This is a genomic window from Pseudanabaena minima str. Chao 2107, assembly GCF_051131155.1.
Taxonomy (GTDB): domain Bacteria; phylum Cyanobacteriota; class Cyanobacteriia; order Pseudanabaenales; family Pseudanabaenaceae; genus Pseudanabaena; species Pseudanabaena minima.
Genome location: NZ_CP159508.1, coordinates 287,762 through 403,104 on the forward strand (window position 1 = coordinate 287,762; position 115,343 = coordinate 403,104).

The following is a 115,343-nucleotide window of genomic DNA, read 5'->3' on the forward strand; positions in this document are numbered from 1 at the left end:
TTTTCTTCAGTTTGAGCTGTCTCTACAGGTTGGTTATTCGCATCTTTGTCATCATCAAACTTTCGCCGAAACCAGTTAAACACCATACTAATACCCTTGCGCCATGCCTGAATCTATATTCAATAGTTTTTAGAAGATGCGAAGATCTCTCAAAAATTATTGAATATGTGGTCAATTTACTAGGATAGTTTACGGTGTATAGGTTATTAGCACTAAATCAAATCTAGACGGTTTTCCGAAATCCATAAAAAAAGAAGCGACGCTTTGCGTCGCTTCTTTTTTTATGGATTTATTTCTTTTTAATATCTTTTGCCATGTTGAGAAATATATCCATACTCGAATCTACGCGAGTATTAATCTTTGGCTCAAATGTGGGTTGTGGCTTTGGTTCAGAAACACTACTGGTAGAAACATTAATTTCAGAACCTTCTGTTTTCTCGGTTGCTGATATGATTTCTGTGATTTCAGCACCTTTGACACCGTTAATAGTTGGAAATGTCTTTTTGACAGCCTTGGGTGTACGCATGTAATCAATGTTGCCAAAGGTTTTAGCGGAATCTTCATCAAGAAAATAAGATGATTCTGTGTTATCTGAATCCCCTTTTTTGTCCTTTTTGCCAAACAAGCCGAAAAGAGCCATGTATTTATACCTACTTTTCTAAAATTGGGTTGAATTTGTTGTTTTATTGCGATGTGTAACATTTTAGCAACATACAGTGCAATCGCGATCGCGATGATCGCGATGATGTTTAACAATAAAAAAAGCAGCACTTAGTGCTGCTTTTTTTTGATTCATGGCGCAAAGCGCCTCTTTAATTACAATCTGTAGTTAGCGTTGTTAATCCGCTCACGCCCCATAGACTCATCAGGCTTTTTGAGAGTGAACTTGTCAGCATTTGCTTTGATCAGTTCTTTTTGTGCTTCATTTAAACCATCGATTTCTAGCACCTCAGTTAGTGACTTGTAAGGCGCATTTTCAATAATGATCCGACCTAAGGTTGGATACATACCACGTACTTGACGGAAAGTGTTGATATTAGCGTTGTTCAGGTCGATTTTGCTAAGATCTTGTGTATAAAAATTGGTAGCAGGTAATTCTTCGGCAAATGCAGAGTTACTGCCAAAAGAACCTAAAAAGCCAGTTGTCAAAATTGACGCGATCGCCACTAATAAAACAGAAAAGCGTATAAGTGCTTTCATGCCTAAAGTCTCTCTATTAAAAAAATAATTTATTCACTTTCGAGATTAGCAGAAAAGTGGAAACCCAAAACCTTAGGGCTGGCAAATAAAGTATATGTAAATAATTATTTCCATTTGTTAACTTCTCTTTACAATCCTTTAAATAGATTTTAAATCAGTAAATAAGATGTAATACCCTTCACTGTAATGATCCCAGCCTTAATTTTCAGATTTATGGCGATCGCGTAGGTTTAAGTAACTATAAACAACTACAGAGTCGGTAAGTGACCATAGGTAAAATGACTGTCTAGAAAATGGGTGGGTAATTACAACGGTTACTTTTGAATATGTTAAGTCTCGAAAACTTCCCTTGGCTCACGTTTATCATTGCCTTTCCCATAGTTATGTCCCTGATGGTTGCCTTTGTCCCAGACAAAGGTGACGGCAAAACCATTCGCTGGTTTGCCCTTTTAGTAGGACTAATTGACTTTGCGGCGATCGCCTATGCCTTCTGCACAAAGTATGACTACAGCAACCCTAACCTCCAACTCGTTGAGAGCTATTCTTGGGTTCCCCAATTGGGGCTAAATTGGTCAGTGGGTGTTGATGGACTCTCGATGCCTTTGGTATTGCTGACTGGATTTATCACCACATTAGCAATCTTGGCATCCTGGCCCGTTACTCTGAAGCCACGCTTATTCTTCTTTTTGTTGCTGTCGATGTATGGCGCACAAATTGCTGTATTTGCCGTTCAGGACATGCTGCTATTTTTCCTAACGTGGGAATTAGAGCTAATACCTGTATATCTACTGCTCTCGATTTGGGGGGGATATAAGCGCCTATATGCTGCCACGAAGTTTATTCTTTACACGGCGATCGGGTCACTGTTCATCCTTGTTGCTGGTCTGGCGATGGCATTTTATGGTGATACTGTCACCTTTGACATGGCGGCACTAGCTAATAAAAACTACCCCCTCACCTTCCAATTGCTGGCTTACGGTGCATTCTTGATTTCCTATGGAGTCAAGTTACCGATTTTCCCTTTGCATACATGGTTACCTGATGCTCACGGTGAAGCAACTGCACCCGTGCATATGCTTCTTGCAGGGATCTTGCTAAAAATGGGTGGCTATGCGCTGATGCGGATGAATGCAGGCATGTTACCTGAAGCCCATGCTTACTTTGCCCCGATCTTAGTAGTTTTGGGCATCGTAAATATTATTTATGCGGCGCTTACGTCCTTTGCTCAGCGTAGTCTCAAACGCAAAATTGCCTATTCCTCAATTTCCCATATGGGCTTTGTGCTGATTGGTTTAGCTTCATTCACCGATCTCGGTACGAGTGGCGCAATGTTGCAAATGATCTCTCACGGATTAATTGGCGCGAGCTTATTCTTCCTTGTGGGCGCAACCTACGATCGCACTCACACATTGATCCTTGATGAGATGGGTGGTGTTGGTCAGCAAATGCCAAAAATCTTTGCGATGTTTACTACCTGCTCTCTTGCTTCCCTTGCTTTACCAGGGATGAGTGGATTTGTCGCTGAGGTGATGATTTTTGTGGGCTTTGCTACTAGTGATGCTTATAGTGGCACATTTAAGGTTATTGCCCTCCTGTTGATGGCAGTGGGTGTAATCTTAACGCCTATCTATCTGCTCTCAATGTTGCGTGAAATTTTCTATGGTCAGGAAAATAAAGCTCTCACTTCCCACCAAGATCTCGTTGATGCAGAACCTCGTGAGGTCTTCATCATCGCTTGTCTATTAATTCCAATTATCGGCATCGGATTCTATCCAAAAATCGTGACTCAAATCTATGATTCGACCACGACACAACTGGCGACTACTCTGCGTGAGGCAGTTCCAGCACTGGCTAATAAACACGATAATAAACGTCTGGCAAGCCTACAGTCTCAGGCTGCACCAAGTTTAAGTAAATAGACTAAAGAAGGTTCGCTTAGCGAACCTTCTTTTTTTATCGATATTGGGTTATAGGGTTTGCAGAAATGCGACAAGATTAAGAATTTGGATATCTTGAAAATATAGCTGTCGCCAAGTGTTTGAGGACATGAAACCCAAGAAGAGAATGGCGGCGCGAAGCGCCGCCATTCTCTTCTTGGGTTTTGATTTTGTCCTAACACAATCGACGGTAGCTATATAGCTGTCACCAGTCTTAAGTACCTGTGCAAAATAAATTACCAAAACCCGTAAAGTTGCGCCCCTGTGGGGCGCAACTTTACGGGTTTTGCTTTGTAATTAATTATGCCTAGCTACTTATTAGGCGATCGCTCTTGACTGGAGATACCAAAATTTCTAACTTGCACGAATTTTATAGTAAGTAGCTAGGCATAAATAAACTAAAAACCGAAAAGATTGTTCCGCCCGCTACGCGGGCGGAACAATCTTTGGTTTTAGGTTTTAATATGCTCATCTACTTATTTCTGAAAACCGCGATAAAATCTTAGTCTAGTTGCAGCAAATTTCTTAGAAATCCCGATCGCATGATTTTCCCTGAGTATTCTGACTTTATTAAGCTATCGCAGCAGGGCAATTTTGTACCTGTATATATGGAACTGGTTGCCGATCTCGATACGCCTGTTTCGGCTTGGTATCGTGTTTGTCAAGGTCAACCCTATAGCTTTTTATTAGAGTCAGTTGAGGGCGGCGAGAGGCTTGGACGTTATAGCCTATTGGGTTGTGATCCTCTATGGGTACTAGAAGCCAGAGGCGATCGCACCACGCAGACATTTCGCGATGGCACAGTGAAGGAATTTATAGGCAATCCCTTTCAGCATTTGAATAATTGCCTCGCACCAATTCATCCTGTGCATTTGCCCCAGTTACCGCCGAGTTTAGGGGGACTATTTGGCTATTGGGGCTATGAATTAATTAATTGGATCGAGCCGAAAGTCCCTGTATTTTCTTGCCAAGAGGGAGACACGCCTGATGGTGTATGGATGCAGGTGGATAGTTTGCTAGTGTTTGATCAGGTCAAACGCAAAGTTTGGGCGATCGCCTATGCAGATTTGAGTACTGGTAATGATCTGGAAACAGCCTATAAATCAGCTTGCGATCGCTTAACGGTGCTGGTGGATAAATTGCGATCGCCTCTAGATCGCCAAAAAACAGCGATTACTTGGACAAATCCCCGCTTGCAACCGCCTGTGAGTTACACCAGTAACGTTACTCGCGAAAAATTCTGTCAAGCTGTAGAAAAAGGCAAGGAGCATATTAAGGCTGGTGACATTTTTCAAGTGGTGCTTTCACAACGCTTAACCACAGAATTTAAGGGTGAGCCATTTAGTTTGTATCGTTCCTTGCGGGTAGTTAATCCTTCGCCTTACATGGCATTTTTTAACTTCAAGGATTGGCAGCTAATTGGCTCTAGCCCTGAAATTATGGTCAAAGCGGAAGTAGTTGATGGAATATCGCGCACAGTCCTACGTCCGATCGCAGGGACTCGCCCTAGAGGTGCAACACCAAAGGAGGATGCGGAACTAGCCAAGGATTTACTCGCTGATCCGAAGGAAGTTGCCGAACATGTGATGCTGGTGGATTTGGGTCGCAATGATCTCGGTCGTGTTTGCAAAAGTGGCACGGTGAAAGTTGATGAGTTGATGTCGATTGAGCTTTATTCCCATGTGATGCATATCGTCAGCAATGTCGTTGGTGAAATTCGTCCAGAAAAAACAGCTTGGGATCTGCTTCAGGCTTGTTTCCCTGCGGGTACGGTGAGCGGTGCGCCAAAGATTCGAGCGATGGATATTATCCATAACTTAGAAGGCGATCGCCGAGGCACTTATGCTGGAGCCTATGGCTACTATGACTTTGAAGGTCAGCTAAACACAGCCATCACGATTCGGACAATGGTAACGAAGGATGGAACGGCTAGCGTGCAGGCGGGTGCTGGTGTGGTAGCTGATTCCGATCCTGAGAAGGAATATCAAGAAACCTTGAATAAAGCAAAAGGGATGTTGGAGTCGTTGCGCTGTTTGGGATAGTGAATAAATGAGAATGCGATCGCTCAAATCTATTAGTTGAGATTAATGGCGATCGCATTTATCCGATGCAATTGAGTCTGACAAGATGGATTTAGAGCAGAGACTAGCGGAACTAGAACGCAAAAGAGCAGAAAGGGATAAATAGCGATCGCTAAATTTATCTCTTTGATGATTAGCGATCGCTGTTTGTAACAGGTCTTAATCAACTCTTGCGGATAAAACTATGATTTTAATAAGCGATCGCCAAAATCCAACATCGGTTGAGAGTAAAAGAGCGATTTTATTAAACTAAATGATTATGAATCGAGCCTTTAGGTAGTTCGTCATAATCCCCTTCCCTATAGAATCTCAAACGATTTTTGTAGACACCTTGATAGTTAAAAAGATCTAAAAGAACAAGCTCTAAATACCATAAACTCAAGCGCCATGCTTCTTTTCTTATGCTTTTGGGATGTACTTTTTCCTTTTGTTCAAGATGAGTAAGCTTATTGCGAACTTCCGTAATTGCCTTAGGCATATTAATTTTCTTTTCTTCAATCCTCTAGCAAATGATAGAAAAGAAGATAAACCACTTAAAATATCTAGTGCTTCTTCAGAGGTAATACCAATTCACGAAAGAGTGGCAACACTTTCGTGAATTAAAAACCAGACCCAGTAAGGGTTTTAAAAACACAAAATGGCTATGCCATTTTGTGTTTTGGTATAAATGTATGTTTGTTGCTCTTTTCAAGTTTAGCTACATGGGTAATTGCATATCCGCCCTCATCTTCTAGAGAGTTAGTCAGTTCTTTGATTTTTTCTAATGGAGCAATCGTTACTTTCCATCCATTTGCTTCTAATAAAAGCTGACAGCTATGAAAATTTGTGAGGTGAAATATTACATAGGAAAGATTTGAATTAGAAGTGATAACAGCAGGCTCATGTAAAAAGCCTGAAACCTCTGTTTTTATTCCTACCGAAATTGATATTTAGTAGCATTAGCCTTACAGGAAACCTTTAAATTGACCAATTCTAAAACATGTGATTCTTTAAAATTAGATGTAACACTATTGTTAGATTCAAAAGAATATTTGATTCTTGTTGTGGGAAACCAATTAAGTTTTACGACTCCAGTTCCATGAGCTACGATATCCCGATCTCCTTGTTTCCCAATAAATTTCATGTCTCCTTCGTAGAGAGTCAATGGTTGGTTTATCTCCTCTGTTACATATACTGGAGTTAGTGATTGAGGATCAATACTCATTATGATTACATTTTTGATTTTTTGTATTTAACTATGACAATAATCTTTGTTTTATGAAAATTCAAGTAAGAGCAGCAAATTTTTTGTGCAGAGGGGTATTCCTTAGGAATTTGAGATCGCGAAATTGCTCATGTCAGGGCGATCGCCTAAACTAGAATGTAATCAATAAATACAGGTAATTAAGCAATGCAAATTACAGTTGATATTCCCGATGAATTTCTACCAAAAATCAAACAAACAGGCTTCTCCCTGCAAGAAATTGTTGCGAAGGCAGTTCAGCAATATCTTAATAGTGAATCAACTTTACTACAAACACAGACTTGGCAACTATGCGGTAAACTGCAAATTTCACAGCCAAAAGAAACGAATATCGTTGATGTTTCCACCATTGAAACAAACTATGCCGAACAGATTGACGATATTTTGTATGGGAATCTCTCATGTTAGAAGTTATTCTTGATACATCAGCACTTATAGCCTTTTTTGTCGGCTCAGAAAAACACCATAAAGCAATACGCGATTACTTTTTCGCCAATCCTAAAACAAGATGGGTAATCATCTCAACGGTCTTTGATGAAACCGTCACTTGGCTTCGTGTCAAAGTTTCTATTAAAGACTCAATCACTATTGGTCATATATTACGAAACGAACATCGTTATATTGCTCTATCTGAGATGGATGATACATGTGTATGGGAATCTTTTCAACGGTACAATGACAAAACATGGAGTTATACAGACTGTTCACTATTAGTTATGTCTCAACGATTAGAGATACCTACCATTGTTTCTTTTGATGAGCATATTCGTCAAATGAGTGGGCTAGGAGTTAATTGTGTACCGTTAATTTGAGAACCTATGAAATATACAATTACACTGCAATGGTCTGATGAAGATAAATGCTTTGTTGTTTCCTTGCCAGACTTTACCAACATCAACCAACCTTGCACTCATGGCAAAACATATTCTGAAGCACTGCAAAATGCTAAGGAACTGATCGAAATTCTAATAGAGCTTGCAATCGAAAAGAATGAACCATTACCGAAGTATAAACCATATTACTATGGCAAAATATCAGAATGATTAAGTGGGAAATTGCTCATGTGAAGGCGTTCGCCTAAACTAAGATTTAAGCTTAATAAATATTACAAATAGAACTTAGCCAGACTTTACTGAATATTAACTAAATGACGAAACCTCTATTGATTGTTGGCAGTGATACGGGTATAGGGAAGACTGTTTTAACAGCAGCTTTAGCGGCTTATTGGCTGACCTATCGCGATCGCAATGTATCTCCAACTGAACCAAGTAAATCCCTAGGCATTTATAAGCCTTTGCAGTCGGGAGAGGGCGATCGCGAGTTCTACAACCAGACTTTCTCGCTTTCGCAAACCCTTGCTGAAATTACACCTTTGTATTTTGAAACGCCGATCGCTCCTGCGATCGCTGCTTATAAAGAAGGAAAAGCAATTGATTTGGGGTTGATTTGGCAACAGTTCCAAAAATTGCAACAACAGAAGGAATGTCTATTAGTTGAGGCTATGGGAGGTTTAGGCTCACCAATTACCGATGAATATATCGTGGCGGATTTGGCGAGAGATTGGGCTTTAGACAGTATTTTGGTTGTGCCTGTACGTTTGGGAGCGATCTCTCAGGCGATCGCCAATGTCGCTTTGGCGAATGTACAAAAAGTTAAGTTAAGAGGAATTGTGCTGAGTTGTTCGCAAGTTTACACATCTGAAGAAATAGAAGAACTTGCACCGCCGCAGATGATTTCGCGACTTACTTCTATTCCTGTTTTAGGGATCTTGCCCTATATACAAGATTTGAGCGATCTTTCACAATTAGCGCGTGCGGCTTCAGAGTTAGACATAGAAAGAATTCTAATTTAGTCAAAGATGAGTTGCAGCGCGAAGCGCTGCAACTCATCTTTGGGTTTTATGTATCGACACTAATGATATAAATGAAGCTATGTATGATCGCCTTACTTCTATAGCTTTTCTCAAGCAAATTTCTGCTGATCGCCAAGATGTTGATCATGGTGAAATTGTGGCGACTTTGGGCGATCGTGTAATTACCTTGGGGCGTGATCCTAGTTGTGAAGTGGCGATCGATATCAATATCTATGGCTCGGTATCGCGTCGTCATGCGGAGATTCGTCCCATTTTTGCGGAACAGAAAAATCGTCAAGATGCTAGGCAGAAGTTTGAGGGGTGGGAAATTTGCGATCTTGATAGCGCTAATGGCACGTTTATTAATGACCGTCGTTTGTATAGCTGTTATCCACTCAAGCATGGCGATCGCATCCAGCTAACTAAAGGTGGTCCCCAGTTTGTATTTGAATTAGAGTCTAGTCCCGATACAGCTTTAGAAACAGATATTAGGAAACGTCCGCGATCGCAAATTACAAGTATCACACTGACAAAGTTATTACCAATTTTTTCGACAGGTAACGATCTTTGGAAAAAAGCCTATCTCTTACCAGGGATTGCAACAGTGGGCTTTGTGGTGATGATGTTTGCTTTTTTAGGACAGCCCCAATTATTTAACCTCACAATTTCCGTATATATCAGCCTAGCCGCCTATTATTTTGTCTATCAACTTTGTGGCAAAAATAAACCTTGGTGGGTAATTTTAGGCGCAGCAATATTTACGGCGTTGATTCTTAGAAGCCCGATTTTAAATATTTTTCTGTGGTTCTTTTATAAAGTTCTACCAGGGACTGCACCAACGGGGCAAGTTAGCTTTATCAGTGTTCTGATTGCGATGTTTTTTGGGGCGGGTTTAATGGAAGAGTTGCTTAAGGCTTTGCCAGTATTTGCGCTCTGGTTTATGGGGTTACGACTGGGGAAGAAATGGCGATCGCGTGTAGGTATTAGCGAACCATTAGATGGAATTTTGATCGGTGCGGCTTCGGCAGTGGGTTTTACGCTGACGGAAACCTTGGGGTTATATGTACCCAGTATTGTGCAGAGTGTGGCAAATCAAGCAGGGAGTTCTGAGATTGCGGAACTGACAGGGCTGCAATTATTGATTCCCCGTGTACTTGGCTCTGTGGCGGGACATATGGCATATAGCGGTTATTTTGGCTATTTCATTGGGTTGAGTATTATGAAGCCTTCCCTTCGTTGGCAAATTCTCACAATTGGATATCTCAGTTCGGCGTTGCTTCATGCCCTTTGGAATACGAGTGCTTTAGTCAGTTTTTGGCTATTAGCAATAGTCGGCGGTATTTCCTATGCGTTTCTAGTAGCAGCAATTCTCAAGGCTCATAGCTTTTCTTCAAAGGTATAGAAATCTGGTAGTAAAGATTCAGCGATTTGATATTTTTGTGGCGCAGCTTCACTGCGCCACAAAAATATTGGTTCTTTATTAGCGAAATTATGGGTGTGCTATAGTTTCTCTACATATGTGATTAGTTACCACTATCTCTATAAACCCGTGATTGCTCAAGTATCATCACAATCCACAGAACTAAATCAGATATCTAAAGAGACGGAATCTCAGCATTTTGTTTTTCCGAATCGATATTCATGGAAAGAATTTAAGACACTTTCTGCTTTAATTGGTGATTCGCGTAATATCCATCTCAATTATCTTGACGGGCTTATCGAGATCATGACTACATCGGCTGCCCATGAAATCATCGTGCATTTACTCTCGATGTTATTGGGGATTTATTTTGCAGAAAAGGATATCGATTTTATTCCGACAGGTAGCGCTACTCTAGAATCAGAAGCTAAAGGTGCAAGTGTTGAGCCAGATTTATCTTTTTGTTTTGGCAATAAATTAGGTGATCGCGATTTAGCAATTGAGGTGATTTTTACGAGTGGAAATGTAGCGAAGTTAGAGCGTTATCGGCGCTTTCATACAAAAGAGGTTTGGTTTTGGGAAGATGGTAAGTTTTCGCTGTATCGGTTACGTGAAAGTGGCTATGAGGCGATCAACCAAAGTGAATGCTTGCCTAATCTCGATTTAGAACTACTCACCCGTTGCTTACTAATGGCGGAACCAAAATCTGCACTCAAAGTATTTCGTCAAGGGCTATAGCCGATATTGTCGATAGATCTCACTGGCAGCGCGATGTAATAGGGAATGTCGATAAACTAGCGATCGCATATCTTCGCAATAACCACCACCAATCACACAGGCAACGGGAAACCCTTGAGAAATACAGGTACTCAAAACCTGCATATCGCGACGATAGAGTCCCGCATCGGTAAGAGCCAATTTGCCTAAGCGATCGCCTATATGCGGATCGACTCCTGCATCGTAGAGTACGAGGTCGGGTTTAAATTCCGTTAATAAATCTGGTAAATGATTAGCCAGAGTGCGTAAGTATTCATCGTCTTCCATTCCCTCCCGTAAGGGAACATCGCGATCGCTAAATTGTTTAACAGACGGAAAGTTAATTTGGCAATGCATCGAGAAGGTAAATACATCTGGCTCGTCCTGAAAAATGAGAGCCGTGCCATCGCCTTGATGCACATCCAAATCAACGATTAATATCTTCTTGACTAAACCTTCTTGGCGTAAAACTTGGGAAGCGATCGCCAGATCGTTAAATATACAAAAGCCTGAACCATAGCTAGGAAAAGCATGATGGGTTCCCCCTGCGGTGTTGCAAGCTAATCCATGAGCTAAGGCTAGCCTTGCAGTTAATAATGTGCCACCAACAGCGATTCTTGTGCGATAGGCGAGTTCGGGACTCCAAGGTAATCCAATGCGGCGCTGAGCCTTGGGGGCGAGATTGCCTTGCCAATAAGCATCCACATATTCGCGATCATGGACTAAGGCGATCGCATCTAAGTCTGGTAATTCTGGCTGAAAAAATTGCTCAGATCGCGCCACACCATCAGCCAGTAAAATCTCATACAGCAAGCGAAACTTTTCCATCGGAAAGCGATTGGTATTAGCGATCGGCGCGACGTAATTGGGATGATAGATAAGAGGTAAATCCATGATTCCTAATCAAAAAGCAAAAACCGTGCATTGCACGGTTCTTGCTTCTATACTTTCGCTAACTGCTTGCTCTTAATCACTTCTGCGGCGCACATCTTGCCTGAAAGTGTCGCGCCTTCCATGCTGTCGATGTAATCTTGCATTGTGTAGCTGCCTGCGAGGAAGAAGTTCTTTACAGGTGTAGCTTGAGTTGGACGGAAGGGATCTTTACCAGGGGCTTCTCGATAGAGCGACTGCGCCAGTTTGACCACACTTGACCAAGTGACATTCAGTTTATTAGAAGAAGGGAAAATCTGATGCACTTGAGCAATCATCTTCTCAACGATCGCTTCATTACTGAGCTTAATGTAATCATCCGCAGGGGTAATTACTAATTGCAATAGGGAACCTTCGCCTTCTTTGTAATAGTCAGTGGGGCTAGTAATTGCCAAATCGGCAAAGGTGGAGAAATCTACTTTAATGGCATAAAGCAAATTATCAATATCCGTTACCCAACCATCAAAGCGTAGTTGCACGGTAATTACAGGCACAGCATCAAGCTTATAGATATTGTCAAATTGTGACCATGCACGCCATTTCTCAGGAATGATTCTCTTTACTCCTGGAACATCAGTGGCGCAGATATACACATCAGCATTCACGATTTCTTCGCCATCTTCTTTGCCAATGATCAAACCTGTGACGCGAGTATCTTCGCCTTCGCCTTCAAAGAGAACTTCACGCACACCACGACGCAAATGAATTTTGCCACCTTTAGATTCAATTAGTTTCACAATGGGCTTATGCAAAAACTCATCGGGCGCACCTTCGAGCATTCGCAAAATCGAAGCTTCAGTTCTCGATGCAAAGAATTGGAAGATGGTGAGCATACAGCGTGCGGAAATATTTTCGCAGTCGATAAAGCCTAATCCGTAGGCGATCGCATCCCACATTAAATCGAGACTCGCTTGCGATCCGCCCATCCCCAAAAACCAATCTTTAAAACTAATGTTGTCGAGGGCGCGGATTTCTTTCATTGCGCCAACATGATCGACTAAGCCGCGAATTAAGGGACTCCGCCCGATCGCGATCGCATTTTGGATTTTGTCTTTAAGTGGTAATTGTCCTGTGGTTACGAATGCTTTCAGACCATGAAAGGGTGCGCCGCCAAAGTTGCGAAAATCGAGGGCAGCCTGTGCGCCACCTGGATTCACGAAAATATGGGTATGTTCCTTGAGGCGGAGATGCTCGAATGCGCCTGTTTTTTTCATCAGTGCAAAGAGGTTGTAGTAGCAGCCAAAAAATACGTGCAAGCCCATTTCGATATGGTTGCCATCTTTGTCTAGCCAACTGCTGACTTTGCCGCCCACAAAGGGACGGGATTCAAAAAGTTCTACCTCATATCCTTGTTCGCTAAGCTCTACGGCAGTACTCATACCTGCTAAGCCTGCACCAATAATCACTGCTTTCATGTTTATGCTCGACCCTGACTGTCGTTACCTTGTTGTTAAGTTTTGCTTAACATATTGTAATCTTGTTTGGGTCATTGGGGGATAGCGATCGCCTATCGCCAAGGAAACTTTAGCTGTCGCCAGTCATGTTAGGACAAAATCAAAACCCAAAAGAGAGTTGCGGCGCTTCGCGCCGCAACTCTCTTTTGGGTTTTATGTCCTGATACACTTAGCGACAGCTATATGATAAAAATATGCGCTCAAATGGTTGTTTGCGATAACGGCGATAGATGTCAAAATCATTGTCTAATGTGGCGATCTTAGTAACAAATCAGTAAAGTCGTCATTTTTAGCTATGCCTTGCTAATAGCGTCTTCAATCTCGTCTAGGCTAACGTCTGCTTGATCTGATTTTGCATAGATGAGTAAAAGCAAGATTAATTCAGGTGAAATCACTTGATAGATAACGCGATAACCGCCGCTTTTTCCTGTGGGAATATCACTGTTTTTGGCACGAACTTTAAAGATGGTGAAGTCTAGACCAGTGATTTGATCGCCGATAAGATTTCCATTTTGTAGCTGTTCGATTATTGGTTGGATGTCAGATTGAATTTTGCGATAACGTTTAGTTAGTGGTTTTAGGCGGCGAATGAAGGGTAAGGTAAAACGAACTTCGATCATAGGTTTATGTTGTAGCGTCTTCCCAAAGTTGTGATACTGGGAATGTTTGTCCTGCTGCGGCAAGCCTTACCGATTCTTGTAAGTCGGCTAATATTTGTTCTTTGGGTTCTTGTTCATCAATCCAAGCTAATCCACTAATATTGTCAGTGTTTAAGGAATGGATTAGCTGTTGCCAAATCTCTAAGGGGACAAGCACATCGGTTGTTTTGCCTTCTGAATTGGTGACGTAACGAATAAGGTTTTCAATTTGGGCGATCGTCATAGCTTTAATTCTCCTATTTTTTATTTTAGCGTTGATAATTTATTTGCGATTTTCTTGAGCAATACTTTCTGCTAAGTAGCTTACTGTTTCTTGATCTAAGGTGATTGATAGCATTTTTTTAATCATGAATATTGATTAACAACATATTGTAATCTTGTTTGGCTATATGGTTTATGGCGTTTAGCTTTTAGCTTTTTGAGTGAGTCGTGTCAGACTGGTAAAAAACTTGCGGAACTCTGGACATTTTTGTTGGGCGATCGCCGAGTCAAGTTGTTTGATAAAACGGGCGGTATGTAGTTGTTTGGAATATCTCATTCCTTCTTTTTGTTCTGAGGCTTGGATAATAGCGTTGGAAAGTTTTTGATGATAGCTCTGTGGAAATGCGGGATCTAGTCCAAAATTTTCGGGATTGCTAAAGGATAGTTGGCGATCGCTTACGAGCCAGTGCTGCATTGCCTTACATTTATCGCGAAAGTCGGGGTCTCTGGCTAAGGTTTGCTCCCAATCGGCTATCACCCAAGACTCTAATTCGGGTTTGGCGAATCCGATGATGTGATTAACTGGCGGAATGTTTGGGTTATTTTGCCATACATGATTGAGGAGATCTATAAATTCTTGAGATTTCTGTTGACAGAACTCGTTTGGATCGTTAGTGCCTTGGGGTGGATAGTCGAGATCGTCAAAAATCAAAATCAGATCGCATATGGGATCGTTTAATCTGAATTTATGATTTAATCTCTCCTCAATTTCTTTGAGCAATGATTTACCCGTCAAGCCTTGAGATGCTCGATTTGTCTTAGGTTTTGCGCCTAATTTGTTGGGTTTTATTCCTTCCTTATTACTAACTGGTGTCACTCTTTGGAAGTCACAATTTGGAAATTCTCTGCGTAAGTAGGGAAGTAGTCCTGATATTTCTGATTGTCCGCCTCCTGCAAATACCCATACGATCACAGCGCCCAGCCTCCGATTTCAGGTTCACCTACTCGATACAAATCGCCAAGTTCCCAACCTTCATCTAGGCGATCTTGGAGGCGTTCTCTGGATAGAGTTTTGACATGGAATAGGGTTTGTTCTGGGTTGGAGGCTTCAAAGACATGGACATTTTCGAGGCGGTCTGTGAACTTATCCAATAGGTCGGGGCTATGGGTAGTGATGATCACCTGTGTTCTAGCGGCGGCGTTTTTAATCCATTCGGCGAGGTAGCTCAACCATTGAACATGTAAGCCGACTTCTGGCTCGTCAATGACGATGAGGGAGGGTAAGTTAGGAGAGTTGAGGATGATTGCCCAACATAGCATTCTGACTGTACCATCGGACATTTCATCAAGGTATAGAGGACGTTTGGTATTTTGTAAGTGCCATTCAATGCTAATTCTGGTTCTGCCTGTTCTGATGGGGCGAATGCGTTTTGTTTGTGGCACGATGTCACGCATGATGACGTTGAGTTGGTCTTCAAAGTCGATGCTTTCTTGGATGAGGTTGTCTAGGACTAGGGCTAGGTTTTCACAGTCAGGATTGAGATATTTCTCTGGAGATCCGATTTCTGGTTCTGCATTACGAATCTCTTTGAGATTCATATTATTAGCACTATAAAATCGCCAATCAGAGATAAGGTTAATGATTTGGCGGCGAATATTAAATAGAGTTTCTGTTTTTGGAAGATCTTTTATACCCTCTAGTAATTTCGGCATAATAGTTAAGCCAATTTCATTAGATGGAATTTCGTTTACTTTAGTACATCTTAAATGCAAACCATCTTCAGTATCAAAAATAGCTCCATATTCGTTTGATTTGTATGGAAATTGGTAATAGTATAAAGGTTTAACATCTTTTTTCGGATTATATACAGACAATGATTCTGTGTGAATTTGTGGAAATCTTTTAGAAGAACATAGGAATGATAAATAGAAATTTACCTCATTATTAATAAAATTATTAATAGCAAATGTAAATATTAAATCCACTTTCTCTGGTGGAGCATCTGATGCACTTAGCATTTTAGAATAGCCTAACAGAGATGTAGATTTTATGAAATGTTTAATGCCATCTTTGTCCGACAAAAATTCATCTAAAATACCAACTTTTAAAAACTTTAATAAGCTAATAAAGTTACTTTTGCCAGAGCCATTAGAACCGATAAATATGTTCAATCCTTCGCTAAGTTTTAAACCTTGATCTAAGTCAAGATTTTTATATCTTTGGGCGCTGACTTCGCTAATACATTTTATGTTCATGATGTTGCCCCCTCACTAGTTCTCAAGGCTTCTAGTTCTTCGGGTGTAAATGGGTTAAGTCCAGATTTTAAAACTTCAAGCCAACGTTGTCGCTTTTCTAGTATTTCTTCCTCAAGTTCCCCACTGTTGATTGCTGCTTCAAAGTCCTCAATTGCACCAGTCAAATTGCCAGTTAATGCTCTTGCGAGACCACGAGTATCAGCAGAGTCCCCTAGCTCAACAAGTTTGTCACAGGCAAATAGAACATCATTGGCGCGATTATGTAGACTACCAAACCAGCCTAATTGATTCCAGTAGAACGCAGAAATCTCTAAATTCGGATCGATGGTTTGGGCTTCAGTATAAGCAGCAATTGCACTATCCACATCACCAGAAACAACTAAATCAGATCCATTGCATAGCAAAACTGCCGCTCTAAATTGCGGATTGCTAGCTAAAGCGTCAGATACATTAATTGCTTTATGTAAGCCTCTAGCATTTGACCAGATTTTACTTTCATTTGATGAAATATCACGGAGGTCTGCGCCACCGAGGTCTGCACCACTGAGGTCTGCGCCACCTAGGTATGCGCCACTGAGGTTTGCATCACGGAGGTCTGCGCCACGGAGGTCTGCGCCACCGAAGTATGTGCCACGGAGGTTTGCGCCATCGAGGAATGCGCCACGGAGGTCTGTGCCACGGAGCATTGCGCCACGGAGGTTTGCGCCGCCGAGGTCTGCGCTACCGAGGTCTGCGCCACTGAGGTATACTAGGAATAGGACTGCGCCACGGAGGTTTGCGCCACGGAGGTTTGCGCCACGGAGGTCTGTGCTACTGAAATTTACGTTAGTTAAAAATTTGCTGACTATATCCTTAAAACCACCATTTCTAAGACATTGCCCATAACCAATGATACGGAGCAATCGAGTTGAGTCATCGGTCGCTCCATCTTTTGAACTATATTTGCAAGGATGGAATGAAACTTTGTCTTTTAGTTCTGATTTTACCTGAGCATAACGATGGAAAGTAAACATTAAAATCAAAACATTCAAGCCAGTATAAACATCAACCTTACGTTGCCCGATTGGAAAACATTGCTTCTGCATTAAACGGGCTTTCTTAAGTGGTATAGGCTCTCCATCCGAATCAACCGCATCAATAAATTCTCCATTACTCCAAGCCCAATAAAACCCATATAAGCGCTCAAACAACCTCACAAAATCATCATCTTTGTCTTTAAATTCCTTTTTAATCAAAGCTGTCAAATATTCCACAATCTCAGAAGTCAGCGCTCCAAAACCAAATAAGTCGTATACCTGCCACTCTAAATCTTTCTTATCCACTTTCCAAACTTGAAGATGAGGATTACTTAGATCTGGCTTTTGCTGCGACCATTTCATTAAATTATCAACAAATCTCTCTGCACAAAGAAACTCACCAAAACTCTTGTGCAGAAATTCCATTGAATTATCTTTGGTATCTGATGATTTTAAATAGAAAGTTGCTAATGCTATGGGCAAATTACCTTCTTCATGTTCTGCATGAGCTTTCAGTTTAGTAACCAGATCAAGCTCTAATCTGTCTTTTATAGCATCCAAGGTAGTAAATATTCCTCCAGACTGTACAACACATAAACCAGCTTCTTTCAAGATATAGCGAAGTTCTTCTTTGTCTAATTTTGTCAAATCTTGATTGAGATTTTTTCTGCCTTTGGAGCGTTGTTTATCTAGAACCCAATCCAATGTCTGCTCATAAATCAAAATTTTGGTACTATTTCCCGCATTTTGAAAGTTTTCAATCTTAAGGTTTCCATCCGTGTGCATTGCTGCCAAAAAGTACATTAGCATCGGCTCTTTCGCTAATGTTTTAACCTGTTCAGGACAGTTTAGATCACTTAGAAAATCCTTAAATTCTTGAGCTTTATCTGCACCTTTAAGTTTTGCCCACTTCTGTAACCATTTCTCCTGTAATTCTGCACTCATATCGAGGATTTTCACCCGTTCCAAATTGTCGGGCATATCTTTCTCAATCCCAAACAGTGCAAGTGGTCTACCTGTAATAATTACTCTATGACCACGCTCACTATTTTCCTGACACTTAGTTTGAAACTCAGATACCAGATCCAGAAAATCTTTGAGCTTGAGATCTCTAATACGTTCTAGAAGAAGCTCATCAAATCCATCCAATACAAACAAAAAGCGAGTATTAGGATTGTTGAGCCATTCCTCCCCAATTGTAAATGTTCTCTTTACTGCATAACTTAGAAATGTATCAAAGTGATCTACGGAATCCGTAATATCCCGCAATCTAATTAAAATCGGAATCCAAATTGGATATAGCTCTCGCCTAACGCGATCAACAAACATCCGACAAAACACACTTTTCCCTCGCGCTGGTTCCCCTTGGATAAATAGTACCTGTCCCGATTTGCTCTCATCATTGAGTAAACCTAGCGCCCATTCTTCAATAAATTGAGGTTCGCTATTGCTACCATCTTTTGCAATCTCCGCAATCTTTAACTCTACATAGATATCTTTAAATCCAAAATTATCGTCAAAAACTGACTCACTAGGCTGCTTTGCAATGAAATCTTCTAAATAGCGATCTATGCTCAGATAGGTTTTACTATCGCTTTGCCAATCTCCCCCATAAACCGCTCTTAGACTTTCAACCTTGTCTTTCAACTTAGTCAAAACAAACTTTGTTTCTCGATGCGTTAGCCGTGACACCCTCTCAACAACAATCTTAGCAGCAGACTCTCCCATACCTGACTCAATCAAGCGCTCAGCCAGAATCGGATTCATTGCCTTTGCCAACTTCGACTCATGAAAACAATCCAGTACTTCGCAAGCCTCATTGTCATTGAGTGAAAGACTCCTACCCAATTCTGCAATTTTCTTTTGAAGGCGATCGGAAGCCTTTGCATCTTCTAATTTTTTCAGCAATTGCTGATTTTCATCTCTGTTTAGAAAGTTTTTAAAGCTCTCTAAGTATGCCTCTTGTCCCACAAGTTCAACACAATCTGCAAAAGATAGCTCCACCTTTGCTCTATCTAAAGAAAATTGCAGCAACTTACTGGCAATTCCCACCAATGGCAAAGCAGAACCAACCACTTGCACAATGGGCAAATTTAAAACATCTAATACCGAAGAAACCTGACCAATCAAGGGTGCTAGCTCAGAAAGTGAACGGTTCTCGTTTATTGATTTAGCTAACTCTATAAAAGTTTTGCCCGTATCAACTGTTCCCTGCGTAAATTCAGAGATCGGAATATCGGTGGTGAGAATCTCACATAACCTTTGCCAAGCACCCTTTGACATATTGTACTAACTCTAGAAAAGCTCTTGCTATTTTAGCCCAAGTTTCATCATCATTTCAGGATTTGGATAACTGGATAAAGTCTATTTTGCGGTCAACTAGGGTTAAGTCTTCGTGGATTAACAAGAGGTTTATCTGCTCGGCGAGGACGACGACGTTGACGGTAATAAGCTTTTATTTCTTCTTCAGGAGTTAACTTGAGACGCTGAGCTAGCAGCAGTTTGACCTGTTCGACAAAAGGCGATCGCGGATTCCATGTATAGAGACGGGTTTTTCCTACCGAACGGCTCACTAGCAGTCCTGAGTCTTCAAACTTCTGGAGTTGTTTTTGGACAGTACTCAAAGCAACACCATAGGTATCAGCGATCGCCTTTCCATACCCTTCGTCATAATTGGCAAGATATAGCAAAACCTGCTCAGGTGCTTTACCACCAAAAAGTTCTTTCAGCATGTCTTTCAGCTTAAATATATACCTACTATAAAGCTTATCTAACCTATATAATAGGTATATCATGGATTTTGTTATATAACACAGAGTAATCCCTCAATAACGCTTGATCGTACAGATTGCTATACTATGACGATATCGCTCATCGTAGGACTTTTATCATGACTCAGGCGATCGCTACTACCCCTGAAACTGCTAATAATTCCATTGTGACAGAAGCCCAACCAGCAGAGCAGCTTCTTTGGACTAGTGCTGACCTAGAGCTGATGCCCGACAACGGCAGCCGTTATGAAATTATCAATGGAGAACTTTACGTGACTAGAGCGCCCCACAATAAACACCAAGATACCTGTGGCAATTTTTACTATGCGTTAAAAGCGTGGTCAACAAAAACAGGCATAGGGTATACGGTAATTGGGGCAGGCTTAATCTTTGGTGATAATGATGATGTTATTCCTGATGTAATCTGGATGAATAAGGAGAAATATGCTGTTCTAATTGATGACACGGGGCATTTTCGTGGTGCGCCTGACTTAGCGATCGAGGTTCTTTCTGCGGGTACTGATAATGAAAGGCGCGATCGCGAAATAAAGCTTAAACTTTATTCATCAAGGGGAGTATTAGAGTATTGGATTGCGGATTGGAGAGCCAAGCAAATTCAAGTTTATCGGCGTGAGAATGGAGTTCTCAAACTAGCGATGACTTTATTTGCAACTGATACCCTTACTTCTCCGCTTCTACCAGATTTTTCCTGTCTGCTCTCCCAGATTTTCGAGTAAGTCATGTCAGGCTAAGGAAAAATTTGCGGAGTTCTGGACATTGTTGTTGAGCAATCAGGAGAAATAAAATCAAGATCGTCCGATTGATACTCATTGATGTTGACGGTAATAAGCTTTTATTTCTTCTTCAGGAGTTAATACCAATTTAAAAAAGTGTTGTCACACTTTTTTAAACTAAAAACCAAACCCAGTAAGGTTTTTAAATTAAGAAATGGCTACGCCATTTCTTAATTTGGTATAACTTGAGACGCTGAGCTAATAGCAGTTTGAGCTGTTCCACAAAAGGCGATCGCGGATTCCATGTATAGAGGCGGGTTTTTCCTACCGAACGGCTCACCAGCAATCCTGAATCTTCAAACTTTTGGAGTTGCTTTTGGACAGTACTCAAAGCAACTCCATAGGTATCAGCGATCGCCTTTCCATACCCTTCATCATAATTGGCAAGATATTGTGATATTGCTACTTCAGTCCAGTACTTCCAAAACCACCGATACCGCGATCGCTGTTTCCTAATTCTCCTTCAATATAAAGAGCTTGAATTACTGGCTTTAATACTAACTGAGCAACCTTCTGCCCTTTGGCGAAGGTATAGGCTTCCGTTCCCAAATTAATCACAATCACTTGAATCTCGCCACGATAACCAGCATCAACCGTCCCAGGGGAATTGAGAACTGTAATCCCATGTTTAAGAGCAAGCCCACTCTTAGGACGCACCTGAATTTCGTAACCAATGGGAATATCAACAGCTAATCCTGTAGGGATGGCAACACGTTGCTGTGGTTGCAATGTGACTTCAGCGACTGAATAAACATCAGCACCAGCATCGCCAATATGAGCATAGCTGGGAATTATAGCTTCAGGATGTAACTTTTGGAACTTGATTTCGACGGTTTGCATTGATTAGAAGGTGATAATAATAAAGACACGAGGATGACAATGGGCAGCGCTTTGCGCTGCCCATCATTGAGTTCTAAAAAGTTAGATTGTTCGGATTCGAGGTGGGTTTGGTGGGTTCAGGAGCAGGCTCATTCGGATTAGGTACTGGTGATGGAACAGGCGATCGCGGCGGCTCCGTAGGACTAGTCGTAGGCGAAGGAGTAGGCGATGGCAATGGTTCTGTCGGAGTTGGTGAGGGCGTAGGTGTGGGAGTGACTGTAGGCGTGGCTGTGGGAGTTGGAGTTCGTGTTGGAGTTGGTTGTGGTCGGACAGGTGCTTCTAACTGAACATCAAGTTTATAGGTCGTTTCACTCGTACTAGTGGTTTTGATCTTGATATAGTACACACCATCTTTTTTCAGGCGACCTTGCCAATATCCCGTAGCATTGTCGATCGCTTTACGGTCTAGGCTAACTTGATCATCACTTTGGATGGTCATTTGTAAATCTGCACCATTTAAAGAAACGGTAAGAAGCTCATCTTTTTCACCATTAAAACGGACATTAACAACTTGTCCCGCCACGATCTTATCACTACTAAATCCGCGATTTAAGCCCTCATTCACGGACTTGAGTTCAAGGCTAGTATTGATGTTCGTCACATTTGTGGCGCTTGGTGTGGCTGTGGGAGAAGCGATCGCCGACTCAGTAGGAGTTGTTGTAACTCGATTACGACTAAAAAAGAAAGATGTAACCGCCCATGAACCAACGCCAGCCACTAAAACAATTAAAATTCCTAAGAACCAATTGACGGAACCACTACTGTTTGATCGAGTTGGTGCATTTTGATTGCTATATGCAGGGTTGCGGTTGCTAGCACCTGCAACAACTGTTCTCTGAGGAATATTAGCGACAACATTGGAAGGTACTTGCCGTCCTACTGCATAGGTCTTTGCACCTGAAAAAGAGGCTTGAGCAACTTGCAGAGCTTGCATTACCTCGTCCGCTGAACGATAGCGATTGGTGGGTTTGTAGCTCAACATTTGGTTGATCACTCTTGCAAAAGCAGGATTGACATTAGCAAACTGCTGCCAATTCCACGCTAAATTGATGCTATCAAACAGTTCCGATGGCTCTTTGCCAGTCAGTAAAACAATCGAAGTTACTGCAAGGGCATAGAGATCACTATTGGCATAGGCACTCCCTGACTGCAATTGTTCTGGTGGCGCATAGCCCGCTTTACCCGCAACCGTTGAGGCAGGAATCCCCATTTGCGAATTGAGTTTGGCATTAGTTTCTTGGACAACACCAAAATCGATCAGCACAGGTAAATTATCCTGCGATCGCAACATCAGATTTTCAGGAGAAATATCGCGGTGAATAATATTGTGACTATGCAGATAGCTCAGCACTGGCAAAAGCTGCTGCATTAACGCAAAAATTTCATTCTCCGAGAATGTCTGCCCAACCTTGAGGCGATCTAGTAACAAATTACGATAGTTTTTGCCCTCTACATAGTCTTGAACCAAGAGCAACCTGCCCTCTGACTCAAAGGTAGCGCGGAAGTCTGGCACTTGGGGATGACGGATTTGATAAAGTACCGAGGCTTCACGACGAAAGAGTTCTTTGGCTTTTTCGGTTACTTCTAGAGAATCTTGCGGCGGAATAAATTCTTTAAGTACGCAGGTTTCATTAAAGCGCTCTAAATCTTGTGCTAAGTATGTACGCCCCATACCACCCTGTCCAATCGTTGATCGGATTGCATAGCGACCTTTAAGTACAAAACCTTGAGGAAATGGGGGTTGCATAATTAATACCTCACCGCCATCGCACTACCCCGAATGATATATTTCGGTCCTTCAATATCAATTGATGTACCGACCTTAACCTTTTCATTGGCAAATACAGCCCCATCATTGGTAATTTGGGCAGTTGCTTCGAGGGTGATCGCTAGGTCGGATTGAGAAGTGGCGACAGCGCGAGGATCATCAAAATAAACGGCTGTACCATCAGCTTTTGCGGCGACAATTTTGGGAACTGAAATATCTACTTTTTTAATTGTGACTTCGCCGCGTGGTTGATTGCGGATAATAATTTTCACTTTGTCACCGACTTTGACAAGGTTTTGAGGCTCATTAGCACTTAAACCGCGTACATTCATATCTACTTGGACTGTCTTATTTTCGGCAGATAGCACTTGAGCGATCGAACTGCCGCTATTGCCAGGGACGATGAGTAAGCCAATCAGGATAATCAGGATCGTCGCGATCGCGCCAATGTCCAGAATGCTGAATTTACCAAATAAACGACCTTGCCGATCTAGAAGTGCCATGCGTATTTTCAGGATGTAACGGTGGAATAGAGTGTTAAAGGTTTGCTAAAGCGACAAAGCGCTTACAGCATTACAGTATAGCAATGGCTAAGACGGTTACAGTGTTTTTTGTGTGGCGCGGCAAAGCCGCGCTACACAAAATTTGGTTACAGCGCGTCCCTTATTACTTACGGGGTAATGCGTTTAAAAGTTCTTCGGTAATAATTTCGGTCATGATGCGCGACATTTGGGGCATCAAAATTTCGTTAGTACGCTGAAAAGAGTCATTAAAAATCTGTGGCATCAGGCTAATTGCCTTTTTGCCAGTTGACGACTTATAAAATCCGATAATGTCGCGCAATTCCGATTCGGTAAAATACTTGTCATAGATCGGATAGGAAACCTGTTCAATTAATTGATTGACATCAATTTTTTTGACCACGCGATCGCGGTACTTGCCAGCCATGCGTGAAACGATCTCACTAAATTGTTTTTGAATTTCTGGACGATCGCTGTCGAGAGTAGGAGCATTTTTGAGAACCGCTGATACCAGCTTCGGCAACTCGGAACGCACCATCGAATCCATGATCTGTTCAGCATTTTTAGTAGATTCTGTAATCTCTAGCAACTCTTTGATCAAGGCTCGTTTTTCTTGTGAAATAATCGGCGCAGTAGGCTTAACAGTAGGCTTGACAGCAGGCTTAGTTGTATTACTACTTTCTTGAGGTGTTTGGGCGATCGCTTGATGAGATGAGGGTAAGACTAAGGCAGTAAGTAATGAAGATAAGGCAGTAGTTAGAAAAATGCGGTTTAGCATAATTTTTTTTAGTGTAATGAGGAAAACCTGTGGCGCACGCGCAGCGTGCGCCACAGGTTTTAGATTAGATGAGTTACTCATGAGGACATTTTTTCGAGATTATAGGTGAGTTTTTCAGCGATCGCCGTTACCCAATTTTCATCTTGCTTAGTATAACTACGGGGAATATTTGCTCCTAATACCATGACTCCTTTTTCGCCCAGAGGTTGCACGATTACGCCCTGAGTATTTTCGGGTAGATAGTCAAACTCCACCCGACCTGGATACAGCTCTAATTTGACCAAATAAACTGGCTTTTGGGTTTTCATCACGCGCTCAGCGATCGCGCCAATATTTACCTGTTTGCTTTTGCCTAAAATGCCTCGGCGGAGAATAGTTTGGCGATCGTAATAAACCGCTATCACCTTAGTTACTGTATTAGTTAGCAAAATATGTGAAGCCCAAGCCAGTTCAGTTTTAATTGCATCGCTTAGCGAGTCATCAATTTCTAAACCTTCTGCGCCAATCAAATTTACAGCCTCAGGTGGCTTCGGCTGAGCTTGTTGCCACAGCAACCCTACTAAAATCAACACGGCACTCAATAAAACCCCTAGAGCATCAGCGCGAGATTGGCTAGCCGTGAGATTGAATGTTACCATCCGATTTGCTAGTAGGGCAAAGCCTCCCAATGTCCCTACTACAAGGGGCAAATATCGAATCATGTTTACTCTTATACTCAAATGACAATAAATACACTGCTTTTATAGCTGTCGCCAGTCTGGTTAGGACATAAAGCCAGAAGACGAGTAAGTAGCTAGACATAAGTAAACTAAAAACCGAGAAGTTTGTTCCGCCCGCGTAGCGGGCGGAACAAACTCTGGTTTTGGGTTTTAATTAAGTTGAGCTACTTAGCGGCGCAAAGCGCCACTTCGCTTCTTGGGTTTTGATTTGTCATAATACCAATGGCTACAGCTAGCTATAAATTAGCATTTCTGTGAAACATCTATGCTGCCTAGCGAACTCCTGATGCATCGACTGAATGGCGAAACCGTCGTTCCTAAAAAATTAAAAGTAGATGAGAAACATCAGGCGCTCGCCATAGAATTAATCGCAATTTTTGAGAATGCTAAGGGTGGTACACAGGGTGAACTCGATCGCCTATTACAAGAACTTGAAGGCGATACTCCCGACTATCGGGTGAAGCGAGGATTAGCGCATATTCTCAAGTCGAGTTTTAGCACCTTTGAGATTATTAGTCCGCTTGAGCCGCAGGAATTACGTCGCCGCATTTTTGAATTATCAGCGCAAGTAGTCCCTAGTCAGCAAGCTACAAAGCAAACTCTCACTCAACTTGCCGACAAACTAACTGAAGAACTGAAACGCGAAGTCCTACCTTCTCAAATTACAACAGGTCTATATGCTGATCTGATGGAAAATCGGATTCTGACACAATTTGAAAGCCCTACGCCTGAAGCTCTCATTCATCGTTATAATCTCTCGCAAGTACAGGGAATTTTCTATCGGGCAAGTCATATGACGCTCAAAGTCCATCGAAATGATCCAGGAGAATACAAGCTACTGTTCCGTTATCTCAAGCTATTTCAATTGATGTCCTATATCGAAGGTGATGTCGATTATGGCTTTACGATTACCGTTGATGGCGCAACGAGTTTATTTGGTACAAGTACCCGTTATGGATTAGCGATCGCAAAGCTTCTACCTGCTTTACTCCATGTTACCAAGTGGAGCCTCAACGCTACCCTTGTTGAAAAAGACGCTTATTCAAAACAAAAGCGCACTGGTTTATTTACGCTCGATTCTAATTGTGGCTTAGTTAGTCATTATCCTGCTGGCAAAATGTATGACAGTGCGATCGAGTCATCGTTTGCCGAGCGATGGGCAGAACTCAAAACGGAATGGAAGTTAGAAAGAGAAGTGGATTTAATTCCTATCCCTGGAAGCGTGATGATTCCTGATTTTCGACTGGTACATCCTGATGGGCGGAGTTATTTATTAGAGATCGTTGGTTATTGGCGACCTGAGTATTTACGCAAGAAGTTTTCGCAGGTGCGGCAAGCTAATTGCGTAAATTTGATTTTGGCGATTTCTGAACGACTGAATCTGGAGAAGGCGGGAGTAAAAGTAAGTGATACGCCTGCGCTGACAGTTTGGTTTAAGGATAAACTTTCGCCCAAAGTCGTTTTACAAGCGATCGAATAAATCGCAAATATAGCAATCCTAAATGGTTTGTGGAAGTACACCCCGATGGGGTGTACTTCCACAAACCCAAAAAATCCACAAATGATATAGGACAGCTATATAGCTGTCGCCTAGTGTATGAGGACATAAAACCTAAGAAGAGAATAGCGGCGCTTCGCGCCGCTATTCTCTTCTTAGGTTTTGCTTTTGTCCTAACACAATCGACGGCAGCTATATAAGCTAAACAACAAAATATTCATGGAACATCAGTTGTTTAGATAAAGTCTGAATAGTAATTGAGCCCAATTCATGAAAGTGTAACTACATTTTTGTGAATTAAAAACAAAACTCTTACTGGGTTTTAAAAGCACAAAATGGCGTAGCACTTTTGAGGATTAAAAGACCAAATCAGTAATTATCTAGGTATATGAAATATTAAAAAACAGATTAAACCATCTGACTTTTTCTAGGCAAACAAAGACAATTTGCAGATTCACAAAAAAGTCGCAAATCTTTATATTTAGGACTTTTTTGATTGCCGACTTAATAGTTTAAAACACAAAATGGCGCAGCTATTTTATGTTTTAAGATAAGACAAAAAGCCTATTTACCTGTATTTTTTTGCGTCTAGGATGAGTTATCATCTGTTTTTCTATATAAACAAAGCTAGCAAATCATTTAGAGAATGAAGATTAAGCAAAAGTTGGTTCTGAGTTATTTAGCGATCACTGCTATCAGCAGCTTAGTTGGAGTCATCAGCTACAAAAATATAGAAACAATCAACCAAGATTTTCAAGCTGTTTCCGAGGGAACTATTCCTACTAACTCAGCGCTTAAAGACCTTAAAAATTCGGGTTCAAAAATTATTGCTGCTACTTCAGAATATACAACGATCTCAGCACGCTCAAAGATTTTGCCTCTAACCACAGAAATAAACGCAGCTTTACTTGAGGAAGAAGAAGAGGTAAAAGAAGGATTTTTGGCATATGATATAGCCTTGAATCAGTATAAATCTATACCTGAGAACTTGTCTGCCGATAAACTAAATGCTCTTACCCAAATTAAAGCCGCAGGTGAATCCCTCAAAGCAAATAGCTTAAAATTAATTGAAGTTCAAAAAACAAGCAATGATCCCCAGAAATTTTTTGAGCAAAAAGAGGAGTTCGAGGAGAGCGAAGAAGAATTTATTAAAGCAATTGGTATCGCCCTAAGGACTGAAGAATTAAAGTTACAGAGGCTTAAGGATGAAGTCCAGGTTGCAATTATTGATAGTCGCAATATTTTTTTAATTACCAGTATTTTTGCATTTGTTTCTGCGTTAGGAATTGGGCTAACTTTATCAGCTTCAATCATTAAGCGTTTACAAGAATTGGTTCTATCTACTAAACAGATTGCCCAAGGGAATATAGATGTGCTGCTTCCATCCCCTAAGAATGATGAATTGGGACAACTCAGCCAGAGTTTTGCTGTTATGCAAAATGAACTTAAATCCAACTTTGAGCGACTTGAAGACACTGTAGAAGAACGCACAAAACTTTTAATGCTTGAACAGGCTAATTTAAAAAAGAAACTAACTCAAGAGCGTCTGGTGTTAAGCATTGTTGAACAAATACGTCATTCTTTAGAGATTACGGAAACCCTCAGCTCGGTTGCGGCGGACATGCGCTCAGTATTTGCTTGCGATCGCGTAGCCATATTTCAATTTAACGATCAAAACTTTGCTACCTTTATCACCGAATCAGTAGGGCAAGGTAATGATCCTATTGTCAGTGGCACCCTTCAATCTTTTTTCGTCGAGAATAAGTCTTTTCGATCTGGGTCAACTCATCTCGCCATCAAAGATCATGAAGATCATGAAGATATTTACTCACGTTTGAGTATGCCAATATTTGAAGGTGACCGACTTTGGGGAACATTAGTTGCTTTTGATTATCAGCAGCCTAGTCGTATTTGGACAGAAAGTGAAATAGCGATCGCTACAGCAGTTTGCTTACATGTAGGAATTTCGGTCAAACAAAATAATCTATTGAATGAATTAAAGCATTCTAAAGAAAAAGCTGAAGCTGCAAATGTTGCCAAAAGTGAGTTTCTATCGATGATGAGTCACGAGATTCGCACTCCTATGAATGCGGTAATCGCTGTAAGCGACCTTCTTAGTTTTACTGAGCTTAATGAAGAGCAAGAAGATTATGTCCAGATGATTCTTGATGGTGGAAAAGTATTATTAAATGTGATTAATGACATTCTTGATTTTTCCCGTATAGAAGCGAATCACCTAGAGTTAGAGATCAAAACTTTTGGATTACGTAATTTTATAGAGAGTACGGTTAACTTACTCAGACTACAAGCTAGTCAAAAGAATCTAGGTTTATTCTCCGTGATTGACCCATTGTTACCAGATTTATTGTGGGGAGATAGCAATAGAATAGGGCAAATTTTAATTAATTTGGTTGGTAATGCCATTAAATTCACTGAATCTGGAGAGATTAAAATTTTAGTAGAAATGCTAGATCAAAATGAAGACAACTGTACAGTTAAATTTAGTGTTTCAGATACAGGAATTGGAATTGAGCCTAAGAACCAAAGCAAACTTTTTGATCCATTTATTCAGGTTGACTCCTCAAACACCCGTCGCTACGGTGGTAGCGGTTTGGGGCTAGCAATTTGCAAACGTCTAGTTGAAAAAATGAATGGAACTATTTCGGTGCGATCGCAATTTGGAAAAGGTTCAACATTCAGTTTTGTGATCCAGTTAAAAGAAGAGCAAGAGCAACTCTCAGATCTTCAAAAGGATATTCTCACAGTTCCCTCCACTGCTATATTCTCTCCACAAGCTATTGTCACAGAAGAAAATCTCCAAGTTTTAGTGGTAGAAGACAATTCCTTAAATAGGATCGCAGCACTAAAGTCTTTAGAAAGAATGGGATACTCGGTAACTTTAGCAGGAGATGGACTGGAAGCGATTAGCTATCTTAAGCAGCAAGATTTTGATTTAATATTTATGGATCTGCATATGCCCCAATTAGATGGGATTGGAGCTACTCGGTTAATTCGTCAAGAAATATCTGATTATTCCCCTTATATTATCGCCATGACCGCAGATATGACCCAAGGAGTAAGGCAAGAATGTCTAGATTCAGGCATGAACGACTATATTAGTAAGCCTGTCACGTTTAAAGAATTAGCCTCTGCTGTAAAAAGAGCATTAAAATCAATGGATTCCAAATCAACTTTAAAATCTATTGATTTATAGCAATGCAAGCTTTATGTACTATAGCAATGTAAGTTTTGCTTAGGACATAAGTAGCTCAACATAATTAAAACCCAAAACCAGAGTTTGTTCCGCCCGCGTAGCGGGCGGAACAAACTTCTCGGTTTTTAGTTTACTTAACGTCAGTTCGACGAAAGCGAAAAATGGTAAGAATCGCTAAGCGATTCTTACCATTTTTCGCCATTTGCGTCGTGCGAAGCACGACGCAAATGGCGATATCGAACTCACGTTTACTTATGTCTAGCTACTTAGGGCTTGCTGAAAAAGAGACTAAGGGAAAAGTAGTGGGCAAAGAGGAAGGGGATAATACTTTGAGTGTCTACAAGGAAATTGCCAAGAAAAAGAATTAAAGTTAAAAAGGGGTTTCCAAGAAGGAAGAACAAAGAGTTGCCAGCAAAAGATAAACCAAGACAAACCGAAAAAAGCAAGCTGCTTGAGCAGCGCTTCCAAATTCATCACCAAGAAAGTGATAGCGATCGCCGTTTCCGATGTATTTGCCAACTTGGACATGACGCGATTTAGACTGAACCGTCGTTTAGCCAGTCCAAACTTACCTTCAATTTGATTGCGAACCTTAGCATCTTCGAGAGTCTGCTTGCGAATAGCCGCCAACTCATCGGGTACAGGTCTGCCCAAAGGCGGAGCCGTAATCCGAATACCGAGATTTCGACAATAGGCGCGATTGCTGCGAGTGCGGTAAATCTGGTCAACGTAAACCGCTTCAGGATAATGTCCAAAGCGAGATTTAAACAATGCTACTTGTTGCTGCAAATCCCCCGATTCATTGAAGTTATCCCAACTGAGATGGTCGAGAAAGGCATGACCATCGACACAACTAACTGAGAGTTTAGCGCCAAACTCCACAGGTGTTCCTGCCTTACCTCTGACAATCGGACGTACATGAGGTTGCGTAATACTGACGATGCGGTCATCTATGCGATGACCACCTTGCTCGTACATCCATTGTTGTTGCCGATATACTTCACTGACGACTAGCAAGTTCCGATAGAGACTCCTCTTCAATTCCGATAGCTTTGCCCCTGCGGCAATTAGAGTGTCAATATGGGCAAGATTGCGACGCACATATCCCAACTGTTGGCGCAATGCTTTGCGAATCCTTTTACGATTGGGTTGGCGTTGTTTGGCAATTTGGAGATACGCTGTCCTTGCTTCACGGCGATAGGTGCGTGGTTTCTTCGCTAATTGTTCTTTCACTTGTTGGTAAAGAGCATCAATCACTATTTCCGTTTGTTCTCTTGCTTCGTTCAACAGTTTGATGTCAGTGGGATAACGGATGTCGGATGGCGCGACTGTTGCATCTAGCAGCAATTTTCCTTGGTTTGCTGGTTCTGGTTCTTTCTGTTCCTTTTCTATATTCTGCTCTTCTAACTTCTCTTCTATCTCTTCTCTTTCTTCTTTCTTGTACTGCTTTGCTTCCTTCTCTTTTTGTCCCGACTCTTTAGGAGGCTTCACAATCCGTTCGTTGATTCTGCCCACGATCTCTAGATTCAATCGCTTGCGGAAATGTACCATCATGCTTGCTTCAAATGGGGCGTTGTCGCTGTACTCTGATAAGCCTAGGAAGTATTGTAAATATGGATTCTCACGAATTTGTTCTACTGTCTCTTCGTCACTTGTTCCTAGCTTCTCTTTGATGATCAGCGCCCCAAGTGCTATCCGAAATGGTTTTGCTGGTGCTCCTTGTCCTTCGCTAAATTGTTCTGCATATTCATTCTCAAATTCTTCCCACGGCACTAGTTCTGCTAATCTTACCCATCGATTTTCTCCTGATAGTTTGCCGCCAAATGGTAAGTAGAAGTTCTCGAATGATAGCTGTCCTGTGGGGGATTGTCGGTACATGCAATTTTATTGGTGCAAGGGTTTTTCTAGCTTTTCTTGCTTTTTCTTGCATTTTATCTGTTTTCGTTCTCCTTAGAAACCTTTGCTTGTATGCTTTTCTTGCTTTTTCAGTAAGCCCTACTTAAAACCAAAAAGATGAGTGGCGGCGCTTTTGCGCCGCCTATCCATAGCCAAATACACTTAACGAGAGCTATAGATACTAGGGATTGCAATAAGAGCAGTACATCGGATCGGCAAGTTGAATTTTATCTGGAAAGAGAACTTCTTGCTGAAATAGACAGCGATCGCAACGATAAACATTAGCGCGGGTAGCTCTTGTCGGCAATCGGCAAAGCTCGCAGGGCAACCCCTTAATTCGCTTCACTACATCGAAATTCACAAAATTACAATTGGGACAGAGTTGCTGTAGTTTGCGAACGAGATCTTCTGTTGCTTTGGTAATATTTTTCATGCGAGTGGGATTATATAGCGCTCGCATATCTGTCTCTATGTGGATTTGAGGGGATTGTCTCAGCAACTTATGGACAGACTCCTTGAGTAAATCTTCTGAATTAATACCTTTATAAATTGATTCTTTTGCGGAAGTCTGAGCATCTGGGATTAAGACAACTGCATGATCGGGAAAGCCAATTTTGAGAGCGAATTCATAGGCTTGCTCATAGCTAGAAATCTCTTGATGGCGAAAATTAGTATCTGCGGACAGAGATTCGCCATATACAGTGAAATCATGCTTTTTATCCAGCAATAAAACAAGTTCGCGATTGTAAGCTATGCCAAAAATTGGATGTGGAAAGAAACTACCTTCACTGGCGATCGCTAAATCTGCATCACTTATCTCTAAAGCCTTCTCAGCCTTAATCTTCGCAGTTTCAATTTGATTGGCAGTGCGCTCAATATCGCGGGTAAATGTACCAAAGCGATCGCTGTCAAAATCCTGCGCTACAGTGATCTTGACTCCTAATGATACTTCGAGGACTGGGGCGATCGCTAATTCCTTGCGGTGCATTGTTGCAATTACCGCAAGGCGATTAGTAAACTCGATCCGATGGTCTTGTTCCCCTCTCCCAAAGGGAGAGGGGCTGGGGGTGAGAGCATCACTCATCATGGGCAAAGCGATTATAAAGAAAGTCTAGAGCCGTATTTCTAAGATCGTAGTATAGAGGATCTTCCATGATTTGGGCGCGATCGCGGGGACGTGGGAAAGGAATTCGCATGATTTCGCCAATATTAGCAGCAGGACCATTGGTCATCATTACTAAGCGATCGGCTAGGAAGAGAGCTTCATCAATATCGTGAGTAATCATCAATACTGTGCAGCGATGCTCTGTCCAGATCTGTAATAGTTCCTCTTGGAGTTCCTCTTTGGTAATTGCGTCCAATGCGCCAAAGGGTTCGTCAAGGATGAGAACTTCAGGACGGATTGCCAAGGCTCTAGCGATCGATACCCGTTGCTTCATCCCTCCTGAAATTTGGGTGGGTTTTTTCTCCGCAGCTTCACTCAAACCCACCATTGCTAGGTGATGGCGCACGATATCATTTTTCTCGCTCTTAGAGAGATTGGGATTAACGGAGTCAACGGCAAGCATGACATTTTCGTAAACCGTTAGCCAAGGTAATAGCGCGTAGCCTTGAAACACCACCATGCGATCGGGACCAGGTTTGGTGATTAATTTGCCATTAACTGTCACTTCTCCAATGGATGGTTTGGAGAAGCCACCCACCATGTTCAAGAGCGTTGATTTGCCGCAGCCAGAGTGACCAATCAAACAAATAAATTCGCCTTCTTGGATATGCAGATTGACATCCTTAAGAACAACATATTCACCCTTGGGCGTGGGATAAATCTTGGAAACATTTTCAATGCGAAGGAAAGATTCTTGAGGGGGGATTTGGGCGATTTGGTTTGTATGTTCGAGAATGGTTTGGGTCATGTTCTTTTTGCTCTCTTTGAAAAATTGGTTGTGAAAGTAGGTAGGTTGTTAAACGTAGTGGACTGTTTCATCTAAAGTGATGCAATAGTCGATCTATCAAAAAGCTTGTTAAGACTGACTTCACCTAGTTTTCTATTACACTATTTTAGATGAAACAGTCCAGTAGGATGGGTTAGCGATCGCATAACCCATCATTTTGATCTAGTTGAAAGGAACTAAGCAACCATTCGTACTGATTCCATCGCAATTTCTGCCATCGTGATATTGCGCTTAATATCTAGATGGTTGAGATAGCCAATGGGATCTTCAGCATTAAAGGGAATATCATCAAAGAGTTGAATCGCATTGCGGCTGTAGGTGATGTCTGTTAATCCCAACTCACGGGCTGCGGTACTGAATACACCGACGCGACAGGTTTTCTCCAGTACTTCTACCCAGTTGCGAGGGAAGGGAACATCGCCCCAACGCGCCATCTGGGTAATGTGCCAGAGATGCTCAGAACGGCTAGGACGGTTGACTCCAGCACCATAGAACTGGTGGTGAGCAGGTTCGCGCATGGGGGTGTCAAGCGCACAGGTGACATCATCAGGGTTGCCCAAGTGGATGTAATTAACATTAGTGCTGACATAGGCGCGACGGGAGAGAATCTGGCGGATCTCTTCAGCATTGTTGGGATCGGCGCAGTACATACAGGCTTCTAGCAATGCTTTGACGAGAGCGATATGGGTGTTGGGATAGGCGTTTGCCCAATCTTCACGAACACCGAGAACTTTGCCAGGATGACCATTCCAAATTTCGAGGTCAGTTGCGACGGTGAAACCGATATTTTCCATAGCAGCACGGAAGTTCCAAGGCTCACCGACGCAGAATCCATCGATACTACCTGCTTTGAGGTCAACTACCATTTGGGCAGGAGGAATGGTTTTCAGTTCGACATCAATATCGGGGTCGATGCCACCTGCGGCTAGCCAATAACGCAGTAGGAGATTGTGCATTGATGAGGGATGGACTACGCCCATGCGGTGTTGACGATCGCGAGTACTTTGCAACATCGCCTTAAAATCAGCGAGGGTATGAATGCCGCGATCGTAGAAATGCTTGTCGAGGGTAATGGCGTTACCATTGCGGGTCATGGTTAGAGCCGTGACGATGGGCTTGCAAGCGCCAGCACCGCCGAGGGTGAGCCACATTGGTAAACCTGAAGGCATTTGCGCCGCATCAAGATAGCCGCCCGAAATCCCATCGACAATACCGCGCCAACTGGTTTCACGAACGAGGGAAACTTCATCGAGTCCATGCTTCTGAAAGAAACCCTTTTCCTTGGCAACAGCAATCGGCGCACAGGCAGTTAAGGGAACGAAGCCGATCTCTAAGTTGACTTTTTCTAAGCCATGTCTCGATACAGTGGTAACCTTGCGAGCATTCAATTTCTTGACACGCTTTTGTTGGTTCAAGAAGTAAATGATTTCACTGCGAAGGCTGTAGTAACTAGGATGATTGACCGCTTCCATGCGTTGACGGGGACGGGGAATATCCACTTCGAGGATATTCCCAATTTTCGAGGCAGGTCCATTGGTCAACATCACAATGCGATCGCTCAGCAATACCGCTTCATCAACATCGTGGGTAACCATTACGGCGGTGATCTGATCTTCATTACAGATTTGCATCAACTTCTCTTGCAAGTTACCGCGAGTCAGTGCATCCAACGCGCCAAAGGGTTCATCAAGAAGTAGCAGTTTAGGACGGACAGCCAAGGCGCGAGCGATCGCTACCCGTTGACGCATCCCGCCTGATAGCTGGGTGGGTGGTTTGTCGATCGCATGGGCAAGTCCGACCATGTTGACATAGCGTTCTACTAAATCATGACGCTCACCCTTGGGCAAATGGGAAAGCACTTCGTCAACGGCAAGAGCAACATTTTCGCGCACCGATAGCCAAGGCAAGAGCGAATAGTTTTGGAATACCACCATGCGATCGGGACCGGGACGAGTTACGCGCTCATCTTCGAGCATCACAACGCCGCCACTGGGTAAGTCCAAACCTGCAATCATGTTTAGCAAGGTGGACTTGCCACAACCAGAGTGACCGATGAGAGAGATAAATTCACCTTTTCTTATTTGGAGGTCAATTCCTTTGAGGGCAATATATTCTTTTCCACCGCCTAAGGGAAATGTTCTCTCTACCTGATCAACTAAAACAAAATCCTGCATTTTAAAATTCTCCTTTTATAACAAATCTCTCTGTCTACGTTTCAAGGTATAGATCCCCCCAGCCCCCCCTTATAAAGGGGGGAGAATAAAATTATCTTCTTCCCCCTTTATAAGGGGGATTGAGGGGGATCTCTTTACTTCTGTTCTTCAGGCAAAATTACATTTTGGAGCCATGCTACAACGCGGTCAAGAATCAAGCCCACAGCACCGATATAAACCAGAGCCAAGATAACTTCTCCTACCTTGTCATTGGTGTAGGAGTTCCAGATGAAGAAGCCGATACCGACAATACCTGACATGATGATTTCCGCAGCGATAATAGCAAGCCATGCTAGACCGATGGAAATGCGTAAACCAGTGAAGATATAAGGTAGTGCTGAAGGAATCAAAATCTTGAAGAAATACTTTTGCTTAGAAAGTTGGAGGACTCGCGAAACGTTGCGATAGTCTTGGGGGATTTGCTTAACACCAACGGCAGTATTTAACAGGATTGGCCAAACCGCAGTGATAAAGATAACGAATAATGCGGCAGGTTCATTTTGACGGAGAGCCGCAAGTGCGATCGGAACCCATGCAAGAGGTGGAACTGTTCGCAAAAATTGGAACAATGGATCGAGCGCTTTATCAATAACCGCATTAGTGCCAACTAGAATCCCGACACTAATACCCACGATCGCTGCAATTGAGTAGCCCTTTGCCACGCGCTCAAAGCTAGCGAGAGTTTGCCAGAATAGCCCTTTATCAGTACCACCGCGATCGAAGAATGGATAAAGCAAGAGGTTGCGGGTGGATTTTTCGGAAAGGATATTCAAGGGGCTGGGCAATTTGATTAAACCAACGCCAGAGAGAATCTGCCAAACAAGCAAAAATCCGAGAATTCCAATGATTGGAAGCGCCCAATTCTGAGCTTGCTTTTCCCAAAACTTCGATAGCGATCGCCCAAAGCTACCGTTACGATTACCAATACTTGCTGCCATAATTTTTTGTTCCTGTGAAATTTAATTAGTTTTTAGTCTTTAGCTTTTAGCTCTTGGCTTTTAGCTCTTAGCTTTTAGAAAGTGAATGTTGTCCGTAATACTCCAACGGTTGCGGTAGGTGCGTTGTTGATACCTTCAGGATTAAAGACAAAGAACACGCCTGGGGTAATGCTGATATTTTTAGAAAGTTTGAAGTTGAAATATCCTTCCAAGTGATAGGGTTTTGTGGTAACTCCAGTGGAATTCGCAAGTCCGCCAACAGCATTACGTGCTAGAGGCTGTCCAAAGATCAGCCCAGCTGTGTTGCCTTCATTGAAGACATCATTGAAATGAAATCCTGTCATCCAACTAGTAAAAGTGGTGGAAGCATCCTTATTAGTAAGGTTGGCAAAAATCCAAGCGCCAGATAGATTAAAAGCAATCTTCGGAGTAATCCGCCAAGTCAAAGTTGAACCGATAGAATTCATTTTGATTGGGTCAGTTAGTGCTGTACCTGTTCCACTAATTGCATTAATGTCTGCGGAAGCTAGACCAGTTCCCAAGATGTTGATTTGGTGATAGCTATTGGCATAGTTTAGTCCGATATCTAGATTGGAAGTGGGTTTGAGGGTTAATTGGGCGGCTGCAACGCTACTACCACCGAAGAAACCTGCACCAAGCAAAGTATTGGGATTGTTAGCAGGGATCGCAGAGTTGACGCTTCCGTACAAAGCTCGAAAATCAACCTGCTCGGAAGGAGTCCAAATGAAACCAACAGCAGCAGCTAGCCCAGTACCAGATGTACCGCCCGACACACGGGTTGCAGCATTTAAACCTTGACCAAAACGGGAGATCGAGCCTTGACCTTCACTAGCAAACGGGCTAATTGCGGGGAAAGCATCGGAAACCTCTGCATTAGAGCCTGCGAACATTGTCAACTTATCAGCTACAGGGAAAATGTAAAGTAGCTTGTAAAGATTGACCGAGTTAGCTGCTGCCGTGTTGGAGTTAGATGGATTGAAATTGAGGAATTGATTCTCAAATCCCAATCGGACATTACTAGAACTGCCAAGGGGATCGGCATAGCCTAAGGGTGCAGCTAGGCTGTTGATATTGGTAGCTTGCAATCCTGTAATCAATAAGTCTTTACCAGAGAAGCTAGTCAATAAATTCAAGCGAACGCGGTTATTAAAAACAATGTTAGTGTTTGTGCCACCGTTGTTAGGATTGGCTCCTGTTGCGCCCGACACACTGAAAATTGCTTCGCCACTCAATTTAGTTGTCGTAGAGAACTGCTGCGCTTCCAGTTTGGCAGTTTTCGCATCAAGGGCATCAACTCGACCACGGAGAGTTGCGAGTTCGGCGGCAAATTCCTCTTGGAGCTTTTGCAAAGTTGCAAGATCTTCTTTGCTAACCTTATCCGCTAATCCTGCCGAAATAATCTCATTGATTTTGTCAAGACAAGCATTTAAACCAGCCGCAAATTCATAGCGAGAGGTCGCTTGCTTGCCACGAAATGTGCTATCGGGATAGCCTGCGATGCAACCATAGCGCTCAACTAGTGATTGTAAGGCAGTAAAAGCCCAATCTGTAGGACGCACATCTGAGAGTTGAGAAACCGATGTGACATTCTGAGCAATGGGATCATTAGCGATCGCCTTAAGTTGAGTTTCGCCAGAAATTTGGGGAATAGTAGTTTTAGTTTCAGTGGATGCAACTGTCGAAGAACTAGTAGGATTTGCCTCCGCTGACAAAGATATCGTGCCTAAAGCTAGGGGCAAGCTTAGTAGAAGCAATCCGAGATGACTGGTATGAATTTTCAAGATTAATTTCCTCACACAATACTTGTTTATTTTTTAAATTTTTTGAGCAAATTTTTTGACCTATGCCTTCTTGATCTTTAGGCTGTCAAGATAGGCTTGAGGATTTTCAGGATCGAACTTTGTACCATCAAAGAATTCCTCGATACCGCGAGAGGTGCTAGTAGGAATATCAGAGAAACCTGCTTCTTTGGCTGCTTCTCTCCAGATATCTTCACGATTGACCTTCTTAATCAAATCTTTTGCTGATGCGAGAGATTCCTTTGGTAAGAAGCCCCAACGCACACTCTCGGTGATGAACCAGAGGTCATGGCTTTGGTAGGGATAGGAAACATTGCCCTTCGCATCTTTCCAATAGAGCGTAGCCATGCTCTTGTCATCAATAACGCGACCGTCACCCATGTCATATTTGCCCATCATGGGAGCTTCAAGGATTTCTGGGTCTACACCAAAATAGTTCTTAGTAGCAACAATTTGAACTAACTCTTTGCGATTATCGAAGTTATCGCACCATTGCTGGGCTTCCATAATCGCCTTAAGTAAAGACTTAGTTGCCTTTGGATACTTATCCACCCAATCCGCACGCATTGCTAAATATTCTTCAGGATGTCCCTTCCAAATTTCGGCGGTGAGGGCAGGGATGAAGCCAATCTTCTCTTTGACGATACGGTAGGGCCAAGGGTCGCCTGTGCTGAAAGCATCCATTGTGCCAGTTTTCATATTGGCTACGGTTTGCGCCGCAGGAACAGTCAACAATTCGATATCTGTATCAGGATCGACTCCATTTGCTGCTAGCCAGTAACGAATCCAGAATTCTTGATTGGCTTTAGGGAAAGTGTAAGCAGCTTTAAATTTCGCTCCTTCAGATTTTGTCTTCTCAAAGAAATCCTTGGCTTTGTCGATTTTTAGGGTTATCCCTTTATCTTTATGTTTGCCTGCCACTGCGATCGCATTACCATGGGTATTTAACTGCAACAGCACATACATGGGGATTTTGAGGTTATCGGTGATAATTCCCTCGGAAATTAAATAGGGCATTGGCATTTGCCATTGACCGCCATCAATACCACCTGCGGAGGAACCAATTTTGACATTATCTCTAGCGGCTCCCCAGTTGGCTTGTTTGGATATTTCCACATTATCCATGCCATATTTTGCGAAAAATCCTTTCTCTTTGGCAATAATTAATGGTGCTGCCTCGACAATTGGCAAGTATCCGAGACGTACTTTGGTTGTTTCGGGAACCTGTTCAGGAGGAAGACTTATTTTTGCAGCCTGAGCTGATGTAATCATTGGGGTGTCTTCAGGAGGGTTGCCAAGACATCCTTTAAGTAAGACGGAACTGAGGGCTGTAGCTCCTGCTGTAGCTAAAAAGCGTCGTCGTGAAAAGTTGTTATTGAAACCAGACATAGTTCCACTCCTAAAACATAATAAATAGGTTTTTGAAAAAATAAGGCAGCAAAAACTAAGCTGCGATCGCTCTTGAAATTAATCTGCAATTTTGACTTGCACATTTCAAGGTAATCTCAACTCATCGCGATTTGAGAAGCTAAGTTATTTAAGATGACTTAGCGAAAATCTTTAAGAACGATTGATTGGTTGCTATTGATATATTAGAGTTAAGCCTTAATAGAGTAAAGTCTATTATTTTTATAATTATCATAGATGATAATCTATTGAAACTGTCCTATCAATGACTAACTTTGTTCGCACATCTCTCTAAATCCCTATAAGTAGTTATTACCAAAGAAGAAGGGAACAAGAAATTAGAGCGACTCAAGTTTTGCTATACAATTGCCATAGCAACAACACATGAATTAAGTATGGATACAGCAAGTCTCAATGCTCTGCTCAATAGTGGTGCGATCTTGCCAGAACTAATTGTCATTGGGACATTGGTGCTTGTATTGATCGTTGATCTAATTGCATCAGGACGAAAATCAGCAAATGTGCTACCTAATATTGCGATCGCTGGTTTAGTCGCCTCTACTGCTGCCCTTGTGTGGCAATGGACGGGACTAGAAAATCCGATCGCCTTTTTGGGTAGTTTTAATAGTGACAAACTCAGTATTATTTTTCGTGGCATTATTGCCCTATCTGCTCTCCTAACGATTCTCGTTTCAGTACGTTATTTAGAGCAGTCAGGCGTAGTAGTTGGCGAGTATCTAGTCATTTTGCTCAGTGCGACCCTCGGTGGTATGTTCCTCACTGGTTCCGACGAAATGGTGATGGTATTTGTCTCCCTTGAAACCCTGAGTATTTCGTCTTACTTGCTGTCGGGTTACACCAAACGCGATCCGCGCTCCAATGAAGCGGCGCTCAAATATTTATTAGTCGGTGCGGCTAGCTCGGCGATTTTCCTTTACGGGATGTCCTTGCTCTACGGACTTTCGGGCGGCGAAACCTCTCTATCGGCGATCGCTTCAAAGATTACCGTTAGCAACACGGCTCTAATCATTTCGATGGTATTTGTGATTGCGGGGATTTCCTTCAAGCTCTCGGCAGTACCTTTCCACCAATGGACACCAGACGTTTACGAAGGTTCACCTACCCCTGTAGTTGCCTTTTTGTCGATTGGCTCTAAGGTGGCAGGTTTTGGTCTAGCGCTCAGATTTTTGATTACCGCGTTTCCTCTGGCTTCTCTACAATGGCATTACGTTTTTGTCGTATTGACCATTTTGAGTATGGTCTTGGGTAATGTGGTGGCGATCGCCCAAACTAGCATGAAGCGGATGTTGGCTTATTCCTCCATCGGTCAAGCAGGTTTTGTGATGCTTGGCATGGCGATCGACTCCGAAGCTGGTTACGCCAGCATGGTGTTTTACTTGATTCTGTATCTGTTCATGAACATGGGTGCTTTCGCCTGTGTGATCCTGTTTGCTTCCCGTACAGGAACTGACCAAATCAGTGAATACAGTGGCTTATACCAAAAAGATCCTTTGCTGACCCTCGCTTTGAGTGTTTGCCTCCTCTCACTTGGTGGTATTCCTCCTCTCGCTGGATTCTTTGGTAAGCTCTACATTTTCTGGGCAGGTTGGCAAGCTCAAGCCTATGGCTTGGTCTTACTAGCGCTAGTCATGAGTGTGGTTTCTCTCTATTACTACATCCGTGTCGTCAAGATGATGGTAGTTAAGGAGCCTCAGGAAATGTCTGAGTCGATTCGCAACTATCCTGCGATCACATGGAATCAGGTGGGTATGAAGCCTCTCCAAGCAGCGCTCGTATTTACTCTGATCTTCACAGCGATCGCAGGTATTGCGTCTAATCCTCTCTTCTCCCTATCCAATCAAGCTGTAAAAGAAACCAAGTTCCTCCAAGCTAAAGCTCCAATATCAAAACCAGTAGCGGTCTTACCAACAACTGCACAATAAAAAAAGGGCGCGATGCGCCCTTTTTTTTGCTAATTTTTCGGTTGTTTTGTTGTCTGTTTACTTTAATTGTCTACAGTAAACTTTCAAATAAATATGAGTATAATCATTAATCCTGAATGGACGTTTATAGAAGCACTACAAGCTGCATGGAAAGCATATAGTGGTGGAGTTGAGCTTGGAGCGCCTAATAGAGTACGTTGTCTAGAAAGATGGGCAAATGTAGTAGGTAGGGAAAGAGCTGTTTATGAACTTAATGCAGTATTGAGTGAATATGCAACCTATAAAGAAGCTGCTAAAAGTTTTGGGATGTCTGTATCTACCCTTAGCAGAATAAGAAAAAATTTCAATGCAATGCCAAGTGCAACGCTTTTCTCAACAGTTCCAAGCAAAATCGAAGAGCATATAGCATCACTAAAAAAGACTGAAAATAATATAGATGATATTGATCAAAGTTTGGAAAAGTTTCTCCAGCTTGCAAAGCAAGACAGTATTGATCCCATTGCTAGAATGATGGAAGTTTTAGTCAATCAAGATATTGAATCATCTATTCAAGAACAAACTCTTCGTCAAGTCCTTGCAATAGTTGAAAGAGCAGGAATCAATGTCATTTCTAGATTGTTCGATTGGATTACAAATATTGCAAATATAGAAGATATTATTAATACTCTTGAGAATCTTGAGATTGATGACTTACAAAAACTAAATGCAGCAATTGGTCTAGGTAATCTCAAAAGTATTTTGTCAATCTGGCAAGTAAATCAGGAAAATAATAGCGAAGAATTTTGGCAACAAACACTCGCACAAAATTCTTTTGTATTTGCTCAGATTTTCTCATTTCCAGTAATTATTGTGGGAAATAAAGCTTACTTAGGTGGAAAAAATTTTGGAAATACTGGAGGAAATATAGTTGACTTTTTATGTGCAAATAGTTTGACTAAAGACGCTGCTCTAATAGAAATAAAAACACCTCAAACTAGGCTTCTTGGTTCCCAATATAGGGGTGATGTATATAATATTTCAAATGATTTATCTGGGTCTGTAATTCAGATTGCCAACTACAAAAAATCATTACTTCAAAACTATACTTCTCTTATAGGTGATCAAGAAGAAAGATTTGATGTATTCAATCCGAAGACTATCGTTATTATTGGTAATGCTCAAATTGAATTAACAGAATCAAGAAAGAGAAAATCTTTTGAATTATTTAGATCAGGATTAAGTGATATTCAAATCATTACTTATGATGAGTTGTTTGGGAAAGTTGAGTTTCTTGTTGCTCTGTTGCAAGGTGAAATTGTTAATCATATTGGTTGATTTATCGTAATATGATTAACCAATATCTATAAATTAAAGAAAAAATTATATGTTACGCCTAGAGCAGTCAGAGTAACAACACTATCAAGAATGGTTAAAGGAAGAACCTTCAGAATTAATTGCAAAACTGCGATCGCATAGGGAACAGATAAAAAAAGAACTTTTACTCATTCCGTGAAAATATATTTTTGACTTGGCGATCGCATTAGGCGTTAACACAGTTTAATTCCCAAAAGCTATAATCAGTAATGATTTGCGAATCAAATTATGCTTCTGCCTACAAACGCAGCGATCGCTGAAGAAAAATTGACAAAATATCTCTTAGTGCTTTTGCCTAAAGATGACAAATCGCAATTTCTTCAGAAAGCAGGATATACACTAGAAAACTGGCAGCAGCTAGAAATTGACCTGAGAGCGCAAATTTTGACACAACCTGCCAAATTTGTAGAAACGACAATCTATGGGAGTAAGTATAGAATTGATGCAATCCTAAGAGGAGTTAACGGAGTAGAGCTTGAAGTTACTACCATCTGGATGCTAACAAATCAACAAGCAAAGTTTGTTACCCTAGTTCCTAAACGTTTGAGTGATCGCGAGTAAATACATGAAACCTAAATTTCCTTTATTCTCAGAAGTTGTCTTGCTGCAAGATATACCCATGTATAACCTCAAACGTGGTTCAGTTGCTACGGTTGTAGAACATTATCCCATGACTGAATTGGCGCAAGATGGTTATAGTCTTGAAGGGTTTAATATTCCAAATGTGACAGTCGAAGTTGCCGAATCACAAATTATCTCTGTCGAACAATGGCAGAAAGAGATGGAAATATTAGAAAAACTACATCAATTAAGCGTAGTAAAACTAGTTCATTTAGAGTCGTACATCGAGAAACTATTAAGCGATGACAGTAGCGATCGACTGAAAGTATCTTAAGTGGCTATAGTCCCAAAGAAATTTTAGAAGAACTGCCAATCTTAAACCTAGAAAAAATCTATTTAGCTGAAAGTACTCTTATGGCTGTTACACTACCTATTTCTAAAACAATTTTGTCTGTAGCGGATGTTGAAGAAAAATTTCAACTATTTCCCTGCACCGCACCTACATTTTTTAGAGAGTGGCAGGACAATTTGCCAGAACTCACTGAGATTGAAAAAGCCGCACTTGATCGCCTATTAGTCAGATTTACAGCACATAGAAGGCGTGGCATCTTAGCCGAAGGTGCTGTTGACAAGCTCATGATATCGCCATTGCTAGATTTAGTCGGATTCTATGAGCCTGAATACGAGGTGCGAACTGAAGAATCAGTTGAATTTGCCCTAGAAGGTGATGAAGAAATTTTGCGCGGTAGAATTGATACTTTAATTGTGCATGAAAAGCTATGGGTATTAGTGATTGAAGCAAAACGCACGATTATGGCTTCATTAGCCATGCCACAAGCTTTGTCATATATGATGTGTAGCCCACAACCTGATATTCCATCATTTGGAATGATCACAAATGGTGATGAGTTTATTTTTCTGAAGGCGATCGCTCAGCCAACGCCTCTATACAGTGCTTCGAGATCGTATTCAATATTTTTTCCTACTGGCAGTCAAGATTTAGTTGAAGTGTTCCGCATATTGAAACAGATTAAAAATCTTCAGAAGTAATTGCTAGGGTTGCGATCGCATAGGGAACAGATAAAAAAAGAACTTTTACTCATTCCGTGAAAATATATTTTTGACTTGGCGATCGCATTAGGCGTTTTAGTTGTTTAAACTCTTTTCGTAGTTGCTAGTCTCTTTCTTAGTAACCGTGAATTTCTTTTTACGGGTGAAGTTAATTTTTTGTAGTGCTTGCCTGATTAGTACTGGACTGACAGGTTTTCCCCATTTTTCAGCCATTTCTTTTTGTGTCAAATGTTCATTGGCTTCGGCAAATGCTTTGAATGCTTCTAGGTCTTTGATTTTCAGCTGTGGTTCCCGTCGATACTCATTGGGAGATAAACTTCCTTTCTCTTCTCTACGTTTTAACCACTGATCTAATGTATTTCTGCTAATGTTCAAGGTTCGGCAGACATGACTCTTTTTTTCTTCTCTGTCGATCGCTGATACTGCTTTCTCTCGTAGGTCTAAGCTGTAGGCTGCTGTCATTTTCGTTTCTTTTTCTCTCTCCTATTTCTATATTATGTCCTAAGCAAACCTTTTTGCTATATACATAAAACCAAAAAGACGAGTGGCGGCGCTTAGCGCCGCCACTCGTCTTTCTAGCTATCTCTTGCATTGTCATAGCATCTCTCCCTTTTTCTAAGACACTCTTTTCTCAATTATCAAGATTATAAGGGAGTCTTTAGTGGAACTTGTGGAATTGGTACAATGCCAGAGACAATGAGGTTTTAAGATTTTTAGGAACAAGAAGCTTGGTGTTTCTTACCAACCTTCTTGTTTCTGAATCAATGTTGAAATGACTAAGCAGCAACTTGCTTAGAGCTATTTTTATGTTCGCGCATGGAGTTCACAAAACGCTCGAAGAGATAATCAGCATCGTGAGGACCTGGGCTAGCTTCAGGGTGATATTGCACTGAGAAGATAGGCAAGGTTTTATGTTCTAAACCTGCGACGGTGCGATCATTGAGGTTGATATGGGTCAACATGGCGGGAGATGCGTCAAAGGATTCTCCTGTGAGTGCAAAGCCATGATTTTGGCTGGTGATTTCCACTCGGCGATCGGCATTTTCGGCTTGGTTTTGAGCTGGTTGATTTAAGCCACGATGTCCAAACTTGAGTTTGAAAGTATCTCCACCCATTGATAAGCCCAAAATCTGATGTCCTAAGCAAATACCAAACATGGGTTTGTTAGCTTCTAGTAAAGCCTTTGCCGTTTCAATGCCTTGGGTAACTGCGGCTGGATCTCCAGGACCGTTGGATAGGAAGATGCCATCGGGATTGTAAGAAAGAATCTTCTCCGCAGAGGTATCAGCAGGAACGACGATTACACGGCAGCCGTAGCTAGCGAGTCGGCGCAAGATATTCCGTTTTACGCCAAAGTCGATCGCCACAACTGTCAGAGTTTCGCCTGTTAACTTGGATGGTTCGATAAACTCCCATTCCGAGATAGTTTTTTCTGCCCATTCATAAATGCGATCAGTGGAAGCTGCTTGAGCAAGATTTTGACCCTGCATGGATGGCGCTGCCTTAACCTTAGCAAGTAACACTTCAGGATCGAGGATTTCGGTGGAGATGCCGCCATTCATTGCGCCGAGTGATCGCAACTTGCGTGTTAAAGCGCGAGTATCAATCCCTGCAATGCCGACGACATTATGAGCCTTGAGGTAATCAGGTAGAGACTGACGCGATCGCCAGTTACTTGGGACAGCCGTAATGTTACGTGCAATTACGCCGCGCACTTGTGGGCGATCGGATTCATCATCTTCGGGAGTTACGCCTGTGTTGCCAAGTTCGGGGCAGGTGAAAGTTACAATTTGTCCTCGGTAGCTGGGATCGGTCATTACCTCTTGGTAGCCAGTCATACCTGTATTAAATACCACTTCACCGATCGCGGTTCCTGATGCGCCAAAGGCATAGCCACGGTAACAAGTACCATCCGCCAAGACTAAAATCGCTGCTTGCTTTGTTGCCATATTCAAATACTCTTGCGTTGCTGTCCACTATTCAGTTACTTATTTTGGACACTAGCGATCATTCTAAACGTTATCTAGGTCACAAGATCAAAAAAGAGGGCTTGCAATGCAAGCCCTCTTTTGTATTTAGCTAATCACTTCAGCGATTTCAATTACTTGACCATCGGGGTCTTTGACCAAAAAGTTAAGTGGTTTCTCGCTACGGACTTTATGTTTGATCCCTTTAATTTGAATTTGCAATAAAATCTGCTCTACACAGTCACGGTTAAAGCAAATATGCCGTCCTCGATTGACATCAGTAGCATTTGCGCCAGGGACGATATGCAGTTGGACGTTTTTCTTAAGCAGATACCATGCGCCCTCCATGTCTGCTGAATATTGCTGCGATCGCGATCGCCTAGCTTCAGCAGGAATATAAATGGGGTCGGCAGGTGCGCCCATGCCATATTCATAGCCATAGTAATAATGTAGCGGCACGTCGGCGATCGGCAATTTCAACTCGCCTTCATAAAAATATCGCGCTTGATCGAGGTTAGAAACCATGATCGTATGTACTTTCGGTGCGCTGGTGAGAAACATCCACATGGCAACAGCGTATGCACCGAGGAGCATAACCATGATGCCTTGAGTAGAAAAAATTGACTCCATCGTAAAGTAACTACATATTAAGAGACTTAGGCTTTTAGTTTAACGCAACTGTCATGGGTTTAAGTAATTGCGTAACAGTTTGGGGATAAATCCTATGTAGTTCTGGTTTAAAAATCTTACCGATCGCTTGCTAAGCGTAAAATTTTCCCTGCTAACATCGCTGCTCCGAAACCATTATCAATATTCACCACACCCACACCTGTCGCACAGGAATTAATCATCGTCAGCAAAGGTGCAAGCCCATTAAAACTAGCGCCGTAACCAATACTTGTCGGTACAGCCACAATCGGACAATCCGCCAAACCTGCAACTACACTTGCCAACGCCCCCTCCATGCCTGCAACCACAATAATCACATCAGCATCCGCGATCGCATCACGATGACTGAGCAGGCGGTGGATTCCCGCCACACCCACATCCCAAAGCCGCTTCACCCTAAATCCGCATAACTCACCAGTCACAGCAGCTTCCTCAGCGACTGGTAGATCGGCGGTTCCTGCGGTGATGATCGTGATTGTGCCTTGCTTTTTCATGGTTGATTCACCGAGGCAGCAAATTTGGGCGATCGGGAAATATCTCAATCCGCGCAAAGATGACCAAATTTGTTCATAAACAGAAGTTGAGATTTTGGTTGCCATTACTAAGGGATTTTTAGACTCCATCACCTGCATAATCTGGATAATTTGCTCAGGTGTTTTACCCAAGCCAAAAACCACTTCAGGAAAACCAGTTCGTAAAGCGCGATGGTGATCGATTTTGGCAAAGTCTCCCACTGACTCATAGTGGAGATATTTCAATTCTTCTAAAGCTCTCTCTGGACTGAGTTCTCCTTTCGCTACTGTTTCCAGAATTTGCTTTAAGTTGTCATGCATAGAGGTTCAATGTACTGATACTTCCAATATAGCAATGTAATACCAAAGCCCAAATAAATAAAGGCGGCGCTTCGCGCCGCCTTTATTTATTTGGGCTTAGCGACTTATCCACAAGGCTTTGGAAATAGAGAAACCCCGCAGAAGCAAGAAACGTAAAGTAAGCGATCGCTTGTCCAAAAAATAGGCGATCGCGAAAGCCAAACATAGCTTTGAGCAAAATCCCCGGAAATTCTTTATCTGGCAGAATCTCATGGACATCCCAAACTAAATCACCTAGTAAACAAGAAGATATTTCAGTTGTTGCCTCAGTGGGAAAACAGAGCGAAGTTTGGGAGAGCTCGGCAAAAGCTGCTACAGCTTTATCCAAATGCCCGATCGCACTGATCACCAGCCCAGCCACGATTAGCAATAAAAAGACTCCCATCGCTTGAAAGAATACTTTGAGATTAATGCGAATCCCAAATTGAAACAGAGCTATCCCGATCGCTACTGCTCCCACTAAACCAGCGATTGCACCAATGATTGGCACAAGTCCACCTTGCAGCTTTGCGGAAATAAAAATTACTACCTCAAACCCTTCTCGTAATACCGCGATTAAAATCAGCGTAAAAACTGCCCAACCAGCAGTCTTTTCATCAGCGATCGCCTTACCGATTTGACCCTCGATTTCTCCCTTCAGCGATTTGGCATTTTCAGTCATCCATACCAACATCCAACTCAACATAGCGATCGCGGTAAGTCCCAAAGCTCCTTGCCATAACTGCCCATAAAAAGCGGCTTGGTTTGGTTCTGTACTTTCGACTTGCTTGAGGAACCAGTTTAGTAATATCCCCACCACAAAGCTCGCCAAAACTCCTGTGCCAATGCCACCAAATACCCAAGGATTCAGCGCACTGCGATCGGCTTTTTTGAGATATGCCATCACAATACCAACTACCAGAGCCGCTTCGACTCCCTCGCGTAAAGTAATTGCAAAAATCGGTAATGCAGTACTAAAGTCCATACAAGTTTCCTTATTGACTGGCAACATCCAGCCTAGCTTTAAAAAAGTAGTAAATACGTTGATCGTGTTTGAGTTAACCAGCACCCAAAACGATTAGAAAGCACTCACCCGAACCCATTGCTGACTCATGGTTTGCTCATAAAGAGCTTCTAAGCGATCGATATTTTTCACTAGAGTATAGCGATCTAGAACTCTTTGTCTTGCCTTGATACCAATAATTTTTGCCATCTCTGGGTGATCAGCAAACAAAGGTAAAAGCGTACAAAGTTGCGAAGTTACCTTATGAGAATCAAGAATAATTCCCGCACCATTCTCTATTACTTCACCATCTGCGCCCACATCTGTCGCTATACAAGCCACACCGCAAGACATCGCTTCTAGCAGTGATAGAGATAAACCCTCTACTAGCGAAGGTAAAATAAACACATCCGTCCCACGCAAAATCTCAATCCGTCTCTGCTCATCGGCAATATATCCCATCCAAACAATGCTGGGATCATTGCCATAAAAAGTCTTCAAACCTGCTAACAAAGGTCCAGTCCCAACGATCGCTAGTTTGCAACCCTCTGGCATTCGGCTTTTACGCCACGCTTTGAGTAAAGCTTCAACATTTTTCTCCGCAGCTAGACGACCTTGATAGAGAAAAAGTACATCAGCTTTCAGTTCCTCTTTAATATTTGAAGCCCCTGGAGAATAGCGATCGCTATCGACTCCATTGGGAATAACGGCAATTCTGGTATTAGGAACTCCTAATTTATTTAGCAGTTCTTTTTGAATATTAGAGAAGATAATGACTTGATTGTAGTCAGCTAAGGATGGTGCATAAATTTGATAGGTGAGTTGCTGTGTACTAGAGGCAAGGTTACGCCGCTTCAGGTCAAAGGGTTGATGAAATGTAGCTACAAGGGGTAAATCGAGTTCGGCACAAATTTCTGGCAATCGAAAATCGAGAGGGGATATAGCAAGGGATGCATGAATCAGATCGGGCTTTAGCGATCGCAAAGAATCAACAAGAATCTTATTTGCTCTTAAGGATGGAACCGTGTAAATAGTGGATTTGTAGAGGAACGGTAAGGCGACATCTTGCGTTTCTTGAGCATGTTCTTCTATCTCATCATGGTCTGAATCACTTTCAGGGGCAAAATGCATAAAGCTGACACGATGCCCGCGATCGAGTAACGCATTTGTAATTTCGCGACTATAGGTCACGTTGCCACAAGCAGGCGATTTTTTACCTAACCATGCAATATGCATGAACTACACCACATTATTACCAAAGGTATAATACCAAAACTAGTGGCGGCGCGAAGTGTTGGGGCTATCTTTCAAGGTAATTGTGTTGCGGTCGCAATATAAAAAGAACAGCTAGCACGAAGTGCTAGCTGTTCTGAGGTATTTTATGGGTCGCCCGGGATTTGAACCCGGAACAAATCGGTTAAAAGCCGAGTGCTCTACCGTTGAGCTAGCGACCCATTTATAGTGAAGAACGTAAACTTTTATATGCATTCCGCACATGTGTTTTTTACGCGCTTGGCTAGTCTAACATGCATTTAGCAAATTACGCCAGTTAAACTAAAGGGTCTTACCTCAGTAATTTTTATCGAAAGAGTCTGACCGATTAGTTCAGCTAATGATTTGCCAGTTGTGTTCTCGGTAAAGGCAATCCGATTAGTGCGGGTACGTCCCATAATTTGGTTAGGATTTTTATGATTTGTCCCTTCAATCATGATTTCTTCGATGCGTCCAGCGTAACGCTGCGATCGCAAAGCCGCATTTTGATTAACGGCATGGTTAAGACGCTGGAGGCGATCGCTTTTAATTTCTTCACTCAACTGATGCTCCCAAACTGCCGCAGGTGTACCAGGACGAGGAGAATAAGCTGCCGTATTCACCAAATCGAAGCCAATATCATTTACCAACTGCACTGTGCGCTCAAACTGCTCCTCGGTTTCCCCAGGGAAAGCAACGATCGCATCAGCAGTAATCGCCGCATCGGGCATAATCTCGCGAATGTCGTCAATAATGCGGCGGTAGCGCTCGTGGGTATAGCCGCGAGCCATTGCTTTGAGAATATCGTTGTCACCTGACTGAAAAGGAATATGGAAATGTTCGCAAACCTTCGGCAATTCGGCACAAGCTTTGATTAGGCGAGAACTAAAGTAACGGGGGTGACTGGTGGCGTATCGAATGCGATCGATCCCCTCGACATCATGGACGTAATAAAGCAAGTCCGTAAAGGTAATCTTGCCACCAATCCCTGCACCGATCCCACCTGCGGGCAAGTCGCGCCCATAGGCATCAATGTTTTGTCCAAGTAAAGTAATTTCTTTGTAGCCCTGAGCTGCCAACTTTTCAATTTCTTGACGAATTACTTCGGGGGTACGTGATTGTTCACGACCACGTACTGAGGGGACGATGCAATAGGTACAGTTTTCATTACAGCCATAAATGACATTGACCCAAGCAGATACGGAGCTATTGCGGCGTGGGGTGGTGATGTCTTCTTCGATATAGGCTTCTTCTGTGGCAACTACTTGATTACCATTAAATACCTGTGCCAACAGATCGCCGAGGCGATTGACATGTTGAGGACCCATCACTAGATCAAGTTCAGGTACTCTTCGCAATAGTGCTTCACCTTCTTGCTGGGCAACACAGCCAGCCACAACCAAGGTTAATTTAGGGTTGTCACGTTTGCGCTTGGCTTGTCGTCCTAGGTACGAATAAACTTTCTGCTCGGCATTGTCACGAATGCTGCAAGTGTTATACAAAATCAGGTCGGCTGTTTCGCTTTCCTCGGTTGACTGATAGCCCATATCTTCCAAAACGCCAGCCATGCGTTCGGAGTCGGCTTTGTTCATTTGGCAGCCGAAGGTGACGATGTGATATTTCTGAGCAGTCATGAAAGTGTTTAACCAAGCCGAAATTATTGCTGTCCTATTCTAATATCTTTCAGCATGGATTGTTTAGTAAGTGTTTAGCTTTGGGGCGATCGCCAATGAAAACCTTTAAATTTCAGGCTATACTTAGGCTATACATTTACTGTAAGAATAATCGCCAAAAGCTATGTTGGTTAAGGTTCAGAAATGGGGCAATAGTCAGGGAATTAGACTCAGTAAAGAAGTTTTAGCTGAGGCAAATATTTTGGTTGGTGATGAGCTAGAGATTATCTCTACAAAAGATCAACTTGTCATCAAGCCAGTTCGCAAAATTCGTGGTAAGTATCAGCTTCAAGATTTAGTTTCTCAAATACCTCAAGACTATAAGCCGCAAGAAGAGGATTGGGGATCTGCTGTAGGTTTGGAAGCTTGGTAGATGGCTAATTACATTCCCAAAAAAGGAGATTTGATAATTCTCACTTTTGATCCACAATCAGGGCATGAGCAAAAGGGAAGGCGACCTGCTCTAGTCGTGAGTAATAGTCTCTTTAATCAACATACGGGTTTAGCGATCGTCTGTCCTATTACAAACACTAAGCGTGATTTCCCATTTCATGTGGCGATCTCTAATAGCAAGACTCTAACAGGCTATGTAATGGTAGAGCAAGTAAAGTCTATCGATTACAAATCAAGAAAAGTAAAATTGATAGAAGCTGCTTCAGAAGATCTAATGGCTGAGGTTTTAAGCATTTTGGATGCTTGTATTTATTAAAACTGAGTTTGAGGTTTAGTACCGTTGTGAATCAATGCGTGATCTTGACCTAATTCATTTGAAAAATATAGCGATCACATATCTCCAGTGCTAAATTGTTTGTAAAGTTGTAAAATTTCACAATAAATTACTTAGATGTTGGATAAAATGGGAGTTAATAAAAGAGTTTTTGCAAGCTTGTCTGAGCAAGCTAACTTTTACAAATTGAAGGAAAATTGGGAAGGGCAGAAAGAATATCGTATCTATCATAATTTGCCCTTTCTCATTATCTTTAATATTGATGAGATTACTGATATATCAGACATTGAAAAATCTCGATTAAAGAAGACAAGTATTGACTTTACTATATGTAATAAAATAGATGAACCTTTGATTTGTATTGACTTTGATGGTTTAGGACAAGGGGTTAATCTGGGTAGTCAGTATTATTCAAATCGTAAAGTTGGTTTTTGGAGAAAAGAAATTACTGAATTGAAGCTAAGAATCGCTCATACTTTTCTGTTCCCATATTTTGTAGTTGGGTCTAGACACTTTAACGATCTTGGGGAGAAAATAAAACTTACAATAGTTGACGGAATTATTGGAGCAATTCTATCTAGAAGAGATTTTGATAGAAGATTTCATGAAGATCTTTTCCCTGAAGGTGCGGGGTGGTCACAAGAAGAATATGAAATTCTGAGTGCTAAGGAACAATACAAAATTTTTAAGCAATGGGCTATTGGTATAGAAGTTGAGACAGAGTTAGATAATAATCCAATAGCAAGAGAAATTAGTAGGCTCTCTCATAAACTTAATGCTTGGTCACATTCTTTAAAAACCATGAGTCTTCCTTCTTCGGGAACTGAAGAAAAGGTTTTGCGTGGCTCGAAAGTTATTATCCACTCACAATCATTTGGAGATATTGAAGAACAAGTCTACTTACCAAATTTCAAAGTTTCTGGATTCTCTGCTAGTTATCTTGCTGAGCAAATTGCTCGGTTATTGGCGCTGGAAAAATTGAGAGTATTAACAGAAAATGGAGGCAAAAAAGTATCTCAGAATGATCAATAATTATTGACCGCTCGGACGTAACACATCATTTTTTTGCACATTTAGGAAAGCTATAAGTTATTGTCTTTATTGATGAGGCATGTGAAGCGATCGCGTGATCGCCAATATATTAGAACGATGCAAACAAAAAACTGACGGGAATATATGTTGACAGTTTATTTCACAATTGGTTTACCTGCTTCTGGTAAATCCACATGGGCTAAAGCTAAAGTAGATAAATCACCCAATGCAATTAAGCGGGTAAATAAAGACGAACTTCGTGCCATGCTTGATAATTCCTACCATTCCAAAGGTAATGAAAAATTTGTTTTAAATATGCAAGATCTGATAATTAAATCAGCGTTAGAGGAAGGGAAGCATGTGATCGTCGATAATACACATCTTGCCCCCAAACATGAAGCACGGATTAGAGAACTAATTAAGGGCTTAGCAGTTCTAGAAATAGTAGACTTTCGGCATGTACCTCTAGAGACTTGTATTGAGAGAGATTTGAAGCGGTTTAACTCAGTCGGCGAGAAAGTAATTCGCGATATGTACAATCAATTTATCGCACCACCTAGAAAACCCCAACCTGCTTATAATCCAGACTTACCCGATGCGATTATCTGTGATTTAGATGGAACCATTGCTTTGATTGGCGATCGCAGTCCCTATGATGGTGCTAGCTGTGAGAAAGATTTAGTAAATGAGCCAGTACGCTCCATTTTGCAGACATCAGGAAAAGCGATCGTGTTTGTGTCTGGAAGGGAGGATAAATACAAGCCTCAAACCTTGGCATGGTTGGAGAAGCATGGGATCGAATTTGAGAGTCTCTATATGCGAAAGTCTGGTGATATGCGAAAAGACAGCATTGTCAAGAAGGAAATTTATGATCAATTTATTCTTGATAAATACAATGTTGCCTTTGTGCTGGACGATCGCGATCAAGTTGTTAGAGTCTGGCGAGATCTGGGTTTAACCTGCTTGCAAGTTGATTACGGTGATTTCTAGCTTTGATAGCTTCCAAAGTAAGAGTGGCGGCGCTTCGCGCCGCCACTCTTACTTTGGGTTTTGATTTTTCTTGTATGGCTATAGCAATAATCACCAAAGTTTTGGGCAAAGCTGTCCTAATCGTTATAATACAATTAGGAAATTATTAAAATTTGTAAGAATTTATATAGGTTTGCCCAACATATAAGTACCTTGGCATAACTAAAAACCAGAGCTAAAATGTGGCGCACGCTGAGCGTGTGACACATTTTAGGGTTTGCCCACGTACTTATCATGTTGCAAACCTGCTAAATTTCCCTGAACATTTATCTGCTGTCTGCATTAATCTAAACTTTTATGGCTAGCCTTCCCTCTCTTACTGGTGCTGAAATTCGTGCAAAATTTCTCAATTTTTTTGAGGAACGTGGTCACAAGGTACTGCCTAGCGCCTCACTCGTACCTGCTGATCCGACAGTACTATTGACGATCGCGGGAATGCTACCATTTAAGCCCATTTTTTTAGGACAGCAAGAGCCTGAAGTGCCTCGTGCCACCACATCCCAAAAATGTATCCGCACCAATGATATTGAAAACGTGGGTAGAACAGCACGTCACCATACATTTTTTGAAATGTTAGGCAATTTCAGCTTTGGCGATTATTTCAAAAAAGAAGCGATCGCTTGGGGATGGGAATTAGTAACTAAAGTATTTCAGCTACCGCCCGATCGCCTAGTGGTTAGTGTTTATCACACTGATGAAGATGCTTTTGCGATTTGGCGTGATGCGATCGGCATTCCTGCCCATCGGATTCAGCGTATGGGTGATGACAATTTTTGGGCTTCAGGAGCGACAGGACCTTGCGGACCTTGCTCAGAAATCTATTATGACTTTCACCCTGAATTGGGTGATGATGCGATTGATTTGGAAGATGATTCAAGGTTCTTAGAGATTTACAACCTTGTGTTCATGGAATTAAATCGTGATGCCGATGGTAATCTGACTCCATTAAAAAAACAGAACATTGACACAGGCTTGGGCTTAGAACGGATGGCACAGGTTTTGCAAGGAGTTCCCAATAATTACGAAACAGATTTAATCTTCCCAATAATTAAAAAAGCTGCGGATATTGCAGGGATTGATTATCACAAGAGTGATGAAAAAGTGAAGACTTCACTCAAGGTGATTGGTGATCATGTACGTTCGGTTGTGCATATGATCGCTGATGGCATTAATGCATCAAACGTCGGACGTGGCTATATTATGCGTCGTCTTTTACGTCGAGTAGTACGTCACGGTCGCTTGATTGGCATCTCTGGCACATTTGCGTCTGAAGTTGCCGAAGTAGCGATCGCCCTTTCCGAATCGGTTTATACCAACACTCGCGAAAGAGAACAAGTGATCAAAGATGAAATCAAAATTGAGGAAGTTCGCTTTTTACAAACTCTAGAGCGTGGTGAAAAGCTACTCGAAGAGATTCTTGCCAAACCTGAAGTAAAAGCCAGCAAAACTATTTCGGGTGTTGATGCTTTTACCCTCTATGATACCTATGGCTTCCCATTTGAATTAACTCAAGAGATAGCTGAAGAAGAAGGATTTGCTGTTGATGCTGATGGCTTTGAGTCCGAAATGAAGAAGCAACAAGAGCGATCACAAGCAGCCCATGAAGATATTGACCTAATGGCAAAGGACAACTGGGCAAATATCGCTAAGGAAATTGGCAAGACTGAATTTCTGGGCTATGCAGAACTTAGTAGTACGGCAACGGTCAAAGCAATTCTCGTTAATGGTGAACTCGTAAAAACAGCGATCGCAGGCAATAAAGTCCAAATCGTATTAGATCAGACTCCCTTCTATGCTGAGTCAGGTGGACAGGTTGGTGATACGGGCTATCTCGCTATTGGTGAAGCGATCGCCAAAATCAGTGATGTGCAAAAACAAGCAGATCTGTTTATTCACATTGGACAAATCGAGCGTGGTGAAATTGCTGTTGGCGATAGTGTTAATGCTCAAATTGCAGTATCCGAGCGTCGGCGCATTCAATCACACCATACGGCGACTCACCTTTTACAAGCTGCCCTCAAGAAAATCGTCGATCCAAACGTCTCTCAAGCTGGTTCTCTAGTCGATAGCGATCGCCTCCGTTTTGACTTTAACCTCAATCGGGCTGTCACTGGGGAAGAAATTCAGCAAATTGAACTCCAAATCAATAACTGGATCGCTGAAGCCCATGACTCTGTAATCGAAGTATTGCCCATAGCTCAAGCCAAAGCCAAAGGTGCGATCGCCATGTTCGGTGAAAAGTACGGCGCTGAAGTTCGCGTTATTGATATTCCTAACGTATCGATGGAACTTTGCGGCGGTACGCACGTTAAAAACACTAGCGAAATCGGCGTGTTCAAAATCATTGCCGAGGCTGGAGTTGCTTCTGGTGTGCGCCGCATCGAAGCGATCGCAGGTCAAGCGGTTCTGGAATATCTGACAGTGCGTGACAATATCACCAAAGATTTAAGCGATCGCTTTAAGATTAAACCCGAAGAAATTAGCGATCGGATTACAGGACTGCAAAATGAGTTAAAAAATTCCCAAAAAGAGATCGAATCTCTCAAGCAGCAACTAGCTTTGGTTAAGGCTGATAGCCTCCTCTCTGAAGCGGAACCTGTTGGCACATTTAAAATTCTCGTTGCTCAACTTCCCGATATTGAAGCAGAAGCCCTCAAAGCGGCTGCTGAAAAACTATCAGCGAAGTTAGGACATAGTGCAGTCGTGCTTGGCTCCTTTAGCGAAGATGGCAAAGTCACACTTGTCGCTTCTTTCAGTAAAGAAGTAATTGCTAAGGGGTTACAAGCGGGCAAATTTATTGGTGCGATCGCCAAAATCTGCGGTGGCGGTGGCGGCGGTCGCCCGAACCTTGCTCAAGCAGGTGGGAAGGATGCAAGCAAGTTGCCAGAGGCTCTAGGGGCTGCGGAACTTCAGTTAAGACAAGCCCTTGGTAATTCTTAACAATTCCCTTAAGTCAAGATAGAAGTCTAACCATGAAACTACACTCGTTAGAAATTGAAAATTTTCGAGCCATTAAACATCTCGAATTAGATTTTACTGACGAATTATCAAAACCAAGATTAATGACTTTAATTGTTGGTCCTAATGGTTCTGGTAAAACTTCTATCTTTGATGCTATTGCTATTGTTGTAAAAGCTTATGGAGATATAAAAGATTTCATAATAAGAGATGGCTTAGTTGTGTCACCTCGGCAAATTATCAGAGGAAAGGGAAATATCTCTAAAATCGGGTTTTCATACTCAGTAAGTGAAGATGAAGTAGCAGCTATTAGAAAACTGTATTCCGAGATGGCATATATGGGACATATGGAGATTGAAGACAAATTATCATTAGGTAAAAAATTTCCTGTACAAGAAAGTTTAAATGTAACTTGGTCATTCCCCTCTTTTAGTATCTCTAACCAATCGTCAGATTTAATTGACGTTTTAGGAGCGCGAGCAGTAGCTCAAAAAGCTATTGTGGGAAATTTGGAGTCTCCAAGCATCTTAGAAAAAATTGGTGGAGTTTGTTACTTAGATCAAAGGAGGACAGTACGATTAGAACATAGTATTTTCAACAATAAAAATGAAGAGAATATAGACAATGACGTTCTCTTATTACTTTATAAATACTATTCTAGGCACATCACATGGAATGAAGAAAAATTTGGTGAGTCATATTGGTCTAGGATAAAACGATTATTCAACAAAATTTGTTATCCATCAGAATTAGTGCGTTTTGAGTCTGGACCTGATTCAGATACACTTATTTTCAAGAAAAATGAGCTTGAATATGACTTGTATCAAATGAGTTCTGGCGAGCATCAAATCCTAAGAATATTAGTTGGTATGACTTCAGCAATTGCAAAAAATTCAATTGTGTTAATTGATGAAATTGAACTTAACCTGCATCCAACTTGGCAAAAAAGATTGATTAGAGCCTTGAGAGACGATACAGATAATAATCAATATATTTTTACAACTCATTCACCTGATGTGATTGGTCTTTTCTATGACTCAGAAATTATTCATCTTGGGAAATTGTCAGAGTAGTTAATAATGAATATTAAAGACGACACTCTATATATCCTAGTTGAAGGAGAACCAAATAGTCCTGAAGTTGAATCATTTGGTCGGCTTTTATCATCAGATATTAGTACAGTAAATTATGAATTTATTGAAATTGGTGGTAGTAGCAATTTTAATACAGTCGCAAAGCTAATATATAACAAAGTAAAAAACAGAGAAAATTCTATTCATAAAGTAATTCCTGTATTAGCGATCGCAGATCGTGATTTTCGTAAATCGTCAGAAGATAATATCGCAGACAATCTTTTGATTGAAAGAAACAAAGCAAAAATCATCTATTGGGAACGCCATGAATGGGAAAACTTTTTACTTGATGAGCTAGATGTAATCACATATTTCTTGAACCAACTACCAGATAAATCATTAAACAATAAGCCTACAAAGCAAGTCACAACCCCGATAACAGAGGAAGTTATCAATGATTTTTTATTACAGTATTTTCAAAGTCAGGTTCAAAAAGAATTTATAGAATGTATTAGATTTAGATTTCTACATTCAGATAAGTTATACCCTAAATTAGAAGCGCCCAATAACATTACAGGTATAGATGATTTACGAAAATGGTATATATCGCAAATAGATGAACAATCTCAACGATCTAAAAATAAAATAGCAAGCTGTGCTGCTATTTTTGATCAAGTTTTAGAAGAATATAATTGGAGAAATTGGATTGAAGATCCACAGTCTTTACTACTAGAGGATTGCAAACAATATTTTCGTGGTAAGGAAGCCTTTACAAACCTACTAAACCACTTGTCAAATGAATTCAAAATCCATCATCTTCATGAGAACAGATTAAAAGAGCGTATTCTCAGAGATTTAGAAAATAGTAAAGAATCGATTCTAGTTTCTCAGATTAATAAACTACTATCCCCTTACTTAGGAAAAGCCAGGGAGATTTTAGAATGACAAATAATTATTCTATTCAATTCCTAATGTCTACACATAGCTATTTATAGGATTAGAGAACTATGCTAACAAACATTAAAATGCTGATTGAAGCTTGCAAAAAATCATCTATTTCCTATGAGATTTTGCATCCTAATCAAAACTTAGTCAAAGTCATAATTGGCGATCGTGACTATTACTTTACTAACTATTCAACGCCTTTAACGCCCCAATCTGTTGCCGAAATTTTTAAAGATAAGCAATATTTTTATCAAGTCTTTCAATATGTCGTAAAAATGCCGCGAACTCAATCTTTCATTTCTCCCTACTGCGATGAAAAATATAAAGAGTACTTACAGTTTTTTTCCATAGATGAAATTGTTGCCGAAATTGAGAAAAAATTTAAACTGCCCATTATTCTCAAAAGAAATCGGGGTTCGGGAGGAAGCAATGTTTTTAGATGTCACGATCCGCAGCAAATGCAAAAGGCTCTAGAGCATATATTTAATTTCAACTCTAAAAGCTATGACTATATTGCACTTGCTCAAGAGTCTATCAATATTGTCAAAGAGTATCGCTGCGTATGTCTCAATGGCGAGCAAGTGATTTTGTATGACAAAGACTTTTCGCAAGCAAAATTTACAGGCAATCTCAGTCCTTTACATTGGGAAGGGGCGATCGCTAAACAAGTAAGCGATTCTCAAGTTATTCAGGCGATCAACGAATTCATTAAACCTATTTTTCAGAAAATGGCGATCGCTTATGTGGGTTTAGATGTTGCTTTGGATGATCAGGGGAGTTACTGGTTAATCGAAGCGAACTCACACCCGAACTTTGATATTTTTATTCGTGATAATGGTGAAGATGCGATTATCAAGCTTTTTCAGAAAATTTTGGAATATTTAGCACAAAAGAAGGGGCAGTGCTAAGCACCGCCCCCTTCTTTTAACTAACTAAAAACTATAGCAAGCCGATTTGAGAAAGGATGCCTTGACCAGTGAGCAACTCTGTCGCTAAACCGATAACGAAGCCAAGCATTGCAAGACGACCGTTCCAAGTTTCAGCGAAGTTGTTAAAACCAAATTTGGGATCTGTAGGTGTAGTGTCAGACATTGCAATTATCTCCTGTGTGTTTTGATTTCTAGACTTTAAAAATCTTTGCTTGAATTAATAATACTTTATATTTCTTAACAAGCTATACCACCAAAGATAGATTCGATAAAGCTATCAGAGCTATTACCAGAGCAAATGAGACAAGGGGCTTAAGCCCCTTGTTAAAGATCCACAAGATGAGGGAAGCTCTGTCACACTCATCTTGTGGATACTCGCGCCAGTGAGTCCCACAAAAACAAAAGCTGCCGAAATCATGCGATCGCGGCAGCTTTTGGACTACCGACAGACTCGCGCCAGCGAGTCTCTACAAAACAAAAGCTGCCGAAATCATGCGATCGCGGCAGCTTTTGTAAAAAATAAAAATAAATGAGAGCGATAGTAATAGCCAAAGCTATTAATTAGACATCGTAAGTTGCCTTACCTGTAAACTTGACGCTTATAGGGTTAGGGTTATCACCAATCTTGCGGCTGACGCTATTAGCGGCAACGCGACCAGCATTCACCTTCTCAGGGAATACACCATCACTAGGATGTAGATAAACTTGGTCGCCATTAGGAAATTCGCGCCAGATTTTGTAATTGGTGATCTTAAATTTACGCAACTGCGTACCCAAAGCAAGAGCTTGCTCTTTCTTAGCTAAGTAAAGCAAGTTATCGCCACTAACCATAGTTGCAGCGCCGCCTGTGGGCATTTCAAATACTTGCTCTTTGGGGCTATTCCAAGAGATTAAGTACTTTTCTTCGGTGAAAGCGGAGTTGAGCAAACCACCTGTGCTACCACCCCAGATAGGGGTTTTGCCTTTAGGGGCAGGTGCAGTAAAGGTTGCTGTTTCTTCTGACATTGAGATGTTCTCCCAAATTGCGTATATGCTTTTGATATCAAGAGCAAAGATATCATTTCTATATACCCCTGCTTCAAGCTTACTTAACGTTACTTTACGAAGCTTGACAAAACTTTTAGAGAAAAACCCAAATCATTTTAACAGGGCTGGCAAAGCTAGCCTTATTAAAATGATTTGGGTTTGAGTCATGAACTAATTAGACGACTAAGATACCGTTCAATCAGGATCGCAGCGACAATATCATCAATGGGGCGATCAGGCGATCGCATTCCGAGGGGTATTAATTTCATTAAGCCTTTGGCTGGATAAATTTGCCAAAACCTTTGACGCGCCTCTTCGCTGCTAAAACGTTCATCTACAGTAATAATACGTAAATCAGGGAATGTGGATTTTAGTTCGGCTTTCCACTGCTTAGAGGCCGTTTGATCGCCCATGATCATCAAGGAAATGGGATAGCTATCTAACAAGTTACCGACTTTAGAGATCGCTTCTAAGCTGGGGATGACTGCCTGAAAATGCAGCTTACGATCTAACCCCATGACAGCGACACCACATTTTTGTTTTCCTGGATCGAAACCTAGCAGCACAGATAGATATTCCTAAGTTGATAATTCGTAATTCGTCATACCAATTCATGAAAGTTTGACAATACTTTTATGAATTAAAACCCAAACCTAGTAAGGATATTTAAGTTAATAGATGGGTAGCCATTTCTTAACTTGGTATAGTTAGTAATTTTTGTTTCGCTGTTCACGATTATATACTTTGGATAAATTCGTTAAGCCCATTACGATAGGTTTCGAGGGAATCCAGAAAGCCTCCGTTATGATCGCCACGTAGTTTAACTAGGTTTTTAGGCTGATTGGCTACTTGAAAGTTGCGATCGCCATGATGAAAGGGGATGATCTCATCATCGATGCTATGAATCACTAAAACAGGGATTTTAATACTGGGCAAGCGCTCAATGGAGTTGTAGGAAAATCGCGACAGAAATCGAATTGGCATGAATGGATAAAGCTCAGCCGCGCGATCGCTAATTGAGGTAAATGTTGAGGCAAGCACCAAAGCACCTGCATTATTGTTGCCATTGGGTTGTGAGATTTTCTGGGCTAAGTAAGAGGCGATCGCGCCCCCCAGAGATTCACCATAAATAATAATTTTTTGCGGGGGAATTTGTCTTTCTTGAGTCAGATATTGCCATGCCGCTTCAACATCCGCATAAGTTCCTTCTTCGCTAGGAGTCCCTCCACTTTTGCCATAGCCACGGTAGTCAAACAGAAAAGTCGCCAGTCCTAACTCTCTAAAGATTGGTAAATAACTGATGCGGTTGCTAATATTGCCACCATTACCATGACAAAATAAAATCACGCCTTTGCCCACTAAGTCATTATCTTTAGCTGGTACAAACCAAGTATCTAAATTGATATTATCTCTAGTGGTAATTTGAATATTTTCAAAATTTATTCCAAGAATTGCAGGTGTTTCTATGACATCTTTACTAGGCATAAAAACTAAGCTTGACTGACCAATATATAACACGATCGCTAAGCCAATATATGCAAAGGCAAGAATGCGAATAACAGGTAGTAAAAACTTCTGGAATATTTGAAGTAATAGTTGTAAGTTTTGACTCATATCTCCTCTAGTATTAGCAATTAGATATAGTTTATAACCTATAAAAATATTTTGAAGGCGGCGCGAAGCGTCGCCTTCAAAATATTTTGGACTTTAAGTCAGCGCAAAGTACTGTGGTAGTTTCACTGTAATAATCGAGAGATTTTCTTAAGGATTTGGAGTACAGATAAAAGTTCATTAGTTCTACGGTTATATAGCGAGAAATCATTGGAAAATTGATACTGCCTAACTTCATCTTTTACGACTTTAAGAAATATTGAAAATCCACCATTGCTAATAAATCCATAGGTTGGTTGTGATTGATTAGGGCTATCTAGCATATAGGTAAGTGCTTGAGCCATACCTGATTCGATGCTAAATTCTTGTCCTTTCGATTCAATGACTAGTACCCACAGTTTTTTGTGAATTACGAGTGTATCAATACGTCCTTGATAGATAGTTTCTTCATTTTCGTCAAATTCTATCGATTCAAGTTGAACAGGATATTCTGCTCTGATGTCAAAAGGTGGATCGTAAAAACTTGCCATTTCAAGCAAAGGGGCGATCGCGATTTGATTAACCAGACCTTCGCTAATATGTCCATGATGGCGATGGTAAAGATAGCGTTCTTTTAATAAATCACAACGTTTTTTCTCCGCTTCGGTCAACTCTGGTAAGTCTTCATACCATTCACTGAAGAAGCGATCGCTAAGAGATTGCTGTACAGAAAACTTGGTTTCTACTTCTAGCAAACTATTAACATATTTAGAAATTGCTAATGTCGTTACCATCACTTCTAATCCTTATTTTTGTATCTAATTTCCTAAATTTGTATTAGGTTCTTAACTGCTTCTTCAATATTTTCTTGTTTGATTAAAGACTCACCTACTAATACAGCGCTTGCACCACAATTTTGGACAAAATCTAAATCTTGACGGGTATAAATACCAGACTCGCTTACCCAGAGATATTTATTTCTAGTTTCTGAATCTAGTTTATCCATTAAAACTTTGGTCTGCTCAAGCTCGACGACAAAGTTTTCTAAATTGCGATTGTTAATCCCGATTAAGTGCACATCAGGAATTTGCAAAACTCGATCTAATTCCTCTTGCGTATGTACCTCAACTAGAGCTGTCATCCCCAACTGATGAATTAATGCTTGTAACTCAGTCAAATCAGCATCAGTGAGAATCGCTGCAATTAATAAAACAGCATCCGCGCCATGCGATCGCCCCCAATAGATTTGGTAGGGGTCAATAATAAATTCTTTGCACAGTAACGGTAAATCAACGACTTGGCGCACTAGTTGCAGATTTTCAAAACCGCCTTGAAAAAATTCTGCGTCGGTCAATACCGAGAGACAACTTGCGCCACCAATTTCATAGGCTCTAGCGATCGCTTGCGGATCAAAATCTTCACGAAAGACACCTTTGCTAGGTGAGGCTTTTTTAACTTCAGCGATCAATGCGGGCTTGGTGCGGGAATTTTGCAAGCTGCCATAAAAATCTCGCGCTGGTTGCACATTTGCCAGTTTCGCTTTCACTGAATCTAGCGACTCGTTGGCGTACATTTGCGCTACCTCACGCTCCTTTTGCCAGACAATTTTTTCTAAGATATTTTGGGGCGTATCTGTGATAGCGGCAATCGCATAGCCTTGGTTACGAGCAAATTCAGATTGGCGACGTACTTGCATTGATAAAACAACTCTTACGGTGAAAGGAAACAATTTTTAGCATAAATCAATTTATGGAAAACCTATCTAGACAGCGCTTTTGTAAATAGCTTCATAAATAATGAAGTTTCTTTATAAGCAAAGAGGTCATTTTTCGGTATATTTGCCTGTGTAATGTGAGTTGAGCATAGTTTTTATGAGCGCGATCGCAAACTCTAACCAACCCGAAGACAAGCCAAAGACTTCGCGAGTTCAATCTTATTGGCGAAATATCCCTTGGAAAAAGTTAACTAGTTTGGTAATGGCGATCGCCCTGTGCTTTTACCTCACGGCTTGCGGTGGTGATAGTAAACCAGTTAGTAAAAAAGCCACATCTAAGGCAGTAGCTGTACCTAGTGTCAATATCACCGAAGTTTCTCCGCCCACTGAAATTCAACGTCTCAGTCGTCTACTTGATCGCTACACACCTCAGGTAAGTATCATCAGCCCGAAACCTGATGAAGTTTTAAACGATACGCAAGTATCGGTGAAATTTGATGTAAAAAATTTGCCAATTTTCAAAAACGCTGATTTTGGCTTGGGTCCACATATCCATGTGACTTTGGATAACCAAGAATACAAAGCCGTTTACGATCTCAATCAAACCGCAACATTTGATCATCTCAGCGCTGGAACCCATACAATTCGAGCCTTTGCTTCCCGTCCTTGGCATGAGAGCTTCAAAAATCAAGGCGCATACGCACAGACTACTTTCCATGTCTTGACCAAAACAGGTGAAAATACGCCAGAACCTAAGACTCCTCTGCTTACCTACAGCCGTCCTGTAGGAACCTATGGGGCTGAGCCAATCATGCTTGATTTTTATCTACAAAATGCACCATTGCATTTGCTGGGCAAAGATGAAGAGATGCTTGATGATTGGCAAGTTCGCGCCACCATTGACGGAAAAAGTTTTACCTTTGATCGCTGGGAGCCAATCTATCTCAAAGGATTTAAAACTGGACAAAACTGGGTAAAACTAGAATTGCTAGAGCCAGATGGCGATGCGATCGCCAACGTGTTTAATAGCACTGCTCACTTGATTAACTATCAACCTAATGGCTCTGATACATTATCAAGATTAGTCAGTGGCGAAAAGATTGCCAATATTGATGCGATCGTCAATCCAGACTATGTACCACCTGCCCCTGAAGTAACACCTCCTGCTGTTGAGTCGGCAAGTCCTGCACCTGCTGCCACCACTCCTACTGAAAAGCCAGCAGAGACTCCTAAAGCTGTGGTTCCAGTTCCTGTTGCACCAGCACTCAAGGAAGATGCTAAACCTTCAGTAGTTCCTGTTACCCCTGTGGTGGTTCCAGTTCCTGTCGCACCATTGCTTAAGGAAGACTCGAAACCTTCAGTAGTTCCTGTTATTCCTGTAGTTCCAGTTCCTGTTGCACCAGTCAAAACAACTCCAGAAGCGATCGCGCCAATTGCGCCAAAATCATCACCAATTCCTGAGCCAGTTAAGGTTAAATCTACTCCTGTTTTAGAACCAGTCAAAGTTGCACCAACGACTGCGCCAGTAAACACTAAGGTTGTACCAATTAAGGTCACACCAGTTGCTGAGCCAGCCAAAGTTGCACCGATAAAACTCAAAGCTGCACCTACTCCTGTAGTGGTGGAAACCCCGAAGCCAGTTGCACCAACTGTCAAGGTGAAAACTGCACCTGTTGCTGAGCCAACTAAAGCGATCGCGCCTAAAGTAGTAACTCCTCCCGTGAATTCTAAGGAGTCCATGAAAAATGCAACTCAGGTAACTCCAATTGCGGAACCAGCCAAAGATGTCTTGCCTGAAAAAGAGCCTAAGACATTTAAGCCAACTGCTGCTCCCAAGGATGTATTCAAAAATTTCAACTTTGATCCACGTAAATTTTTCCCCGCCAAACCTGAATCAGGCAAGACTGAAGAGACAAAGCCAGTATCTAGTTCTCCTGATACGAAGGAAACCGCAGAAAATAAACCTGATGCTAAAGCAGCAGACAAGCCTCCAGCATTGACGGATTTATCAACCACCACATCAACACCAATTAAAGTGTTAACCAAAAAATAAATAAAAATAAATAAAGGGCGGCGCTAAGCGCCACCCTTTATTTATTTTCAGCCAATCCCATGGGACTAAGTTGATTAGTTTTCTTTTGGATATCTAACACACGGTAAATCCCAGTTTCTTGAGTTTTACCTTTGAGAGCAAATTTACCAACAAACTCAGTCTGGAAATTATTATCTAAACGCCGATGCGTCTCTTCACTAATCAAAATGTGATGGGGCCCGCCATCAACTTCTTTATTAAAGCTTTCTAATCGAGAAGCAACGTTAACCGCATCTCCTAGTACAGAATATTCAAGACGCTCCGAACTTCCCAAACTTCCTGCAATCACTAGCCCAGAGTTAATGCCAATTCCAGTCGAGACAGGAGGTAATCCTTGGGCTACCCATACCTCATTCATTTCTGCTAACTTACGGGCGATCGCTAAAGACGCAGCAACAGCACATTGAGCATCACGGGTACGCTCCACTTCATTGCTATGGGGAATCGGTACACCAAATACTGCCATGACCGCATCCCCAATATACTTATCAACCATTCCACCATAGGCTAAAACTTCATTAGCGATCGTTCCCAAATAATTATTGAGCCAGTTAAGCGTCTCTCCTGGAGCCTGCGCCTCCGCCGCCGTACTAAAGTTTCGCATATCCGTAAACAAGACTGTCACATATACCTCTTGCCCAGTGATCCGCCCCTCTTGCAGAAACTTTTCACGGTTTGACCAAATGATATCGGCTAACTCCTTAGAGACATGTCGCGAAAACAATCCCATCAGCACTTTGCGTTCTGATTGCTGAATTGCAAGCTGATAAGCCATAACCAACACATTCGCCGAAATCAAACCCAATAGAGCAGGGAATAAGGGTATCCACAAAGCCTGACCAAAAGCAAAATAACTAACCCAAACTAAGCCCCCAGCGAAAATACTTAAAAGTCCAATATTTTTGCCAGCATGGGAAATAAATGCTGCCATCGCACCACCAGCGATCGCCCAACATAAAATCCAAATGTTTTCGACTTCATTAGACCATACCTGAATGAATCGGCGATCGTCTAAAGTGCTACTAATCAACTGACTGACAATATTTGCATGGACTTCAACCCCATACATCACCTCACCCTCAACATTGACAGGTGTAGCAAAGCTATCTTTAGTACTTTCGGCAGTTACACCTATTAGGACGACGCGATCGCGTAGCTTCTCAGGAGTGACGCGCCCCTCAAGTACATCAGTAGCCCGAATATGCTCGAAAGCTCGCACCTTTCCCCGATAGCGAATCATCATTTGATATCCACTATCATCCTCTTTGCGATATGCCCCATAATTCGCAGTTAATCTAGGAATTATTTGGTTGCCTGCTTTAAACTGAATTGCATCGGGGTTAAATTCAATACTTTTTTTGTGTAATTTTTGTAAATATAAATTGGCGATCTCAAAGGCAAAAGACCCTGAATCCCCAACGATTGAAGCCCGCCGCACCAGCGCCCCTTTGTCAGTAGGTAAGTTGACATATCCATAGGTGCTAATTGGTTCTAGATCTTTGGCAGGATCAACACCACTTCTACCTGATACAGTGGCAATAAATTTAGCATTGACCACATTTCCTGCATTCTTAATTGCGGTTACTAACTCATTACGACCTTCCAATACAGGTAAATCTAGATATTTATCAATGCCGATCACTGTAGGTTTGGCTACAGCAATTTGATTAATCAGTTTGGCAAATAAGCGATCTGAAATCGGCCATCGCTCAGAATATAGCTTAGAAAAGTCTTGAATATCAGCTTCTGAAATTTCAACAATGACCACGCGCCGATCTTGAGGTTCACGGAGTTGCGATCGCATTAAACTGTCATAGACCCAAAGCTCAATTTCTTTAAAAGCTCCATTTTCTCTTAATCCCAAGACTCCTAGAGAAAACGAAAAAGTAATCAATCCAGCTACTAATTGCTGATGATTGCGCTTACAGAACGCTCCGAAATTAACCAAAGCAGAAGGTAGTTTCATTGCGGTTGCCGAAAAAAAAGAGTGCGTTGTTACTTTTTGTCAAGAATCGAGTTTTTTACAACAATAGCAATTGAATCTCATTGTTGGAATAGTTCACTTTTCCTCACAAATTAGCACCTGCAATTTAAGACAGAATCTATTCTTTTGGTGTTGTTACACAAAAAACAGTTTTTCAATCTTACTGCGGGCTACTAATGTAACTTTTACCCAATCTAACTGCATTGCTCTATATCTATACATCGGCGAAATTGCGTGAACTCAAAAAAAGAGGCGGTGCTTTGCACCGCCTCTTTTTTTTGAGAAATTAATTATTTCCAGTTCTTAGCTACAACTTCGGCTAAATCAACAACACGTTGGCTATAGCCCCACTCGTTGTCATACCAAGCTACAACTTTCACCATGTTGCCACCCATCACCATAGTTAAAGATGAGTCAACAATCGAAGAGGCATCAGTACCACGATAATCAATGGATACCAAAGGCAATTCGTTGTATTCCAAAATGCCTTTCATGGAGCCTTCAGCAGCAACACGGAATGCTTCGTTCACTTCTTGAGCGATCGTGTGCTTTTCAACTTCTACAACAAAGTCTACAACCGAGACGTTAGGAGTTGGTACGCGCAAAGCAATTCCATTCAATTTGCCAGCTAGCTCAGGCAGCACAAGAGCAACTGCCTTAGCTGCACCAGTTGAAGTTGGCACAATGCTCAAAGCCGCAGCTCTCGCTCGACGGAGATCACGGTGGCTAGCATCAAGCAAGCGCTGGTCACCAGTGTAGCTGTGGGTAGTAGTCATCACACCCTTAACAATGCCGAAGTTTTCTAGAATAACTTTAGCTACGGGAGCCAAGCAATTGGTAGTGCAGCTAGCATTACTGATGATGTGATGAATATCATGGTTGTACTTATCTTCGTTTACGCCAACTACAAACGTACCATCTTCGTTTTTGCCAGGTGCTGTAATCAAAACTTTCTTAGCGCCTGCGCCAATATGTCTACCAGCACCAACCTTGTCAATGAATACGCCTGTAGATTCAATAACTAGATCAATACCCCAATCTTTCCAAGGTAGGTTGTCAGGATTGCGATCGGAGACTGTTTTGATGGTTTTGCCATTGACAGTAATTGTGGTGTCATCAGCACTAACTTCGCCAGCAAATTTGCCGAGCATGGAGTCGTACTTGAGCAAGTGAGCGTTAGTTCTGGGATCGGATGTATCGTTAAGTCCAACTAATTCTATGTTTGTTTCTGAGCGACCAGCCCAGCATCTGAGAAAGTTACGTCCGATACGTCCAAATCCATTAATCGCTACCCTGATAGTCACTTCTTATCGCCCTTTATATAAATTTAACTTTTTACTTTAATCTGATGCTTATGATACCGAAAAACCGTCACCAATTTATTCTCTATTCAAGCAAAATTTTGAATCTTTCTAAAAACCAAAAAGGTAGGAGCAATTCATGAATTGCTCCTACCTTTTTAGTTTTTAGATGAAGTAGGCTATGCCTATTTCATATATTTTTTATTGACTACACCGTAGTTGGAATTTTCGATTTCACTGGTGCAAAGCTAGGCACAACAATCGATTTGTCCTGCTTGGTGAGGCGATCGTATAGCTCCTTGGTATTAGGGTAGTTAGCCGCAGGGAAAGTCTCGAAGCGGTTGTAAGGTACTACATCTTCGCCAAATGCATCGAGGAATTCACGGCTGTTAACCATTTCCGTAACCATTGCCTTGATGCCACTAGTTGCCAAAATCACGTTATATTTGCGGATTTCAGCTTGATCGAGGGGTGCACGTCCTAAGAAGTGCTTTGTACCTAACTCGATCACCTTGGTGTTCGGGAATGGTGTGTAGAATTCCTTGATGTAAAGGTCGGATGTACCGATCGCCAAGATGAATTCCTTGACCGTGGTTTCTTTGTTGAGCAACTTGGAAGTAAATTGGCTGAATTGTGAATCAGCAACGTAGGCATCCATGTCCCGCTCGAACACTTGACGATAAGCAGCCCTTACCAAAGCGCCCGCTTCCACAGGATCAGTTGTAGTGAGCTTGAAGATCTTACGTTGTTCACGTTTCTTGTCAACACCTTGGTTGATGCGATCGCGGATCGATACAGAAGAACGTTCTTCGGTAACTTGACCAAGTTCGACAAACTTAGGCGTTGGTTCAACCACAACTTTAGTGCCTTTTTCTTCGCCCAAAGTGCCGTTGCGATTGTTGCGAAGCGATACACCTGCGGGGGTCAGATAGCGCTCATAAGGAACAGTATCTTCACCAAAGGCTTGCTCGTATTCCTTGGTGTCAAGGATCGCATCAACGACAGCGTAGAAACCTTTCTTTGATGCTAGATCAAAGTAAGCATTCATTTCTGCACGACCGTAGGTAGGGCGACCCAAGAGGCGACGATGGGTAAATTCGATCGCCTTACAAACATAGAGCTTAGTCCAGTAGCGATCGCGGAAGGTAGGTGACTTCGCCAAGATGCGGACGAACTCACGCACGGAGATATCGCCATTTTCCAGCTTGATTTCGGCAACGGTTTGACGCTGACCAGAGTAAGGAATAAAGCCAATAATTTGCAGGTAAATAGCACGAATTACCGCTTGGGTAGAGCTTTCAGAGCTAGTGATGCTCAATCCCTTAACTGAAGATTTTCTAGCACCTTTACCGATCTTGACGTTATCACGCAGGGTTTGATCGAGTTTGAATACCTTGGGACTCATCGGATCGATTGAGCCAGTTGCCGATGGGTTACCAAGTTGGTTGGTAATACCAGCACCATTGCGGATCAAGATGCGACGAGTATCTTTGCCGAAAGGAGCGGGTGATGCGCTGGGGTTGCGAGTTTCTTTGGGGAAAATCGCGCCAAACTTAATTTCTAGAGGATCGTTACCAGCACCATAAACATGCTGATCGGGCAATGGATTCTGATAAGCCGCAAACAAGGTGATGAATTGAGGAACCTTGCGGAAAGGTGCTGAGTAGTTGAACAGGTCAAACTGTGCGCCCCAGTTACGAGCAGTTTGAGCTTCCTGTCCGTATCCACGTTGGTAAGGTACGGTTTCTTCGCCGAAGTAGTCACTATACTCTCTGGAGTTAACTAGTGCATTGACTAGGGCAGGTAGACCACCTTTGGAAACGATCGCAAAATAAGCAGCAACTTCTTCACGGCTTTCAGGAGAGCGTCCAAGGAAATGCTTGAATGCTAGTTCGACAGCACGGGAGTTGATGAAAGGTAGGAAAAACTGATCGCGGTATAGAGGCGACAAGCCTAGGCGACGCACAAATTCACGTACCGAGATTTCACCATTTTTTACCTTAGAGTCAAGGTCAGAAATACTTTGGCTATAGGCACGGGCGATATCACGCTCGAAAACTTGACGATAAGCAGCTTTAACTACTTCATTTTTCTCTGCCCCAGTCATGGCAGCCTTCATTACAAACTTCTGACGACGCTCTGCGGTGTTGAAGTAGATCTGAGGTAGTGCCAATCCTTGTAGATCGGGAGAGTTGCGCTGACGGACTTTAGGTGATGGGGTTGCTGCCTTGAATTCAGCGATCGCCACATCCATATACTGCTTAATAATTTCAATCGCAGTAGGATCGTTAGTGAAATAACTTGCTGCTGCTTGCTTCATAGTTTGTAAAGCAACGATCGTGGCATCGGTCGAGCAAGCTGCCTCGATGATTTCACGTAAGCCGCGCACATTTTGAGCAAGGATATTGGGGTCACCTGCAACGATCGCATAGGTGGCATAGCGCAAAAACCATGACAAGTCACGTAGGGACTTCTTCATGCGGTCTGCGCCATAACGGGAAATGTTAATTGGGCGGAAATTGGGTGGAGGTGCATCTACAACACCAATAAGTCCTGTATTACTGAAGAAATTCTTGATGGTTCCTAAAAAGCCACCTTCGCTTGCTTCGGTATAAGTGGTTGTCCCAAGTTCCATGCCAACCTTGACATCAACTACGCGACCAGCGCGATCAATTTCAAGCTCTTCTGAACCTTTGGGCTTTTCCAAAAATGCCATGGCGGCTCCACCCGTAAAAATACGGCTAGCTGCCTTGGATACAATGTTGTCTGAGTTTTTGGTCAAAATCGCAGCAATTTCGATGCGCTTAAGTCCAGATTGAAAGTATGTGGACAGATCATCTAGTTCGCTACGAGTCGCAAAGCGATCTTGTTGCTCTATCTGGGAAATTGTGGAAGTTATAGCGGTCTGATATAGACGAGGGCGGGCATTTACTGCACCACTTGACGCTGTTACGCTCATGTGTCTGCCTTGTGATCTTTAAAGGGTATGTAAAAAGTCGAAATAATAACTACCCAGTATAGGGTTTTCCAACTAAATATCTAACTCTATCTCATCAGAAAATGCTGCATTTACAGGTATTTCAACCAAAAACTAACGATAAGTTTTGTAAAGCAAGTACCTTAGTGATGCTGAATATTCATATATAGCTGTATGTAGGGCATAAGCGCGATCGCCTTAATCGCCATATTTTAGATTTTGTTAAGCTGGATCTAAATTTTAGTCTCCAAATTAGTTGTCAGGCAACCAACTCAACAAGACAGGTAAATTTGACCATAAATTTAACACCCCCTAAATCTTATGATTGCCACACCTTATAAACCCAACGAAATTTCACCTATTGCATCATCGATTGAACAAGCCAGACCAATATCTGAAAATCGGGTCTTGCTATATGGGGTTAGCTGGGAAACTTTTGAGAGTTTATTAGCAGATGTTGGCGATCGCCGTTCAACTCTATTTCATTACATTAATGGTACTTTAGAGATTATGTCTCCTCTCTCACTGCATGAAGGTAGCAATCGATTTATTGAAGCTTTACTCGGTGTATTTGTTGATGAGTTAGAAATAGATATGAGACGGTTGGGATCTTTACTGATGAAGATACCAGAGTTAAAGGTTGGGGGAGAACCTGATTCTTGCTATTACATCAAAAATGAGGTGGTGATCCGCGAGAAAGAAAATGTCATTGCCGGACAAGATCCACCTCCTGATTTGGTTTTAGAAGTGGATATCACTAGTCCTAGCGATCGCCGTTTACCAATCTATGCGCTTCTCGGTGTGCCTGAAGTCTGGCGTTATGATGGCTATAGTTTGGAGTTTTTAGGTTTAGAGAATGGAGAATATGTTCCCATTGAAAATAGTTTGTCTTTTCCGACGTTACCCGCAGCAATTATTGTGGAATATGTGCAGAAGCGATCGCTCTTAGGGGAAAGTAAAACTTTAAAAGAGTTTCGTGCATGGGTAAGGGCAAATTATTCACTGCAAGCGGAAGTTTAAATTTTTGAATTTGGGTGTGATTGCTATTTTAAAAATCAGATCTTTTTCTGTTTGAGGTAGAATTAAAATAATTGCAGAAAAGTTTCATGCTTAATACAATTAAAGCAACATAAAAAAGAGTAGAAGTTCACTTAATTCTGCTGACTAGTGTTTATTTAGCTTCGTCACACAAGATGTTTCAAAGAGTTTAGAAGTTAGTTTTATGTTTGAATATATTATTCACGTGCCTTTTCCACTTAAACTAAAAGACTGTGAGAGTGATGAGATTTCATGGATGAAGGTTGCCCAATACAATTTTGATCCAGGTTTGCAAATAGATGAAGAAATTAACTTGAGCACACATTTTGGTGGATGGGGTGATAAACCATTCTTTTTCAAAAAAGCACGGGTTGTTAGAAAAGATAAAATTGTCATATCTCAAAAAGGGGGAGATATCTTCAGGATTGATGTTTTTGTTGAGATAGCGGATAAAGAAGATCTTGTAAGAATGCGAGAAATTCTTAGGAAGTTAAACCCAGGAAAATTTGAGGATTAATATAAACCTAGAAATATTAGCCAATTTTAGCCCACTAAGTTCAACTCTTAAAGAACACAAGAATGTCAACAATATCCCTAACTGAAGCTCAATTTAAACTTCAAGATCTGATCAATGAAGTCTCACAATCTCACGAGCCTATTCTGATTTCAGGAACTACATCTAATGCTTTTCTAGTCTCCGAAGAAGATTGGAAAGGGATTCAAGAAACAATCTATTTACTTTCAATTCCCGAAGTTGGTGCGTCAATTGTGGAAGGTTTAGCTACTCCCATTAGTGAATGTAGCGAGACATTGGAATGGTGAATTGGAAATTGGTATACACCAAGCAAGCTCAAAAAGATGCCAAGAAAATTGCTGCAACTAATCTCAAAAGTAAGGTTGCTGAACTTTTATCCATAATTCAGGTGAATCCATTTCAAAATCCACCACCTTATGAAAAATTGGTTGGTGATTTAGCTGGTGCATATTCCCGCAGAATAAATATCCAGCATCGACTTGTTTATCAGGCGATCGAATCAGAGAAAACCATTAAGATAATCAGGATGTGGACGCATTATGAGTAAGTGCGATCGCAGATTTTCGATTTTATAAAAACTGATTGAAAGGCAATTTCAAAAATAGCTTTTATGAAGGCTAACTATTTTTGGGCATTCTATAGTGTCAACATACACAATCTAAGGTTATGTGTATTGACGCACCCCAAAAGATATAATCGCTTAAGACTTATTTACATAATCATAGACACAATCACAGATTTATATGGCAGAGGTTACTTTTTTCAACGCCCTCAGAGCAGCGATCGATGAGGAAATGGAGCGCGATCCAGCCGTTTATGTTTTAGGCGAAGACGTGGGGCATTATGGCGGCTCCTACAAAGTAACCAAAGACCTTTACAAAAAATACGGTGACTTACGCCTACTCGACACCCCGATCGCAGAAAACAGCTTCACAGGTATGGCGATCGGCTCAGCAATGACAGGTTTGCGCCCAATCATCGAAGGCATGAACATGGGCTTTTTGCTGCTAGCCTTTAACCAAATCTCCAATAATGCGGGGATGTTGCGCTATACATCTGGCGGTAATTTCAAAATCCCGATTGTCATTCGGGGACCTGGTGGCGTTGGACGCAACCTTGGCGCAGAGCATTCACAGCGTCTCGAAACTTACTTTCAAGCTGTCCCTGGGATTAAGATGGTGGCTTGTTCCACGCCTTACAATGCTAAAGGCTTGCTGAAGTCAGCAATTCGTAACGATAACCCGATCCTTTTCTTTGAGCATGTGTTGCTATACAACCTCAAAGAAGACATTCCTGACGAAGAATATTTGTTGCCTCTCGACAAAGCTGAAATCGTGCGTGAAGGTAGCGATGTTACCATTCTCACCTACTCAAGAATGCGCTATCACGTTCTCAAGGCTGTTGAGACTCTAGTTGATAAAGGCTACGATCCTGAAGTGATTGACTTAATTTCACTAAAGCCTTTGGACATGGAAACTATTGTTACCTCGTTGCGTAAAACCCATCGGATTGTGATTGTTGAAGAAGGAATGCGCTGTGCCAGTATTGGTTCAGAGATTATTGCTTCGATCAATGACAGCTATTTTGATGAGCTTGACGCGCCGATTGTCCGTTTAGCCGCCCTTGATGTGCCAACTCCCTATAACGGGGGCTTGGAAAATCTGACGATTCCTCAACCTGAAGATGTAATTGCCGCAGTTGAAAAGTTACTTGCTTAAGTCTTAGCGCAAAGCGCTATAACTTAACAAAAGAAAAGAGGATTTGGAGACCAAATCCCTACATATTTGTAAAAGTAGGGGCTTGGTCTCCAAGCCCTAATCTCAGCGTTTCAAGTAACATCAGTTCCTAAAAGAAAGGAGGCGCGTAGCGCCTCCTTTCTTTTAGGAGACTTCAAGTAAATCTTGCCAACAAGTTGTGTATTTTGGCGATCGCTGTTCAGATTTAGATTTCCAAACTTGAATCACTCCAGTAGTCGCAAATCGTAAAGTATCTCTGCCATATATTTCATTGATCGTATCCATCACACTCATCAGATTGCGCGATCGCTGCTTTTGCTCATCATCACTAACATCAAAAAGATTTCCTTGAATTTGTTTTTCAGACACAAGCCCTGTCATGATCACACCAGCTTTTTTGAAATGTTGTCCTTGACGATAAACACTTTCAGTTAACTGTGATGCAACACGGGATAGTTCGATAGTGTAGTTAGTGGATAAATCTAATTCTGCGGTAGCACTATTGGAGTAGAAATTATCACGAAAAGGACTAGTCCTCGCAAAAACGGTAACCACACTGGCTGCTTGTTTCTGCCGTCGGAGTTTTTCGGCGGCTCGATGCGTAAAAGAGGCGATCGCTTCCTTTAGTTCAGGTAGTTTATGAATCGACTGAGGAAAAGAGCGAGAGACGCAGGTTCCTTTTTTGGGGTTATCCATCAATTCCATTGGTAGGCAAGACTCTCCTCTTAATTCTCTTTGTAGTTTCAAGCCGACAATACCCATTTTGTTGCGAATCAAGCCTTCATGGGCTTCTTTCAAATCTAAAGCTGTAGCTATTCTTCTTTCTTTCAACCAATTTGCATATTTAGAGCCAACACCCCAAATATCGCCAACATCCACTTGAGATAGAATTTCATCCATAGATGCATAGACACTGAGATCGAAAACACCTGATCTAGATTGCTTTGCAATGAGATTAGCTAACTTTGCCAAGGTTTTAGTCGGCGCAATTCCTACGGATACAGGAATTCCTACCCATTGCATCACTCTTTGACGGATCTCGTTGCCATAGGTCGTTAAGTCGCGATATCGAAACCCGGATAAATCAATAAAGGCTTCATCAATTGAGTATATTTCCACATCAGGTGCAAAATAAGCTAGTGTGGACATGACTCGACCCGATAGATCGCCATAGAGACTGTAATTTGAGGAATAGACTTGAATATTATGGCGCTTAATCAGTTCATAAATTCGGAATACAGGTACACCCATCTTGATCCCAAGATCCTTCACTTCCTGCGATCGCGCCACTACGCAGCCATCATTATTTGATAGAACTACCACAGGTTTACTAGTGAGTGCAGGATTAAACAAACGTTCGCAGGAAACGTAAAAGTTATTGCAATCGACTAGGGCGAATCTTTTTTCGACTTTTCGGTCTAACACAGTGGATGGCATTAGTGACAACTCCCCAAATATGTAAGTCGGAATGTTCGTTAATGAAAATGGTTTGATAGCTTTCGTTTTCAGGGACTAGAGCTATTTCTCCTCTCAGGTAATGCAAACGTTTGACGGTGATTTCTCCTAGCACGACAGCGATGACAATATCATTGTGAGTAGCTTCAATCGAGCGATCGACGATCAACAAATCGCCATCATGGATATTAGCTCCTGTCATCGAATTCCCTGAAGCCCTTACAAAAAAAGTTGCCGCAGGATGAGTTACTAGATAACTATTGAGATCGAGCTTATGTTCCACATAGTCTTCCGCAGGAGAAGGGAAGCCCGCAGGGACAAAGCAATTTTGTAATGGCAATTCTAGCGTAGTACTCATATCAGGAAGATGAATATCTCTAATAGTTTCAGCAAGATCGCGAACCTGCTCTTTTGTCCATGAGTCAATATTTACAACGTTCTTATTTGTTAGCAACTGGATATTAGGAGCAGATTGATCCTGTCTACTGCTTTTTAGTTGCCTAAACTTATCTTGCGGCGGATCGTCACTTTCCATAAGCTCACTTTTGATTAAAGTACGATATTCAAAACTTTAACACGATCACTTATGTATAGCAAGATCAAAAAAAGCAGAGACTGCAAAAAATGCAGTCTCTGCTTTTTTAGCGTAGCCATTTGCAGTGTGCTTTGCACGCCGCAAATGGATATATCTTTTTTAATCTTAGCTAAGCAGCTTGAAAAATCATTTGATTGGGTACTGAGACCCAGACCTGAAATTTTTCTGTGTCAGGGGTAATCAATACGGCTAAACCCAAATCTAAGTCTTGTCTACAGGCAGAGATCGCTTCGTTCAAGCTGTTGTATGCCCTGTCGGCAACAAAAGTTTTGCCTAGAAATACAATCCCGCGCTCCCTGCCAGCGATGGTTATGACTTCAATTGGGCGAGTTTCATTTAGTGAGTTGAGAATCATGGCTGTTGGATAGTTAGGCTTGAGATATTTGAAGGAATTTCTCTATAGCTATGAGTATCGCTTTCTATAAGTGTTAGGACTGCGATCGCTAATTATTGTTTCGGTGATGTCATGTGTGGTAATTTGCGATCGACATCACTAATCTAGAAATTTAAGCCTATGGATAGGATGCAATCTATCAGACCAATCTCCATTTGCTTAAGTAGCTAGGCATAAATAAACTAAAAACCGAAAAGACTGTTCCGCCCGCGTAGCGGGCGGAACAGTCTTGGGTTTTAGGTTTTAATATGCTCATCTACTTATTTCGCAATGGCAACAAAATCTTGGTGTCAGAATGCTTTGATTCAATAAAACAGGACTATTTTTGCCGTCCATTGGGTGGAGGAATAGAGTTTGGAGAAAGCAGTCAAGAAGCGATGTTGCGCGAAATTGGGGAAGAGCTTGCGCTTGAGATAGAAAATTTAAAATTAATTGAGGTAATCGAGAATATATTTGTCTACGAAGGTAAACAAGGGCATGAAGTTGTATTTGTCTATGATGCTAAATTTGTAGATAAATCTTGTTATGACAAGGAAGTTCTAACTTATTACGAAAGTTCCATAACTACGGAACTCACTGCAAAATGGCTGTCTTTAGCAGATATGCAGCAACAGAATATACGACTAGTTCCAGAAGGTTTGAAGAGTTTACTGTTTGCTTAAAGAAATAGATAGATTGCTTTGAAATCTATCTATTTCCTGATCACTAAATCGGAATGTTGGGATTTGAACCCAAGACCCCCACTACCCCAAATTTGAGTTCTAAACCTTATATTTCGTTCTATGCATGAATTTAACTGCATATGATTAATTGCTATACCAATTTTATACTGCTTTTCAGATATTGGGGTGATAAAACGAAATATATACAATTAGGCTGTGCATAGATGTATCACTGATTAAATCGCCAAATTACAACATCATCAGAGTCGTAGAAGAAGAGATTCTAGTGACATTTGTAAGCTTGAGGCTTTAGCGTTATCGATCGCTAATAAATTTAGTTTGTCAGTATCCGCTACTAACTGAGCAACAAAGGCATCATGATCAAGTTTTGCCTTTTCCCCAGTCGTGTAGTCCTTGAGTAATTTTTGGACTAGCTTGGAATGTTTACAGGAATTAAGTTTTTTGAGCGTTTCAGTGACATCTTGGCGCGATATACCTTGCGGAAAGCTAGATAACAGAGCAACTCGCTTTTTAATCTTGTTAAGTCGTTCAGAATTGACATTGATATTGGCTATGGTATCGACTTGGACTAAGTCAGTTGATAGATGCTGCTTGAGTTTTACTAGTAGTTTGTAAAGGTTGCTTGCTGAGGTGAGTAATCGATTGGCAGCAATTACTTCGCTAACTTCAGGCGTATTAAAGGCAGTGGCGATCGCTACACCATAGGCATCACGCTCACCTGTTTGATCGTTCCAAAAAATATCGCGTTGCTGTTCGGCAATTACTGCGCCATTGGGGTCAAAATATTCGACTTTAAAAGCTGCTAAAGCCATTGGTTCGTTTGTTTTGTTGCTACTTGTTCCCAATGCGATCGCATTAGCTTGATAGTCTTTACCTAGTTCAGCAATTTTTTTACTCAAGTCCTCGGCATACAAAATTTCTTGATGAGTGTATAAGTCATGAGAATTTTCTTGCTGGCGATAGACTTCTTCTTGCAGATTTACATGCTCCATATTTCGCACCTTGGCAAGACTTTGAATAAATTCCACATACCCTGGCAAGATCGGATCGTCAAAAAGGGTGTCACCATAAACTGAAGCACCCAGAGTATTTGCATCTGTGACATTAGAAATTTCACCATCTGGGTTTGCCAGATCGCCAACGAGTTTTTTGTTGAGATTTTTGAGGCGGCTTGCTTGCCTTAATAGCTGACTTTCACTGTTGGCGTAGTAAATCACAATGTTTTCGGCTTTGTGCTGCTTAGGTCTGTCAATCCGCCCGATACGTTGCTCTAGGGTCATGGGATTCCAAGGCAAATCGATATTGATTAGATAGTCAGCATCTTGGAGGTTTTGACCAACGGAGAGTGTTTCTGAACCGATTAGCACCATGACTTCTGCCGATGGATTTGGGCGATCGCTAGGATTTTTGCAAGTGGCAACAGGGGCAAAGAGTCGAAATAGCTGTTGACGCTTGATACCGTTCGTTTGGCGATTGTATTTGATGAAGTTATGGGGCGCAAATTGCAGGGGACGAGTTGCGTTTTCGGGAAAGTAGGTTTTTGTAGATCCGATCGCCATGCCAATACCTTGACTAGCGATCGCACTGTCCCTAGACATATGCAGATAGTAATCAAGGACAGTATCGGAGAAGGTGGAAATCAGTAATACTTTTTTGCCTTGGCTAATTAAGTTTTTAACTTGCTGTGTTACCTGTTCGCGTTTATGGTCTTTGAGGAATTCATCGGCAAGCAAGTTTTGGATCTGCTCCATCTGCTTTAAATCCTGTTCACAGGCGGCGAGCATCAGGTCATAAATTTGTTTAGCTTTTTCAGGATGATCGATGAGAGCATCAGTGGCTTTATTGATTTGAGTGCGAAGCTGTTGACGCTTAGTTTCTTTGCTAGTTTCAGGATCGTTATTTTCTTCCTCCTCTTCTTCTTCATAGTCTTCATCTTCCATGAAGAAATCTGCCTCATAGTCGAGTTGATAATCAAGTTCTATCTTGGTTTGTTTGCTAAAGCCGTAATGTTCAAGGAGAAAGTTATTTAACCCTTCAGCAGTGGGAGCATCAGAAATTTTTGCTAAGCGATCGCTCATTAATTTAATTCGCATCCTGAAATTAACAATGGTGCGACGCAGAGCATACATACTTGATTCAGCACGTTGTAGGAAAAAACGCCTTTGGTTTTTAAGTAGCGATCGCTGTTCGGCTGTACCTGTGAAATAGCGCAATGGGTCAGCAAAGGGGATATATAGATTGGTTTCAAACTGAGTAAAGATTTGCTCTAGGGCTTGCTCGGTACTTGGTTCAAATTGGACAGGGAGCCATTCCGCAAGACGTTTAGCATAGACATTCATTTCGGGCATTGCCTCGCGCAACATCTGGCGAGTACGTTGCAAAAAGAGTTGCTTATAGACGCGGCGAAATAGGTCAGTGCGATCGGTGAAATTTTCGACCCCACTTTCGCGACTGGCAAACCAGTGGGAGACTTCAGGGGGAAAGCCAACTTCCTTAAAGCCCTCCAGACGGGTTAAGAATGGGCTGAGGATGTTGTAAATATCTTCGCGACGGTTATTCCAAGGCGTAGCAGTTAGTAATAGAAATTGTCTCTGTTTGCCATTGCGTTGATCTTGCTCACGGATTTGTAAACAGGTCTTATGGATGCGGTTGTTAAAGTTACGGATGCCTTCGTGAGCCTCATCAATGATCACCAGATCAGCGCCTTCAAAGCGATTAAACTCCTCTACAAATTTGCTTCCCTTTCGGCTCATTAGGTTTTTGTTAAAAAGTTCATAGTCCTTATGGCGACGTAATCCAAGCTCGGACATTTCTCGTTCCCAGTTTGACCAGAGCTTTTGAGCCGCCACGATCGCAATTTTCGCCTGACCACCTTGTTGTTCTTTCTGTTCGCGATAGAGATAGGCAACCGCCGCAGCTAAGCGCGTTTTGCCAAGTCCGACGGCATCGGCACAGACAGCAACTCCAAAGTCTTGCATTACTCTCAGACAATGCTGTGCGCCTGATTTTTGATGTTCATAAAGAATTCCTTCGTTGATAAGCTCATCAAGATAACTGTCCTGTTTGACCCGAAATTGGTTGGGGCGTTGTTTTGCCATCCAATAGAGAAAGTCATTAGGTGTGCCATATTCACCTGCGAGTATTTTTTCAACTGCTTCTTTAAAGCCAAGGATTTCAGGGAACTCAGGAACTTTAACAATATTGCTAACTTTGGGCGCGATCGCAGGATTAACTTTGTATTCTTCGCCTTTTTTATCCCTGACTCGAAAATCATTAAGAGTCTGTGGTGGATGATTGGAATCGACTTCTACATCGGCTCTTATCGAATCCTGAGTTTGGTCTGTAATCGTGACTGTGACTAGCGGATCGTCAATGACCGTAACTTGCGTAACTTGATCGAGGTTGTCCCCTGTAATCTCGACTTTAGTAGTTTCCCCGGAGGGAAGCTGATCAGGGCTAATGGTTTTAATATTGGGCTTTTGGAATTGAGCGCGGCGATCGCGTTCGGCTCGGACTTGTTGCAAAAATTCTAAGCTGATGTCAAAGGCTAGATCTTGACGATGCCATTCTTGATCGAATTGTTGGATACTTTGGGCGATCGCCTCACGATCTAAATCATCCCAAGAATATAAAAAAGTGACGCTCTCAGCATTGCGGGAATGGGCAGCACGGGTGAAGTTGTCTGAACCTTCATGAAGAATATGGTTATCGAGGGAATCGCTAAAGATCCCCGTCTTTTTGTGATAGATGGCACGTCCCTGCTCCATTTTGATGAGCTTGATTTGTAGAAACTCCAAGCGCACAAGCTCCGCCAAAATCTCTGTATGGCTAAAGGTGCTATCGGCGAGTCCTTGCAAAAATTCTTGTAAAGTACGCTGGGCGAATTGGGCGCGATAGTCAGGGTCTTGGAGTTTTTCGAGTTCGCTAATATCAGACTTTTTCGTAAAGCCTTGCCAATCCATCAGTAAGAGGATTCTGCCATCGGTCTGAATAATTGATTGCAGTGGCTCCTCGTAGAATTTGAGAATGCCACTATCAAAGTAAGCGGTAGAGCGACGATAGATGCTGCTACGTTCTAGCATCTGGGCGATCGCAAGATTATATTTTCCTAATTCATCGGGTAAGTTATAGCGCCGTTGGATGCCTTTAATCGCTCTGAGGCTACCTTCTAGTAATGCAGGTTCTTTGGTAACGCGATCGCGCTTTAGGAACTTCTCAATGTTTTTGATATTGCCAATTCTTAGCAAACTTGTACTAGGGACATCCCCTTGTTTTTTTGGGAGATAGTGATAAACCTTTGCGTCTTGTAAATCAATGCGAACGACGATATGAGTGTCTTTTTTGCTGCCTAGCCCGAAGAATGAGGCAATGTTTTTAAGAAGGCTATCAGCGTCACGGTGTTTGAAAACTAGCCAATATTGGTTGTCTAGCCCTTTTATCGGACTACCTTGGGGCAAATAGTAGGGGCGCTCGTTGCGGATTAAGTCTTGAATAATGGCTTCGAGCATAGGAAAGTCCCCCCTAAAAAATGTATATATTTTGATTTTGTGGATGAAATGCTATAGGTAGCGTAGCTAGAGTTTCTAGGATGTTAAGTATGACTAAATCTATGGGATTTACGGATATAGAGAAAAAATGAGATAATAAGAGACTACATTTTTTAACTTTTAATAACGCTACGCCTTTTTTAAGGCAGTAATTAAGATAATAACAAGTTTCCTGAAATTTAACATTAAAACATTGCAGGTTGGGAGGTTGCTATGACACAAACTCAGCTTCAAATGTCAGACCTATATGATCGTTTAGATGCGATCGGGTTTCCTAAAAAGTATCTGCAAAATAAAATATTGCCTGATTGGTGGACTGATGACGTTGACGCGACATCAGGGGTTTTAGTTGAGGGGGCTTTGTATCTCTCACGGCGATTGAACTTGGATATGCGATCGCTACTAGGTGCTGAAACTAAGCCTATATTTGAGGCGGCTTGTCAGCCCAAATTTAAGCTTAAAGTTGGTACGAATAAAGAACAGCTTATGATTCCCCGTGCTTTGTCAGCACGAATTGCGGAAATGGTTGCTTACGCTTGTTTGCGCCCCTATCAGGCGATTGATGGCTTATCAGTGGCGGATATTCGTCAGCAAATCCTTGCTAAACAAGAGGTGGTTGATTTAGATGGGGTACTAGATTTTTGTTGGCAATATGGTATTCCTGTTATTCATTTTTCTGAATTTCCCTCTGGTGTGCATAAGTTTCATGGCATGGTTGCCTATTTTTATCAACGTCCTGTCATTTTAGTTAGCCTTAAAGATCTTTCACCAGCTAGGCTTTTGTTCATCATTGCTCATGAGGTGGGGCATATTTTGAAGGGGCATATTGATAGTGAAGGAATATTAGTTGATGAGTCGATCGAATTAGAAAGTAGTGATACGGAGGAATCTGAAGCCAATCAACTTGCTGCTGAACTTTTGTTGGGTAAGTCGGGTATTAGCTATGACCTTTGGCAAAAATTTGTAAGTGGAGAGCAGTTAGCGAGTCAAGCTGAAGAGTGGGGAAATAGGGATCGCGTTAGTGCTGGTGTGGTTGCTTTAAATATTGCTTGGAATCGGGCTAATCGGGCAAGTAATCCAAAAGATAAGGGAATTATTTGGGCAACTGCAAAAAATGCTCTAAAAATCCTTGAACCAAGTCCAAATGCACCACAGCAAATTAATCGCTATCTTGCTACAAATCTTGACTGGGAAAAGATGGGAGAGGAGAACCAAGATTATTTGGCGACGATGTTGGCATTAAATCTTGAGTCGGTTGGGTGATTGCTCTTGGCTAAGATTTGCTTTCTAGATAATGACATCATCTACAAATTAGTAGCTTTTCAGCTATTCGATGAGGCGATCGCTATCTCTGACCTGCAAATCGATAAACCAAATCTCCGAGTCCTACCTACTGCCAAACATTTTTTCCGAGGTAAACAAAAGAAAAATGGGGCATCTCCCGATCCAATTTTGACGGAGGTAATTGAGTTGGTTAGTAGTTTCGCTTCTGCTATTTCTGATGTAGATGATGCGGTTACAGAAGAGTTGATGCAGTTACAGCAAGTTGCGGGGATTCATGAAGGAGAACGGGCTTTAATTGTGGCGACGCGATCGCAGACAGATTTTTTATTGCTTAGTGGTGATAAGAACTGTATGACGCAACTAGCGACAATTCCTGAACAAATTTATAAGCGGTTATGTGGACGGGTGATTTGTTTGGAGCAGATTATTTTGAAGCTGATTGAAGTTAAGGGTTTTGTGTTTGTTTGCGATCGCATTTTACCGATGGTTAGTTGTGATAAGTCTCTTCAAATATGCTTTGGCTATTCGACTCCTGCTAGTGAGGAGAATGTAATTGCGGGACTGAATAGCTATATCAATGACATTCGGCAACAAACTCCAAATTTGTTAGCAGATTTGTAATTTGTAAGCTTTCTTCTCACCTACTGCAAGACTTCCCATTCATCAAGAGCTACAGGCTCTAAAGGATTGAGATATTGAAATGGCTTACTCAACTGATTATCGAAAGTATTTCTGTCTCCTACTTTTGTCTCAGCATAGGATAGGGCTTCATAGATATCGGCTTCTTCAAGGTATGGATAGGCTTTTAAGATTTCAGGAATCGTGCGCCCTGATGCCATTAAGCCGACCACAGTACCAACTGTAACTCGCATACCGCGTATGCAGGGTTTACCTCCCATTACTTCGGGGTTAAATGTGATTCTAGTTAGCTGTTTCATAACCATTACCTTTTGGGTTTGTGAATAGTTTACTGTTGGGCATAATGCAGTTCCATTAACCTTTCATAATTTGCATCATCTCTATCCAAAATATTCTCAATTTCTGCGCGATTTGCATGGTAGTAAGTCAATGCTGCAAAGACTTGGGCAAGGTTTAGCTGAATATCACGCGCAATTTCTTCAGCACCCATGCCTGATTTCCAAAGTGTGGCAATGCGCCCAACCGAAACTCCTGTACCTGCAATGCGAGGACGATTTCCGCAAATATCAGGACTACTGACAATCAGCGTACCAATATTGATAATAGTTGCTGTCATAGTTTTAGGTTTCCTACTCTTTGATCATTATACAAACCGCTATACCCTGCTGAATATCCAAGACTTTTACTCAATGGGAAAGCTGGGAATGGCAACATCGATCGCTTTCATAATCTGCATGGTTTCAGAGAGTGCGACGATGATTTTTTGATAGTGGTTGAGGTCTTCGGGGCTGAGTTGCCGACCTTTGCGGTCTTTGAGCCATTTGTGACAAACTTGATAGCCACCGACATAGAATTCCCAAACGCTTTTGGATACTCCTGTAAATCTGTCGCCTTTTTTATTGATGATGACTTCGCCATCGCTATATTTGGGATGTCCTGCATCAACTACAAATTCGCCGCCTTTGTCGATTATTTGCAGATCCCCCCTGCCCCCCTTACTAAGGGGGGTGTCCGATAGGACGGGGGGATCGAGTTTGGGTGATTTCATCAGGTGCAATGCAACCAATTCTTCGCCATATTCGCCAAGTTTGCGGAATAGTTGATCGTCGCTGGTGAGGGGGACACGGGGAAAATCGATTTTTAGAAATTCGGCGTAACGGGTGCGATAGGTTGGGGAATGGAAGATTGCATAGATGTAATAGAAGATTGCTTCTGGGGTTGGGGGGTAGCCTAGTTGTTTAGTTATTTCTTTTAAGAAATCATCGGAGAAGTTTGGTCGGCGTTGTTCTTTTATTGTCGATGTTTGAGGATCATTGGAATCGGGGTAGAGATAAAGAGGGTAAACAACACCACCTTCTTTAGTTCTAACAGAAATGATATGCTGATCAGTCAACGAATTTGTAACCCAAATATGATCAAATGGAAGTGAGGCTAGTTGTCTAACAGTAACTAATGCTAAATTGTCTAATTCTAAATGTTGCATTACCCGTCTATTTAACCGTGCAACAAAGTTAACATGATAAAAAATAAACCTTGTGTCAAATGGTCTAAATGATTCTTTTCTAATATGATTTTCTATTTCCGAAATACTCAAAGACAATCTAGCGGTATGAGCATTCCACATATCTTGATCAGCTAATTTTAGATCAAATACTTTAGTTGCTTCTTCATCAGATTTTGTATTATCTATGAACCCTTCTATTTGTTTATAAAGCTCATCAAAAGTCTTAGCAATTACTAAATTGTCACGTTTAGTCAAACAACCAAGCGAAAATTCAGTCATTACTTCAGTTATCTTCCAATATGCCAGAAATTCCTCTAAAGAGTCGTTATTTTGTGGAATAAACAAATGAAAAGGCTTTTGAGGTTCTATTTCATTCCAATCTGTAGAATTAACATCATGAGTCGATAGCCAATCATATTTAACCTCTCTCATCCCATACAAATGCGCGTGTTGAATATCAGACATTACTTTTTAGATAATTGCTTAAAAAAATCACTTGATTAACCATATCTTCTGCCGTGAGTGAAGCCATAACCACAGACAAACCGTACAATCTCTCACCAATCGAAAAATCCTGATGCATTAACAATATTCCAGCATGAACTTTACCCTCGGCTAAAAATTGCTTATGGATTTTGCTAAAGTCGCGAATGTTATAGGTGCAAATGACTCGATTGTTTTGACCAGCCCATAACAACTGTTCCTCATCTGAAAAACCTTCGCGTTTAACCTCACTGACTGTCGTTACATCTATCTCCCTCTGACGTAGCGCCATCAACAAAGCCCGATTCATACTGTCTTCATCTAGATAGAAGCGAATATTAGTCATTATTAACTTCCCTTCGCCGCCAGATGTTCAGCATATAAGCGATCGTAATCCTCTCGATCTTGACGCAAGGATTGATCAATCTCCTCTCGATTCGCATGATAGTAAGTCAGCGCCGCATAAACTTGAGCCATACTCAGATAACCCCAATTATCCGCAATTTCTTCAGGCGTTAAACCTTGTTTCCATAATGTCGCAATGCGTCCAACCGTAATGCGTGTATTCGCAATACGCGGACGATTTCCGCAAATATCAGGATCGCAAACAATAAGCGTACCAATATTAAAAATAGTTGCTGTCATAGGTTTAGGCTCCCTGCTCTTTGATCATTATACAAACCGCCACGCCCTGCTGAATATCAAACACATTTTCATCCTTTGTGCCATCCACAGCCGTCTCCTTCTTCTTAGAGTTACCATGCAAATCTAAAATCCTAATCCAATTAAAACTCTTCGCCAAACTCTGACGCATTCCCCGAAAAGTCGGATTATCCAAATAACCATGATTAGTCACAAACGCCAAAATCCCTGTCCCCGTCTTATCAATTCGCCACTGTGAAAAGCGAATAAACTTCACATAGTCATCCTGCAACCATTTCGGATTCTTCTCTCCCAATGGCAACCCATCCACAAAATAATAATCCTTCACCAAAGCGCCCACCCACTCGCTCTTATTTTCAGAATGTCCAGAATAAGGAGGATTGCCAATTACCACCATGATTTCAGATTGCTTTTTAACTACTGCCCCCTGCTTTGCTTCTGCGGCGATCGCCTCCTCCATTTCAGGGATATTTATCTTTAACTGTTGAGTTTCAGTTGTTATCTTCACATCATCCAAAGTATTAATCAGATAAACCCCCAACCTTTGCGAACTATCAAACCGATAACCCGACTCCTCCAAAAACAAACCCAACTTCAAATGACAAATCGCATAGGGAGCCATCAACAACTCAAAACCAAACACACGCGGCAACAAATGATCGCGCACATAATCCGACCATGAAATATCACCAAGCCTTTGTTTAATTAGCGATCGCGCCTCACCATCATTCTCAAAGCGATCGTGAATCAACTTAAAAATCCATAACAAAAACGTCCCCGTTCCACAGGCAGGATCGAGAATCATTACCTCTGGATCAGCCAATCCAAGCGGCTTATTAAACTTCTCCTTAATTAAAATATCAACCGATCGCACCATATAAGAAACCACAGGCTCTGGCGTATAGTAAACCCCACGCCGTTCGCGCATCTTCGGCTTATACGCCGCCAAAAAGTCCTCATAAAAGCGAATCACAATATCCTCACGATTCATCTTCTGCTCAAAATCAGACAAAATCGCATCCATTTTCGCCGCTCTGAGAATGCCAAAAATTTCTAAGATGCCATCGCTTAGTTCATCCCCAAACTCATCCAAACTATGCTCAGACACATCCTTAAACAACTGCCTCAGAAATGGATTTGTCTCAGGTAAACAGTCCCAAGCATCCTGACGAGTGAAATAGGTAGGAATAGTTTTCTGTTCTTTGCGATCGCGCACTTGCCGAAATACCCTCGCTGTAAACAAACCATAGGCGATCGTCTGAGCATAGATATCTGCAAAACTGTAATCCTTCTCATTCTCCGCAAACGGCTTGAGACTTGGCAGCAACTCCCTTTTAAAACTCTCTAACAATCGCTGTAAATAATCATTAGCTTGCTTTTTAGCAAATACATCAGAAATTGCTTGCTCTATTTGACGGGTCACAAGGGCTAACTGGATCGCCAACTCTTTCGCCGTCTCAATCGGTTTATAAAACACCCAATCCACATTAGGCAAAAAAAGCAAAGCTGTCTCAGTAATCTTGTTAGCCCATTGCATTGTCCCCCATTGCAAACGCCCCAATCGCGCCTTGAGGTCATCACTATCCCAAGCAAAAATTTGAATCTGGCTCTTACGCAACTTCCCTTCCGCAGGTAACACTATCGCCACCCGTCCTACTCGCTCGGCAACTGGCAACAGTAAATACATCACAGGAGTATTTTCGGGTTCCTGATTCTGATAATGCCCATAGATTTTCTGCTGCTGTGGTTTGTCAACCAAAAAGTCCTTAATCTCAGCATCACTAAGCCGATCTAGCTCCTCATAAAACCCCACTGCGATCGGGCAAGTATTCTGAGCCTGTGCAATATCCTGCCCTGCTCTCACATACCGAAACCCCGAACCCGTCCGATCCAACTCCTGCAACGGATAGCCCAAAAATTCTCGCAAAGCCTCAACGCGCTGCGCCTCAGTCCCCATTGCGATCGCTTCAAATTTAGGCAAACCTTCAGACATCTTCAAATCCTTATCGATAGAAATACAAAAGAAATACAGAATTTTTTAGGATAATTACCAGCATACAGCCCTTTGCATAAAAAATATTGAAAGCGGCGCATCGCGCCGCTTTCAATATTTTTTCCAAGTTTATAAATCGGAATGTTGGGATTTGAACCCAAGACCCCCACTACCCCAAAGTGGTGCGCTACCAAGCTGCGCTACATCCCGTTGCGTTTTTGACGCTTTCCTATGATAACACGATGATTTGCAAATTTGGCTAGCGCGTAAAAAATATAGCGATCGTAATTAGGTGAGACGTAAAGAACCTCGCTTATTGCGAATTTTATTTGCCCATATTGCGTTTTAAGCGATCGAGTTCTTCATCCATTTCCCAACGCCGAAAAGTTTCTTCCAGTTGATCGTTAGGATCTCGAAAAGGTGGCGTGTAAAGGTTATCCCAATTTAAAGGTGTACTAGTCGGTGATTTTGCTTTGGCGGTTTTGGCTGCTTCCGCTATTTTGGCTTGGACTTCCTTACGACGCTCTTGGATTTGCACCTGTAGAGCTTGACTATCGATCGCTCTTTTTTTGACCAGTTCCATCTGTGCCCAAATTTGATTACCTTGTCGCAATAAAGCAGCTTCACGCTCTTTTGCGGCACTAGCTAGATCAGGGCGATCAAAGGATTCAGCTTTGACAGTGCGATCGTGCCAGACCCGAATTTCTTCGGCAATTTCTAGAATCCGATCTTGGAGTTTTTTCTCCTCTAGTTTAGAGCTAGCAATTAATTTCGTTATTTCTTCTTCTTGCTGACGTAATTTATCTTCGAGGATTTGCAACTCAATTTGTGGGTTATTGCGAATAAACTCCTCTAGGCGGGTCTCTAAAAAGCGAGATATATCCTCTATTAACCCCATATACTTTCCTCAGATGTTTTAGGCGCTTTCCAAAAAAATTGTAACTCAATATCAACATTGGCATTGACACCAAACCGAAAAGAGAGTGGCGGCGCTTTACGCCGCCACTCTCTTTTTGGTTTGGTTAAAACTTTTGACCAACAAATATAGTTTTAGTTTCCTTACCACGTTTGAGGATGATCTCTTGCTGACTAACGCGCGATAAAACCCAGCCTGTATTATTAATTGCTTTGCCTAACCCGATGGATTGCACAGAGCCATTGATATCAATCATGGCTGTAGAGCGATCGCCCAAATCCAGTATTCCAATTAATGTATACGATGGTGCAGGTGCAGCAGCAACTGGACGAGATACCGCCGCCGTATTTGATTTTGTAGCGCTTGCGGGGTTAGAAACATCGATGGAGTTGTTGGCTGTGACAGGTGGTAAGGCAAGAGGTGATGGAGCATTACCACTATTGCTTAAAGCTGGTGGTTGATATACAGGCACATACATGGGTTGTTGCATACCATTAGCAAAAGGATTATTTGCGCCAACGGGTAAAGGCATATTGCTAACTAGTGGTGCAGTCATCAGCGGAATACTGTTACTGATATTGTTGGGATTAGTGGCGATCGCCCGATTTTTATCTGCTACTTCCGATAACATCCGTTTAATTTCTTCACCAAAAGATTTGTTGGCAGCAGTATCTTTAGATGAAACTTGAGCAACAGTAACTGATTGGCGACCCAGCCAAATTCCATGATTAATTGTCCACATGACTGCGGCAATCAAGGCTGAGCTGCAAGCAAACACCAGTAACAGCCGATCAAGTAGGTTGTATTTTGGAGCTACTGGTTCAGGTGGTATCGGTGGAAGGTTGCTAGTCGGTTCTGGATTCCGCATGATGTAGGGTTGAATCCAGAGGACATCCTGTTTAGAGATGGGTGGTAAGGCAATATCAGCGACATTAAGTTTGGTAATGCTAACGGTATCTTTTGAAGTTGACATCTCTTTTTCGGAGGCATCAATTTTGGAAATGGCTACTATGTCTGAGCTTGAAGAGTTTACAGAAGCATAAGGGGCTGATGATTTACTTTGTTTGGTTTGTGAATTTTTTGACCTAAGCGATCGCTGCTTAGCATAATCGACATGGAGTGTGGATTCGACATCTCCAAATAGATCGTCCATTAAGTTATCAACGTTGTCTGTATAAGCATCAACGTCTTGAGTTACATAAAACTGGTTTTTATTATCTGTATTTTGCATCATATGCCGATCCTATTCACTCCATGAGCCTTACACATTTGGGAGTACCCAAAATTGTGCTTTTTTACCGCTATCTTAGCCAAATCACAATACTCTAAACTTGTCTCAGCACAAATAAGAAAAAATAATACTGGTAAGTGATACCACAAATTGTCTCTAAGCGCCACAAATTCATACTAGATTTCGCAAATCTTTAAGCCAAAAAGAAAAAGGACGCAATGCGTCCTTTTTCTTTTTGGCTTAAAGATTGATGGCGACGCTTTGCGCCGCACAAAATGAAAACCGAAGAATAAAAGGGCTGCTCAAAGCGCAGCCCTTTTATTCTAGATTCTGACTAGATCGGGATAGATCGTCAGAACTTCATCGTTAGTGAGGGTGTATTCCTCAGACTGTGGTTCCCATAACACTTCCACAGCTAATAGGTTATCTGTAGGCACAGAGCCAACTACTGATAGCGCCGATTGTAAATCTGCGGAAGAACGCAAAATTGGTAATTTACTTAGAGTTTCACCAGCCACAGCAAGTAAAAGCGTCACCACGATATATTCGCTAGGATCTTCGAGACTGATGCTGCCTTCGCTGGGCAATGTTGCCGCAGTTTTGCCTTGCAGTACCCGACCACCGACATTGCTCAAGACTTCAGCATTGAGTTTGCTGCGCTCAGACATCACCAAACTATTAAATTTTTGTTCAGCAAGGGCAAACTTGGTATTTTCGTTAGCGCTACTTACATAAACCCAATACTCAGGATGACGCATCAGAGCGATCGCTGTTTCGCGGGTGACGGTAGCTAAACCTTCTGATGTTGAGGTGTCCGACTCTAGCGCGAGACGGGTTAATTCTTGTTGCAGCGATCGCGCGGAGGAGAGTAGACCCACTTGGATTTTAGCAACACTAACTTTGCTACCCATGCCAGTAATGCCTTCGCCATTACCATTGCCGCGAAATGCTTGCATAATTGCACCTGCGACAATTACCAGCAACAGGATCGTAAACAGTCCGCCGCCGCCACCACCAAAAAACATGGGTAGGAAGAAAAATCCACCACCACCACTATTGTTGTAATAACTGCTACCGCTATATCCTGAATTGGACGGAGCAGAACGACTGGGGGCAGATTTGAATGAGCTACCACCAATGCGACCACCTGAACGTTTGGCAAAAGCCTCATGGGCATTACCAAAGATAGTCATCGCCACTAGTGAAATGGCTACTAGAGATCGCGTCCAGGCTTTGACGTGAGTTTTAACTTTTTTCATAAATTCGGGGCTAAAAAACTTCATAGGTAAAAGGCTATTGCTCAAAGAATTGCTATAGATGTTCTAGATCAATTCTAACCTAGCCAAGATCTGCTACATGGATTGGTCAGCACCTGCGGCAGTTGCTAACCAATCCATTACCCGATCGCCTAGTGATACGCCATCAAGGCGATCAATTTCGCGCACACCTGTGGGGCTAGTGACATTGACTTCAGTTAGGTAGCCGCCGATAACATCGATACCCACAAACATTAAGCCATCACGCTTTAGGGTTGGTGCAAGTTGAATGCATATTTCCCGTTCGCGATCGGTAATATTGACCTGAACAGCACTGCCACCTGCTGCCATATTGCCACGAAATTCTCCTGTTTGGGGAACGCGATTAACTGCGCCAATTGGTGCTCCATCTAGCAAAATAATCCGCTTGTCACCCTTTTGTGCGTCGGGTAGATATTCCTGCACCATTACGGGAGTTTTGCCAATATTAGTGCTGATTTCGATGAGGGAGTTGATATTGCGATCGCCTACTTCCAAAAACAAAATCCCCTCGCCACCCTTGCCGCCCAGTGGTTTCATAACTGCCTTGCCCTCAGCCGCTACAAATTCGCGAATTGTCCCTTTATCAGCCGTCACAATTGTTTTGGGAATTGCTTTGGTAAATTGTAGTGCGTACATTTTCTCGTTAGCAGCACGAATGCCTTGGGGAGAGTTAAGAACTCTCGTTTTGCTAGCATCCACATAGTCGAGAATATAGGTGGCATAGAGATATTCTGTGGTGACGGGTGGATCGGGACGCATCCACACAAATTGCATAGCTTCTAATGGTTGAAATTTTCCCTCGGCAACTTCATACCAAGGATTTGGGACTTGCCACTTACCATTAACTAGTGGCACAGGATGAATTTTAGTAGGTTGTAAAAAAGCCCAAGCCTTGCCATCTTTGACACTGAGCGTATTCATATTAGTGATAAATACTTCATATCCCTTACGACAAGCTGCTTCCATCAGGGCTACACTGGTGTCATGGGCGGGATCGAGTTTCGCGATCGGATCAATAATAAAGGCAAGTTTCATGGGATTTTATTGATTTTTAGAGCTTTTAACACTCAATCTATCAGTTTTATAATCAAAACCCAAAAGATAAGTGATGGTGCTTCGCGCCATCACTTATCTTTTGGTTTTTGCACTCACAACCAAGAAATTTTTTAAAAGTGTTGCGAAGCAACACTTTTAAAAAATTTCTTGGTTTGGGTTCTATTCATCAATAGTAACTGTGGAAACTAGCCGTAATAATTGGGGGATTTCATCGGTTTCAGGTGCAAATTCCAACTGAGTTTCACGGGTAGGCAAATATCCTGACTCTGCAAAAGAGATTAACATTCTCTGCAACGCAATCCAGACTTCCGATTCAAATTCCCAGTCATAGCGCGAGTTTGCCCGACCTGCGATCGATCTCAAAGCCCAAAAGTAACTATTACGGACGATAGAACCTTGTTTGTTATACTTTGGTACATCATCTCGATGAATAAATAGAACTTCGTTCTCAATCTTAACTCGCATACTCTAGACTTGCCTAAACGTTTATTTGCAAAATTCTTTCCAGTCTTGATGTACTTGCTGACTATAGGTCTTAGCGTATTCCATTAGTTCTGTTTTCCACTTTGTTTTGCTTGCAAAATCAATTAACTGATCAGCGATCGCAGAGCCTTGTCGTCCACTAGTTCGCAAATGTGACCAAGCCACAATCTGCCCTAGCGATCGCATTAATTGCTCAGATTTTGACAACTTGTCATCCCATTTCTCAATCTTCAAATGATCAGTGGGACTTTGTGTAGACTGAAGTTCTCGCAATACAAATGCATCTTTACCAATAGTTACAGAATGCAAAAAAGCAGTTGGCATAGCCTGAAATCGCTTCTGAATGGAAACAATGCGATCGGCTTCATTTTGCCATTTTGGTTGTTCCCAAATAACATAGGGATTTAGAGAAGAAGGAAGAGATTTTTTAAGATCGAGTAGATAATTGCCATCGGGTGAGCCTTTACCTTCTACCAGTAAAACATAGCGCTCAATCCCCAAACTTCCTTTGCCTGCAATACGTTGAGCAACATCTAATAATTTGAAAAATTGAGGATTAGGTTGTTGAGATGCAAAGGATTCTATAAACTTGGTTACCTTCTTCCTTTGTTGTTCAGAAATTGGCTTTGCTTTTTTGTTGTCAATTTTTAGCGATCGCCTTTGTTTATCTTTATCTAAAACTGTACGCTCATCAAGGAGTTCCTTGCGCTGGACTTGAGTCTTGCGAGAAAGCATCGCTTCAATTACTGAAGGAGCCATATCTGCACTCATCCAATAGGCTTTGCCCTCAGCGATCGCCTGAGTATAGGCATTGAGGAACTGATAACCGAGGCTTTCCGCAACTGAAGGCTTAACAGTAAAGGTTTCGGAAGCCACAAAAATACTGGTTAATAACCGCACAATTTCCCAAGTACATGGAGCTAGTACAGCTTCATCAAAATCATTGACATCAAAATAAACTTGGCGATTATCCGCTTTGTAATTGCCAAAATTCTCAACATGGAGATCGCCACAAACCCAGACCAGAGGAGCTTTTTTTAACCAAGATTTAATTGGCAAGTCTTCATAAAACAGATGACAGGTAGCTCGAAAAAAGACAAAGGGATTTTCTTTGTCTGCACGCATTGCCGCATATTTGTTTTTGAGTAGTTCAGGATCTCGTGGTTGACTGAGATTAAAACGCTGAATGCGATCGCGAATATTTCGACTTGCCATAAACATCCCCAAATTAATGTAGTCAACACTTCAGGTTGACTACATTAATTAAACCCCAGTTTGGGTTAATTTCAAACTGGCTCCTAGAAAGGTTTCACAGCGCGAACTCTTTATAAGACCCAAAAAGTAAAAGCCTCGCTTTGCGAGGCTTTTACTTTTTACTGATGTTACGTGGAACTCAGATGATGAATCTCTTGTTGCTAGCACGACAGGGCAACCACGGGGGGATTGCCCCTACTCTAATAATTTAGATTTTTGTAGGGGGGGCTCCGTGCCAGCCCTATACTTAGATGATCGTAGGAATTCTATCCACGTAACATCAGTTTTTAGATTTTAAATTTTTGGAGCTTATAGCAATGTAAATTTTGCTTAGGACATAAAACCCAAAAGATGAGTGGCGGCACGAAGCGCCGCCACTCATCTTTTGGGTTTTGATTTGTCCTAGCTATCTCTTGCACTGCTATATTCTGTAATCACGTTAATTTACTTTACTAAGCCCTGTGTAAACATTTTCATTTACTAATCCCAGCCAAGGATCACTAGCAGGGGTGAGAAATAGCTCATCGTATACTCGACGATTAAGCGCGGTTAAAGTAGCAGTATCACTATTTAGAAACTCACCATTGGCAAACCAATTATGAATCTGTGCGTGAAATACATACTCATTGCGAACAGTATCCTGCGTGATCGCCCGTTCAAAACTATTCACAACTGTGGACATAGAGGCACTTGGGGATAGTTTACGCTGCATAACATTCAGACTACCTTGATCGAGATAGACACGATTCTGATAAAGCCTTGCTAATCTAGCCCAATTGACATCACTAAGCTTGGCAAATGGGGAAGGCGGTGTAACTTCAGCTAGAGGCTCACCAGTAGTACGGCTTAATGTAGGCAATTCAACCATCATCTTTCCCACGGTTAAACGGCTTGCCAGCATTGCACTAGCTTTGGGATCGGTAACAGCCAATGGCAATAATGGTTGGGGCGGTAAACGCAAACGGGTGAGATCTGAGCGCCAATTTTTTTCTAACTTAGCGTAGCGATCGCGATGATATTTAACCAAAACTTCACGTCTCAGGCTTAAATCACCATTAAGATTGTTAACTGAGTTTGCGACTCTCTCTGCATCCTTGAGATTTTCGATAAAGGCTTGGGGACTATATAGCCCTGGAATCGCATCAACTGGACGACCTTCACTGTCCAGAACATAGTGAATGCTATTGCCAGTGAGAGTTTGTTCTAGCTTACGACCATCCCCAAAATCAATCGTTACCTTCGGCACAGGACGCTCTGATTGCCAGTGCAAAATAAAGCGATCGCGCAGCAGTTGTGACACCGCCGCATTAGGATAAAGCGCTGTGCGGAAAAATCGACTATTAGCACAACTCAATTCGTCATTAAGATTGCCCAACAAGCGTAAAGACAAAATCGGCTTACCCGTTTCTTTTGATGCAGTCTTAGCCGCTTCTAAATCTTTGTACCAATACAACTTTGAGGCATCACAGTCCTTCTGCTGGCAAATTGCGTCTAAAGTTGCTCGTAATTGCGGATTATTCGGCAAATCCTTTTGATAGGCTTTCCAAAATGCATCCACACCCTCGTTTTTAAATTCGCGTAACCTCGCGATCGCCTGTTGGGATGTTACTTGGTCTTTGGAAGCCGCTTGCTGCACAAGGCTGTCTAAACTCGGCTGCTCTGAGGCTCTAGCTGCCTGTGGTGAAGAGATGGCAGAAAAGGCGATCGCGCCCAAGCTCAGCAAAGTGAAACATGAATTAGCCAGCGTTGTCTTGACAAGCATTATAAAAATCTCCCTAATCGCATAGGCTTAAATTTACCCCGACAGACGTATTTATAATTCATATTGTTCCTACAAGATGTTTGATAGATCTTTGCCCCACCAAACATTTTGTAGGAACAATCAAAGCTAGCGACAGCCATAATATAGCTGTCGCCAAGTGTATGAGGACATAAAACCCAAGGAGAGAATGGCGGCACTTCGCGCCGCCATTCTCTTCTTGGGTTTTGATTTTGTCCTAACACAATCGACGGTAGCTATAAAATCCATAGCAAAGCAAGTTTTACTTAAACCAAAACCCCAGAAGATGAGTGGCGGTGCTTCGCGCCGCCACTCATCTTCTGGGGTTTTGTCTTGTATTAGCTAATTGTTGCTTTGCTACAAAAGACATAGCAAATTACTAAGTTTGTGTTCTTACATTACTTGCAACGATCCCCGCAAAGATAGACAATGTTTGCATTCAGAAAAAATATGCAAATAAAAAAGCCAAGATAATCCGAAGAATTTATGAAAAACGTACTGGCTATCATTCTGGGCGGCGGACAGGGAAGCCGACTATATCCCCTCACTAAGACCCGTGCTAAACCCGCAGTCCCCGTAGCAGGCAAATATCGATTGATCGACATTCCTGTGAGTAACTGTATTAACTCAGGAATTGAAAAAATCTATATCCTGACGCAGTTTAACTCCGCATCACTTAATCGACACGTCAATCAAGCCTATCGACCTGCATCCTATTCTGATGGCTTTGTGGAAATTCTTGCCGCGCAGCAGACCCCCGATAGTCCAGATTGGTTTCAAGGTACAGCCGACGCTGTTCGTCGTTATGCATGGCTTTTAGAATCTTGGGATGTCAGTGAGTATTTGATTCTATCTGGCGATCATCTGTACAATATGGACTACGAAAAATTCGTCCGACATCACCGCGAAACTGGGGCAGATATTACCCTTTCAGTATTACCTGTTGATCAGAAAAAAGCCTCAGCCTTTGGCTTGCTTAAAACTGATAGTACTGGCAAAGTGATTAACTTCCTAGAAAAGCCTAAAGGTGAAGCTCTAGAGGGAATGCGTGTTGACACCACTAAACTCGGATTGGATCAAGCTTCCGCGATCGCGAACCCTTTCATCGCTTCAATGGGAATCTATGTATTTAACAAGCAGGCTATGTTAAAGCTCCTTAGCGAGAATCCCGAACACACAGATTTTGGTAAAGAAATTATTCCTGATGCAATTCACAATTTGAATGTTCAGGCTTATCTCTATGAAGGATATTGGGAAGATATTGGAACCATTGAGTCTTTCTATCAAGCAAATCTGGAACTAACTCGCCATCCTGCCACTGGTTTTAATTTCTACGAAACCAAAAAGCCAATTTATACTCGCGCTCGTTATTTGCCCCCTAGCAAAGTGCATGATAGCAAAGTCAAGGATTCAATTATTGGCGAAGGATGTATCCTCAACCAGTCCACAATTACTAACTCAGTTGTTGGTATTCGGATGCATATTGAAGCCAATTGCACAATTGAAGACACACTACTGATGGGTTGTGATTTTTATCAACCTGAAGAGGATCGCGCCTCAGATCTCGAAAACAACAAAGTGCCGATGGGCATTGGCGAAAATACGATCATTCGCCATGCAATCATTGATAAGAATGCCCGCATTGGCAAAAATGTGCAAATTATCAACAAGGATCGAGTTCAAGATGTAAATCGTGAAGAACAAGGCTATTGCATCTGTAATGGCATTGTTGTCGTTGTCAAAAATGCTGTTATCCCTGATAACACCATTATTTAAAACAGAAACGGCACAAAGTGCCGTTTCTGTTTTATTAGAACAATAAAAGCCTTGCTTAGCAAGGCTTTTATTGTTTATATAGAAGGCTGGCGCTTGTGCCATTCCGTTGACTGCTCGTAGCCATAGGCAACTTGCAACAACACATCTTCTCTTAAGACATTAGAGATCATTTGCAAGCCAATTGGTAGTCCTTTGGAATCAAATCCACAGGGGATACTAATCCCTGGAAGCCCCGCCAAATTTACAGGAATCGTCATCAAATCAGAGAGATACATTCCCAGTGGATCTTCCGTTTTACTGCCTGCCTTAAAAGCAGTAGTAGGTGCTGTTGGACAAACTAAAACATCAACCTGCTCAAAAGCTTTTTGGAAATCTTGAACGATCAGAGTTCTGACTTTCTGCGCTTTGAGATAATAAGCGTCATAATAACCAGCCGATAGAACATATGTCCCAATCATAATCCGCCGTTTTACTTCCGCTCCAAAGCCTTGTTCGCGAGTATTTTCATACATACTTAGCAAGTTCTCAGCATCCTGATCACGGAAGCCATACTTTACGCCATCGTATCGAGCAAGGTTTGCAGAAGCTTCTGAAGGAGCAATGATGTAATAAGTAGGCAATCCGTAGCGAAATCGAGGACAGGATATTTCATAGACTTCTGCACCCATAGCCTCGAAATGCGCGATCGCTTTTCTGACTGCAACTTCTACTTCACTATCTAAACCTTCGCCAAAGGTTTCAGTAATTACACCAATTTTTTTACCCTTGAGGGACTGTGTTAAATCTGGGGTTAGTAAAGCCGCGTAGTCAGGGACTTCGATGTTAATGCTGGTGGAATCCTTAGGATCGTAACCTGCGATCGCTCCTAAAAATATAGCTGCATCTTCAACAGAGTTTGCAAAGGGACCAATCTGATCGAGGGATGAAGCAAAAGCAACTAGCCCAAATCTAGAAACTAGTCCATAGGTAGGCTTTAATCCCACGACTCCACAATAGGAAGCAGGTTGACGAATTGAGCCACCTGTATCTGAACCCGTAGCGATTACACATTCACCACTAGAGACTGCTGCTGCCGAGCCACCCGATGAGCCACCAGGCACATAATCTTTATTCCAAGGATTAGCTGTGAGGGCGATCGCTGAGTTTTCGGTAGAACTACCCATCGCAAACTCATCGAGGTTAGTTTTGCCTACCATGACAGCACCAGCCGATCTCAATTTCGCCGTAATTGTCGCTTCGTAAGGTGGCACAAAATTTTTCAGCATATTGGAGCCACAAGTGGTAGGCATTCCCTTGACACACATATTGTCTTTCATGCCTAAGGGAATACCTGCTAGTGCTGGTAAATTCTCACCTGCGGCGATCGCGGCATCGATGACTTTGGCTTGGGCGATCGCTACTTCGGGAGTAACTGTCACAAAACTATGTAATTTCGGCTCTAACCGATCAATGCGATCTAAAAACTCTTGAGCAATTTCGGTAGCTGATCGCTCTTTATTGATTAAGGTTTGACGAATTTGGGCGATCGATGACATAAACAAGCTGATGGGTTATTGGGCAGAATCCCAATTATAAAACCAAACTAGCTAATGCTAACGATGGGGTAATTTAACAATTTTCTGGACAAGTGTGGAGAAAGCAAATACAATATATCCGCAAATTAAGGTACGTTCGCACCGTTTGGAGGTCATTATTCCTGAACCGCTAACCCTGACTGTGAGTTTACGAGGCAGCCGCGAAGTCAAGGACACCTATCAATTGATCCGCCTCACAGGTCTTCTAGACGCTTTTTCTGAGCCAGCCTTTAAAAAGGTCATTGGCAAATGCGTCGAAGATGGTCCTACCAACGTGATATTAGATCTGTCAACCATTGATTTTGTCGATAGCTCTGGACTTGGGGTTTTAGTGCAAATGGCAAAAAAAACTCAAACTTTGAGTGGCACTCTCCAAATTATTACCAATGCTAGAGTTACTCAAACTGTCAAATTGGTTCGCCTAGATCAGTTCCTCTCACTACAAACATCAATTGATGAAGCTCTAGCCAAGCTTGACCAGACTAAAAAAAGTTAGTCAAAGTCAATTGCTCCCATGATCAATTAATCTAAAAATTCAACCTAATAACTTAGGCTTAAATCAGATAATTACTTGAGCTAAACTTTGTATTAAGTTTTCGAAAAAATTAAGTGGGGTGAATTTTCTAAATTTGAGTTTTGCTTTGACATGAGATTAATAACTTTAGTGGCTTTGACATTGTCATAGCTTAGTCAAAATCAAATTACAACGCTTTGAGCTTAAACCCAAACTAAGGATTTTAAAAGCGTTGCGAAGCAACGCTTTTAAAAATTTCCTTGTGTTTCTTTTGATAGAAAACTGCTGTATGATGTAGACAAGATAAAATTTATAGACAAGTATGGGCAGGCTCCGTCTGCCCATACTTGTCTGAAATAAATGTAAATGTTGAATGTCTAAACATTTTGTCTACATACAAACTAATTAACCTAAATTATTCTGTAATGGCATTCTTTTGTAATGTCTCTTAGCCCAACAGTTGACAATATTGCTGAGATCCCAGCCTCGGCTCTCGCCTATATAGGAGACGCTGTTTATGAAATGCAAATGCGGTTGCATTATTTACTCCCGCCACGCACCGCAAAACAGTATCACCAACTTGTAGTTAGCCAAGTTAGAGCCGAGCAACAAGCAAAACTTCTCGAAAAAATCGATCTCACAGACTTTGAGTCCGATTTAGTAAGACGTGGACGCAATGCTGCGGGATCTACGCCACGTAAAGTTGATCCCAAGATTTACCAAAGTGCCACAGGATTTGAAGCTTTGATTGGTTATCTTTACTTAACCGATCGCGATCGCCTTGACCAAATTTTCACACAGCTACTTAGCCACATCGATAACCCAGCGCCGCCATGACAACGCAACCCAGACTAAAATCTAAATCTGACAAGAATTCTGACCGAGACGGAGAGAGGAGTTACGAGAAACGCTCCGAAAAGTCCTTTGATAAATATTCCGATAAGAGATCTGATAATCGCTCTGACAGCAGAGCCGATCGCAGCACTGGTAAATATAGCGACAAACGCTCTGATAGCCGATCCGATAGTCGTCCAGAAAAAACTGCGAGATCCTTTGACAAGCCCTACAAATCTGACAAGCCTTACAAGTCGTCAGATAGAAATACAGATAGAAATTTTGATAAGCGCTCCGACAGCCGATCTGACTCTTCTAAATATTCTGGATACGCTGGTAAATCAGACAAGTACTCAGATCGTCGTCCTGAGAAGGATTTTGATAAGCCCTTTGACAAACCCTTTGAAAAGCGCAGTGACTCATCGTCTGAACAGAGGTTTGAGCGAAAGTTTGACAAGCCCATCGGCAAAAAGTTTGGTGACAAATTCGCCGAAAAGAAATTTGGCGATAAAAAGTTTGGCGACAAGAAGTTCGGTGATAAAAAGTTCAGCGACAGAAAGTTTGAACGCGGCGATCGCCCCGAACGTGCTGATCGTAATTTCGGTGATCGTCCTGATCGTGATTTTAGTGATCGTAAATTTGACCGCGATCGCTCTGAGCGCAACTTCAGCGATCGTAAAGTGCCTAACTTTGAGCGTCGCTCTTTACCGCCTGTCTCGCGTAATGTTGATCCCGACGGTGAACTAGGAATTGTGCCACCCGTTCATAATCCTGAAAATCCTGACATTGTGTATGGTCGTCATGCAGTTGAAGCGGTGCTACAAAGCGATCGCAGCATTAATCGAGTTTGGGTAACTACAAGATTGCGTTATGCCCCAGATTTTTTACCACTGATTGACGAAGCTAAGGCTGCGGGAGCAGTCGTCGATGAAGTCGATAATACAAGACTGGATCGCATTACAGACAATGGCAGACACCAAGGTATTGCCGTTCAAGTTTCTGCTTACGAATATGCTGATCTTGATGAGTTGATTGTCAAAGCTAAGGAAAAATCGGCTAATCCTGTCATTGTGATCGCAGACGGTATCACTGATCCCCACAATTTAGGTGCAATTATCCGCAGTGCTGCTGCCCTTGGAGCACAAGCCTTAGTGATTCCACAGCGTCGTGCAGCAGGAATTACAGCCACAGTTGCCAAAGTTGCCGCAGGAACATTAGAAATTTTGCCAGTCGCTCGTGTTGTTAATCTCAATCGCGCCCTTGAAAAAATCAAAGAAGCGGGTTTCTGGGTGTATGGAACAATGGCGGGGACAAGCGAACCTATTCACAAAGCCAAATTTTCAGGGGCGATCGCTCTAGTGATTGGCTCAGAAGATGAGGGACTCAGCCTCTCAGTTCAAAAAAACTGTGACTTTCTTGTTTCTATACCTTTAGATGGAAAAGTGGAAAGCCTTAATGCATCTGTAGCGACAGGAATGGCTCTGTACGAGATTTTCAGACAACGTTGGGTTAATACGTTAAACCTGAACAATTTGTCTTGAAGTCATGTTTTAAGTTATATAAAGATATGAGAGAAAAGATATAGATACATTATTTCACTATTTTTTAATTTAAATTAAAAAGAGCAGACAATCTTGTATCTAGCTATTTCTAAATCCTCGAAACCATTCACTTTAATTCTGTAAAATCATGGGTGGTAATTTGTTTAAGAACATTTTTACATCAATTCTCGAAACATTTAGTTTGGCTGTGTGGATCGAAATTGTTACCGATTCACCTCATTGCACTTATTACTTTGGTCCTTTTATTAGCGAGGCTGAGGCTGAATCTGCCAAAGTCGGTTATATCGAAGATTTGGAAGCAGAAGGTTCTAAGGGACTGGCTATTACAATAAAGCGCTGTAAGCCTGAAAACCTGACTGTTTATGATGATTCGCTGGATTTTAAGTTTGACCGTTTTCTTGTATTTAGCGGTCAATCCTAAAACCACTAAATCTATGAATTAGACTAGGGGCTAAAGCCCCTAATTTTTAGTGAGATAAATACATATATGTTATTTGGACTTGGCAAAAAATTAACACTTCCATCAGCGTCTGAAGCGCTTAAAGGAAGAAATTCGGCAATTCCTACAGCGTCTCACCATTTTGTAAATGGGAATGCATTGAAACCACCTTTTCCCGAAGGTATGGACATGGCTGTTTTTGGTTTGGGCTGTTTTTGGGGAGCAGAGCGTAAGTTTTGGCAACAAAAAGGGGTATATGTAACTGCGGTAGGTTATGCCGCAGGACTAACTCCTAATCCAACCTATGAGGAAGTTTGTTCGGGCATGACAGGACACAATGAAGTTGTGTTGGTCGTGTTCGATCCTAAGGTGATTAGTTATGCTGATTTGCTTAAGGTTTTTTGGGAATCCCATAACCCCACCCAAGGAATGCAGCAGGGTAATGATAAGGGTACGCAGTATCGTTCAGGTATTTATGTGTACAACGATGTCCAACGCAAACTTGCGGAAGATTCGCGAGAAGTTTATCAGGATGCTCTTAAGGATTCAGGAATGAAGCAGGGCATTACGACAGAAATTCGTGATGCTAGTGAATTTTATTATGCTGAGGGCTACCATCAGCAGTATCTCGCCAAAAATCCAGGTGGCTATTGCGGGCTAGGTGGTACTAACGTCTGTTATCCGCCTACTGTTGCAGTTAGCTAAAACCCTAAAAAGCTTCGTAATGCGAGGCTTTTTTTATTTCTGAAGTGCCGTACTCCATGCGGCACTTCATTTTTTTAAAGAGTTTTTATCACCATTTGTGCCAGCTTTGTGGCTGCTCCTGTTTGTCCACATACTTGTTTTAAGCGATCGCGCATTTTATCGAGTTCATCAGGATGATCAAGGTAAAACAAAATTTCCTTGGCAACTTGGGTTGGAGTCAAATTTCCCAAAAATTCAGGCACGATCGCTGTACCTGCCCAAATATTTGGCCAAGCTAACAATTGCCCTTTTCTTTGAATTTGGGCAATTAAGGTGGAATTAATTAAAACCCTGAGAAATTTACCCAAAACAGGCGCAGTAGTCAGTAAACCTATGATTCCGTCCCATCCTACCTTCATATCTACAAAATTAGTGGGCAATAGGACAATCATTGGTTGATTGAGAGCTGCTAGCTCGGCTGTGTTTGCCCCAACGGTCGTGATACAGAGTTGACTGCTTTGGATGAGGGCATGCGCTGGGAACTCACGATGAATCTGAATTGCTGTGCCTTTAGTGGTTACCAAATTCTCATCGATCAAAGTTGCAGTTGCTGCTTCACTATCGGCTGTAGGAAAACTATTTTGAGCATACTGCGCTAGAGTTTCTGGGGTAGTTGTTGGGGCTAAGGCAATTACTAATTCTAAATCAGGACGCTTTTGCTTGAGGATATCGGCGATCGCCACCACTAAAGGCACACCGATCTGTAATTTATGTCCTTTGGACCCCGGCATAAAGCAGATTCGTAAGCTAGATCCAGAATCACTAACTGACTTTGGTTCTACCCGATCAACCATCAAATCTCCGACTAAGATTGCTTTCTGACGAAATTCTGCTGGGATCTTATCGGCGATCGCTTGATTACGCACAGCGAATAAATTTGCCCAGCGATACCATCTCGCCTCCCATTCTGCATAGATTAAAGTTTTGTAACCTAGCCGCTTGGCGATCGCGATCGTAAAAAACTGATCGCCACCTAAAAAAATTACAATTCCTTGCTTTGCCCATTCCCAGTTAGGAGTTCTGCCCCACAGCAAAAAATCAAAAAACTGCTCCTGCGGCAATACCCGCTCAACATTAGGAAAGCTTTGGGCGAGTTGTGACTCTCTCCCACTGGCGTTCTGACAAGGTGAGAGGGCGATCGAGATACGGATTTTAGCTGAGGTCTCAGATGTTCGCTGTTGCTCGATCTCCAAAGCCTTGAGAAAAGGATATACCCATGTCGTTAACTCCCCAGGTCCATTCGACAGAATTAAAATATCTGTGAAAATATTGGCAGGTTGAGGATTGTTAATCATAGTTAATAAACTTGGCTAATAAACTTGTAAGAGTAGATAGAGAAATTCGTACCCTCTCTACTTTATGGGTTGATTGCTAGAAATTAGAATGGCGGGATCGAATTCACGATAAAATTATGCACTCATGATCGAGTTAAATTAAAAGCTAGTAACGAAGCTTTTACCCCAATTTTTTACTCAAGTTTTTTATAAGCGTCACGCATGTGGATTTAAGTAGTTTATTTGATACACCAAAACCCGTGATCGGGGTCATTCATCTTTTGCCGTTGCCTACTTCGCCGCGTTGGGGGAGCAGCCTTAAAGAGGTCATTGATCGAGCCGAACAGGAAGCAACTGCCCTTGCTGCAGGCGGAGTGCATGGAATTATCGTAGAGAATTTTTTTGATGCTCCGTTTACCAAAGAGCGTGTTGATCCTGCGGTGGTCAGTTCCATGAGTCTGATTGTGCATCGTGTCAAGCAGATGGTAGGCATTCCCGTTGGCATTAATGTGTTACGGAATGATGGTCATAGTGCTTTAGCGATCGCTTCCTGTGTCGGTGCAAAGTTTATTCGCGTCAATGTCCTCATGGGCGTAATGGCAACGGATCAAGGCATTATCGAAGGGGATGCTTATAAGCTCCTCAGATATCGCCGTGAACTAGGATCAGATGTGAAAATTTTTGCTGATGTTTTGGTAAAACATGCTCAGCCTATTTCGGTTCCGCAGATTGCTGCCGCAGTTCACGATACTGTCCATCGCGGACTTGCTGATGCCGTAATTTTGTCGGGATGGGCGACAGGACATGCTCCAACATCTGAGGATCTCAAAGAGGCAAAAATTGCTTGTGGTGATACACCTCTGTTGGTGGGATCTGGTGCAACATGGGATAACGTACCGCAGTTGATGGAATATGCTGATGGTGTAATTGTCTCTAGCTCACTCAAGCGTAATGGTCAGATTCAACAGGCGATTGATCCAATCAGAGTCAGTCGTTTTGTCGATGCGGTAAGGCTAGACATTGCTAATAAAAAAAATAAGCATATTGCTGAAGAAGAAATACGCCGATCGCCACCAGTATCGATTGGATAAAATAAAGACTAGAGGTGCATAGCGCCTCTAGTTATACCAAAACATAAAATAGCTACGCCATTTTGTGTTTTGAAAAGCTTTACTGGGTTTGGTTTTTAATTCACAAAAGTGTCTTCACACTATTGTGGATTGGTATTATAAATCTATTAGCAGGTAGGTAAAAAATTGTCAGGAACAGCTACAAGAAAACGATCTGAGCCTTGGTTGCATCGGTGGTCGCGCCCTGCGATCGTCGCTTTGACCCTATTTGGCTTTTCTCTAACAACTTATTTGACCGTAACTCACTTCTTTGGTCAAAAAGTCGCCCTATGTGATGTTCAAGGCAGCGGCTGTGATTTAGTACTGAGCAGTGAGTATGCCAAGATTTTTGGAATCCCACTAACAATTTTTGGCGCTTTAGGCTATCTCACTTTGGGGCTTTTGGCAGGGTTGCCACTGATCTTAAAGAAAGATGATCCCAAGGCGCAAGCGCAACTCAAGGAATTAGCCAACTTCTTGATGTTCATGGTTTCTTCGGCAACATTTGTGTTTAGTGGATACCTGATGTATCTACTTGCTTCAGGCAGCATCGGTGGACAGCCTCAGGTCTGCCTCTATTGCATTTCCTCAGCCGCTACCATGACCGCCATTTGGGTGTTAACAGTATTTGGAAATACTTGGAAAGATGTTGGCAATCTCTTCTTTACAGGTGCGATCGTGGCGATCGTCACTCTAACTGCAACTCTTGGTATTTACTCGAATCAAGCTAAACTAGCAGCTCAGAGTAACTCGTTTGCAGGACGGCTAGCCTTACACTTAACCGCAACTAATGCCAAAATGTATGGTGCCTATTGGTGTTCACATTGTGAAAACCAAAAGAGAAAATTTGGCGAAGCTCAAAAGCTAATTCCCTATGTTGAGTGTGATGCGAAAGGTGTCAATCCACAAACTGCCCTATGTCAACAAAAAGGCATTAAGGGCTTTCCCACTTGGGAGATTAATGGCAAAATGCTTTCAGGTGAACGAAGTTTAGAAGAATTAGCAAATGCGTCTGGCTATACAGGTGCTCGTAACTAAAAAAAGAGAGTGCATTGCACTCTCTTTTTTTATAATCTCCAATAAGTTGCCCGTTCTTTGAGCCAGCCATTTTTTCGCCATTTTTCGACAATATCAAAGACCCGATCGCGTAAATCTAAATGTTGCAACCCACGCGGTAAGGCAATCCCTAAACTATGTACGGCAAGGGGTTGTCCAATAATTTCAAAATCAGGATGCTCCTTAAGCCATTGGGTGAGACTAGTGAGATCGCCCACAAAAGCTTTGACTTTTCCCGATTGTAAAGCCTCTAAACCATCTGCATAGGAACTTGCGCCAATGATCGCCGCCTTGGGAAATTGAGATTGAATCACTGCGATCGCTGCCGAATTTTTGAGTACACCAATTGCCAAAGGGAGATTTAGTTCTTGAGAGGTTGTGCCACGCTTGGCAATAGCGATCGTGCTATCGGTGTAGTAGGGCAAAGAAAAATCAACTAGACGTGAACGGTTATTGGTGACTGTGATTTGGGCGATCACCACATCAACCTGATTATTTTGCAATGCTGTTAGGCGATCGCGATTTTTTAATGGCACTAGTTCAACTGGAAAATTTAGCTCTTTTGCCAACTCACGGGCAATATCAATTTCCAGTCCTGATAAGTTACCGTTGCGATCGCGAAATCCTAGAGGCGGCAAATTATCTTTGATCCCGATAATTAATTTGCCACGTTTTTTGATTTTATCGAGAGTATTTATTTCTGGAGTGACGGCTGAATTCACTTCTGCGGCGATCGCCCCAGGATCTGGCTGAAGCAACTTAAGATAATTTCCCCCAGCGAATACGATGATCGTTGCGATCATTGTTAGGACAAAGGTATTACTTTGAGCTTTTCTCACATAACCTCCTTAAAATCTCAAAAACCAAAAAAATAAAAAAGCGGCGCAATGCGCCGCTTTTTTATTTTTTTGGTTTATACAACAGCTTTTGCTTTTTCTACGATCGCAGTAAATGCTTGTGGATCGAGAATGGCAATCTGAGAAAGCATCTTACGATTGATGTCGATATTTGCTTTTTTGAGTAGCCCTGCAAATTTGCTATAGCTCAAACCCTGTTGGCGAGCCGCAGCATTAATGCGGGTAATCCAGAGGCTACGGAAATCGCGCTTCTTCTTGCGGCGATCGCGGTAGGCATTACGTAGAGCTTTCATTACCTGCTGGTTAGCAGTGCGGAACAGCTTAGAGTGCGATCCGCGAAAGCCCTTGGCTAATTTCAGTACTTTGTTGCGGCGCTTTCTAGCTACGTTACCGCGTTTTACTCTCGTCATGGCTTCGTTATTATCGTGATTTTGTTTTATTATTTGATTTTTTACAGGGTGCTTGCACCCTGTAAAAAGCTCTTAGGCGTAAGGCATCATTGCGCTTACTCTGTCATTATCAGTCTCATCAACTATAGCCATTTGACCCAATCTGCTCTTACGAACAGTGGGCTTATGCTCTAGTAGGTGATTGCGACCAGCGTGGCGGCGAGCAAACTTGCCGCTACCCGTTACCTTGAATCGCTTGGCGGCAGATTTACGAGTTTTGAGCTTAGGCACTTCTTTCTAGTCCAAATTTTTGACCTTTACGAGTGTACCATAAGGTAATGCAACATATCGCATTTAGGATGAAATTCAAATAATTATCATTTCAAAGCCGATTTAAAATTTTCTGTTACGTAGCAGGTACAGAAAATCCTAAAATCGGTTTCAGTCGAACTCTATGGCACAACCTGCTCTTACAACTTAAGTATGGAATCTAGTTCAGAAATTAAGACCAAACGCCGTGTGTTTATCAGTACGGGGGAAGTTTCAGGCGACTGGCATGGGGCAATTTTGATTGAGGCTCTACGTGAACGAGCCGCTCTTAGAAATGTTGAATTAGAGATCGTCGGACTTGGTGGCGATCGCATGGCAGCAACAGGTGCAAAAATCCTCGGCAATACAGTTGGGATTGGTTCCATAGGTGCAGTGGAAGCTCTGCCCTATATTTTGCCCACGATCAAGGTACAGCGAGATGCTAAAAAATGGTTGAAGACTTCTCCTCCCGATGTGGCGGTCTTAATTGATTACATGATGCCCAATCAAGGAATTGGCTATTATGCCAAGCGTACTTTAAAGATTCCTGTCATCTATTACATCGCGCCACAAGAATGGGTCTGGTCTTTTAATGACAAAAACACCAAAGCGATCGCCGCTTTTACCGACAAGCTATTAGCGATTTTCCCTCAAGAAGCTGTTTATTACGAGAAGCAGGGTACAAATGTGCAATGGGTCGGACATCCCTTTGTAGACCTGATGGCAAATATACCTGATCGCATGTCAGCACGTAAGCAACTGGGTATTGCTGAAGATGACTTGGTAGTAACGCTGCTTCCCGCTTCACGTACCCAAGAACTGCGATCGGTGATGCCGATTATTCTTGCCGCCGCTAAAATCATTCAAACTAAGCTACCCCATGTCAAGTTTTGGCTGCCACTTTCCTTAGAGCGCTATCGCCCCGAAGTTGAGAAGTTGCTGAAGGAATATGACATCAAAGCTACGATTATTTCGGCTCAATCACAAATCGCGATTAGTGCTGCTGACTTGGTCTTGAGCAAGTCTGGAACAGTAAATCTAGAGACGGCTCTTCTCAATGTGCCACAGGTAATTTTATATCGAGTCAGTGCGATTACCGCTTGGATTGCCCGCAATATTATCAAGCTTCAATTGCCATTTATTTCACCAGTCAATTTGGTAAATATGGAATCGGTTGTACCTGAGTTTGTACAGAACGAAGCGATTCCTGAAGCGATCGCTGAATCTGCTTTAGAACTACTAATCAATCCTCAAGCAAGGCAAACTATGCTTGATGGATACATCAGAGTAAAGAACAGTTTGGGAGAGAAAGGAGCGATTAACCGCGTTGCTGATTCGATTCTTGATTATCTATAAATCTACTCTTGTCACTGAATAATTAGGGGATGTGCCACACATCCCCTAATTATTCAGTAGATGATCATTTCTACGACTATTCTATTTGATTCTTAATCTTTTCTAAGATACGGAATACTTCGACTAAGTTTTACATAAAGCCCAAAAGATGAGTGGCAGCGCTTCGCGCTACCACTCATCTTTTGGGCTTTATGTTTTAAGCAAAACTTACATTGCTATATAAGTAGCTAGACATAAGTAAACTAAAAACCGAGAAGTTTGTTCCGCCCGCGTAGCGGGCGGAACAAACTCTGGTTTTGGGTTTTAATTAAGTTGAGCTACTTAATATCTAAATCAACATCTAAAGTGCGATGATATATAAGCGATAAAGAAATCTCGCTCACTTAACTTTGTAAGACAACTATGCCAACCCCCGTCCCTACACTTCCTACTGACTCCGAAGGACTATTAAAACTCTTACGCCATAAGGAAGGAACTTGGGTGCAGTGGGGAATTGCTTGCCAAATGCTTCAAAAAATGGGTGAGAATTCTCTCGCAATTTTTGAGAATACTGGCTTTGAACCGATTCAACAAAACCAGATTGTGGTTGCGTCTCAAGTCTATGCTAGTCTGCAAGCAGGTAATGCTGCGGATATTGTCCTCGCTCATTTTGAACAGAAGGGCAGTGACATTCTTAATGAGTTGCGCGTACTCAATCAATCAGAACGTGTTGCTATGGCAACCTTTGCGCTTGAAAAAAATCTTGATGTTTTGGAAGCTAAGGATGTTGTTAAAGCCATTAAGGAAGCTTCTAATGTTGCTAACTTGCCTGAAGGATTTACGCGCCATCCAGGGGACGCTGTGGTGTTGCAAATCTTGAAAGCGGCGCAAGGCAAGATCGATCCACAGGAACGTACTAGGCTGATTGCGAGGGGATTGCGGTTTGCTCATAGTGAGAAAGCGCGCGCAGCGATCGAGCGTCTGCTTATGGACATGTCAGCGCCAGCAAAGAAAAAAGCGCCGAATCTACCCAACTTCCGTTACGATGCAGAAGATAGTATTCCTCGGATCTTGCCTGTGGTGGGGACATTACCCATGTCAATTGATATGTTTAAGTCATCTCCAAAGACTGAAGAACTAGCACCCTTTGGAATTGTAAGCTCCTCCGTTGCCTCCACTTGGGCAACTCTGCCTGGTTGGTTTGTCGTTCATGAAGCAGAAGATGGGGTAGTGGTTTGCTGTAATACTGATACTTTACAGGTTGCGATTAATCAAGAAGTTCTTAGTTCTGTCCGCGATCGCGCCGAGGATATCTTAGTATTAGTCGATCGCTCACAACGTGAATGGGATGAGAATAGCTATTTTGCGATCGCTGGTGAGGATGGCAATCTCAAGTTTGCATGGTTTGAGTCTCAACCAGAAGTAGAACTCTTAGGCAAAATCACTTTAACTTTACGTCCCAAACGCTTTTTTGACGAAGCCGCCTCTCAAGATCGCTGGCAGTTTGAAGAATAGTGGGAAACTAGCTAATGTGAGTTCGGAATAAGCTACAAAATAATAAAAGCCTCGCGAAGCGAGGCTTTTATTATTTTGTAGCTTAGAAAGGTTTCGCAGCGCGAAACCTTTCTAAGAAGCAGTTTGAAATTAAAAAGCAAAACCCAAGAAGAGAATGGCGGCGCTTCACGCCGCCATTCTCTTCTTGGGTTTTATGTCACTTGGCGACCGCTATGTGAATTAAAAATCAAACCTAGTAAGGAGATTCAAAACACAAAACAGCTACACCGTTTTGTGTTTTGGGATGAGCTAAAATTTGGGCAAAGCAAAACTTGTTTTTAGTATTTACTCATGATTATGACCAATTTCCATAGTTCACAAATTCCAATCGCCATGACGATCGCTGGCTCTGATAGTGGCGGTGGCGCAGGCATACAGGCTGACTTACGCACCTTTGCTTTTCATTGTGTTCATGGAACCAGTGTCCTTACCTGCATCACTGCCCAAAATACACAGGGAGTAACGCGGGTAGATGCGATGTCGTCTGAATCCGTAACTGCACAATTTGAAGCCGTGATGATCGATATGCGAATTGGAGCAATCAAAACAGGGATGTTG

At 42.0% G+C, this 115,343-nt stretch carries 110 protein-coding genes and 2 tRNA genes (2 of these 112 running past the window's edge); 45 read left to right on the forward strand and 67 right to left on the reverse strand.

Annotation, left to right across the window (positions count from 1 at the left end; all coding sequences use genetic code 11):
• From ftsY to psbU, 3 genes are all read right to left on the reverse strand, one after another.
• Positions 1 to 86, reverse strand: the 5' portion of a protein-coding gene (ftsY, locus tag ABM313_RS01345; RefSeq protein ID WP_434685909.1) for a signal recognition particle-docking protein FtsY. The gene continues 1,585 nt to the left of window position 1, outside the view; the window shows 86 of its 1,671 coding nt (coding positions 1–86); it begins with the start codon at positions 84 to 86; its stop codon lies beyond the left edge, outside the window.
• Positions 87 to 289: 203 nt separating this feature from the next.
• Complete coding sequence (locus ABM313_RS01350) at positions 290 to 640, reverse strand: hypothetical protein (RefSeq protein WP_434685910.1); 351 nt, start codon at positions 638 to 640, stop codon at positions 290 to 292.
• Between the two features lie 176 nt (positions 641 to 816).
• Complete coding sequence (gene psbU / locus ABM313_RS01355) at positions 817 to 1,200, reverse strand: photosystem II complex extrinsic protein PsbU (protein ID WP_434685911.1); 384 nt, start codon at positions 1,198 to 1,200, stop codon at positions 817 to 819.
• Between the two features lie 326 nt (positions 1,201 to 1,526).
• Here psbU and ABM313_RS01360 point away from each other — a divergent pair, with 326 nt between their 5' ends.
• Entirely contained in the window at positions 1,527 to 3,119 is a 1,593-nt protein-coding gene (locus ABM313_RS01360) for an NAD(P)H-quinone oxidoreductase subunit 4 (RefSeq protein WP_434685912.1), read from the forward strand.
• 560 nt (positions 3,120 to 3,679) lie between these two features.
• Positions 3,680 to 5,179: an anthranilate synthase component I gene (gene trpE, locus ABM313_RS01365; protein ID WP_434685913.1), complete on the forward strand. Its 1,500-nt coding sequence runs from the start codon at positions 3,680 to 3,682 to the stop codon at positions 5,177 to 5,179.
• A 32-nt stretch (positions 5,180 to 5,211) separates the two neighbouring features.
• On the opposite strand, the gene ABM313_RS01370 is transcribed toward trpE, so the two are convergent.
• From ABM313_RS01370 to ABM313_RS01380, 3 genes are all read right to left on the reverse strand, one after another.
• A complete protein-coding gene (locus ABM313_RS01370) occupies positions 5,212 to 5,385 on the reverse strand; it encodes a hypothetical protein (RefSeq protein WP_434685914.1) in 174 nt (57 codons plus the stop codon).
• 77 nt (positions 5,386 to 5,462) lie between these two features.
• Positions 5,463 to 5,696 (reverse strand): hypothetical protein, encoded by a 234-nt coding sequence (locus ABM313_RS01375; protein WP_434685915.1) that lies wholly within the window; start codon positions 5,694 to 5,696, stop codon positions 5,463 to 5,465.
• Positions 5,697 to 6,131: 435 nt separating this feature from the next.
• Positions 6,132 to 6,422: a hypothetical protein gene (locus ABM313_RS01380; protein WP_434685916.1), complete on the reverse strand. Its 291-nt coding sequence runs from the start codon at positions 6,420 to 6,422 to the stop codon at positions 6,132 to 6,134.
• Between the two features lie 186 nt (positions 6,423 to 6,608).
• Between ABM313_RS01380 and ABM313_RS01385 the strand changes: the two genes are divergently transcribed.
• The 6 genes from ABM313_RS01385 to ABM313_RS01410 all read left to right on the forward strand — a co-directional run bounded on the left by ABM313_RS01385 (position 6,609) and on the right by ABM313_RS01410 (position 10,471).
• Positions 6,609 to 6,869, forward strand: coding sequence for a hypothetical protein (locus tag ABM313_RS01385; protein WP_190579799.1), 261 nt, complete (start codon positions 6,609 to 6,611; stop codon positions 6,867 to 6,869).
• A complete protein-coding gene (locus ABM313_RS01390; protein ID WP_434685917.1) occupies positions 6,863 to 7,273 on the forward strand; it encodes a type II toxin-antitoxin system VapC family toxin in 411 nt (136 codons plus the stop codon). Before ABM313_RS01385 ends, ABM313_RS01390 begins: the two co-directional genes overlap by 7 nt.
• Before the next feature lie 6 nt (positions 7,274 to 7,279).
• Positions 7,280 to 7,504: a type II toxin-antitoxin system HicB family antitoxin gene (locus ABM313_RS01395; protein WP_434685918.1), complete on the forward strand. Its 225-nt coding sequence runs from the start codon at positions 7,280 to 7,282 to the stop codon at positions 7,502 to 7,504.
• Between the two features lie 104 nt (positions 7,505 to 7,608).
• The gene (gene bioD / locus ABM313_RS01400; RefSeq protein WP_434685919.1) at positions 7,609 to 8,313 is read left to right on the forward strand and encodes a dethiobiotin synthase; all 705 of its coding nucleotides are present in this window, start codon (positions 7,609 to 7,611) and stop codon (positions 8,311 to 8,313) included.
• A 79-nt stretch (positions 8,314 to 8,392) separates the two neighbouring features.
• Entirely contained in the window at positions 8,393 to 9,715 is a 1,323-nt protein-coding gene (locus tag ABM313_RS01405; protein WP_434685920.1) for a PrsW family glutamic-type intramembrane protease, read from the forward strand.
• Between the two features lie 117 nt (positions 9,716 to 9,832).
• On the forward strand, positions 9,833 to 10,471 hold the full coding sequence (locus ABM313_RS01410) for a Uma2 family endonuclease (protein ID WP_434685921.1): 639 nt from the start codon (positions 9,833 to 9,835) through the stop codon (positions 10,469 to 10,471).
• Here the strand turns inward: ABM313_RS01410 and ABM313_RS01415 are convergent.
• The 8 genes from ABM313_RS01415 to ABM313_RS01450 all read right to left on the reverse strand — a co-directional run bounded on the left by ABM313_RS01415 (position 10,466) and on the right by ABM313_RS01450 (position 19,737).
• Positions 10,466 to 11,383: a histone deacetylase family protein gene (locus ABM313_RS01415; protein ID WP_434685922.1), complete on the reverse strand. Its 918-nt coding sequence runs from the start codon at positions 11,381 to 11,383 to the stop codon at positions 10,466 to 10,468. The two genes, ABM313_RS01410 and ABM313_RS01415, sit on opposite strands and share 6 nt — an antisense overlap.
• Positions 11,384 to 11,430: 47 nt before the next feature.
• Entirely contained in the window at positions 11,431 to 12,834 is a 1,404-nt protein-coding gene (gene zds / locus ABM313_RS01420) for a 9,9'-di-cis-zeta-carotene desaturase (protein ID WP_434685923.1), read from the reverse strand.
• 332 nt (positions 12,835 to 13,166) lie between these two features.
• Positions 13,167 to 13,493, reverse strand: coding sequence for a type II toxin-antitoxin system RelE family toxin (locus ABM313_RS01425; RefSeq protein WP_434685924.1), 327 nt, complete (start codon positions 13,491 to 13,493; stop codon positions 13,167 to 13,169).
• A 4-nt stretch (positions 13,494 to 13,497) separates the two neighbouring features.
• Entirely contained in the window at positions 13,498 to 13,755 is a 258-nt protein-coding gene (locus tag ABM313_RS01430; protein WP_434685925.1) for a hypothetical protein, read from the reverse strand.
• A gap of 180 nt (positions 13,756 to 13,935) precedes the next feature.
• Positions 13,936 to 14,706 (reverse strand): DUF4276 family protein, encoded by a 771-nt coding sequence (locus tag ABM313_RS01435; protein WP_434685926.1) that lies wholly within the window; start codon positions 14,704 to 14,706, stop codon positions 13,936 to 13,938.
• Positions 14,703 to 15,989 (reverse strand): AAA family ATPase, encoded by a 1,287-nt coding sequence (locus ABM313_RS01440; RefSeq protein WP_434685927.1) that lies wholly within the window; start codon positions 15,987 to 15,989, stop codon positions 14,703 to 14,705. Before ABM313_RS01440 ends, ABM313_RS01435 begins: the two co-directional genes overlap by 4 nt.
• Positions 15,986 to 19,288 (reverse strand): NACHT domain-containing protein, encoded by a 3,303-nt coding sequence (locus ABM313_RS01445; RefSeq protein ID WP_434685928.1) that lies wholly within the window; start codon positions 19,286 to 19,288, stop codon positions 15,986 to 15,988. The genes ABM313_RS01440 and ABM313_RS01445 overlap by 4 nt, the downstream gene beginning before the upstream one ends.
• 92 nt (positions 19,289 to 19,380) lie before the next feature.
• Positions 19,381 to 19,737, reverse strand: coding sequence for a winged helix-turn-helix domain-containing protein (locus ABM313_RS01450; RefSeq protein WP_434685929.1), 357 nt, complete (start codon positions 19,735 to 19,737; stop codon positions 19,381 to 19,383).
• A gap of 158 nt (positions 19,738 to 19,895) precedes the next feature.
• Here ABM313_RS01450 and ABM313_RS01455 point away from each other — a divergent pair, with 158 nt between their 5' ends.
• On the forward strand, positions 19,896 to 20,513 hold the full coding sequence (locus ABM313_RS01455; RefSeq protein ID WP_434685930.1) for a Uma2 family endonuclease: 618 nt from the start codon (positions 19,896 to 19,898) through the stop codon (positions 20,511 to 20,513).
• A 199-nt stretch (positions 20,514 to 20,712) separates the two neighbouring features.
• Here the strand turns inward: ABM313_RS01455 and ABM313_RS01460 are convergent, their stop codons facing one another.
• The 6 genes from ABM313_RS01460 to ABM313_RS01485 all read right to left on the reverse strand — a co-directional run bounded on the left by ABM313_RS01460 (position 20,713) and on the right by ABM313_RS01485 (position 25,217).
• Positions 20,713 to 20,901 carry a hypothetical protein gene (locus ABM313_RS01460; protein WP_434685931.1) on the reverse strand — a complete coding sequence of 63 codons (189 nt, stop codon included), beginning with the start codon at positions 20,899 to 20,901 and terminating at the stop codon, positions 20,713 to 20,715.
• 71 nt (positions 20,902 to 20,972) lie between these two features.
• Complete coding sequence (gene dut, locus ABM313_RS01465) at positions 20,973 to 21,410, reverse strand: dUTP diphosphatase (protein WP_434685932.1); 438 nt, start codon at positions 21,408 to 21,410, stop codon at positions 20,973 to 20,975.
• A gap of 73 nt (positions 21,411 to 21,483) precedes the next feature.
• The gene (locus ABM313_RS01470) at positions 21,484 to 23,196 is read right to left on the reverse strand and encodes a protein kinase domain-containing protein (RefSeq protein WP_434685933.1); all 1,713 of its coding nucleotides are present in this window, start codon (positions 23,194 to 23,196) and stop codon (positions 21,484 to 21,486) included.
• A gap of 2 nt (positions 23,197 to 23,198) precedes the next feature.
• Positions 23,199 to 23,720: a DUF4330 domain-containing protein gene (locus tag ABM313_RS01475; protein ID WP_434685934.1), complete on the reverse strand. Its 522-nt coding sequence runs from the start codon at positions 23,718 to 23,720 to the stop codon at positions 23,199 to 23,201.
• Positions 23,721 to 23,883: 163 nt separating this feature from the next.
• Complete coding sequence (locus tag ABM313_RS01480) at positions 23,884 to 24,516, reverse strand: DUF2059 domain-containing protein (protein ID WP_434685935.1); 633 nt, start codon at positions 24,514 to 24,516, stop codon at positions 23,884 to 23,886.
• A 77-nt stretch (positions 24,517 to 24,593) separates the two neighbouring features.
• Positions 24,594 to 25,217 carry a cofactor assembly of complex C subunit B gene (locus tag ABM313_RS01485; protein ID WP_434685936.1) on the reverse strand — a complete coding sequence of 208 codons (624 nt, stop codon included), beginning with the start codon at positions 25,215 to 25,217 and terminating at the stop codon, positions 24,594 to 24,596.
• Positions 25,218 to 25,500: 283 nt separating this feature from the next.
• On the opposite strand from ABM313_RS01485, the gene ABM313_RS01490 reads away from it, so the two are divergent.
• Complete coding sequence (locus ABM313_RS01490) at positions 25,501 to 26,715, forward strand: DUF790 family protein (protein WP_434685937.1); 1,215 nt, start codon at positions 25,501 to 25,503, stop codon at positions 26,713 to 26,715.
• A 664-nt stretch (positions 26,716 to 27,379) separates the two neighbouring features.
• Entirely contained in the window at positions 27,380 to 29,947 is a 2,568-nt protein-coding gene (locus ABM313_RS01495) for an ATP-binding protein (RefSeq protein WP_434685938.1), read from the forward strand.
• Positions 29,948 to 30,235: 288 nt separating this feature from the next.
• Here the strand turns inward: ABM313_RS01495 and ABM313_RS01500 are convergent, their stop codons facing one another.
• The 7 genes from ABM313_RS01500 to ABM313_RS01530 form a co-directional block, all read right to left on the reverse strand.
• The gene (locus tag ABM313_RS01500) at positions 30,236 to 31,825 is read right to left on the reverse strand and encodes an IS5 family transposase (protein WP_434683668.1); all 1,590 of its coding nucleotides are present in this window, start codon (positions 31,823 to 31,825) and stop codon (positions 30,236 to 30,238) included.
• A 199-nt stretch (positions 31,826 to 32,024) separates the two neighbouring features.
• Positions 32,025 to 32,930, reverse strand: coding sequence for a DUF6671 family protein (locus ABM313_RS01505; protein WP_434685939.1), 906 nt, complete (start codon positions 32,928 to 32,930; stop codon positions 32,025 to 32,027).
• The gene (locus ABM313_RS01510) at positions 32,920 to 33,756 is read right to left on the reverse strand and encodes a nitrate ABC transporter ATP-binding protein (RefSeq protein WP_271252895.1); all 837 of its coding nucleotides are present in this window, start codon (positions 33,754 to 33,756) and stop codon (positions 32,920 to 32,922) included. Before ABM313_RS01510 ends, ABM313_RS01505 begins: the two co-directional genes overlap by 11 nt.
• A gap of 215 nt (positions 33,757 to 33,971) precedes the next feature.
• Positions 33,972 to 35,969, reverse strand: coding sequence for a nitrate ABC transporter ATP-binding protein (locus tag ABM313_RS01515; RefSeq protein ID WP_434685940.1), 1,998 nt, complete (start codon positions 35,967 to 35,969; stop codon positions 33,972 to 33,974).
• Between the two features lie 134 nt (positions 35,970 to 36,103).
• Positions 36,104 to 36,946, reverse strand: coding sequence for a nitrate ABC transporter permease (ntrB, locus tag ABM313_RS01520; protein ID WP_434685941.1), 843 nt, complete (start codon positions 36,944 to 36,946; stop codon positions 36,104 to 36,106).
• Between the two features lie 74 nt (positions 36,947 to 37,020).
• Entirely contained in the window at positions 37,021 to 38,751 is a 1,731-nt protein-coding gene (locus ABM313_RS01525) for an iron uptake porin (protein WP_434688323.1), read from the reverse strand.
• Between the two features lie 57 nt (positions 38,752 to 38,808).
• A complete protein-coding gene (locus ABM313_RS01530) occupies positions 38,809 to 40,155 on the reverse strand; it encodes a CmpA/NrtA family ABC transporter substrate-binding protein (protein ID WP_434685942.1) in 1,347 nt (448 codons plus the stop codon).
• A gap of 413 nt (positions 40,156 to 40,568) precedes the next feature.
• Here ABM313_RS01530 and ABM313_RS01535 point away from each other — a divergent pair, with 413 nt between their 5' ends.
• The 5 genes from ABM313_RS01535 to ABM313_RS01555 all read left to right on the forward strand — a co-directional run bounded on the left by ABM313_RS01535 (position 40,569) and on the right by ABM313_RS01555 (position 45,080).
• Positions 40,569 to 42,116 carry an NAD(P)H-quinone oxidoreductase subunit N gene (locus ABM313_RS01535; protein WP_434685943.1) on the forward strand — a complete coding sequence of 516 codons (1,548 nt, stop codon included), beginning with the start codon at positions 40,569 to 40,571 and terminating at the stop codon, positions 42,114 to 42,116.
• 93 nt (positions 42,117 to 42,209) lie between these two features.
• Positions 42,210 to 43,430: a Shedu immune nuclease family protein gene (locus ABM313_RS01540; RefSeq protein WP_434685944.1), complete on the forward strand. Its 1,221-nt coding sequence runs from the start codon at positions 42,210 to 42,212 to the stop codon at positions 43,428 to 43,430.
• Positions 43,431 to 43,697: 267 nt separating this feature from the next.
• Positions 43,698 to 44,030, forward strand: a complete 333-nt coding sequence (locus ABM313_RS01545; RefSeq protein ID WP_434685946.1) for a DUF6883 domain-containing protein — start codon at positions 43,698 to 43,700, stop codon at positions 44,028 to 44,030.
• A 4-nt stretch (positions 44,031 to 44,034) separates the two neighbouring features.
• Positions 44,035 to 44,364, forward strand: a complete 330-nt coding sequence (locus ABM313_RS01550) for a DUF4926 domain-containing protein (RefSeq protein ID WP_434685947.1) — start codon at positions 44,035 to 44,037, stop codon at positions 44,362 to 44,364.
• An 80-nt stretch (positions 44,365 to 44,444) separates the two neighbouring features.
• Positions 44,445 to 45,080, forward strand: coding sequence for a type I restriction endonuclease (locus tag ABM313_RS01555; RefSeq protein WP_434685949.1), 636 nt, complete (start codon positions 44,445 to 44,447; stop codon positions 45,078 to 45,080).
• Positions 45,081 to 45,176: 96 nt separating this feature from the next.
• Here ABM313_RS01555 and ABM313_RS01560 read toward each other — a convergent pair whose 3' ends face one another.
• The 8 genes from ABM313_RS01560 to miaB form a co-directional block, all read right to left on the reverse strand.
• A complete protein-coding gene (locus ABM313_RS01560; protein WP_434685950.1) occupies positions 45,177 to 45,563 on the reverse strand; it encodes an IS630 transposase-related protein in 387 nt (128 codons plus the stop codon).
• Between the two features lie 314 nt (positions 45,564 to 45,877).
• Positions 45,878 to 47,050 carry a glutamine-hydrolyzing carbamoyl-phosphate synthase small subunit gene (gene carA / locus ABM313_RS01565; protein WP_434685951.1) on the reverse strand — a complete coding sequence of 391 codons (1,173 nt, stop codon included), beginning with the start codon at positions 47,048 to 47,050 and terminating at the stop codon, positions 45,878 to 45,880.
• Positions 47,051 to 47,176: 126 nt separating this feature from the next.
• The gene (locus ABM313_RS01570) at positions 47,177 to 47,698 is read right to left on the reverse strand and encodes a glyoxalase-like domain protein (protein WP_434685952.1); all 522 of its coding nucleotides are present in this window, start codon (positions 47,696 to 47,698) and stop codon (positions 47,177 to 47,179) included.
• A gap of 116 nt (positions 47,699 to 47,814) precedes the next feature.
• Positions 47,815 to 48,570: a nickel pincer cofactor biosynthesis protein LarB gene (larB, locus tag ABM313_RS01575; RefSeq protein WP_434685953.1), complete on the reverse strand. Its 756-nt coding sequence runs from the start codon at positions 48,568 to 48,570 to the stop codon at positions 47,815 to 47,817.
• Positions 48,571 to 48,652: 82 nt separating this feature from the next.
• On the reverse strand, positions 48,653 to 49,600 hold the full coding sequence (locus ABM313_RS01580; RefSeq protein WP_434685954.1) for an FTR1 family iron permease: 948 nt from the start codon (positions 49,598 to 49,600) through the stop codon (positions 48,653 to 48,655).
• 66 nt (positions 49,601 to 49,666) lie between these two features.
• A complete protein-coding gene (locus ABM313_RS01585; RefSeq protein WP_434685955.1) occupies positions 49,667 to 50,827 on the reverse strand; it encodes a glycosyltransferase family 4 protein in 1,161 nt (386 codons plus the stop codon).
• Positions 50,828 to 50,973: 146 nt separating this feature from the next.
• Positions 50,974 to 51,045, reverse strand: a tRNA-Lys gene (locus ABM313_RS01590).
• 78 nt (positions 51,046 to 51,123) lie between these two features.
• The gene (miaB, locus tag ABM313_RS01595; protein WP_434685956.1) at positions 51,124 to 52,476 is read right to left on the reverse strand and encodes a tRNA (N6-isopentenyl adenosine(37)-C2)-methylthiotransferase MiaB; all 1,353 of its coding nucleotides are present in this window, start codon (positions 52,474 to 52,476) and stop codon (positions 51,124 to 51,126) included.
• Between the two features lie 163 nt (positions 52,477 to 52,639).
• Between miaB and ABM313_RS01600 the strand changes: the two genes are divergently transcribed.
• The 8 genes from ABM313_RS01600 (at position 52,640) to ABM313_RS01635 (ending at position 61,187) form a co-directional block, all read left to right on the forward strand.
• The gene (locus ABM313_RS01600; RefSeq protein WP_434685957.1) at positions 52,640 to 52,888 is read left to right on the forward strand and encodes an AbrB/MazE/SpoVT family DNA-binding domain-containing protein; all 249 of its coding nucleotides are present in this window, start codon (positions 52,640 to 52,642) and stop codon (positions 52,886 to 52,888) included.
• Positions 52,889 to 53,224, forward strand: coding sequence for a type II toxin-antitoxin system PemK/MazF family toxin (locus ABM313_RS01605; protein ID WP_434685959.1), 336 nt, complete (start codon positions 52,889 to 52,891; stop codon positions 53,222 to 53,224).
• A 135-nt stretch (positions 53,225 to 53,359) separates the two neighbouring features.
• Positions 53,360 to 54,274 (forward strand): hypothetical protein, encoded by a 915-nt coding sequence (locus tag ABM313_RS01610; protein WP_434685960.1) that lies wholly within the window; start codon positions 53,360 to 53,362, stop codon positions 54,272 to 54,274.
• A 144-nt stretch (positions 54,275 to 54,418) separates the two neighbouring features.
• The gene (locus ABM313_RS01615) at positions 54,419 to 55,264 is read left to right on the forward strand and encodes an AAA family ATPase (RefSeq protein WP_434685961.1); all 846 of its coding nucleotides are present in this window, start codon (positions 54,419 to 54,421) and stop codon (positions 55,262 to 55,264) included.
• Between the two features lie 336 nt (positions 55,265 to 55,600).
• Positions 55,601 to 58,243 (forward strand): alanine--tRNA ligase, encoded by a 2,643-nt coding sequence (alaS, locus tag ABM313_RS01620; RefSeq protein WP_434685962.1) that lies wholly within the window; start codon positions 55,601 to 55,603, stop codon positions 58,241 to 58,243.
• A 32-nt stretch (positions 58,244 to 58,275) separates the two neighbouring features.
• Positions 58,276 to 59,334, forward strand: coding sequence for an AAA family ATPase (locus ABM313_RS01625; protein WP_434685963.1), 1,059 nt, complete (start codon positions 58,276 to 58,278; stop codon positions 59,332 to 59,334).
• A 6-nt stretch (positions 59,335 to 59,340) separates the two neighbouring features.
• On the forward strand, positions 59,341 to 60,279 hold the full coding sequence (locus ABM313_RS01630; protein WP_434685964.1) for a hypothetical protein: 939 nt from the start codon (positions 59,341 to 59,343) through the stop codon (positions 60,277 to 60,279).
• A gap of 62 nt (positions 60,280 to 60,341) precedes the next feature.
• Entirely contained in the window at positions 60,342 to 61,187 is an 846-nt protein-coding gene (locus tag ABM313_RS01635; RefSeq protein WP_434685965.1) for an ATP-grasp domain-containing protein, read from the forward strand.
• A gap of 31 nt (positions 61,188 to 61,218) precedes the next feature.
• Here ABM313_RS01635 and ABM313_RS01640 read toward each other — a convergent pair whose 3' ends face one another.
• Positions 61,219 to 61,371 carry a chlorophyll a/b-binding protein gene (locus ABM313_RS01640; protein WP_434685966.1) on the reverse strand — a complete coding sequence of 51 codons (153 nt, stop codon included), beginning with the start codon at positions 61,369 to 61,371 and terminating at the stop codon, positions 61,219 to 61,221.
• Between the two features lie 220 nt (positions 61,372 to 61,591).
• Here ABM313_RS01640 and ABM313_RS01645 point away from each other — a divergent pair, with 220 nt between their 5' ends.
• A complete protein-coding gene (locus tag ABM313_RS01645; protein WP_434685967.1) occupies positions 61,592 to 61,741 on the forward strand; it encodes a hypothetical protein in 150 nt (49 codons plus the stop codon).
• 28 nt (positions 61,742 to 61,769) lie between these two features.
• On the opposite strand, the gene ABM313_RS01650 is transcribed toward ABM313_RS01645, so the two are convergent.
• The 5 genes from ABM313_RS01650 to trpC all read right to left on the reverse strand — a co-directional run bounded on the left by ABM313_RS01650 (position 61,770) and on the right by trpC (position 65,520).
• Positions 61,770 to 62,213, reverse strand: coding sequence for a photosystem I reaction center subunit II PsaD (locus ABM313_RS01650; protein WP_103669609.1), 444 nt, complete (start codon positions 62,211 to 62,213; stop codon positions 61,770 to 61,772).
• A 185-nt stretch (positions 62,214 to 62,398) separates the two neighbouring features.
• Positions 62,399 to 62,800 carry a Holliday junction resolvase RuvX gene (gene ruvX / locus ABM313_RS01655; RefSeq protein WP_434685968.1) on the reverse strand — a complete coding sequence of 134 codons (402 nt, stop codon included), beginning with the start codon at positions 62,798 to 62,800 and terminating at the stop codon, positions 62,399 to 62,401.
• Between the two features lie 169 nt (positions 62,801 to 62,969).
• Positions 62,970 to 63,848, reverse strand: coding sequence for an alpha/beta hydrolase (locus ABM313_RS01660; protein ID WP_434685969.1), 879 nt, complete (start codon positions 63,846 to 63,848; stop codon positions 62,970 to 62,972).
• Positions 63,849 to 63,970: 122 nt separating this feature from the next.
• Entirely contained in the window at positions 63,971 to 64,618 is a 648-nt protein-coding gene (locus ABM313_RS01665) for a type I restriction endonuclease subunit R (protein ID WP_434685970.1), read from the reverse strand.
• Between the two features lie 32 nt (positions 64,619 to 64,650).
• The gene (gene trpC / locus ABM313_RS01670) at positions 64,651 to 65,520 is read right to left on the reverse strand and encodes an indole-3-glycerol phosphate synthase TrpC (RefSeq protein ID WP_434685971.1); all 870 of its coding nucleotides are present in this window, start codon (positions 65,518 to 65,520) and stop codon (positions 64,651 to 64,653) included.
• 175 nt (positions 65,521 to 65,695) lie between these two features.
• Here trpC and ABM313_RS01675 point away from each other — a divergent pair, with 175 nt between their 5' ends.
• On the forward strand, positions 65,696 to 67,591 hold the full coding sequence (locus tag ABM313_RS01675; protein WP_434685972.1) for a hypothetical protein: 1,896 nt from the start codon (positions 65,696 to 65,698) through the stop codon (positions 67,589 to 67,591).
• Between the two features lie 37 nt (positions 67,592 to 67,628).
• Here the strand turns inward: ABM313_RS01675 and ABM313_RS01680 are convergent, their stop codons facing one another.
• From ABM313_RS01680 to ABM313_RS01690, 3 genes are all read right to left on the reverse strand, one after another.
• The gene (locus tag ABM313_RS01680) at positions 67,629 to 69,596 is read right to left on the reverse strand and encodes a CHASE2 domain-containing protein (protein WP_434685973.1); all 1,968 of its coding nucleotides are present in this window, start codon (positions 69,594 to 69,596) and stop codon (positions 67,629 to 67,631) included.
• A 308-nt stretch (positions 69,597 to 69,904) separates the two neighbouring features.
• Positions 69,905 to 70,918, reverse strand: a complete 1,014-nt coding sequence (locus tag ABM313_RS01685) for a type I glyceraldehyde-3-phosphate dehydrogenase (RefSeq protein WP_434685974.1) — start codon at positions 70,916 to 70,918, stop codon at positions 69,905 to 69,907.
• A gap of 205 nt (positions 70,919 to 71,123) precedes the next feature.
• The gene (locus ABM313_RS01690; protein WP_434685975.1) at positions 71,124 to 73,874 is read right to left on the reverse strand and encodes a phycobilisome rod-core linker polypeptide; all 2,751 of its coding nucleotides are present in this window, start codon (positions 73,872 to 73,874) and stop codon (positions 71,124 to 71,126) included.
• A gap of 339 nt (positions 73,875 to 74,213) precedes the next feature.
• On the opposite strand from ABM313_RS01690, the gene ABM313_RS01695 reads away from it, so the two are divergent.
• The 5 genes from ABM313_RS01695 (at position 74,214) to ABM313_RS01715 (ending at position 77,183) form a co-directional block, all read left to right on the forward strand.
• Positions 74,214 to 74,912, forward strand: coding sequence for a Uma2 family endonuclease (locus ABM313_RS01695; protein ID WP_434685976.1), 699 nt, complete (start codon positions 74,214 to 74,216; stop codon positions 74,910 to 74,912).
• 202 nt (positions 74,913 to 75,114) lie between these two features.
• The gene (locus ABM313_RS01700) at positions 75,115 to 75,447 is read left to right on the forward strand and encodes a hypothetical protein (protein ID WP_434685977.1); all 333 of its coding nucleotides are present in this window, start codon (positions 75,115 to 75,117) and stop codon (positions 75,445 to 75,447) included.
• Positions 75,448 to 75,509: 62 nt separating this feature from the next.
• Positions 75,510 to 75,752 carry a type II toxin-antitoxin system Phd/YefM family antitoxin gene (locus tag ABM313_RS01705; RefSeq protein ID WP_434685978.1) on the forward strand — a complete coding sequence of 81 codons (243 nt, stop codon included), beginning with the start codon at positions 75,510 to 75,512 and terminating at the stop codon, positions 75,750 to 75,752.
• Positions 75,749 to 76,012, forward strand: coding sequence for a Txe/YoeB family addiction module toxin (locus tag ABM313_RS01710; protein ID WP_434688325.1), 264 nt, complete (start codon positions 75,749 to 75,751; stop codon positions 76,010 to 76,012). The genes ABM313_RS01705 and ABM313_RS01710 overlap by 4 nt, the downstream gene beginning before the upstream one ends.
• Before the next feature lie 196 nt (positions 76,013 to 76,208).
• Positions 76,209 to 77,183: an alpha-ketoacid dehydrogenase subunit beta gene (locus ABM313_RS01715; protein WP_190579830.1), complete on the forward strand. Its 975-nt coding sequence runs from the start codon at positions 76,209 to 76,211 to the stop codon at positions 77,181 to 77,183.
• 162 nt (positions 77,184 to 77,345) lie between these two features.
• Here ABM313_RS01715 and ABM313_RS01720 read toward each other — a convergent pair whose 3' ends face one another.
• The 3 genes from ABM313_RS01720 to ABM313_RS01730 all read right to left on the reverse strand — a co-directional run bounded on the left by ABM313_RS01720 (position 77,346) and on the right by ABM313_RS01730 (position 79,606).
• Entirely contained in the window at positions 77,346 to 78,638 is a 1,293-nt protein-coding gene (locus tag ABM313_RS01720; protein WP_434685979.1) for a Y-family DNA polymerase, read from the reverse strand.
• Positions 78,577 to 79,191, reverse strand: a complete 615-nt coding sequence (locus ABM313_RS01725) for a LexA family protein (protein WP_434685980.1) — start codon at positions 79,189 to 79,191, stop codon at positions 78,577 to 78,579. The genes ABM313_RS01720 and ABM313_RS01725 overlap by 62 nt, the downstream gene beginning before the upstream one ends.
• A gap of 169 nt (positions 79,192 to 79,360) precedes the next feature.
• A complete protein-coding gene (locus ABM313_RS01730; RefSeq protein ID WP_434685981.1) occupies positions 79,361 to 79,606 on the reverse strand; it encodes a hypothetical protein in 246 nt (81 codons plus the stop codon).
• A 287-nt stretch (positions 79,607 to 79,893) separates the two neighbouring features.
• On the opposite strand from ABM313_RS01730, the gene ABM313_RS01735 reads away from it, so the two are divergent.
• The gene (locus ABM313_RS01735) at positions 79,894 to 80,307 is read left to right on the forward strand and encodes an NUDIX hydrolase (RefSeq protein ID WP_434685982.1); all 414 of its coding nucleotides are present in this window, start codon (positions 79,894 to 79,896) and stop codon (positions 80,305 to 80,307) included.
• 260 nt (positions 80,308 to 80,567) lie between these two features.
• Here the strand turns inward: ABM313_RS01735 and ABM313_RS01740 are convergent, their stop codons facing one another.
• Positions 80,568 to 84,836 carry a helicase-related protein gene (locus tag ABM313_RS01740; protein ID WP_434685983.1) on the reverse strand — a complete coding sequence of 1,423 codons (4,269 nt, stop codon included), beginning with the start codon at positions 84,834 to 84,836 and terminating at the stop codon, positions 80,568 to 80,570.
• Between the two features lie 252 nt (positions 84,837 to 85,088).
• Here ABM313_RS01740 and ABM313_RS01745 point away from each other — a divergent pair, with 252 nt between their 5' ends.
• Positions 85,089 to 86,138, forward strand: a complete 1,050-nt coding sequence (locus tag ABM313_RS01745; RefSeq protein ID WP_434685984.1) for an ImmA/IrrE family metallo-endopeptidase — start codon at positions 85,089 to 85,091, stop codon at positions 86,136 to 86,138.
• A 6-nt stretch (positions 86,139 to 86,144) separates the two neighbouring features.
• Positions 86,145 to 86,780 (forward strand): hypothetical protein, encoded by a 636-nt coding sequence (locus ABM313_RS01750; protein WP_434685985.1) that lies wholly within the window; start codon positions 86,145 to 86,147, stop codon positions 86,778 to 86,780.
• Positions 86,781 to 86,800: 20 nt separating this feature from the next.
• On the opposite strand, the gene ABM313_RS01755 is transcribed toward ABM313_RS01750, so the two are convergent.
• The 14 genes from ABM313_RS01755 to ABM313_RS01820 form a co-directional block, all read right to left on the reverse strand.
• Complete coding sequence (locus ABM313_RS01755; protein ID WP_434685986.1) at positions 86,801 to 87,097, reverse strand: DUF433 domain-containing protein; 297 nt, start codon at positions 87,095 to 87,097, stop codon at positions 86,801 to 86,803.
• Positions 87,098 to 87,126: 29 nt separating this feature from the next.
• The gene (locus tag ABM313_RS01760; RefSeq protein WP_434685987.1) at positions 87,127 to 87,414 is read right to left on the reverse strand and encodes a DUF433 domain-containing protein; all 288 of its coding nucleotides are present in this window, start codon (positions 87,412 to 87,414) and stop codon (positions 87,127 to 87,129) included.
• A gap of 66 nt (positions 87,415 to 87,480) precedes the next feature.
• Complete coding sequence (locus ABM313_RS01765; RefSeq protein ID WP_434685988.1) at positions 87,481 to 88,767, reverse strand: type ISP restriction/modification enzyme; 1,287 nt, start codon at positions 88,765 to 88,767, stop codon at positions 87,481 to 87,483.
• A complete protein-coding gene (locus ABM313_RS01770; RefSeq protein ID WP_434685990.1) occupies positions 88,760 to 89,131 on the reverse strand; it encodes a DUF5615 family PIN-like protein in 372 nt (123 codons plus the stop codon). The genes ABM313_RS01765 and ABM313_RS01770 overlap by 8 nt, the downstream gene beginning before the upstream one ends.
• A gap of 2 nt (positions 89,132 to 89,133) precedes the next feature.
• Positions 89,134 to 89,430, reverse strand: a complete 297-nt coding sequence (locus ABM313_RS01775) for a DUF433 domain-containing protein (protein WP_434685991.1) — start codon at positions 89,428 to 89,430, stop codon at positions 89,134 to 89,136.
• A 4-nt stretch (positions 89,431 to 89,434) separates the two neighbouring features.
• The gene (locus tag ABM313_RS01780) at positions 89,435 to 91,441 is read right to left on the reverse strand and encodes an N-6 DNA methylase (protein WP_434685992.1); all 2,007 of its coding nucleotides are present in this window, start codon (positions 91,439 to 91,441) and stop codon (positions 89,435 to 89,437) included.
• Positions 91,442 to 91,577: 136 nt separating this feature from the next.
• Positions 91,578 to 91,651: transfer RNA gene (locus tag ABM313_RS01785), tRNA-Pro, on the reverse strand.
• A gap of 115 nt (positions 91,652 to 91,766) precedes the next feature.
• The gene (locus ABM313_RS01790) at positions 91,767 to 92,339 is read right to left on the reverse strand and encodes a TIGR04376 family protein (RefSeq protein WP_190579843.1); all 573 of its coding nucleotides are present in this window, start codon (positions 92,337 to 92,339) and stop codon (positions 91,767 to 91,769) included.
• Between the two features lie 124 nt (positions 92,340 to 92,463).
• Positions 92,464 to 93,591 carry a hypothetical protein gene (locus tag ABM313_RS01795; RefSeq protein WP_434685993.1) on the reverse strand — a complete coding sequence of 376 codons (1,128 nt, stop codon included), beginning with the start codon at positions 93,589 to 93,591 and terminating at the stop codon, positions 92,464 to 92,466.
• A gap of 320 nt (positions 93,592 to 93,911) precedes the next feature.
• Entirely contained in the window at positions 93,912 to 94,847 is a 936-nt protein-coding gene (locus tag ABM313_RS01800; protein ID WP_434685994.1) for a DUF1517 domain-containing protein, read from the reverse strand.
• Positions 94,848 to 94,940: 93 nt separating this feature from the next.
• Positions 94,941 to 95,921 carry a glutathione synthase gene (gene gshB / locus ABM313_RS01805; protein WP_434685995.1) on the reverse strand — a complete coding sequence of 327 codons (981 nt, stop codon included), beginning with the start codon at positions 95,919 to 95,921 and terminating at the stop codon, positions 94,941 to 94,943.
• A 180-nt stretch (positions 95,922 to 96,101) separates the two neighbouring features.
• The gene (locus ABM313_RS01810) at positions 96,102 to 96,407 is read right to left on the reverse strand and encodes a hypothetical protein (protein WP_434685996.1); all 306 of its coding nucleotides are present in this window, start codon (positions 96,405 to 96,407) and stop codon (positions 96,102 to 96,104) included.
• A 21-nt stretch (positions 96,408 to 96,428) separates the two neighbouring features.
• Positions 96,429 to 97,640: a DUF2252 domain-containing protein gene (locus tag ABM313_RS01815; protein ID WP_434685997.1), complete on the reverse strand. Its 1,212-nt coding sequence runs from the start codon at positions 97,638 to 97,640 to the stop codon at positions 96,429 to 96,431.
• Between the two features lie 478 nt (positions 97,641 to 98,118).
• Complete coding sequence (locus ABM313_RS01820; RefSeq protein ID WP_434685998.1) at positions 98,119 to 99,441, reverse strand: hypothetical protein; 1,323 nt, start codon at positions 99,439 to 99,441, stop codon at positions 98,119 to 98,121.
• A gap of 504 nt (positions 99,442 to 99,945) precedes the next feature.
• Between ABM313_RS01820 and ABM313_RS01825 the strand changes: the two genes are divergently transcribed.
• Positions 99,946 to 101,235 carry a glucose-1-phosphate adenylyltransferase gene (locus ABM313_RS01825; RefSeq protein WP_434685999.1) on the forward strand — a complete coding sequence of 430 codons (1,290 nt, stop codon included), beginning with the start codon at positions 99,946 to 99,948 and terminating at the stop codon, positions 101,233 to 101,235.
• A gap of 74 nt (positions 101,236 to 101,309) precedes the next feature.
• On the opposite strand, the gene gatA is transcribed toward ABM313_RS01825, so the two are convergent.
• Entirely contained in the window at positions 101,310 to 102,770 is a 1,461-nt protein-coding gene (gene gatA / locus ABM313_RS01830; RefSeq protein ID WP_434686000.1) for an Asp-tRNA(Asn)/Glu-tRNA(Gln) amidotransferase subunit GatA, read from the reverse strand.
• 124 nt (positions 102,771 to 102,894) lie between these two features.
• On the opposite strand from gatA, the gene ABM313_RS01835 reads away from it, so the two are divergent.
• The 5 genes from ABM313_RS01835 (at position 102,895) to msrA (ending at position 106,863) form a co-directional block, all read left to right on the forward strand.
• Positions 102,895 to 103,305, forward strand: coding sequence for an STAS domain-containing protein (locus ABM313_RS01835; protein WP_094533200.1), 411 nt, complete (start codon positions 102,895 to 102,897; stop codon positions 103,303 to 103,305).
• 459 nt (positions 103,306 to 103,764) lie between these two features.
• Entirely contained in the window at positions 103,765 to 104,160 is a 396-nt protein-coding gene (locus ABM313_RS01840; RefSeq protein WP_434686001.1) for a Mini-ribonuclease 3, read from the forward strand.
• Positions 104,157 to 105,698, forward strand: coding sequence for a 23S rRNA (guanosine(2251)-2'-O)-methyltransferase RlmB (rlmB, locus tag ABM313_RS01845; protein WP_434686002.1), 1,542 nt, complete (start codon positions 104,157 to 104,159; stop codon positions 105,696 to 105,698). Before ABM313_RS01840 ends, rlmB begins: the two co-directional genes overlap by 4 nt.
• Before the next feature lie 148 nt (positions 105,699 to 105,846).
• Positions 105,847 to 106,140, forward strand: coding sequence for a DUF1816 domain-containing protein (locus ABM313_RS01850; protein ID WP_434686003.1), 294 nt, complete (start codon positions 105,847 to 105,849; stop codon positions 106,138 to 106,140).
• A 66-nt stretch (positions 106,141 to 106,206) separates the two neighbouring features.
• Entirely contained in the window at positions 106,207 to 106,863 is a 657-nt protein-coding gene (gene msrA, locus ABM313_RS01855; RefSeq protein ID WP_434686004.1) for a peptide-methionine (S)-S-oxide reductase MsrA, read from the forward strand.
• Positions 106,864 to 106,937: 74 nt separating this feature from the next.
• Here msrA and ABM313_RS01860 read toward each other — a convergent pair whose 3' ends face one another.
• Positions 106,938 to 108,197, reverse strand: coding sequence for a lipid-A-disaccharide synthase (locus tag ABM313_RS01860; protein WP_434686005.1), 1,260 nt, complete (start codon positions 108,195 to 108,197; stop codon positions 106,938 to 106,940).
• A 203-nt stretch (positions 108,198 to 108,400) separates the two neighbouring features.
• On the opposite strand from ABM313_RS01860, the gene btpA reads away from it, so the two are divergent.
• Entirely contained in the window at positions 108,401 to 109,267 is an 867-nt protein-coding gene (gene btpA, locus ABM313_RS01865; RefSeq protein WP_434686006.1) for a photosystem I biogenesis protein BtpA, read from the forward strand.
• A 165-nt stretch (positions 109,268 to 109,432) separates the two neighbouring features.
• Positions 109,433 to 110,323 (forward strand): vitamin K epoxide reductase family protein, encoded by an 891-nt coding sequence (locus tag ABM313_RS01870; RefSeq protein ID WP_434686007.1) that lies wholly within the window; start codon positions 109,433 to 109,435, stop codon positions 110,321 to 110,323.
• A gap of 29 nt (positions 110,324 to 110,352) precedes the next feature.
• Here ABM313_RS01870 and ABM313_RS01875 read toward each other — a convergent pair whose 3' ends face one another.
• The 3 genes from ABM313_RS01875 to rpmI all read right to left on the reverse strand — a co-directional run bounded on the left by ABM313_RS01875 (position 110,353) and on the right by rpmI (position 111,878).
• A complete protein-coding gene (locus ABM313_RS01875; RefSeq protein ID WP_434686008.1) occupies positions 110,353 to 111,180 on the reverse strand; it encodes a transporter substrate-binding domain-containing protein in 828 nt (275 codons plus the stop codon).
• 74 nt (positions 111,181 to 111,254) lie between these two features.
• Positions 111,255 to 111,608, reverse strand: a complete 354-nt coding sequence (gene rplT, locus ABM313_RS01880) for a 50S ribosomal protein L20 (RefSeq protein WP_094533164.1) — start codon at positions 111,606 to 111,608, stop codon at positions 111,255 to 111,257.
• 72 nt (positions 111,609 to 111,680) lie between these two features.
• On the reverse strand, positions 111,681 to 111,878 hold the full coding sequence (rpmI, locus tag ABM313_RS01885) for a 50S ribosomal protein L35 (protein ID WP_009625755.1): 198 nt from the start codon (positions 111,876 to 111,878) through the stop codon (positions 111,681 to 111,683).
• Between the two features lie 192 nt (positions 111,879 to 112,070).
• Here rpmI and lpxB point away from each other — a divergent pair, with 192 nt between their 5' ends.
• The 3 genes from lpxB to thiD form a co-directional block, all read left to right on the forward strand.
• On the forward strand, positions 112,071 to 113,252 hold the full coding sequence (gene lpxB, locus ABM313_RS01890; RefSeq protein ID WP_434686009.1) for a lipid-A-disaccharide synthase: 1,182 nt from the start codon (positions 112,071 to 112,073) through the stop codon (positions 113,250 to 113,252).
• Positions 113,253 to 113,654: 402 nt separating this feature from the next.
• Positions 113,655 to 114,746, forward strand: a complete 1,092-nt coding sequence (locus ABM313_RS01895; RefSeq protein WP_434686010.1) for a RuBisCO accumulation factor 1 — start codon at positions 113,655 to 113,657, stop codon at positions 114,744 to 114,746.
• A gap of 336 nt (positions 114,747 to 115,082) precedes the next feature.
• Positions 115,083 to 115,343 carry the 5' end (the start) of a bifunctional hydroxymethylpyrimidine kinase/phosphomethylpyrimidine kinase gene (gene thiD / locus ABM313_RS01900; RefSeq protein WP_434688328.1) on the forward strand. The gene runs 555 nt beyond the window's last position, so the window shows 261 of its 816 coding nt (coding positions 1–261); the start codon lies at positions 115,083 to 115,085; its stop codon lies beyond the right edge, outside the window.

Bases quoted from the DNA above. Each gene is read 5' to 3' on its own strand.
- ABM313_RS01350 (WP_434685910.1), bottom strand. From the start codon at position 640: ATGGCTCTTTTCGGCTTGTTTGGCAAAAAGGACAAAAAAGGGGATTCA.
- psbU (WP_434685911.1), bottom strand. From the start codon at position 1,200: ATGAAAGCACTTATACGCTTTTCTGTTTTATTAGTGGCGATCGCGTCA.
- ABM313_RS01360 (WP_434685912.1), top strand. From the start codon at position 1,527: ATGTTAAGTCTCGAAAACTTCCCTTGGCTCACGTTTATCATTGCCTTT.
- trpE (WP_434685913.1), top strand. From the start codon at position 3,680: ATGATTTTCCCTGAGTATTCTGACTTTATTAAGCTATCGCAGCAGGGC.
- ABM313_RS01375 (WP_434685915.1), bottom strand. From the start codon at position 5,696: ATGCCTAAGGCAATTACGGAAGTTCGCAATAAGCTTACTCATCTTGAA.
- ABM313_RS01380 (WP_434685916.1), bottom strand. From the start codon at position 6,422: ATGAGTATTGATCCTCAATCACTAACTCCAGTATATGTAACAGAGGAG.
- ABM313_RS01385 (WP_190579799.1), top strand. From the start codon at position 6,609: ATGCAAATTACAGTTGATATTCCCGATGAATTTCTACCAAAAATCAAA.
- ABM313_RS01390 (WP_434685917.1), top strand. From the start codon at position 6,863: ATGTTAGAAGTTATTCTTGATACATCAGCACTTATAGCCTTTTTTGTC.
- ABM313_RS01395 (WP_434685918.1), top strand. From the start codon at position 7,280: ATGAAATATACAATTACACTGCAATGGTCTGATGAAGATAAATGCTTT.
- bioD (WP_434685919.1), top strand. From the start codon at position 7,609: ATGACGAAACCTCTATTGATTGTTGGCAGTGATACGGGTATAGGGAAG.
- ABM313_RS01405 (WP_434685920.1), top strand. From the start codon at position 8,393: ATGTATGATCGCCTTACTTCTATAGCTTTTCTCAAGCAAATTTCTGCT.
- ABM313_RS01415 (WP_434685922.1), bottom strand. From the start codon at position 11,383: ATGGATTTACCTCTTATCTATCATCCCAATTACGTCGCGCCGATCGCT.
- zds (WP_434685923.1), bottom strand. From the start codon at position 12,834: ATGAAAGCAGTGATTATTGGTGCAGGCTTAGCAGGTATGAGTACTGCC.
- ABM313_RS01425 (WP_434685924.1), bottom strand. From the start codon at position 13,493: ATGATCGAAGTTCGTTTTACCTTACCCTTCATTCGCCGCCTAAAACCA.
- ABM313_RS01430 (WP_434685925.1), bottom strand. From the start codon at position 13,755: ATGACGATCGCCCAAATTGAAAACCTTATTCGTTACGTCACCAATTCA.
- ABM313_RS01440 (WP_434685927.1), bottom strand. From the start codon at position 15,989: ATGAACATAAAATGTATTAGCGAAGTCAGCGCCCAAAGATATAAAAAT.
- ABM313_RS01445 (WP_434685928.1), bottom strand. From the start codon at position 19,288: ATGTCAAAGGGTGCTTGGCAAAGGTTATGTGAGATTCTCACCACCGAT.
- ABM313_RS01450 (WP_434685929.1), bottom strand. From the start codon at position 19,737: ATGCTGAAAGAACTTTTTGGTGGTAAAGCACCTGAGCAGGTTTTGCTA.
- ABM313_RS01455 (WP_434685930.1), top strand. From the start codon at position 19,896: ATGACTCAGGCGATCGCTACTACCCCTGAAACTGCTAATAATTCCATT.
- dut (WP_434685932.1), bottom strand. From the start codon at position 21,410: ATGCAAACCGTCGAAATCAAGTTCCAAAAGTTACATCCTGAAGCTATA.
- ABM313_RS01470 (WP_434685933.1), bottom strand. From the start codon at position 23,196: ATGCAACCCCCATTTCCTCAAGGTTTTGTACTTAAAGGTCGCTATGCA.
- ABM313_RS01475 (WP_434685934.1), bottom strand. From the start codon at position 23,720: ATGGCACTTCTAGATCGGCAAGGTCGTTTATTTGGTAAATTCAGCATT.
- ABM313_RS01480 (WP_434685935.1), bottom strand. From the start codon at position 24,516: ATGCTAAACCGCATTTTTCTAACTACTGCCTTATCTTCATTACTTACT.
- ABM313_RS01485 (WP_434685936.1), bottom strand. From the start codon at position 25,217: ATGATTCGATATTTGCCCCTTGTAGTAGGGACATTGGGAGGCTTTGCC.
- ABM313_RS01490 (WP_434685937.1), top strand. From the start codon at position 25,501: ATGCTGCCTAGCGAACTCCTGATGCATCGACTGAATGGCGAAACCGTC.
- ABM313_RS01495 (WP_434685938.1), top strand. From the start codon at position 27,380: ATGAAGATTAAGCAAAAGTTGGTTCTGAGTTATTTAGCGATCACTGCT.
- ABM313_RS01500 (WP_434683668.1), bottom strand. From the start codon at position 31,825: ATGTACCGACAATCCCCCACAGGACAGCTATCATTCGAGAACTTCTAC.
- ABM313_RS01505 (WP_434685939.1), bottom strand. From the start codon at position 32,930: ATGATGAGTGATGCTCTCACCCCCAGCCCCTCTCCCTTTGGGAGAGGG.
- ABM313_RS01510 (WP_271252895.1), bottom strand. From the start codon at position 33,756: ATGACCCAAACCATTCTCGAACATACAAACCAAATCGCCCAAATCCCC.
- ABM313_RS01515 (WP_434685940.1), bottom strand. From the start codon at position 35,969: ATGCAGGATTTTGTTTTAGTTGATCAGGTAGAGAGAACATTTCCCTTA.
- ntrB (WP_434685941.1), bottom strand. From the start codon at position 36,946: ATGGCAGCAAGTATTGGTAATCGTAACGGTAGCTTTGGGCGATCGCTA.
- ABM313_RS01530 (WP_434685942.1), bottom strand. From the start codon at position 40,155: ATGTCTGGTTTCAATAACAACTTTTCACGACGACGCTTTTTAGCTACA.
- ABM313_RS01535 (WP_434685943.1), top strand. From the start codon at position 40,569: ATGGATACAGCAAGTCTCAATGCTCTGCTCAATAGTGGTGCGATCTTG.
- ABM313_RS01540 (WP_434685944.1), top strand. From the start codon at position 42,210: ATGAGTATAATCATTAATCCTGAATGGACGTTTATAGAAGCACTACAA.
- ABM313_RS01545 (WP_434685946.1), top strand. From the start codon at position 43,698: ATGCTTCTGCCTACAAACGCAGCGATCGCTGAAGAAAAATTGACAAAA.
- ABM313_RS01550 (WP_434685947.1), top strand. From the start codon at position 44,035: ATGAAACCTAAATTTCCTTTATTCTCAGAAGTTGTCTTGCTGCAAGAT.
- ABM313_RS01555 (WP_434685949.1), top strand. From the start codon at position 44,445: ATGGCTGTTACACTACCTATTTCTAAAACAATTTTGTCTGTAGCGGAT.
- ABM313_RS01560 (WP_434685950.1), bottom strand. From the start codon at position 45,563: ATGACAGCAGCCTACAGCTTAGACCTACGAGAGAAAGCAGTATCAGCG.
- carA (WP_434685951.1), bottom strand. From the start codon at position 47,050: ATGGCAACAAAGCAAGCAGCGATTTTAGTCTTGGCGGATGGTACTTGT.
- ABM313_RS01570 (WP_434685952.1), bottom strand. From the start codon at position 47,698: ATGGAGTCAATTTTTTCTACTCAAGGCATCATGGTTATGCTCCTCGGT.
- larB (WP_434685953.1), bottom strand. From the start codon at position 48,570: ATGCATGACAACTTAAAGCAAATTCTGGAAACAGTAGCGAAAGGAGAA.
- ABM313_RS01580 (WP_434685954.1), bottom strand. From the start codon at position 49,600: ATGTTGCCAGTCAATAAGGAAACTTGTATGGACTTTAGTACTGCATTA.
- ABM313_RS01585 (WP_434685955.1), bottom strand. From the start codon at position 50,827: ATGCATATTGCATGGTTAGGTAAAAAATCGCCTGCTTGTGGCAACGTG.
- miaB (WP_434685956.1), bottom strand. From the start codon at position 52,476: ATGACTGCTCAGAAATATCACATCGTCACCTTCGGCTGCCAAATGAAC.
- ABM313_RS01600 (WP_434685957.1), top strand. From the start codon at position 52,640: ATGTTGGTTAAGGTTCAGAAATGGGGCAATAGTCAGGGAATTAGACTC.
- ABM313_RS01605 (WP_434685959.1), top strand. From the start codon at position 52,889: ATGGCTAATTACATTCCCAAAAAAGGAGATTTGATAATTCTCACTTTT.
- ABM313_RS01610 (WP_434685960.1), top strand. From the start codon at position 53,360: ATGTTGGATAAAATGGGAGTTAATAAAAGAGTTTTTGCAAGCTTGTCT.
- ABM313_RS01615 (WP_434685961.1), top strand. From the start codon at position 54,419: ATGTTGACAGTTTATTTCACAATTGGTTTACCTGCTTCTGGTAAATCC.
- alaS (WP_434685962.1), top strand. From the start codon at position 55,601: ATGGCTAGCCTTCCCTCTCTTACTGGTGCTGAAATTCGTGCAAAATTT.
- ABM313_RS01625 (WP_434685963.1), top strand. From the start codon at position 58,276: ATGAAACTACACTCGTTAGAAATTGAAAATTTTCGAGCCATTAAACAT.
- ABM313_RS01630 (WP_434685964.1), top strand. From the start codon at position 59,341: ATGAATATTAAAGACGACACTCTATATATCCTAGTTGAAGGAGAACCA.
- ABM313_RS01635 (WP_434685965.1), top strand. From the start codon at position 60,342: ATGCTAACAAACATTAAAATGCTGATTGAAGCTTGCAAAAAATCATCT.
- ABM313_RS01640 (WP_434685966.1), bottom strand. From the start codon at position 61,371: ATGTCTGACACTACACCTACAGATCCCAAATTTGGTTTTAACAACTTC.
- ABM313_RS01650 (WP_103669609.1), bottom strand. From the start codon at position 62,213: ATGTCAGAAGAAACAGCAACCTTTACTGCACCTGCCCCTAAAGGCAAA.
- ABM313_RS01660 (WP_434685969.1), bottom strand. From the start codon at position 63,848: ATGAGTCAAAACTTACAACTATTACTTCAAATATTCCAGAAGTTTTTA.
- ABM313_RS01665 (WP_434685970.1), bottom strand. From the start codon at position 64,618: ATGGTAACGACATTAGCAATTTCTAAATATGTTAATAGTTTGCTAGAA.
- trpC (WP_434685971.1), bottom strand. From the start codon at position 65,520: ATGCAAGTACGTCGCCAATCTGAATTTGCTCGTAACCAAGGCTATGCG.
- ABM313_RS01675 (WP_434685972.1), top strand. From the start codon at position 65,696: ATGAGCGCGATCGCAAACTCTAACCAACCCGAAGACAAGCCAAAGACT.
- ABM313_RS01680 (WP_434685973.1), bottom strand. From the start codon at position 69,596: ATGAAACTACCTTCTGCTTTGGTTAATTTCGGAGCGTTCTGTAAGCGC.
- ABM313_RS01690 (WP_434685975.1), bottom strand. From the start codon at position 73,874: ATGAGCGTAACAGCGTCAAGTGGTGCAGTAAATGCCCGCCCTCGTCTA.
- ABM313_RS01695 (WP_434685976.1), top strand. From the start codon at position 74,214: ATGATTGCCACACCTTATAAACCCAACGAAATTTCACCTATTGCATCA.
- ABM313_RS01700 (WP_434685977.1), top strand. From the start codon at position 75,115: ATGTTTGAATATATTATTCACGTGCCTTTTCCACTTAAACTAAAAGAC.
- ABM313_RS01705 (WP_434685978.1), top strand. From the start codon at position 75,510: ATGTCAACAATATCCCTAACTGAAGCTCAATTTAAACTTCAAGATCTG.
- ABM313_RS01715 (WP_190579830.1), top strand. From the start codon at position 76,209: ATGGCAGAGGTTACTTTTTTCAACGCCCTCAGAGCAGCGATCGATGAG.
- ABM313_RS01720 (WP_434685979.1), bottom strand. From the start codon at position 78,638: ATGCCATCCACTGTGTTAGACCGAAAAGTCGAAAAAAGATTCGCCCTA.
- ABM313_RS01725 (WP_434685980.1), bottom strand. From the start codon at position 79,191: ATGGAAAGTGACGATCCGCCGCAAGATAAGTTTAGGCAACTAAAAAGC.
- ABM313_RS01730 (WP_434685981.1), bottom strand. From the start codon at position 79,606: ATGATTCTCAACTCACTAAATGAAACTCGCCCAATTGAAGTCATAACC.
- ABM313_RS01735 (WP_434685982.1), top strand. From the start codon at position 79,894: ATGCTCATCTACTTATTTCGCAATGGCAACAAAATCTTGGTGTCAGAA.
- ABM313_RS01740 (WP_434685983.1), bottom strand. From the start codon at position 84,836: ATGCTCGAAGCCATTATTCAAGACTTAATCCGCAACGAGCGCCCCTAC.
- ABM313_RS01745 (WP_434685984.1), top strand. From the start codon at position 85,089: ATGACACAAACTCAGCTTCAAATGTCAGACCTATATGATCGTTTAGAT.
- ABM313_RS01755 (WP_434685986.1), bottom strand. From the start codon at position 87,097: ATGAAACAGCTAACTAGAATCACATTTAACCCCGAAGTAATGGGAGGT.
- ABM313_RS01760 (WP_434685987.1), bottom strand. From the start codon at position 87,414: ATGACAGCAACTATTATCAATATTGGTACGCTGATTGTCAGTAGTCCT.
- ABM313_RS01765 (WP_434685988.1), bottom strand. From the start codon at position 88,767: ATGTCTGATATTCAACACGCGCATTTGTATGGGATGAGAGAGGTTAAA.
- ABM313_RS01770 (WP_434685990.1), bottom strand. From the start codon at position 89,131: ATGACTAATATTCGCTTCTATCTAGATGAAGACAGTATGAATCGGGCT.
- ABM313_RS01775 (WP_434685991.1), bottom strand. From the start codon at position 89,430: ATGACAGCAACTATTTTTAATATTGGTACGCTTATTGTTTGCGATCCT.
- ABM313_RS01780 (WP_434685992.1), bottom strand. From the start codon at position 91,441: ATGTCTGAAGGTTTGCCTAAATTTGAAGCGATCGCAATGGGGACTGAG.
- ABM313_RS01790 (WP_190579843.1), bottom strand. From the start codon at position 92,339: ATGGGGTTAATAGAGGATATATCTCGCTTTTTAGAGACCCGCCTAGAG.
- ABM313_RS01795 (WP_434685993.1), bottom strand. From the start codon at position 93,591: ATGATGCAAAATACAGATAATAAAAACCAGTTTTATGTAACTCAAGAC.
- ABM313_RS01800 (WP_434685994.1), bottom strand. From the start codon at position 94,847: ATGAAAAAAGTTAAAACTCACGTCAAAGCCTGGACGCGATCTCTAGTA.
- gshB (WP_434685995.1), bottom strand. From the start codon at position 95,921: ATGAAACTTGCCTTTATTATTGATCCGATCGCGAAACTCGATCCCGCC.
- ABM313_RS01810 (WP_434685996.1), bottom strand. From the start codon at position 96,407: ATGCGAGTTAAGATTGAGAACGAAGTTCTATTTATTCATCGAGATGAT.
- ABM313_RS01815 (WP_434685997.1), bottom strand. From the start codon at position 97,640: ATGGCAAGTCGAAATATTCGCGATCGCATTCAGCGTTTTAATCTCAGT.
- ABM313_RS01820 (WP_434685998.1), bottom strand. From the start codon at position 99,441: ATGCTTGTCAAGACAACGCTGGCTAATTCATGTTTCACTTTGCTGAGC.
- ABM313_RS01825 (WP_434685999.1), top strand. From the start codon at position 99,946: ATGAAAAACGTACTGGCTATCATTCTGGGCGGCGGACAGGGAAGCCGA.
- gatA (WP_434686000.1), bottom strand. From the start codon at position 102,770: ATGTCATCGATCGCCCAAATTCGTCAAACCTTAATCAATAAAGAGCGA.
- ABM313_RS01840 (WP_434686001.1), top strand. From the start codon at position 103,765: ATGTCTCTTAGCCCAACAGTTGACAATATTGCTGAGATCCCAGCCTCG.
- rlmB (WP_434686002.1), top strand. From the start codon at position 104,157: ATGACAACGCAACCCAGACTAAAATCTAAATCTGACAAGAATTCTGAC.
- ABM313_RS01850 (WP_434686003.1), top strand. From the start codon at position 105,847: ATGGGTGGTAATTTGTTTAAGAACATTTTTACATCAATTCTCGAAACA.
- msrA (WP_434686004.1), top strand. From the start codon at position 106,207: ATGTTATTTGGACTTGGCAAAAAATTAACACTTCCATCAGCGTCTGAA.
- ABM313_RS01860 (WP_434686005.1), bottom strand. From the start codon at position 108,197: ATGATTAACAATCCTCAACCTGCCAATATTTTCACAGATATTTTAATT.
- rplT (WP_094533164.1), bottom strand. From the start codon at position 111,608: ATGACGAGAGTAAAACGCGGTAACGTAGCTAGAAAGCGCCGCAACAAA.
- lpxB (WP_434686009.1), top strand. From the start codon at position 112,071: ATGGAATCTAGTTCAGAAATTAAGACCAAACGCCGTGTGTTTATCAGT.
- ABM313_RS01895 (WP_434686010.1), top strand. From the start codon at position 113,655: ATGCCAACCCCCGTCCCTACACTTCCTACTGACTCCGAAGGACTATTA.